Origin of the sequence: Alloprevotella rava (genome assembly GCF_014195585.1) — a bacterium.
GTDB lineage: Bacteria > Bacteroidota > Bacteroidia > Bacteroidales > Bacteroidaceae > Alloprevotella > Alloprevotella rava.
In genome coordinates this window covers 346,030-461,372 of sequence record NZ_JACICA010000001.1, presented here as the reverse complement: position 1 = coordinate 461,372, position 115,343 = coordinate 346,030, and the positions used below count along the sequence as shown (strand labels likewise).

At 44.7% G+C, this 115,343-nt stretch carries 98 protein-coding genes, 1 tRNA gene and 1 pseudogene (2 of these 100 only partly in view); 34 read left to right on the top strand and 66 right to left on the bottom strand.

Annotated elements, in window-relative coordinates:
* The 13 genes from FHS60_RS01775 to FHS60_RS01715 all read right to left on the bottom strand — a co-directional run.
* Positions 1 to 2,508: the 5' portion of an outer membrane beta-barrel protein gene (locus FHS60_RS01775; protein ID WP_183694167.1), read on the bottom strand. 420 nt of this gene lie to the left of the window's left edge; only the first 2,508 of its 2,928 coding nucleotides appear in the window; its start codon is at positions 2,506 to 2,508; its stop codon lies off the left edge, out of view.
* Positions 2,509 to 3,093: 585 nt separating this feature from the next.
* Complete coding sequence (locus tag FHS60_RS01770) at positions 3,094 to 4,722, bottom strand: Gfo/Idh/MocA family protein (RefSeq protein WP_183694164.1); 1,629 nt, start codon at positions 4,720 to 4,722, stop codon at positions 3,094 to 3,096.
* Positions 4,723 to 4,917: 195 nt separating this feature from the next.
* Positions 4,918 to 5,802, bottom strand: coding sequence for a carbohydrate kinase family protein (locus tag FHS60_RS01765; protein WP_183694161.1), 885 nt, complete (start codon positions 5,800 to 5,802; stop codon positions 4,918 to 4,920).
* 115 nt (positions 5,803 to 5,917) lie between these two features.
* Positions 5,918 to 7,411, bottom strand: coding sequence for an NADH-quinone oxidoreductase subunit N (locus FHS60_RS01760; RefSeq protein WP_183694158.1), 1,494 nt, complete (start codon positions 7,409 to 7,411; stop codon positions 5,918 to 5,920).
* 24 nt (positions 7,412 to 7,435) lie between these two features.
* The gene (locus FHS60_RS01755; protein WP_183694155.1) at positions 7,436 to 8,956 is read right to left on the bottom strand and encodes a complex I subunit 4 family protein; all 1,521 of its coding nucleotides are present in this window, start codon (positions 8,954 to 8,956) and stop codon (positions 7,436 to 7,438) included.
* Positions 8,957 to 8,969: 13 nt separating this feature from the next.
* Complete coding sequence (nuoL, locus tag FHS60_RS01750) at positions 8,970 to 10,910, bottom strand: NADH-quinone oxidoreductase subunit L (RefSeq protein ID WP_183694153.1); 1,941 nt, start codon at positions 10,908 to 10,910, stop codon at positions 8,970 to 8,972.
* Positions 10,911 to 10,927: 17 nt separating this feature from the next.
* On the bottom strand, positions 10,928 to 11,242 hold the full coding sequence (gene nuoK / locus FHS60_RS01745; protein ID WP_183694150.1) for an NADH-quinone oxidoreductase subunit NuoK: 315 nt from the start codon (positions 11,240 to 11,242) through the stop codon (positions 10,928 to 10,930).
* Positions 11,243 to 11,256: 14 nt separating this feature from the next.
* Positions 11,257 to 11,769, bottom strand: a complete 513-nt coding sequence (locus FHS60_RS01740; protein ID WP_009347477.1) for an NADH-quinone oxidoreductase subunit J family protein — start codon at positions 11,767 to 11,769, stop codon at positions 11,257 to 11,259.
* Between the two features lie 15 nt (positions 11,770 to 11,784).
* A complete protein-coding gene (locus FHS60_RS01735; protein WP_183694147.1) occupies positions 11,785 to 12,360 on the bottom strand; it encodes a 4Fe-4S binding protein in 576 nt (191 codons plus the stop codon).
* A 13-nt stretch (positions 12,361 to 12,373) separates the two neighbouring features.
* The gene (nuoH, locus tag FHS60_RS01730) at positions 12,374 to 13,459 is read right to left on the bottom strand and encodes an NADH-quinone oxidoreductase subunit NuoH (protein ID WP_183694348.1); all 1,086 of its coding nucleotides are present in this window, start codon (positions 13,457 to 13,459) and stop codon (positions 12,374 to 12,376) included.
* 105 nt (positions 13,460 to 13,564) lie between these two features.
* Positions 13,565 to 15,112 (bottom strand): NADH-quinone oxidoreductase subunit D, encoded by a 1,548-nt coding sequence (locus FHS60_RS01725; RefSeq protein ID WP_183694345.1) that lies wholly within the window; start codon positions 15,110 to 15,112, stop codon positions 13,565 to 13,567.
* 122 nt (positions 15,113 to 15,234) lie between these two features.
* Entirely contained in the window at positions 15,235 to 15,879 is a 645-nt protein-coding gene (locus FHS60_RS01720; RefSeq protein WP_009347473.1) for an NADH-quinone oxidoreductase subunit B, read from the bottom strand.
* Positions 15,870 to 16,220 (bottom strand): NADH-quinone oxidoreductase subunit A, encoded by a 351-nt coding sequence (locus tag FHS60_RS01715; protein ID WP_009347472.1) that lies wholly within the window; start codon positions 16,218 to 16,220, stop codon positions 15,870 to 15,872. Before FHS60_RS01715 ends, FHS60_RS01720 begins: the two co-directional genes overlap by 10 nt.
* Before the next feature lie 582 nt (positions 16,221 to 16,802).
* Here FHS60_RS01715 and FHS60_RS01710 point away from each other — a divergent pair.
* A complete protein-coding gene (locus FHS60_RS01710; protein ID WP_009347471.1) occupies positions 16,803 to 17,390 on the top strand; it encodes a helix-turn-helix transcriptional regulator in 588 nt (195 codons plus the stop codon).
* A gap of 253 nt (positions 17,391 to 17,643) precedes the next feature.
* Positions 17,644 to 19,113 carry a leucine-rich repeat domain-containing protein gene (locus FHS60_RS01705; protein ID WP_244957391.1) on the top strand — a complete coding sequence of 490 codons (1,470 nt, stop codon included), beginning with the start codon at positions 17,644 to 17,646 and terminating at the stop codon, positions 19,111 to 19,113.
* 160 nt (positions 19,114 to 19,273) lie between these two features.
* Here the strand turns inward: FHS60_RS01705 and FHS60_RS01700 are convergent, their stop codons facing one another.
* From FHS60_RS01700 to FHS60_RS01640, 13 genes are all read right to left on the bottom strand, one after another.
* Positions 19,274 to 20,044 carry a UDP-2,3-diacylglucosamine diphosphatase gene (locus FHS60_RS01700; protein ID WP_183694140.1) on the bottom strand — a complete coding sequence of 257 codons (771 nt, stop codon included), beginning with the start codon at positions 20,042 to 20,044 and terminating at the stop codon, positions 19,274 to 19,276.
* An 11-nt stretch (positions 20,045 to 20,055) separates the two neighbouring features.
* Complete coding sequence (locus FHS60_RS01695) at positions 20,056 to 20,376, bottom strand: metal-sulfur cluster assembly factor (protein ID WP_183694137.1); 321 nt, start codon at positions 20,374 to 20,376, stop codon at positions 20,056 to 20,058.
* A gap of 28 nt (positions 20,377 to 20,404) precedes the next feature.
* Positions 20,405 to 21,169: a RadC family protein gene (gene radC, locus FHS60_RS01690; RefSeq protein ID WP_183694134.1), complete on the bottom strand. Its 765-nt coding sequence runs from the start codon at positions 21,167 to 21,169 to the stop codon at positions 20,405 to 20,407.
* 38 nt (positions 21,170 to 21,207) lie between these two features.
* Positions 21,208 to 22,296: a glycosyltransferase gene (locus FHS60_RS01685; protein ID WP_183694129.1), complete on the bottom strand. Its 1,089-nt coding sequence runs from the start codon at positions 22,294 to 22,296 to the stop codon at positions 21,208 to 21,210.
* A gap of 325 nt (positions 22,297 to 22,621) precedes the next feature.
* The gene (locus tag FHS60_RS01680; RefSeq protein ID WP_009347458.1) at positions 22,622 to 22,858 is read right to left on the bottom strand and encodes a DUF4834 family protein; all 237 of its coding nucleotides are present in this window, start codon (positions 22,856 to 22,858) and stop codon (positions 22,622 to 22,624) included.
* Positions 22,859 to 22,923: 65 nt separating this feature from the next.
* On the bottom strand, positions 22,924 to 23,622 hold the full coding sequence (pssA, locus tag FHS60_RS01675) for a CDP-diacylglycerol--serine O-phosphatidyltransferase (RefSeq protein ID WP_183694126.1): 699 nt from the start codon (positions 23,620 to 23,622) through the stop codon (positions 22,924 to 22,926).
* A gap of 85 nt (positions 23,623 to 23,707) precedes the next feature.
* Positions 23,708 to 24,394, bottom strand: a complete 687-nt coding sequence (locus FHS60_RS01670; protein ID WP_183694123.1) for a phosphatidylserine decarboxylase family protein — start codon at positions 24,392 to 24,394, stop codon at positions 23,708 to 23,710.
* A 294-nt stretch (positions 24,395 to 24,688) separates the two neighbouring features.
* Positions 24,689 to 26,155 (bottom strand): tetratricopeptide repeat protein, encoded by a 1,467-nt coding sequence (locus tag FHS60_RS01665; RefSeq protein ID WP_244957390.1) that lies wholly within the window; start codon positions 26,153 to 26,155, stop codon positions 24,689 to 24,691.
* A 221-nt stretch (positions 26,156 to 26,376) separates the two neighbouring features.
* Positions 26,377 to 27,312, bottom strand: coding sequence for a PstS family phosphate ABC transporter substrate-binding protein (locus tag FHS60_RS01660; protein WP_183694116.1), 936 nt, complete (start codon positions 27,310 to 27,312; stop codon positions 26,377 to 26,379).
* 129 nt (positions 27,313 to 27,441) lie between these two features.
* Positions 27,442 to 28,296, bottom strand: coding sequence for an energy transducer TonB (locus tag FHS60_RS01655; protein ID WP_183694112.1), 855 nt, complete (start codon positions 28,294 to 28,296; stop codon positions 27,442 to 27,444).
* A 24-nt stretch (positions 28,297 to 28,320) separates the two neighbouring features.
* Positions 28,321 to 28,932: an ExbD/TolR family protein gene (locus tag FHS60_RS01650; protein ID WP_183694110.1), complete on the bottom strand. Its 612-nt coding sequence runs from the start codon at positions 28,930 to 28,932 to the stop codon at positions 28,321 to 28,323.
* An 8-nt stretch (positions 28,933 to 28,940) separates the two neighbouring features.
* Complete coding sequence (locus tag FHS60_RS01645; protein ID WP_009347451.1) at positions 28,941 to 29,555, bottom strand: ExbD/TolR family protein; 615 nt, start codon at positions 29,553 to 29,555, stop codon at positions 28,941 to 28,943.
* Between the two features lie 91 nt (positions 29,556 to 29,646).
* A complete protein-coding gene (locus FHS60_RS01640; RefSeq protein ID WP_009347450.1) occupies positions 29,647 to 30,540 on the bottom strand; it encodes a MotA/TolQ/ExbB proton channel family protein in 894 nt (297 codons plus the stop codon).
* A gap of 923 nt (positions 30,541 to 31,463) precedes the next feature.
* Here FHS60_RS01640 and FHS60_RS01635 point away from each other — a divergent pair.
* Complete coding sequence (locus tag FHS60_RS01635; RefSeq protein WP_262480481.1) at positions 31,464 to 32,495, top strand: branched-chain amino acid aminotransferase; 1,032 nt, start codon at positions 31,464 to 31,466, stop codon at positions 32,493 to 32,495.
* 48 nt (positions 32,496 to 32,543) lie between these two features.
* Positions 32,544 to 33,410, top strand: a complete 867-nt coding sequence (locus tag FHS60_RS01630; RefSeq protein ID WP_183694107.1) for a hypothetical protein — start codon at positions 32,544 to 32,546, stop codon at positions 33,408 to 33,410.
* Positions 33,411 to 33,594: 184 nt separating this feature from the next.
* On the opposite strand, the gene FHS60_RS01625 is transcribed toward FHS60_RS01630, so the two are convergent.
* From FHS60_RS01625 to FHS60_RS01615, 3 genes are read right to left on the bottom strand one after another with little or no spacing between them, the layout of a single operon-like run.
* A complete protein-coding gene (locus tag FHS60_RS01625; RefSeq protein ID WP_183694104.1) occupies positions 33,595 to 35,325 on the bottom strand; it encodes an acyl-CoA dehydrogenase family protein in 1,731 nt (576 codons plus the stop codon).
* A gap of 5 nt (positions 35,326 to 35,330) precedes the next feature.
* Positions 35,331 to 36,353 (bottom strand): electron transfer flavoprotein subunit alpha/FixB family protein, encoded by a 1,023-nt coding sequence (locus FHS60_RS01620; protein ID WP_183694101.1) that lies wholly within the window; start codon positions 36,351 to 36,353, stop codon positions 35,331 to 35,333.
* Positions 36,354 to 36,368: 15 nt separating this feature from the next.
* Entirely contained in the window at positions 36,369 to 37,241 is an 873-nt protein-coding gene (locus tag FHS60_RS01615; protein ID WP_009347443.1) for an electron transfer flavoprotein subunit beta/FixA family protein, read from the bottom strand.
* Between the two features lie 249 nt (positions 37,242 to 37,490).
* On the opposite strand from FHS60_RS01615, the gene FHS60_RS01610 reads away from it, so the two are divergent.
* Positions 37,491 to 38,591, top strand: a complete 1,101-nt coding sequence (locus FHS60_RS01610; protein WP_183694098.1) for a DUF2027 domain-containing protein — start codon at positions 37,491 to 37,493, stop codon at positions 38,589 to 38,591.
* Between the two features lie 120 nt (positions 38,592 to 38,711).
* Here FHS60_RS01610 and FHS60_RS01605 read toward each other — a convergent pair whose 3' ends face one another.
* Positions 38,712 to 40,484, bottom strand: a complete 1,773-nt coding sequence (locus FHS60_RS01605) for an oxaloacetate decarboxylase (protein ID WP_183694095.1) — start codon at positions 40,482 to 40,484, stop codon at positions 38,712 to 38,714.
* Between the two features lie 1,140 nt (positions 40,485 to 41,624).
* On the opposite strand from FHS60_RS01605, the gene FHS60_RS01600 reads away from it, so the two are divergent.
* Both FHS60_RS01600 and FHS60_RS01595 read left to right on the top strand, forming a co-directional pair.
* Entirely contained in the window at positions 41,625 to 44,480 is a 2,856-nt protein-coding gene (locus FHS60_RS01600; protein ID WP_183694091.1) for a leucine-rich repeat protein, read from the top strand.
* A gap of 134 nt (positions 44,481 to 44,614) precedes the next feature.
* Positions 44,615 to 44,818, top strand: coding sequence for a hypothetical protein (locus FHS60_RS01595; protein WP_183694088.1), 204 nt, complete (start codon positions 44,615 to 44,617; stop codon positions 44,816 to 44,818).
* Between the two features lie 251 nt (positions 44,819 to 45,069).
* Here FHS60_RS01595 and FHS60_RS01590 read toward each other — a convergent pair whose 3' ends face one another.
* The 8 genes from FHS60_RS01590 to FHS60_RS01555 all read right to left on the bottom strand — a co-directional run bounded on the left by FHS60_RS01590 (position 45,070) and on the right by FHS60_RS01555 (position 54,818).
* The gene (locus FHS60_RS01590; protein WP_183694085.1) at positions 45,070 to 46,173 is read right to left on the bottom strand and encodes an Mrp/NBP35 family ATP-binding protein; all 1,104 of its coding nucleotides are present in this window, start codon (positions 46,171 to 46,173) and stop codon (positions 45,070 to 45,072) included.
* Between the two features lie 26 nt (positions 46,174 to 46,199).
* Entirely contained in the window at positions 46,200 to 46,955 is a 756-nt protein-coding gene (gene trmB / locus FHS60_RS01585; protein ID WP_420837963.1) for a tRNA (guanosine(46)-N7)-methyltransferase TrmB, read from the bottom strand.
* A gap of 19 nt (positions 46,956 to 46,974) precedes the next feature.
* Positions 46,975 to 47,172: an exodeoxyribonuclease VII small subunit gene (xseB, locus tag FHS60_RS01580; protein ID WP_183694078.1), complete on the bottom strand. Its 198-nt coding sequence runs from the start codon at positions 47,170 to 47,172 to the stop codon at positions 46,975 to 46,977.
* Between the two features lie 28 nt (positions 47,173 to 47,200).
* Positions 47,201 to 48,487 carry an exodeoxyribonuclease VII large subunit gene (gene xseA / locus FHS60_RS01575; protein WP_183694075.1) on the bottom strand — a complete coding sequence of 429 codons (1,287 nt, stop codon included), beginning with the start codon at positions 48,485 to 48,487 and terminating at the stop codon, positions 47,201 to 47,203.
* A 73-nt stretch (positions 48,488 to 48,560) separates the two neighbouring features.
* On the bottom strand, positions 48,561 to 49,955 hold the full coding sequence (locus FHS60_RS01570; protein WP_183694073.1) for a S8 family serine peptidase: 1,395 nt from the start codon (positions 49,953 to 49,955) through the stop codon (positions 48,561 to 48,563).
* 93 nt (positions 49,956 to 50,048) lie between these two features.
* Positions 50,049 to 52,646, bottom strand: a complete 2,598-nt coding sequence (locus FHS60_RS01565) for a retropepsin-like aspartic protease (protein WP_183694071.1) — start codon at positions 52,644 to 52,646, stop codon at positions 50,049 to 50,051.
* 984 nt (positions 52,647 to 53,630) lie between these two features.
* A tRNA-Pro gene (locus tag FHS60_RS01560) sits at positions 53,631 to 53,703 on the bottom strand.
* A 50-nt stretch (positions 53,704 to 53,753) separates the two neighbouring features.
* Positions 53,754 to 54,818 (bottom strand): DUF1573 domain-containing protein, encoded by a 1,065-nt coding sequence (locus tag FHS60_RS01555; RefSeq protein WP_183694067.1) that lies wholly within the window; start codon positions 54,816 to 54,818, stop codon positions 53,754 to 53,756.
* Positions 54,819 to 54,995: 177 nt separating this feature from the next.
* On the opposite strand from FHS60_RS01555, the gene FHS60_RS01550 reads away from it, so the two are divergent.
* The 6 genes from FHS60_RS01550 to FHS60_RS01525 all read left to right on the top strand — a co-directional run bounded on the left by FHS60_RS01550 (position 54,996) and on the right by FHS60_RS01525 (position 61,105).
* Complete coding sequence (locus tag FHS60_RS01550; RefSeq protein ID WP_183694064.1) at positions 54,996 to 55,748, top strand: exodeoxyribonuclease III; 753 nt, start codon at positions 54,996 to 54,998, stop codon at positions 55,746 to 55,748.
* 74 nt (positions 55,749 to 55,822) lie between these two features.
* On the top strand, positions 55,823 to 57,583 hold the full coding sequence (gene sppA / locus FHS60_RS01545; protein ID WP_183694060.1) for a signal peptide peptidase SppA: 1,761 nt from the start codon (positions 55,823 to 55,825) through the stop codon (positions 57,581 to 57,583).
* A 17-nt stretch (positions 57,584 to 57,600) separates the two neighbouring features.
* Positions 57,601 to 58,671 carry a tetraacyldisaccharide 4'-kinase gene (gene lpxK, locus FHS60_RS01540; RefSeq protein WP_183694057.1) on the top strand — a complete coding sequence of 357 codons (1,071 nt, stop codon included), beginning with the start codon at positions 57,601 to 57,603 and terminating at the stop codon, positions 58,669 to 58,671.
* Positions 58,672 to 58,681: 10 nt separating this feature from the next.
* On the top strand, positions 58,682 to 59,509 hold the full coding sequence (locus FHS60_RS01535) for a purine-nucleoside phosphorylase (protein ID WP_183694054.1): 828 nt from the start codon (positions 58,682 to 58,684) through the stop codon (positions 59,507 to 59,509).
* A 184-nt stretch (positions 59,510 to 59,693) separates the two neighbouring features.
* Positions 59,694 to 60,251, top strand: coding sequence for a TlpA family protein disulfide reductase (locus FHS60_RS01530; RefSeq protein ID WP_009347423.1), 558 nt, complete (start codon positions 59,694 to 59,696; stop codon positions 60,249 to 60,251).
* Positions 60,252 to 60,382: 131 nt separating this feature from the next.
* A complete protein-coding gene (locus FHS60_RS01525) occupies positions 60,383 to 61,105 on the top strand; it encodes a DUF554 domain-containing protein (RefSeq protein ID WP_183694051.1) in 723 nt (240 codons plus the stop codon).
* A gap of 504 nt (positions 61,106 to 61,609) precedes the next feature.
* On the opposite strand, the gene FHS60_RS01520 is transcribed toward FHS60_RS01525, so the two are convergent.
* The 5 genes from FHS60_RS01520 to FHS60_RS01500 form a co-directional block, all read right to left on the bottom strand.
* Positions 61,610 to 64,084 carry a TonB-dependent receptor domain-containing protein gene (locus FHS60_RS01520; protein WP_183694048.1) on the bottom strand — a complete coding sequence of 825 codons (2,475 nt, stop codon included), beginning with the start codon at positions 64,082 to 64,084 and terminating at the stop codon, positions 61,610 to 61,612.
* A 177-nt stretch (positions 64,085 to 64,261) separates the two neighbouring features.
* Positions 64,262 to 65,035 (bottom strand): prephenate dehydrogenase, encoded by a 774-nt coding sequence (locus FHS60_RS01515; protein ID WP_183694045.1) that lies wholly within the window; start codon positions 65,033 to 65,035, stop codon positions 64,262 to 64,264.
* A 119-nt stretch (positions 65,036 to 65,154) separates the two neighbouring features.
* Positions 65,155 to 66,228, bottom strand: coding sequence for a bifunctional 3-deoxy-7-phosphoheptulonate synthase/chorismate mutase type II (locus FHS60_RS01510; protein ID WP_183694041.1), 1,074 nt, complete (start codon positions 66,226 to 66,228; stop codon positions 65,155 to 65,157).
* Positions 66,229 to 66,252: 24 nt separating this feature from the next.
* Entirely contained in the window at positions 66,253 to 67,434 is a 1,182-nt protein-coding gene (locus tag FHS60_RS01505) for a pyridoxal phosphate-dependent aminotransferase (RefSeq protein ID WP_183694038.1), read from the bottom strand.
* A gap of 30 nt (positions 67,435 to 67,464) precedes the next feature.
* Positions 67,465 to 68,295 carry a prephenate dehydratase gene (locus FHS60_RS01500; protein ID WP_183694035.1) on the bottom strand — a complete coding sequence of 277 codons (831 nt, stop codon included), beginning with the start codon at positions 68,293 to 68,295 and terminating at the stop codon, positions 67,465 to 67,467.
* A gap of 828 nt (positions 68,296 to 69,123) precedes the next feature.
* Between FHS60_RS01500 and FHS60_RS01495 the strand changes: the two genes are divergently transcribed.
* The 10 genes from FHS60_RS01495 to FHS60_RS01450 all read left to right on the top strand — a co-directional run bounded on the left by FHS60_RS01495 (position 69,124) and on the right by FHS60_RS01450 (position 78,345).
* The gene (locus tag FHS60_RS01495; protein WP_183694032.1) at positions 69,124 to 69,399 is read left to right on the top strand and encodes a hypothetical protein; all 276 of its coding nucleotides are present in this window, start codon (positions 69,124 to 69,126) and stop codon (positions 69,397 to 69,399) included.
* A 15-nt stretch (positions 69,400 to 69,414) separates the two neighbouring features.
* Positions 69,415 to 69,855, top strand: a complete 441-nt coding sequence (locus tag FHS60_RS01490; protein WP_009347413.1) for an acyl-CoA thioesterase — start codon at positions 69,415 to 69,417, stop codon at positions 69,853 to 69,855.
* A gap of 38 nt (positions 69,856 to 69,893) precedes the next feature.
* Positions 69,894 to 70,931 carry a 3-dehydroquinate synthase gene (aroB, locus tag FHS60_RS01485; RefSeq protein ID WP_183694029.1) on the top strand — a complete coding sequence of 346 codons (1,038 nt, stop codon included), beginning with the start codon at positions 69,894 to 69,896 and terminating at the stop codon, positions 70,929 to 70,931.
* Positions 70,932 to 70,994: 63 nt separating this feature from the next.
* Positions 70,995 to 71,501, top strand: coding sequence for an FMN-binding protein (locus FHS60_RS01480; protein WP_183694026.1), 507 nt, complete (start codon positions 70,995 to 70,997; stop codon positions 71,499 to 71,501).
* A 10-nt stretch (positions 71,502 to 71,511) separates the two neighbouring features.
* Positions 71,512 to 72,747: a 4Fe-4S binding protein gene (locus FHS60_RS01475; RefSeq protein ID WP_183694022.1), complete on the top strand. Its 1,236-nt coding sequence runs from the start codon at positions 71,512 to 71,514 to the stop codon at positions 72,745 to 72,747.
* A gap of 56 nt (positions 72,748 to 72,803) precedes the next feature.
* Entirely contained in the window at positions 72,804 to 73,484 is a 681-nt protein-coding gene (locus tag FHS60_RS01470) for a nitroreductase family protein (protein WP_183694019.1), read from the top strand.
* 306 nt (positions 73,485 to 73,790) lie between these two features.
* The gene (locus tag FHS60_RS01465; RefSeq protein WP_183694016.1) at positions 73,791 to 74,960 is read left to right on the top strand and encodes a nucleoside recognition domain-containing protein; all 1,170 of its coding nucleotides are present in this window, start codon (positions 73,791 to 73,793) and stop codon (positions 74,958 to 74,960) included.
* 27 nt (positions 74,961 to 74,987) lie between these two features.
* Positions 74,988 to 75,962: a tetratricopeptide repeat protein gene (locus FHS60_RS01460; protein WP_183694013.1), complete on the top strand. Its 975-nt coding sequence runs from the start codon at positions 74,988 to 74,990 to the stop codon at positions 75,960 to 75,962.
* 11 nt (positions 75,963 to 75,973) lie between these two features.
* Positions 75,974 to 76,261 (top strand): hypothetical protein, encoded by a 288-nt coding sequence (locus FHS60_RS01455; protein WP_183694010.1) that lies wholly within the window; start codon positions 75,974 to 75,976, stop codon positions 76,259 to 76,261.
* A gap of 890 nt (positions 76,262 to 77,151) precedes the next feature.
* The gene (locus FHS60_RS01450) at positions 77,152 to 78,345 is read left to right on the top strand and encodes a phage integrase SAM-like domain-containing protein (protein ID WP_183694007.1); all 1,194 of its coding nucleotides are present in this window, start codon (positions 77,152 to 77,154) and stop codon (positions 78,343 to 78,345) included.
* A 405-nt stretch (positions 78,346 to 78,750) separates the two neighbouring features.
* Here the strand turns inward: FHS60_RS01450 and FHS60_RS01445 are convergent, their stop codons facing one another.
* Positions 78,751 to 80,967 (bottom strand): hypothetical protein, encoded by a 2,217-nt coding sequence (locus FHS60_RS01445; RefSeq protein WP_183694003.1) that lies wholly within the window; start codon positions 80,965 to 80,967, stop codon positions 78,751 to 78,753.
* Positions 80,968 to 81,922: 955 nt separating this feature from the next.
* Here FHS60_RS01445 and FHS60_RS01440 point away from each other — a divergent pair.
* From FHS60_RS01440 to mobA, 4 genes are all read left to right on the top strand, one after another.
* Positions 81,923 to 82,189, top strand: coding sequence for a hypothetical protein (locus tag FHS60_RS01440; RefSeq protein WP_183694000.1), 267 nt, complete (start codon positions 81,923 to 81,925; stop codon positions 82,187 to 82,189).
* Entirely contained in the window at positions 82,189 to 82,482 is a 294-nt protein-coding gene (locus tag FHS60_RS01435; RefSeq protein WP_232528239.1) for a DUF2188 domain-containing protein, read from the top strand. Before FHS60_RS01440 ends, FHS60_RS01435 begins: the two co-directional genes overlap by 1 nt.
* Positions 82,483 to 83,524: 1,042 nt before the next feature.
* The gene (locus FHS60_RS01430; RefSeq protein ID WP_183693997.1) at positions 83,525 to 84,460 is read left to right on the top strand and encodes an IS982 family transposase; all 936 of its coding nucleotides are present in this window, start codon (positions 83,525 to 83,527) and stop codon (positions 84,458 to 84,460) included.
* 449 nt (positions 84,461 to 84,909) lie between these two features.
* On the top strand, positions 84,910 to 85,326 hold the full coding sequence (gene mobA / locus FHS60_RS01425; protein ID WP_005845910.1) for a conjugal transfer protein MobA: 417 nt from the start codon (positions 84,910 to 84,912) through the stop codon (positions 85,324 to 85,326).
* An 86-nt stretch (positions 85,327 to 85,412) separates the two neighbouring features.
* Here mobA and FHS60_RS01420 read toward each other — a convergent pair whose 3' ends face one another.
* The 9 genes from FHS60_RS01420 to FHS60_RS01380 form a co-directional block, all read right to left on the bottom strand.
* Positions 85,413 to 85,739 carry an RteC domain-containing protein gene (locus FHS60_RS01420; RefSeq protein ID WP_232528288.1) on the bottom strand — a complete coding sequence of 109 codons (327 nt, stop codon included), beginning with the start codon at positions 85,737 to 85,739 and terminating at the stop codon, positions 85,413 to 85,415.
* 315 nt (positions 85,740 to 86,054) lie between these two features.
* Positions 86,055 to 86,753, bottom strand: coding sequence for a LytR/AlgR family response regulator transcription factor (locus tag FHS60_RS01415; protein ID WP_179858700.1), 699 nt, complete (start codon positions 86,751 to 86,753; stop codon positions 86,055 to 86,057).
* Positions 86,750 to 87,808, bottom strand: a complete 1,059-nt coding sequence (locus FHS60_RS01410) for a sensor histidine kinase (RefSeq protein WP_183693994.1) — start codon at positions 87,806 to 87,808, stop codon at positions 86,750 to 86,752. The genes FHS60_RS01415 and FHS60_RS01410 overlap by 4 nt, the downstream gene beginning before the upstream one ends.
* Positions 87,809 to 87,865: 57 nt before the next feature.
* Positions 87,866 to 88,873 (bottom strand): histidine kinase, encoded by a 1,008-nt coding sequence (locus tag FHS60_RS01405; protein WP_183693991.1) that lies wholly within the window; start codon positions 88,871 to 88,873, stop codon positions 87,866 to 87,868.
* A gap of 10 nt (positions 88,874 to 88,883) precedes the next feature.
* Positions 88,884 to 90,011 (bottom strand): serine hydrolase domain-containing protein, encoded by a 1,128-nt coding sequence (locus FHS60_RS01400; protein WP_183693988.1) that lies wholly within the window; start codon positions 90,009 to 90,011, stop codon positions 88,884 to 88,886.
* 40 nt (positions 90,012 to 90,051) lie between these two features.
* A complete protein-coding gene (locus FHS60_RS01395) occupies positions 90,052 to 90,957 on the bottom strand; it encodes a DUF6268 family outer membrane beta-barrel protein (protein WP_021663309.1) in 906 nt (301 codons plus the stop codon).
* A gap of 122 nt (positions 90,958 to 91,079) precedes the next feature.
* Positions 91,080 to 91,442 (bottom strand): virulence RhuM family protein, encoded by a 363-nt coding sequence (locus FHS60_RS01390; protein WP_021663310.1) that lies wholly within the window; start codon positions 91,440 to 91,442, stop codon positions 91,080 to 91,082.
* A gap of 6 nt (positions 91,443 to 91,448) precedes the next feature.
* Positions 91,449 to 92,651: a site-specific integrase gene (locus tag FHS60_RS01385; RefSeq protein ID WP_183693985.1), complete on the bottom strand. Its 1,203-nt coding sequence runs from the start codon at positions 92,649 to 92,651 to the stop codon at positions 91,449 to 91,451.
* Positions 92,652 to 92,676: 25 nt separating this feature from the next.
* Positions 92,677 to 93,906 carry a site-specific integrase gene (locus FHS60_RS01380; protein WP_183693982.1) on the bottom strand — a complete coding sequence of 410 codons (1,230 nt, stop codon included), beginning with the start codon at positions 93,904 to 93,906 and terminating at the stop codon, positions 92,677 to 92,679.
* A gap of 285 nt (positions 93,907 to 94,191) precedes the next feature.
* Here FHS60_RS01380 and FHS60_RS01375 point away from each other — a divergent pair.
* A pseudogene (locus tag FHS60_RS01375) lies at positions 94,192 to 94,392 on the top strand (tyrosine-type recombinase/integrase); the annotation flags it as partial.
* Complete coding sequence (locus tag FHS60_RS01370; RefSeq protein WP_183693976.1) at positions 94,389 to 94,793, top strand: hypothetical protein; 405 nt, start codon at positions 94,389 to 94,391, stop codon at positions 94,791 to 94,793. The pseudogene FHS60_RS01375 and the gene FHS60_RS01370, both read left to right, overlap by 4 nt.
* A 196-nt stretch (positions 94,794 to 94,989) precedes the next feature.
* Here the strand turns inward: FHS60_RS01370 and FHS60_RS01365 are convergent, their stop codons facing one another.
* From FHS60_RS01365 to FHS60_RS01330, 8 genes are all read right to left on the bottom strand, one after another.
* Positions 94,990 to 96,297, bottom strand: coding sequence for a DUF1302 family protein (locus tag FHS60_RS01365; RefSeq protein WP_183693973.1), 1,308 nt, complete (start codon positions 96,295 to 96,297; stop codon positions 94,990 to 94,992).
* Position 96,298: 1 nt separating this feature from the next.
* Entirely contained in the window at positions 96,299 to 97,078 is a 780-nt protein-coding gene (locus FHS60_RS01360; protein WP_183693970.1) for an outer membrane lipoprotein-sorting protein, read from the bottom strand.
* Positions 97,079 to 97,108: 30 nt separating this feature from the next.
* Positions 97,109 to 99,484 (bottom strand): efflux RND transporter permease subunit, encoded by a 2,376-nt coding sequence (locus FHS60_RS01355; protein WP_183693967.1) that lies wholly within the window; start codon positions 99,482 to 99,484, stop codon positions 97,109 to 97,111.
* Between the two features lie 327 nt (positions 99,485 to 99,811).
* Entirely contained in the window at positions 99,812 to 101,539 is a 1,728-nt protein-coding gene (locus FHS60_RS01350; RefSeq protein WP_183693965.1) for an ABC transporter ATP-binding protein, read from the bottom strand.
* A 25-nt stretch (positions 101,540 to 101,564) separates the two neighbouring features.
* Complete coding sequence (locus FHS60_RS01345; RefSeq protein WP_183693962.1) at positions 101,565 to 103,319, bottom strand: ABC transporter ATP-binding protein; 1,755 nt, start codon at positions 103,317 to 103,319, stop codon at positions 101,565 to 101,567.
* Positions 103,320 to 103,351: 32 nt separating this feature from the next.
* The gene (locus FHS60_RS01340; RefSeq protein WP_009348151.1) at positions 103,352 to 103,966 is read right to left on the bottom strand and encodes a TetR/AcrR family transcriptional regulator; all 615 of its coding nucleotides are present in this window, start codon (positions 103,964 to 103,966) and stop codon (positions 103,352 to 103,354) included.
* Positions 103,967 to 104,384: 418 nt separating this feature from the next.
* On the bottom strand, positions 104,385 to 104,675 hold the full coding sequence (locus FHS60_RS01335; protein WP_009348149.1) for a helix-turn-helix domain-containing protein: 291 nt from the start codon (positions 104,673 to 104,675) through the stop codon (positions 104,385 to 104,387).
* The gene (locus FHS60_RS01330) at positions 104,672 to 104,962 is read right to left on the bottom strand and encodes a helix-turn-helix domain-containing protein (RefSeq protein WP_009348147.1); all 291 of its coding nucleotides are present in this window, start codon (positions 104,960 to 104,962) and stop codon (positions 104,672 to 104,674) included. The genes FHS60_RS01335 and FHS60_RS01330 overlap by 4 nt, the downstream gene beginning before the upstream one ends.
* A gap of 469 nt (positions 104,963 to 105,431) precedes the next feature.
* Here FHS60_RS01330 and FHS60_RS01325 point away from each other — a divergent pair, with 469 nt between their 5' ends.
* The 5 genes from FHS60_RS01325 to FHS60_RS01305 all read left to right on the top strand — a co-directional run bounded on the left by FHS60_RS01325 (position 105,432) and on the right by FHS60_RS01305 (position 110,281).
* On the top strand, positions 105,432 to 106,811 hold the full coding sequence (locus FHS60_RS01325; RefSeq protein WP_183693959.1) for a virulence-associated E family protein: 1,380 nt from the start codon (positions 105,432 to 105,434) through the stop codon (positions 106,809 to 106,811).
* A gap of 207 nt (positions 106,812 to 107,018) precedes the next feature.
* Positions 107,019 to 107,966 carry a toprim domain-containing protein gene (locus tag FHS60_RS01320; RefSeq protein WP_183693956.1) on the top strand — a complete coding sequence of 316 codons (948 nt, stop codon included), beginning with the start codon at positions 107,019 to 107,021 and terminating at the stop codon, positions 107,964 to 107,966.
* Between the two features lie 117 nt (positions 107,967 to 108,083).
* Positions 108,084 to 108,458 (top strand): DUF3408 domain-containing protein, encoded by a 375-nt coding sequence (locus FHS60_RS01315; RefSeq protein ID WP_244957388.1) that lies wholly within the window; start codon positions 108,084 to 108,086, stop codon positions 108,456 to 108,458.
* Between the two features lie 340 nt (positions 108,459 to 108,798).
* Entirely contained in the window at positions 108,799 to 109,230 is a 432-nt protein-coding gene (locus FHS60_RS01310; protein ID WP_004346518.1) for a plasmid mobilization protein, read from the top strand.
* Positions 109,214 to 110,281, top strand: a complete 1,068-nt coding sequence (locus tag FHS60_RS01305) for a relaxase/mobilization nuclease domain-containing protein (protein ID WP_183693953.1) — start codon at positions 109,214 to 109,216, stop codon at positions 110,279 to 110,281. Before FHS60_RS01310 ends, FHS60_RS01305 begins: the two co-directional genes overlap by 17 nt.
* A gap of 214 nt (positions 110,282 to 110,495) precedes the next feature.
* Here FHS60_RS01305 and FHS60_RS01300 read toward each other — a convergent pair whose 3' ends face one another.
* The 5 genes from FHS60_RS01300 to cls form a co-directional block, all read right to left on the bottom strand.
* Positions 110,496 to 110,993: an NUDIX hydrolase gene (locus FHS60_RS01300; RefSeq protein WP_183693950.1), complete on the bottom strand. Its 498-nt coding sequence runs from the start codon at positions 110,991 to 110,993 to the stop codon at positions 110,496 to 110,498.
* 57 nt (positions 110,994 to 111,050) lie between these two features.
* The gene (locus FHS60_RS01295) at positions 111,051 to 112,280 is read right to left on the bottom strand and encodes an S-adenosylmethionine:tRNA ribosyltransferase-isomerase (protein WP_183693947.1); all 1,230 of its coding nucleotides are present in this window, start codon (positions 112,278 to 112,280) and stop codon (positions 111,051 to 111,053) included.
* Between the two features lie 117 nt (positions 112,281 to 112,397).
* A complete protein-coding gene (locus FHS60_RS01290; protein WP_183693944.1) occupies positions 112,398 to 112,805 on the bottom strand; it encodes a YwiB family protein in 408 nt (135 codons plus the stop codon).
* A 2-nt stretch (positions 112,806 to 112,807) separates the two neighbouring features.
* Positions 112,808 to 114,706: a C10 family peptidase gene (locus FHS60_RS01285; protein WP_183693941.1), complete on the bottom strand. Its 1,899-nt coding sequence runs from the start codon at positions 114,704 to 114,706 to the stop codon at positions 112,808 to 112,810.
* A gap of 107 nt (positions 114,707 to 114,813) precedes the next feature.
* Positions 114,814 to 115,343, bottom strand: partial view of a cardiolipin synthase gene (gene cls / locus FHS60_RS01280; RefSeq protein ID WP_183693937.1) — the end only. Its footprint extends 892 nt past the window's final position; only the last 530 of its 1,422 coding nucleotides appear in the window; its start codon lies beyond the right edge, outside the window — the gene reads right to left on this strand; the stop codon is at positions 114,814 to 114,816.

Sequence of the window (115,343 nt, the reverse complement as noted above, 5' to 3'; positions counted from 1 at the left end):
TAGTATAACTCCTGTTGACCAATCCAGTCTGTCCACATTGTATTTCTCGTTGTGACGGCCTGTTGTGGTATAACTTAAGTCTGCACTGTGATAGGCGTTTATGCTTGCCATGTAAAAGATAATCCATCTCTGATCCTTGTCTAATGGTGTGTTTACCATAAAGTTGAAGCCTGCATTCCAATTTCCATCGACATTGACGGGCTGTGTCGTGCGTACACCTTTTATCCGATCGTAGATGGTGGAGATTTCTACAGCGTTTTTCAAGAAATTGAAGGAAACCTTACTATAGAGATTCGTGCTTGTTTTGTAGAAACGGCGCATGTGCTGCAGTGAAACATTGTTTATCCATGTGTCATGTAGCTGCGAGTTACCTTTGGACACATTCAGCGGATCTGCTGCATCAGTAATGTCGATAAGATGATGAAGGTTGACTTGCTCTTTACGACTTGACGCAGACAATACCCAACTTGTGCCTCTTCCTCCACGATCCTCCGCGATGGGATTATATGTCAGTCTGACCGAAGGAGAAGGAAGCCAAGAATGGCGTGTGGCTGGATATTTGTTTCCGTAGCGCCAATAATTATACTGACTGTCCAAATATCCCGTTTCTGCTGTAACATTGAATTTCAACCATCGTCTATTGGCAAGTTTTAGCTCGTGTTGCCAGTTTGCACCCAGCAGATGCTTCTTTTGTCTAAGATTGCCCCAATAGCTGTCGGCACTACTCAGAACCTGTTCCAAATCTGTAGTGTTGGAAGGCAGTACTCCCAATACAGACGTATCAAAGTTTCCCCATGTTCCAGCTAAGAGGTCAAGGCGATAAAGAGGGTTGTTGTTACAGTTTTTATCGTACGCAAAGCTGTAGTAAGGGGTTAAAAGTCCATCGGCCTTTTCTGTCTGCCTATATTTCCAATCGTAAGAAATTTTCCCTAAATAGTGGTAGGAGTCAGTTTGTGACGCCACATACCGATTTCGGAAATCCGTTTGAGGTGTGGGGCGACTGTAGCGCAGATTATATAAGTCATAACGATGTCCATCTTGATTAGTGGCAGCAAACTCGCCCTCAACATTCAGTAAATTCCCTCCAAAGGCATTGTGCATCAAGAAAGAGGCCTGATGGTTGAGTTGTTTGCTATCGAAGTGCACCCGGTTTTGAAGGCGGCTGAGCAAGATGGACTGAAGGAACACGTTGGTGTTAAGTCTCGAAAACGTACTGTCCATTAACGCGTAGAAGTCTTTCTCCGAAGGATTTGCGTTGTAGTTGGCCGTCCGAATGTGATTATATCCGTGATTTTTCAGGTAGTTGATGGAATATTTGATTTCGTAGAATTGATTCTTGCGTGGACGAAGCGTCAGACGAGTTCTGCCTGCCACCGACATATTGTCGAGATAGGACACATTGGACGTGCGAATAAACGTATTACCTCCTGAAAGGAAATTCTCTCGGCTCGCCCCTTCATCATTATGCACCGCATTGTCATGATAGTCTGCCCCCATTGTGAAACGAATCTTTCCGTTAGGCTCATATTGGTAATTGAAAGTCAGATAGTTCCTGCGGTGCTTTCCGCTCTTTTCTGCTTTCCCTCTTTCTCCTTCTCTCGCATATTGATACTGTTGGCTGCGGTTATTGAAGTCTCCGGCTAAACTAAAACTTTGGTAGTCGTTAAATCTCATTAGATTAAATCCTGCCTGATAGCGCTCTTTTGTTCCGTATCCTGCCACCAATTGGCCTATATAAGTGCCTATATACTTCCGTTTCAAGTGTACATCCATCACAAATTGCTCGTCTCCCATCGAGCTCCCCATCATACTACTCTTTTCGCCTTTCTTCGTGTACACTTTCACGTTCTTAGCCACGTAGGCGGGTAAGCTTGCCAGAGCTGCACGAGGATTGCCGTTGAAAAAGTCTTTTCCTCCTAATAGCAGATTTTCAACTAAGCGTCCATTGACGTAAATGTTGCCATCGCGTATTTCTGCTCCAGGTAGTTGAGCAACAAGATCATTAAGCATAGAGCCGTCAGGAAGTTGGAAAGCAGAGGCATTATACACAAGCGTATCACCTTTGTAGAACATGCGTATTTTGGTACCTTTCACTACAGCTTCTCCCAATTGTACAAAAGATTCCTGCAAATAGAAGTCGCCCACATCATATTTTGTTCTTGCAGATGTGTATTTCACGTGGATGGGAAAGTACATTGTTTTGTAGCCCACGGCCATGCAGCGCAGAATGTAGCGACCTGGCTTCGGAACTTTTAATATGAACGTTGCTCCATCCTTCGGATTCCTATCCCGAACCGGTTTCCCATCTATTTCCGTGTGGCTAAGCTCTGTTATTGCATAAGTGGCTCCCACTCTGCTGCTGTCAGTTCTCAGCAGTGTCACTGCTGTAGAATCGATACTATTCTCTGTGATGAGGTCACGGATTCTACCTGTTATTTCTCCATTCTGTGCATAAAGGCAAAGAATAGGTGTGAAAACAAGTAAAAGAACGAAAGAGATACGTTTCATAATTTTGATTTTTAGTTAAGAAAGAGCTAACATAACTATTTTGCAAATATAATATAATATATAATAGCAAAGAAAAAGAAGTTTTTAAGCTTTTGTAAGCAGCTATTTGAGCAAAATAAGTTTCCACTTAATCAGATAATTAGCAATAGTTTGTGAGATTTTGCTTGGATGAAGAGAGAGGAAATAAAAGAGTAGGTAGGGGAAAGGAAGAAATAGTCAGAATAGCAGGCTGGCGTAACTTCTTTATCATGATACACTCCCCCATAAAAGTTATAATTTGTTGTCACTGAAAATAGAATAAGGATATTTATAACTATCTTTATTACATAAGTACATCTCCTCCAGAGAAAGTTGTAAAAAGCTTCAGAAGCCTCCATTTAGAGCACAAGTATTTAATAATCAGAACTCTATATGACATTAAAAAAATCACAAAAATTCTTCTCATGAAGTTTTTCAGGGACAACTACTTATCATATGCAAGACTCTACAAAACTCTTTCATCACTCCCCTATCATCTCAATAAAAATGCGCCCACTACGGAAGTAGTGAGCGCATTTAACGTATAATTATGTAGACGATAAATTTTTATTTTATCTTCTTCATCAATTTAGCAACAGCTTTCTGTACGTTGGCAACAGCCTTTGTGCTAACTGCATTCTTAGCTTCAACAGTGATTGCCTTATCATAATCGGCCCAAGCCTTAGCAGAGATAGCCTTCTGTGCATCAGTAATAGCAGTAGCAAGTTGAGCTGTTGCTTCTTCTTGCTCAGCTGAAGCAAAAGCGTGCTTATAACCTTTCACTTCGTTCCAATGTCCACGTGTAAAATCAGGGAAAGCAACGCTGGCAGAGTTGTTGTCAAGAGAAAGAGTACCGAGTTCTGCTAAAGCACACCATTCGGCAAGGTCGTAAATATCCATGTCGAGAGGTAGACCGTTCTGCAAACAGTAAACAAGGCGACTGTCCATGATGAAGTCCATACCGCCGTGACCACCAACCTCCTTGGCCTTCTTGGCATACTTCTTCAAGATGGGCGATTGATACTTCTCTTCGAGGGCCTTCTTTTCAGCTGCCGACATGAAAGAGTGAGAAGAAAGGTCATCAACCTTAGGAGTGACACCAGCTTCTTTCAAGCTCTTCGCATCAAGAGCGTAACCTTCAACAGGATATTTATTGGCAAACCCTTTCGTACCAGAGAGTTGATAGAGGCGGTCGTAAGGACGCGGATTCATCACTTGGTGCTGAACCTCAATAACCTTTCCTTCCTCTGTACGAATCAGTGTTGTGGTATGATCACCATTGCGGAAATTTGTTGGGCGAACACCTGTCTTAGCTTCCACATAGTTAGGACCATGAACAGGTTTAGTGTCCATTGCAACAAGTGTTTTCATGCGGTCACCACGATGAATGTCGAAAGCTTGTGCCACAGGACCTAGACCGTGAGTAGCGTAGACATCGCCACGATTCTCCATATTATACTGCATACGCCAGCCTAATTCAGGAGATTTCTCAGGATTCTTCCAATATGCATTCCAAAAATCATCTAGGTTATGAATATAAGCACCTTGTCCATGGAGCAATTCACCGAAAACTCCGTGCTGTGCCATATTCAAAGTATTCATTTCAAACCAGTCGTAGCAACAGTTCTCAAGAATCATACAATGTTTGCGAGTTTTCTCAACTAAGTTGATAAGATCCCAACATTGTTCAACATTCATAGCAGAAGGTACTTCAATAGCCGTATTCTTACCTTTTTCCATAGCAAACTTAGCCACGGGGAAGTGGTGATCCCAGTCGGTTGCAATGTAAACGAGATCAATATCTGGGCGTTTGCACAATTCCTTGTAGCCTTCTGCACCAAAATAGATGGAAGCAGGCGGAAGGTTTGCCTTCTTTAGATATTCTTGGCAACATTCTGCGCGCTTCTGCTCATAGTCGCACAAAGCAACGATTTCTACACCAGGAATATATGTCCAGCGTGCAACAGCACTAGGTCCACGCATTCCTAAGCCTACAAAAGCAACACGCACATTCTGAATTTTGGGAACTGTCAAGCCTAAAGCCGACTGTTGGCCAGCAGGGCGAGCAGGAGTGTCAAGTACAATCTGCCCTTCATTCCAATGCCACTTCGTAGAAGGAGAGGTGGACTGGGCATTCATCTGCCCAGACGAAAGTACCGCCAAAACGGCGACAGCAAGAACTTTGAAAAATTTCATAAAGTTGTGTATAAATAAATTTATTAGGTATTTCTATATGGGCAAAGTTACAATATTAGAATGAATATCCTAATAAGAGTATCCACTTTTTCGCTATTTGCTATTAAGAGAAAGCATTCTCGCTCGAAAGGAATGGAGAAAAAGAGTGATCTTCACAATGCGTTTGAATCTGAGCATTCTATTTTCTTTACCACTTTAGCCCAATAAATCGTCAGGTAAAATAGGCATTGCGCCTTGTTGGGTGCAGACAAAAGCTGCTACTTTTACAGCAATAGCATGAGCCTCTGGGATGGAAAGGCCTTTGATAAATGCAGCGCAAAAAGAAGCGGTGAAACTATCTCCAGCTCCAACTGTATCTACGACCGAAACCTTTGGCGTAGATTGGGAAGATACTCCCTCTTCAGAGATCACATAACTGCCTTCTGCACCACAAGTATAGATGACAAGGCGCAGATCGAAACGCTGACGAAGAAGTTCACATTGCTCCAAAGGAGATGTTACAGGAAGATTGTAATAATTGGCAAGGACGGGCAGTTCTTCATCGTTAACTTTAAGAATATTTGCGGCAGAAAGAGACAAATCTACCACTTCTTTACTATAAAAAGGAGTGCGAAGATTTATATCATAAATGCGAAGAACATCATCGTCAACAGGCAAGGAAGCTAAAAAGGCTTGAATAGCAATACGGCTTTGCGGACTACGCTGAGCCAAAGAGCCGAAACAGACTGCTTGAGTATTTTCCGCAATCTCGCGTAGCTCTTCTGTAAAAGGAATATTATCCCATGCCACATTCTGCTGAATATCGTAAAGAGGAATACCAGCTTCATCAAGCTGTACGTTTACCCGCCCCGTAGGATATTCCACTCGCTCAAGATATGCAGAAAGTTGCTTACGCTCTAATTCTTGAATGGCTTCTTCGCCTAAATCATCTTGCCCAATAGCACTTACTGCCAAGCCATTCAAACCAAACTGAGAAACATGATAGGCAAAATTTGCTGGAGCACCACCTAAACGTTTGCCAGAAGGGAGTAAGTCCCAAAGTAGCTCACCTAAGCCCACTACATATCTTTTCTTTTCCATACGTTTGCTTCCTTTTTGATTCACGGCGCAATATAGTATTATTTTATTGCATATAAAAACAGCGGCTTCTCTTGTTTCAAGAAAAGCCGCTGAAGATAAAAAGATTTACACTTTATCAGAGAGCCCCGAGCATCTTATCGATACCGTAGGAAAGTGTATCAATATAGTTATAGAAGACACCACCGATACCCAGCACTACGACGCCTGTTGTACAGATAACGAGAGCTGCACGCGTATAACCATCAGATTGGAACTGAGCTATAGGATGTTCGTTCTTCTTGATATACATAGCCTTCACAATCAGCAAGTAGTAATAGAGTGAAAGAACCGTGTTGATCAAAGCAATCAGTACAAGCCAGTGATAACCAGCATTGAACGCTGCCATGAAGATGAAGAACTTAGAAAACATACCAGCAAACGGCGGAATACCTGCCAAACTAAAGAGGCAGAGCGTCATGATAAAACTCAAGTGTGGGTTTGTTTCATAAAGTCCGTCGTAGTCGTCAATACGAATCTTACCGCTATTTTGCTCAATCACATTGATAACAGCGAAAGCACCTAAGTTGGCTACCATATAGACGAGGATGTAGAACACGATGGAAGTCATGCCCTGTGCCGTTCCCCCCATAATACCGAGTACGATATAACCAGCTTGGGAGATGGCAGAGAACGCCATAAAGCGCTTTAGATTCTGCTGCTGAATGGCAAAGATATTTGCCAACGTGATAGAAGCAATGATAATCCAATAAAGACCTGTGTTCCACTCAGCCATCAAAGAGTCGCCGGCAAAAGCCTTCACAAGAACCGTGAAGAGAACAAAAGCAGCACTACTTTTTGAGATAACGCTGAGATAAGCTGTCACAACGGTCGGTGCCCCCTGATAAGTATCAGCCGTCCAAAGATGGAATGGTACCAAACTTATCTTAAATCCCATTCCAGAAAGGAAGAACGTCAGACCTATAACGCTGAGAAGCGTATCACCAGAGAAGAGAGCACCCACACTGCTGTAATAGAGCGTTCCAGTAGCACCATAGATGAGCGAAAGGCCATAGACAAGAAGTGCACTGGAGAAGAGTGCCAACAAGATGAACTTAGCACCAGCTTCTGCACTTTCATAACGATACTTATCGTAAGCCACAAGGGCTGCCATAGGTACGCTGGCCAATTCCAAGCCGATGAAGAACATCAGGAAGTGGCCACTACTGATCATAAAGTACATACCGAGCAACGTGAAAAGCGTGACGAGATAGAACTCACCTTGCTTAACAATATTCTCTGGACGACGCAACCAACTATTAGCCATGAGAAATACTACAAGCGTTCCGATATTGAGAACCGACTTAATGACGGTCATCATCGGTGTATGCTGGTACATTCCACCAAAGGCCTCAGTTGCCTGCATACAACCATTGCAGCAAGGCAACAAGTTGATGAGAGTATGAATAGAGAGAAGGCCAATAGCTACAACGTTGATAGCTGAAGGCTTCTGGCTAATAGTTTCCCCATCCTTGGGCTCTTTGCACATAAACAAGTCGGCCAAGAAGAGAATAAGAATAACAGCCAAAAGGCTTGCCTCCTCGGGCATATGTAAGAATTGTGAATAATCCATTGTCTGTTTTTATTCTTTAAGAGATTACATGAACGGATTGAGATTCGTATTGGCTGCAAACGCCGTAATATGTTCGACAACTGGAGCTACGCCAGAATCTATCATATTACTTACCCACCACGGAGCAGAACCGAGAGCCGCAATCGTACCAATGAGACAGATAACAGCAAAACGTTCTTCCCAATGAGCATCGTCAAGCTTCAAATGTTCTTCGTTAGTGGAAACACCATAGAGGATTTTACCAACAAGACGGAGAATATAGACAGCAGTGACAACAATACTAGTGCAGGCGGCAATAGTCAGTACACGATGGAAGGTATCGGCATTAGCAAAGGAACCAACAAAGATGGTCATTTCTGCAATAAAGCCGCTGAAACCGGGAAGGCCGAGATTAGCCAAACCAGCTATCACGTAGCACACAGAGAGGAACGGCATGATGCGCATCAAACCACTCATCTCACGGATATCACGCGTATGCGTACGGCCATAAATCATACCGATGAGGGCAAAGAAGAGAGCTGTGGTCAAACCGTGAGAAAGCATCTGCAACACAGCACCAGTAGCCGCTACTTGATTAACCATCAGAATACCGAAGAGCACTAAGCCGCAGTGAGACACAGAGGAGTAAGCATTGATATACTTCAAGTCGGTTTGAACACAAGCCGAGAATGCACCATAAACAACAGAGATACCCGTCAATACAAGGAAAATCCAACCTAAGTCCTGTGCGCCTTGCGGCATGAGGAACATAGCAATGCGGAAACAGCCATAACCACCAAGCTTCATCAATACGCCTGCGTGCAACATTGACACAGCCGTTGGCGCAGAAGCGTGACCATCAGGACTCCAAGTGTGGAATGGGAACAATGCACCGAGAACGCCAAAGCCAGCAAAAGTTAGCGGGAACCATATGTGTTGCTGTGCAATGTCAATCAAATGAGCACCATTCTGCTGATGGGCAATGTCGAGAATGTCCATTGTCTGGCCTCCTGCTCCATAGAAGATACCAAAGATACCACACATAAGGAAAGCAGAACCGCCCATAAGCATGAGTGTCAGCTTCATGGCTGCATATTCTTTAGGGCCAGTGCCCCACACACCAATCAGCAAATACATCGGGATAAGAGCTACTTCATAGAACATAAACATGGTAAACATGTCAATGGAAATGAAGAAACCATAAACACCTGCACTTAACAGTGTGAACCACAGGAAGTATTCCTTATTCATGTACCAAGAAACAAATGTACCTGTAAATACGATGACGGAGGAAAGCAACAGCATTGCAACAGAGATACCATCGACTCCAACGGAGTACTTAATGTGCAATGGTGTTATCCAATCGAAAGAGGCGGTGAACAACATTTCTGCCGTATTACCAGCAGCTCGTTCTTGAAGAAAGAGCACAGTGAGGACAGCAGAAAGGATGAGCAAGCAGGTACTGCCCGCTACCATCACGCCTCTAATACTTTTTTGATCTCTTGCCAGCCACAAACCGAGCAGCATAAGCAGAGGTATCAGTACAAATATTGATAAGAAATTCATATATCTGTCAGTTTTAGAGGATCATAACTAATAACAGGGCGAGAGCACCCAAGAAGAAGATAAACGCATACTTCTGAATAGAACCGCTCTGGAAACCACGAATTTGGAAACCCAATTCGTGAGTTCCCCAAGCCAAGAAGTTGAAGAAGCCGTCAATATACTTACGGTCAAACTTAGCAATGGTTGCAGAGATGTACTTGAAGATGATGCGATGCGTAATGAACTGGTAGACTTCATCTAGATAGAAACGCTTAAATGCCCAACGATGGAGATGCGGAGCTGCATTCTGCATCTTGTCAGCAATAGGCTGTTTCTCTCCCTTGTAAATCCAAGTGGCAAGCCCAATAGAGATGAGTGCGATGAAACAACTCTTAGCACCTAAAGCCCAATTGAAATGTGCCAAGAAGTCGTACGCAAGTCCATCAGCAGAAATAATTTTTCCAAAAGGAATAAAGCCTGCTACTAACGTAATAGCTGTAAGGAATAAGAGCGGGAATGTCATCGCCAAAGGACTCTCATGCGGATGGCATTCTGCGTGATGTTCCTTGTTTTCTGTTCCCCAGAAGATACCATAGTAAAGGCGAAACATATAGAAAGCCGTCATGGCAGCAATACCTGTCATTACCCAACCCATTACAGGACTATAAGCGAAGCTCGCTTCCAAAATCTCGTCCTTCGAGAAGAAGCCAGAGAAAGGAGGAATACCAGAGATTGCCAAGCAAGCTATGAGGAAAGTCCAATGAGTGATTGGCATATATTTACGCATTCCGCCCATTGCGCTCATCTCATTGCTATGAACTGCATGGATAAGGCAGCCAGCACAGAGGAAGAGCGTAGCCTTGAACATAGCATGGGTGAAGAGATGGAACATACTAGCCATATAACCAATTCCAAACTCATGATCAATCAACTCAGGACTTGCTCCATTAGGCAGAGGCATACAAACGCCCAAAGCCACCATCATAAAAGCTATCTGAGAGATGGTAGAGAAAGCCAAGACACGCTTAATGTCACTCTGTGCGCAAGCAACTGCAGCAGCATAGAAAGCTGTAAACGCTCCAACCCAAGCCACGATATGGAGAGTGTCGGGAGCATAGGCAATCCAAAGAGGGAACATACGTGCCACCTGATATACACCTGCGACAACCATGGTTGCAGCATGAATCAGTGCACTAACAGGCGTTGGGCCCTCCATTGCATCGGGAAGCCAAATATGAAGTGGGAACATCGCACTCTTACCTGCACCACCGATAAACATGAGGAACAAGGCAGTAGGCAGCATAAAGGCTGCACTTGCAAATTCACGCACGCTACCAGTTTCAACAAAACTGAAACTAAAGGTTTGCGCATAGTAGCCATAGATGAGAATACCGATGAGGAAGAAGAGGTCGGCAAAACGCGTCACAATAAATGCTTTCTTACTAGCTGCAATAGCAGGCTTCTCTGTATAGAAGAAGCCAATGAGCAAATAAGAAGAAACACCGACAAGCTCCCAGAAGAGATACATCTGGAAGATATTGGTAGCGACAACGAGGCCGAGCATAGACATGGTAAAGAGGCTCAAGAAAGCATAATAACGCTGAAAGCCGCGCTCACCGTGCATATAACCAAAAGAATAGATGTGTACCATGAAAGACACCGTAGAGATGACAATAAGCATCATCACAGCAATCGGGTCTAACAAGATACCCATATCGAAGTGGAGATTGCCAAGAGGCAACCATGTTGTATTATACGGCACTAGAGCTTGATAGATGCCTTGTACATTGCGCCCAATGCCGAAGAAGTATTCAAAGGCTGTGTAGAGCGAAAGCAAGAAGACCAGTCCCAAGCTAGTTGTACCGATAAGTCCAGCAACCTTATGGCTCAATTTGTGGCCGAAGAGCCCCAGAAAGAGAAAAGAGCAAAAAGGCAATGCCAGAATCAGAATTGTATATAAAAATTGAGTTTCCATTGTGCATTAAAAGTCTTTTACCATTTCATCTTTGTGAGCTTGTCAACAGACGTATCCTTGATCAAACGGTAGATATTGACCATGATGGCGATGGCGATAGCGCTTTCTGCAGCCGTGATGGCGATAGAGAAAAGCGTGAAGAAGAAACCTTCTGTATTACCGCTTTGTCCGTAGAGCATACGGTTGAACACTGCAAAGTTGATATCGGCAGAGTTCAACATCAATTCGATGGATAGAAGGATTGCCAATGTGCTGCGGCGGGTGAGAAACCCAAAGATGCCTGCAAACATCATAATGGCAGAAACGATGAGGATATAATTTAATTCAATCATAGCTTTCTTTCATTTTAGCGTTTACGGGCAATAAGCAATGCAGCAACAATACAAGCGAGAAGCAAAACGGAAACAGCTTCAAAAGGAAGCAAATAACCATTGACGTCCGTTGAGAGCATAGAAGTACCTACTTCCTTGATCGGAAGAACATTCTCATTGGGGGCATCCAGGGCACTGGCCAGGAACTCTTGCTTAAAGATAGCAAAGAGAACTATACCAAGCCCTACTAGACTCAGGAGAGCTGAAGTGAAAATCTTTGTCTTCGTATTCTCGCTCAGTCGATCCTTCTTTCCTCTTGTCAGCAGGATGGCAAAGACGTACAGCACAACAACGCCGCCGGCATAAACCATGACCTGAACAGAACCAAGGAAGGTATAGCCCATCAGGAAGTACAGACCTGCCGTACCCAAAAGGGCAAAGAACAGGTAGGTGGCAGCACGAATGATACTCTTTGCTAGCACGCAGGCCAGAGAAGAGCAAGCAATGATGACTGCCAGAATGATGAACATTATGTTATGGGAATCCATTGTTTGATTTGGTTTTTAATTGTTAGCGGCCGCTGTTTCAGCTGCAGGAGTTGCAGGAGCGGCTGGAGCTTTTGGTTTCGGAGTTACTGGAGCAGCAGGCTTTGCCACAGCTGGACGAGCCACGGGCTTACGTTCTTGACATTTACTGCCAGGCTGATTAAGCTCTTTAATAAGCTTGGCACGATCGAATACTGCGGTTTCGTAACTTTGATCAAATGTGATGGCGTCATGAGGACAAACGCGTGTGCAGATTTCACAGTACATACAAATGCCTTGATTGTAGATGTACTTATCTAGCACTTTCTTCTTTTTTCCGTCCTCCGTTTCTATCATCTTGCTCACAACGGTGATAGTATCGTTCGGGCAATTGATCATACAGATTCCGCAAGCCACACACTTGTGCTCATTGTTCTCATCGTGAGGCATCACCAAACTTCCGCGAAAGCGGTCAAACATAACCAGCTCCTTACGATTTTCAGGGTACTGTTCCGTAATCTTCTTAGTGAAAAGTTCGCGCATTGTGGTTCTCAAACCAACGGTGAGCGTCTTAACGCCAGCGAACAGCCCTTGTAAATATGAGTTTTCTTTCATTGTTACAATTCGATTACACGTTAATACCCAAGCCCAATGTCACAACAAGCGCCATGAGCAGAAGATTCAGAAGACTGATAGGCATCAGATACTTCCATTCAAGTGAAAGGATATGGTCGATACGTAGACGAGGGAATGTCCAGCGTTCCCACAATAGCAATACAAGGATAAAGAACGTTTTCCCCACGAACCATACGACTCCAGGAATGTAGTTCATAACCTCGTTAAAGCCATCCAAACCTGCAATATGCAACGGAGCCCACCCACCTAAGAAGATGGTAGAAGCCATTGCAGCGCAGATAAACAGGTTCAAGTATTCAGCCAAATAGTAATAACCGAAGTGCATACCAGAATACTCTGTATGATAACCAGCAGTCAACTCTGATTCACCTTCTGGAAGGTCAAACGGACCACGATTACACTCTGCATTGCCAGCAATCAAGAAGATCAAGAAAGCGATCAGTGCAGGAATGTGTCCGCGAACGATATTCCAACCTTGATCGGCCTGTTGCTGCACAATTTCACTGATTTGCATAGTTCCACAGAGGGTAACCATCGTCAGCATAGTGATACCGATAGAGATCTCGTAGCTGATAAGCTGTGCTCCAGCACGCATAGAACCAATCATCGGATATTTACTATTAGAGCCAAGACCGGCCATCAGAATACCGACGACACCGATACCGCTAACAGCAATAAAGAAGAATACGCCTACATTGAAATCCAAAACTTGGCCACCCTTATTCCAGGGCAGGCAGGCGAAAGTCAGCATGGAAGCTGTCACAACCAGATATGGAGCTAAGTCGTGAAGAAAGCGATCCGACTTACGCATGCGGATAATTTCCTTGGTGAGCATTTTGAAGACGTCACCGAAGACCTGTAGCAAGCCCCACTTGCCGACACGGTTCGGACCGATACGGCACTGGAAGAAGGCACAGACCTTACGCTCCATATAAATTAGGGCAATGGCAAAGACAGCATAGAGCGTAATGATAATTAGCGCTACCACTATCGATTCCAGCAGGATGGCAGACCATTCAGGAATAAACTCCGTCAGCCAATCGTGGATCGCCGTTGTCCAAGTAGTTAAATCGAAAATATTTGAATTCATTGCTTAAATGAATAATTAACAATATACAATGAATCGTCGTGGTGTGCCCACAAATGATTCTTCGTTGATTATTAATTGTGGATTAAATGAGATTTATCTGTCAATGTCTGGTACAACGTAATCGAGAGTTCCGTTGATAGCCATCATGTCTGCAATCAGTTCGTTGCGGCAAGCAACATCCATAGCGTTGACAAGCGGCAGACCTGTTGAACGATAATGCAAGCGGTACGGACTCTTATCGCCCTTACTCTCAAGGAATACGCCGAATTCACCACGGCTACCTTCTACGCAGCTGTAGTATGTTCCAGTAGGCACTTTAATAATAGGCTTCGTCTTTGTCTGGAACGTACCCTCGGGGATGTTATCGATGAGCTGCTCAATAATGTGCAGACTCTCTTCCATCTCGTCAATACGGTTCAGCAGTCGAGCGTAGCTATCACCCTCGGTGCGTACAACTTCATTGAACTCAACCTTGTCATAGGCTGCATAGGACTGACGCTTACGAATGTCGTTGTGCCAACCTGATGCGCGACCAGAAGGTCCTGTCACACCCATGTTGCGAACTTGCTCGTTAGTTAAAACACCCACGCCAATAAGGCGATTGCGCGCGATGACATTGTTAATAAAGATATCGTAGTACTCCTTAATACCTTGACGCATTTTGGGGATAAACTCTTTCACTCGCTTCTGGAAATTAGGATGCAAATCATGGCTCACACCACCAATCATGTTGTAATTGATGATGAGGCGTCCACCACAAGTTTCCTCGAAGATATCGAGAATCATCTCGCGGTCGCGGAAACCATAAAGGAAGGCAGATGTTGCACCCATATCTTGACAGAGACAAGAGAAGAAGAGGATGTGAGAGTCGATACGCTGAAGCTCATCCATAATTGTACGAATAACCTGTACGCGATCGCTCACTTCTATTCTCGCAGCTTTCTCAATGGTCATACAGAGAGCATGGCGACTTTGCGTTGCTCCGAGGTAATCCATACGATCGGTCAATGCCAATGTTTGCGGATAAGTGTATGCTTCATTGAGTTTCTCAATACCACGGTGGATATAGCCGAGTTTCGGATCTATCTTCTTGATACGCTCACCCTCAAGTGCCACACGGAAGTGGAGCACACCATGAGTAGAGGGATGTTGCGGACCAATGTTAACCATATAATCCTCTGGCGTAAACACCACATTGGTAGTTTCCTTGATAGATCCATCGGGCATCCGGTCATACTGCGTTGTCGTGTCAGCCAGTACTTCGTTAGTCATACGCAGCGGATTGTTCTGCTCCGTTTCATCGTCCTTACGCATAGGATAGCCTTCCCAGTCTTCACGTAAAAAGACGCGGCGCATATCGGGATGACCTAAGAACTTGATACCATAGAAATCGAACACTTCGCGCTCATATATATTGGCAATTTCCCACAAGTCAGAAACTGTCGGAAGGAACGGATTTTCGCGATCCGTTGTCACCAGTTTGATATATTCACGCTTACCCGTATCCGTCGACCACAGGTTGTAAATACAACCGAGGCCTTCTTCCTGCCAGTCTTCTCCCGTGATGAGTTCGAGCATATCCATCTTTTCCTCATTTTTGAGGCGTTCCATTTCTGTGTGGAACTCATCGATGGTCACCATACGGGGATGTATCTCATTTTCAGCGGGAGCAGCGGGAACGGCAGCTGCTGCAGGACAAGTGGCTGCAGGCGTTGCAGCAGGCGCAGACTGTTGAGCCTGAATTTTCTTTTCTTCTAATTCGCTCATGCCTCTTCCTCCTGTTTAATGATTTCGTTTGCCTGTTTTGCTATCTCAGAACGGCTCATAGGATCTTTCTGCTTGCGATTAGCAGTACCGAAGAAGTTTTCGGCTTTCACTATACGCTGCAATTGCATCATGCCATAAAGGAAGCTTTCAGGACGCGGAGGGCAACCAGGGACATAAACATCAACGGGGATGATTTCGTCAACGCCCTTCACTACGTGATAAGATTTCGTGAATGGACCTCCGGCTACGGCACAACCGCCAATAGCCACGACATACTTAGGATCGGCCATCTGATCGTAGAGACGACGCAGAACAGGGGCCATCTTGTAAGTAATAGTACCATTCACCAAGATTACGTCAGCTTGACGAGGACTGTTACGTGTCACCTCGAAGCCGAAGCGAGCAATATCGTAGCGTGCCGCACAAACTGCCATAAATTCGATACCGCAACAGCTCGTAGCGAACGTTAGCGGCCAGAGAGAATTAGAACGGCCCCAGTTGATCAAATCGTCAAGCGACTTCACAACCACATTGGCTCCGTTTTTATTCAACTCTGCAACGAGTTCCTCATAGGTCTCGTTGTCATTGAACTCCTCGTAAGGAATGTTCTTGATTTTGGGCCTTTTCAGTTTCATTCCCATTTCAATGCTCCTTTCCTCCAGGCATAAGCCAAGCCCAGAACTAAGACAAACAGGAAAAATCCGACTACCACCAAACCCATCAGACCGAGACTTTTCATCACCACAGCCCAGGGAAAGAGGAACATCGTTTCCACATCGAACATAAGGAAGAGAATAGCGAACAAGTAGTAGCCAATGCGGAACTGCATCCATGCACCTCCACGAGTCGGAATACCACACTCGAAAGCCTCATCCTTCTGCGCGTTGAAGCTGCGTGGTGCCAACAGATTGGCCAACACCGTAACAACACCCACAAACGCCAGACCCGTCACGATAGTCGTGACAAATAAGGTAAAGTTCATAGCTTTAATGTGTTATTTATAAATTTAGTTGAAGTTCTCTGGTAAGACGCCAAAGCACAGTAAGAATATCTCGCAGGTTGAGTGAGAAGCAAAAAAATGCCGCCTACCTCCTGACGGAAGAGACGGATACGACGAATCAGCGAAAGGGCACACTTGTCCTCCGCTTCAACCTGAACATTTTCAAGCGATGTGTTGCAATCACACCGAATGATAGAGAAATTCTTCACTTCTTTTCGTCTTATAGAGTGCGAAGGTACGAAGAATTATTGGGAAAAAGAAATTTATACTACCATCTATACCCCTCTCTTTCTTCGCCTTTGAGCTATTTTTCTCTGGTCTTTAAGCTGTTATCCACTTGTCTTAATTTCTAAAAAAACATGAACAAGAAGCATTACTTCTTCTCTTGCCATTATTTCTTTTATCTAAATGGGCTACCAAATCTGATTATAAACAATCGTTTTTCATACTTTATAACGGTTCACGTCTCTCCTTTAAAGGATTTCTTTCTGCTCTTTTCTGAAGAGTTTACCAGCAAATTATCACGTAGCTTTGTATATTTGCAACACAAAAACGTAGTAACCAATGAAATTTACGCCACAAATAGCTATCATTACAGCAAACCCACTGGAAGGAAGAGGACTTGCCGAAATGATTAAGCGAATGATGCCAATGGGCGAAGCATGCATTTTTCACGACTTTGAAGAAATGCAAAAGGAGAACAATGGACAATTCTTCCACTTCTTTATTACTGGTCACGTTCTCTTACAACACTCCGCATTCTTCACCCCTATATGTCATCGCACCATTGTCTTAATCAATGGTACTGATACTGGCTGCATCCCCAATGCCTTTCGCACTATTGACACACATCAAACTGAGACAGACTTCACACGACAACTGCTCAGCATCTTCCACAGTGGACATGGTGCCAACTCGCAACTTCCTCGCCCGCGCAGCCTCCCCACTCCGCTCACTCCGCGCGAAACGGAAGTGCTCCACTTTGTAGCCATGGGGCTTATCAATAAAGAAATTGCGGAAAAGCTAAACGTGGGCCTTACGACTGTTATCTCTCACCGCAAAAACCTTACTGAAAAACTTGGCATCAAATCTGTTAGCGGCCTTACTGTCTATGCTGTCATGCATGGCATTGTAAAATTAGAGGATATTTAAGATATAAGTAAAAAGCCACATACTTATATATCATCGAATCATGCACCATATAGAGAAGCATGATTCCTTATTTTCATATAATCTTTTGAGACTCTTGTAGCATTTTCTGATCTATCAGCCGAGATATAGTTGCAATGAATTAAATAAGAGTGTATATTTGCAAAGAAAGTCACACTATGATATACTCTCTTGAATATAAATCTATAACTATAACGCAATTATTTTAATTACTCATCTTAAATTTTAAATGCTTATGGATCAGAAACATTACTCCGCATTTCTATCAATTTTATTGGTACTATGCTATTTCACATCTCAGCCTGTACAGGCACAGTCTAAGCTAACGTATGTGGCCGACGGAAGTGTTCCCATACAAAGTTTTTCTGTACGTACTATCAATCCCAACACAACAGTAACAGTAAAATTTCCCGATGGAATTGTTGCCGAGGCTGTGAGCGACAACGACTACCGGCTCACGAAGTTTGCACATCGAATCAAAGATGTCCCTGCTCCTTGGACTATAGAAATAACTGTTGAAGGAATTGCTTCTTTCGCCTCACAACAAACAGGTATTACAAAAGTAGACCTTACAGGGTGTAAAGAAATCAAACGACTCACGCTACCCTATCAAAATCTTGAAAGCATAAACCTTTCCGGACTCGAGGAAATGGAGGAACTTTACCTCCATGGTAACACAAAACTAAAAGCTTTAGATGTTACTGATCTTACCGAACTTAAAATTCTGAACATCTCCAACACTGAGGGATTGATTCCAGAAGGCTTAAATCGTTGTACAGCACTTAACTACCTGTACGCCTACAACTCTTCTTTAAGCAACCCCGACCTCTCGGCGCTAACAGAACTACAAGTTCTTGATTTGACAAATACAAAGACCTCATCCATAGATCTTTCTAAAAACACAAAGTTGCAAAGTGTTGAATTAACAGACAACCTCTTAACAGACGCGAACTTATCTACACTGAAAGATTTGATAAAATTAAATATCAATGGCAATAAGCTGCAACACATTGATCTTAGTCAGAACGCAAAGCTCGTTGAACTCAATGTAAGCAACAACCAACTTCAAACACTCAACATTGTCCTAGATTCATTAACTTCTTTGGACTGTGGTGCTAACAGACTTCCTATTTCTCAGTTGCCAATGCGAGGAAACTTATCTACTTATATCTACTGGCCTCAAAAAGATTTTATGGTAGCGCAGCAAGTAGAAGTAGGCAAACCTTTAGATTTAAGTCAAGAAGCAGAAGCTACAGGCGTTGCACAAAGCAAGAAAAAAACGGACTTCTTTGTGTATGATTCTGAAGGAAATATGCTATCAGAAGGCGATAATTATACCTGCACTAATGGTATCTTCACTTTCTCTAAAGCATTTGATAAAGCACTCCGAATAAAGATTAAGACCGCCGCTTTCCCTAAACTAAAAGATAAGGCGGCTCTCTATAGCACATACTTTAAAGTCGTATCTCCCACTACAGGAGTCAGCTCCCCTACCACAGCTAAAGACCCATATTTTTCCACAACTCCAGGTCACTTAACAATCGTTCTCACAGATAAATCAGCGTCTGTGCGCATCTACCAACTTAATGGTAAATGTACCACAAAAACAACGATTGAACCGAACAGTCCTCTATCGGTAGCACTACCACAAGGCGTTTATCTTGTTCTTATCGGCAACAAATCTTTCAAGGTCATTATTCCATAATCAAAATCCTCCTATTGGAAATTGCACAACCTTTACACATACAAAATAAGACAAGTAGGAATCATATAACAAAACAAGCGAAGTCGGAGGGAATAGACCTTAGACTTCGCTTTTGTTATGGGAGAAAAACACGGATAGCAGTAAACGTGTCTTATAGGTTTTATGGGTTGGTTTCGCCTTCTATAAAGTTCTCCATGAAGATGTGCTCTCCATCAAAAACGGCGTAGGTAAACTTATCAATCCAATCACCGAGAATGAAGAGGCGCGACTCTCTTTGGAGATGTAAATCCAATTCTATGTGGCGATGCCCAAAGATAAAATAGTTGATATTGGGATGTGTTATCAGATATTTCTTTGCAAAAACAACAAGTTCTTCTTTGTCCTCACCAAAGAAAGGAGGTTCGCCACCTTCTACTTCGTGTTTCCGTCGAGAATGCTCAGCCCATTTCAAGCCAAACCACATACCCCAACGGGGATGTACACTGGCAAAGAGACGCTGACAAAGGCTATTGTGAAACACACGGCGAAGCATCATAAATTTCCTATCAGAAGTGCCAATGCCATCACCATGTGCCAGATAGAACAAACGTCCACAAATCTCTGTCACACAAGCAATATCGCGATGAACAATCATGCCACATTCTTCTTCAAAGTAGTTGTGTACCCACAAGTCGTGGTTGCCCGTGAAGAAATGTACTTCCACACCATTATCCGTCAGTTCACTAATTTTCCCCAACAAGCGCGTATAACCTTTGGGCACTACGTATTTATATTCGTGCCAAAAGTCGAAGAGGTCGCCTAAGATGTAGATCGCCTCGGCTTTATCCTTAATGGAGTCGAGAAAGTTGACAATGCGACGCTCGTGCATACGGCGGTGTGGTATAGCCCAGCTGCCCAAGTGCGCATCAGATAGAAAATAGACGTTCTTCATTTCGCAATATTTTACATCAAACCTAATTCGAGTTTTGCCTCTTCCGTCATCATGTCTCTGTCCCATTCTGGTTCAAAGACAACGTTGACGAGAACTTGCGTCACGCCCTCAACGGCATTGAGCTTAGTATGGACATCTTCCAATATAAAGTCGGCTGCGGGACAACTGGGAGCTGTGAATGTCATGTCCACATCCAGTTGGCCGGTTTCCTGCAAATCGATGCGATATATCAGGCCGAGGTCGTAGATATTTACGGGTATTTCGGGATCGTAAACAGTTTTGAGCACCTCCACGATACGTTCTTCAATCTTGGTCTTTTCTTCTTGTGTCATTATAATCTGTATATGGAGCAGAAGGCCCTTAAAGCCGTCCTGCTTGGTTGTAACTAAAATAAGTGCGGTCGCCCATAATGATATGGTCGATAAGGCGAATATCCATCATCTCTGCCGCACGTTTCACTTTCATTGTGAGAAGATCATCTTGCTGGCTCGGGCTTGTGCTACCACTGGGGTGGTTGTGACACATCACAATGGCTGTTGCCTTAGCCAGTAAGGCTTCGCGCAGCAACACCCGAACATCCACTGCCGTGGCCGTCAGCCCACCACGCCCGATGCAGATATCGGAGATGAGAGAAAGGTTTTGACGGAGTAGCAATATGTGGAACTCTTCCACGGTAAGGTCCTCCATACGCGGAAGGAAGTATTCGTAGAGCACCTCAGGACTATTGAGTACCACATCTGCCGAAGCGGGTTCTTGCGCCCTCCGCTTTCCCAACTCGCACGCTGCAAGAATGGTGATAGCTTTTGCCTCCCCTATTCCTTTGTAGCGACACAATTCTGCAATCGACATACGTCCCAATCTGCGAAGACTACCATTGCAATCCTTCATGATGCGTTGCATCAGACTCACGGCACTTTCCTGCGGCGTACCGCTACCAATGAGTATGGCAAGGAGCTCGGCAGGCGTCAAGCGCTCAGCACCTTGTGCCGACAATTTTTCGCGCGGTCGGTCGGCTTCGTCCCAATTCCGAATAGTGAGCGAGTGCTCTTTGTCAGAAGGAGACTGCTCCTTCGGGCTTTGGGAAAGCACTGCGGGGTGAATGTCGATGCTTATGTCGGGAGTCATTCGTCTTTAGATTCCTACTGCCAAAGAGGCGGTATATGCTATTTGTAAAAATTCTTCTTGAAAGCTTCAAACTCTCCTCTACCCAAAACGCAACGCTGCCACCAGGCACGAATGAAACCGCTACCGTACCCTGTGAGTTGAACAAAAGCAGCGGCAATAGAGCGCAGCCCAACGCCCAAACTTTTGTTTTGTAGAGTTGAATCAACGCAAATGATGAGCGAATAGAGCATGAGTGGAAGCAGTCCAAAGCAAACGAGATGCCCGCCAAGAGGGCTGCAATTACTAAAAGATGCAGCTATGGGACAATCCGTTGAGTGGCAAACGAGCACGCCCCACGCCATGAGGAGAAGGCCCACCAGGATAAGAAACAACAAGAAACCTACGCCCAGAGTGAAGACCATGGGGAGCAGGTGTACAAGTTTGAGCGTACCAGGGTGACGCTTGGTCAGATTGATACGTGCAATACCTGAATTATGAACTTGTTTGAAAAACTTCTTCAAATCGGTCCGACGCTTATGCCACACCCATGCCGTGGGGAATAGGAGGGCTTTGTAACCATTCTCGAAAATGCGGGTGGAAAAGTCGATATCTTCTCCGAAGCGCATTTTGCTGAAGCCTTCGAGCTTTTGGTAAACATCAGTACGTACGCCCATATTGAACGAGCGAGGATAGAACTTGTCCATCTTCTTTTTCCCGCCACGAATACCGCCTGTTGTGAAGAATGATGTCATAGCATAGTTGATGGCTTTCTGCATCGGACTGAAACTTTCGTGGGCACGATCTGGACCGCCAAAGGCATCACAAGGATGCTGCGTGAGTTCAGTTTCAACAGCCGATAAATAGTCAGCAGGAAGCACTACATCAGAGTCGAGAATGAGTACATATTCTCCGTGTGCTCGCTCAACGCCATAGTTGCGCGTCTGGCCTGGACCAGAATTGGGCTTTAGGAAATAGTGTACGTCAAGCCGTCCCGCATAGTTTTCCACAACATCGTGACACGGAACGCTGGATCCGTCTTCAACGACAATGACTTCAAAATCCTTTAAGGTCTGTTCGCAGAGCGAAGCCAACAATTCATCGACTTCGTCAGGACGGTTGTAAACTGGAATGATGAACGAATACTTCATAAACGCAAAGATACAAAGACAATTGAAACATGACAAAGTTTTTACCTTCCTTTTCGGCCACACTATCGCTTGCAGAAATCTCCCCTCAAAATAAAGATAGAAATTGTCCTATTTTTCGGTTCTAAAAAAAGGTATATACCTATTCAAAAACGCCCTTATTGTATCGGCGGACACAATAAGGATGTCAGCTGACGCAATAAGGATATTTTAAAACGCAAGTATTGTATTTTTACACACCTATAACTTGCTAATAAACAAGCATAAAGAATCCCGAAGAACTTCCATCCCCCGGGATTATAGTTTAGCCAAATTGTCGGATTAAGACTTATTTCATTTCTTCAAAATCAACGTATTCTCCTTCATCTCGCTGATATATTTTCTGTTCTTTCTGCTGCGATTCTTGCTGATGGGTGTGCTGCTCTTCGCGTGTATTCTCTCCTGTGAATCGGCCTGCTTGCTTGTTCATTCCAAAAAGGAAATGACTCAAACGGAGTACAGGCAAAAGAACGATAGCAAAGAGAGTGAGAAAAAGAGCGCCTAAGCAGCCTAATAGTTGTGTCATAATCTAATTTCTAAATGTTGTATCTGACGTCGTAAAAGGGCAAATCGTATGCCAAACAAGAGGTTCTACTGTTTAGAAAGCTTATTGTTTATTACAGAAACAATAATATAAAATGGTATGATAACCACAAATGCAGCAAGACCTAAGATGGCTATCAAAATAGCACTAAGGAGAATGAACACATAGCGTAATTCGTTGTGCTTCCATCCGAAACTCTTGAACTTAAGGGCGAACATGGGTATTTCGCTTACGAGCAGATAACAGCTAATAAAGATTCCCACAATCAAAGCGTAGGGAAGCCATGGCTCAGCGGAGAGCGAAGCGGGTAAAGTAACAATAAATGTGGCCCAGAAAAGAGCATTGGCAGGTGTGGGGAGTCCGATAAATCCCATAGTTTGGCGTTCGTCAAGATTGAACTTAGCTAATCGCAAAGCACTGAAAGCAGCAATGAGGAAGGCCAAGTAGGGAACGTAAACAAGAAGGTCACCGTTTCCGGCCATGAAATAAGAGCTAAGCGTGGAGAATACAAGAGCTGCTGGAGCAAAGCCAAAAGTGATGACATCGGCAAGTGAATCGAGCTCTTTCCCTATGGGGGAGGAGACTTTCAGTAGGCGCGCGGCAAAGCCATCGAAGAAATCAAAAATTGCACCAACAACGATAAACGTTAGAGCTGTGCTATATTCACCTTTGAAAGCGAAATAAGTGGCAATACAGCCTGAGATGAGATTGCAACAAGTGATGGTGTTTGGAATATGCTTCTTCATTTCTTAATTGTACTATATGATGAATAAAAATGATGCAGAAAAGGTTGCCTGTGCAACCTTTTCTGCATGATAGAATAAATATGTCTTAGGGATTGAGCTTTCCAATAATGGTTTGGTTACCCATAACGGTTTGCCCAACTTCCACGTTGATTGTAGTGCCTAAAGGTAGGAAAACATCAACGCGTGAACCAAACTTAATAAAACCCATGTGTTCGTCAATATAACACTCTTCGTTTTCGTGTGCATAGGTCACAATGCGACGGGCTACAGCACCTGCTATTTGGCGAACAAGAACTTCCTGACCATCGGGTGTCTCAATGACAATGGTGCTACGTTCGTTTTCTGTGGACGACTTTGGCAACCATGCCTTATAGAAGTTGCCATTATGATGCTTCACCATCTTCACAATGCCTTGCACTGGAAACCAATTGGCATGAACATTGAAGAGTGACATAAAGATACTAACCATTATGCGGCGATCGTGGAAATATTCGTTTTCCTCAACCTCTTCTACTACTACAATTTTTCCGTCTGCACCGGCCACAACATTATTCTCAGGATCGTCCGTAAAGACACGGATGGGGCATCGGAAGAAATTGATGATAATACCATAAACAATGAAGCTTATAGTCAGGAAAATGTAAAAAGGAACTAATGAAGTTTCGTTCAAAAAGTAGTAAAGAAGGCCGTTGATAAGCGCCAAGATACAAAAACCAACGATGAGCGTGGGATTTCCTTCATGGTGCAGGCGAATGGTCTTGATATGTTTCATATTGGTTGGGAGCTAAAATGTGACCGAATAACGCATTCGGACATTAACTTAGGTGCAAAGTTAGCAAAAATAAATAAATACTCTTTTAAGATGGAATTTTTCTGCCCTACTATAAGCCTACTTTCACCGCAGAATATACGGTAAACAAACATCAAGTTGGCTTTAGTCGCCCAGCAATAACTGATACTTGGTTTCATACGTGGTAATAAAAACAGAGCTGTGCAGCACATAGAAAAAGCCGCCTCCCGAGGGAAGCGGCTAAACGTATAATTGCGGTAGGATGTGTTATGCTACTTACACACCTTGCTGCTTGAGATAAGCTTCAGCATTTTTAGCGACAGCATTCTCAGGGTCAACAGAAAGGAGGTCGTTAGTAACACGACGTGCATCCTGCAACATATCCTTGTTGATGTAATAGAAAATCAGATAACGATCTGCTTCTGTGCGAGCACTCTTCACGTCTTCACTCTTACCTGCGCGCTGGAGAACTTCTTCGTAGAGTTCGCGAACCTTATCCTGCGGTTTGCTTGAATCAGTGATATTGATACGAGCACGCATCAACACAGCTTGATAATTATCGGGAGTACGTTCTGCAATAGTCTGGAAGAGTTCGTCACCTGCTTTGAAGTACTCTGCCTTCTTCTCTGGGCTAAGGGAGTTCTCTTGGCTTGCAGCAGCATAGATTTCGCCAAGGCGGAAGCTATCTGTCATTTGTGCTTTATCACCAAGAATACTCAGATATTTCTGGAAGATACCAAGAGCTTCTTCAGGCTGATGATTACGACGGTAGAGCATTGCTAATTCCTTATAACTGGTTGCCTTCGCTGAATCTTTTTCGATAGCTTTCTTATAGTTTGTGATAGCAGTAGGAAGATCGCTGTTCTCTGAAGCATAGTTTGCTGCGTATTCGTAGTCAAGAGAAATGTAGAGAGAATCAGCGAAGCGTTTCTCTGTGATATACTTTATACTCTCTTTAGCTTTGTCAAGCTCGTAGTTATTTACATCAGCAAAAAACTGCATACGAGGGAAGATAATATCATTCGGATCGAGCGGAGCAAACTGTACTGCTTTTTCTTTCAAATCGAAGAATTCAGCAGTAGAATACAAGCTCAAGCAATAGTTCTCAGCTGCACGAACGTCGATATTTTCTGGTTTTACGGCCGCAAAATATGCTTTATAGCTGGCTACTGCGTCCTTGAACTTATCAAGATTATAGTTGATATCGCCCAACTGCTTGTCAACCTCAACATCATTAGGCTCAAGAGCTTTAATCTTATTGAGCATCTCAATAGCTACTGCGGGATTTACGTTCTTATAAACGAAAGCATTGGCACGCATAGCCGTAATATTGTTAGGCTCATAAGCGAGAACCTCGTCATACTTCTGACCGGCACCACCATAATCCTTACGAAGCATAGCTACCTGACCTGCAAAGAAAAGGCCGGGAACAAATTTGGGATCGTTCTGATAGATTTGCTTCGCACACATATTGGCGCACGGATAAATCTTTTCATTGAGAAAGAAGTCGCCCACATCAATCAATTTCTGATTGTTGTTCTTAACGCTTCTCATCATTTTTTGGAATACAGTGAAAGCCTTGTCTGGATCGCTAAGCTGAAGATCTAGCACCTGTTGTGCCTGAGTTGCCATTTCTCCACTAAGCGGGTTAGCTGTGTAGCCCTTGTCCATCTGTGCACTTGCCGATACGCCAACGAAGAGCATCGCTGCGAGTGCTAAACCTTTCAGGAATTTACTTTTCATATTATCTAACATTTTTATTGTTTCACAATAAGACCGCCTTATATTGCAGACGGTAAGAATAACTATCTTTTATGTACTTTGTCTTCTTTTTACTGAAGATATAACTGCAAAAATAGTAAAAATCTTCGTAGTGGATAACGTTTGAGAGTTTTTTTGGACTTTATAACGTTAATCAACTGATTATTGAGCAGTATGCACACTTATATAGTTTAACAAAATCTTTACTTAATATTCACGTTGCGAATCTGTACTGGCATAACGGGTAGCAACTGACTATTGTTGCAGAAGATCAACTGACCTTTTTGCCCTTTCAACCAGAAATAAAGGAGCTTAGGCATAGAACGATCACGTGGGTCAGTAGTAATGGTATAAACGGAACGAACCAGTGGGTATTGCCCCATAGCAACGTTGTATTGGTAAGGACGATAGAATTGTGGGTACTCTTCATCGGATCTAGTTACAAGCATCACTCTGACATCGAGAGAGTTGAAATTGGGCAACACGTTCTCGCTCTTTCCGCGCAACCAGTCCGTACCAACAACTCCGATTGCATTTGGATTTTCCTTGACAGCTTCAATAACTGCCGTATTACTGCCTTGAGCATAAAGATTTCCCTTGAGTTCCTTGCCGCCACAAAGACTATCGCGCATATAACGAACGGTACTTGAACCTGAATTATCGAAAACTAGACTCAACTTCCCTTTTTTCTGGCTATCACGAAGCTGGCTCCAATCAGTAATCTGTCCACTCACAATCTTTTTGACTTCACTAAGGCGAATGGTGCTATCGGGATTACTCTTATTTATAATAAGCGCAAAAGCCTCACTGGCAATCATAGATTGTGAGGCACTATGACCCGCTTGCTGAATTTTCTGAAGTTCGCGCTCTGTTAATTTGCGAGTTACTACAATGGAACGCAAACTATCATCAACAAGCAAACGAAAGGCAGAATCTTCGCTGCAATACAGGGGCAACAAATTAGCTTGTACGTGAGACAAACCAAACTGCTGCAACTGTTCTGCCATAATAGGTTGAAAGGTTTCATCTATTGCTATCTTTACATCATTAGATGTCAGCCAACTATTATCTGCTTTCTTATTGCCACCACAGGAAGCTAAAAGCAGAAGAGTAGCAGTAAACAACAAAATTTTCTTCATTCTCTAAATTTTATTTGTTTGCCGCAAATTTACATATTTATTTGTAAGTAACCACAACAGCCATAATTCAAAAAAAGAACAGTCCTCAAAAAGAGAACTGTTCTTATATAGAGACAGATATGAATCAGATTAGTTAATCTTGAAACGCACAGGGAGGGTGTACCAAACTGGAACTGGGTGTCCCTGAGATTTTGCAGGAATGAAGCGCGGGAGAGAACGAATAGTCTTGATTGCTGCTTGATCGCACTCACGAGAGAGACTCTTCTTTACCATTACGTCGCTAACAGAACCATCCTTATCAACCTTGAAACGAAGCACTACAGTACCTTGTAATTCTTGTTCAAGAGCGATTTCTGGATACGTCACGTGGCTATTAACGTAGTTGATAAGAGCTGCTTCACCACCAGGGAAACTTGCCTGAACTTCTACGAGGGCATTATCAACAACTTCTTCCTGCTTGGGAGGAATAGTAGTACCACCAGTGCGCTGGTTGTCCTTCAAGTCGTCGATATTGATACCATTCTTAGAGTCACCAGCATAGTCTTGAGATGCAATAGCGAAGTTGGACTTACCTACTTCTTTCTGCGTCTTCAATTCCTTAGACTTATCAACGAGGTTATCGTCGACAATCTTAGGAACTGTAAAAGCAATAGAAGCCTTTACAGCAACTTTCTGAACGTCAGGTTTTGGCTCTTCTTTCGGTTTCTCGATTTTCTTTTCTTCTTTCTTCGGGTCTTCTTTCTTTAGCTGACTAAAAGCTGTTGCTTGTTCATTGTCGCCCAAATCTGCCTTCATAGCCTTCTTCACCTCTGCACGAACAAAGGCTCCAACAATAATTGCTACGAGGACGAGGATTACAATAATCACAGATTTTAATTGGCGACTCCCCGACTTGGCACGCAGACGATAAGCACCGTAGTCTTTATTACGTCCCTCAAATACCAGGTCGCACCAATCTTTGGCGGTCAAATTGACTTTAGACATAGTTTTTTGATTTTACTTATCGTTTTACTTACCATTCAGACGATCGATCTTAGCCTGATCTGAACCATCGAATTTATCAATTACATACTTACCAATGCTGCAAATCTGCATTTCATCGAGCACATCAATAAGGTCTTTATAAGAAGCCTTATCAGAGGGCTTAATGATGACGCTTGGCGTATCATCAGAGTTACGGATATCATCAAGAGCTGCCATATACTGCTGCTTAGCTGCAAGAGCCTTCTTAGGGTCTGAACTTTGCTGCGTATCAAATTTTGCTTTCAAAGCTTTCACACGCAGCTGAGCAGCTGCGTTAGCTTCCATTAGGACAGCACGAATCCCTTCTTTACCATACGTAGTACTCTTCAGGTTGTCTTCTGTTGGCTTACCCTTGAAATAGTAGAGTTCACGATTCTCACCAATAAGAATAGTGATAGCCTTAGATTCTGCAATCTGAGAGCGATTTTGCTCATTAATATTCTCCTTATTTGAAGGCATCGTAATTTTCATCGTCTGCGGCTTCATCAAAGTTGTACACAACATGAAGAATGTCACGAGCAACATGATCATATCCACCATCGGCGTAAAGTCGACGCGGGCATTCATTTTCTTTTGTTTACTTCCAGCCATAATCATTCATGTTTTTAGTCGCCAACTTTTTTGAGGTCCGTAATAAGATTATAACGATCCTCTTCAATGCCGCGAAGTGAATTCATAACCTGTTTAATTACAGCATAAGAAGTTTTCTGGTCTGCCTTAATGGCAAGGCCCATTCCTTCACCAGCCGTGGTACGGGCTGCTTTGACCCAGACACTCAGTTCGTCATTCACACTGTCGCATGGAATGCCTGCTGAGGGGTCTTCCAACAAGGCATTGCGCTGAGTTTCAGGGGCATCGAGCCAGCTCTTGATCAAGTTTAGCGGAGCGCCAAACGTTGGAGCGTTAGCAAATGCTTTCATTTCAGCTGCATTCAGTGTAGGAAGTTTGCCTTCTGATATCATCTCTTCAGCCAAGGCGGTCAACCGTGAGGGGTCGTCCATAGTCATAAAGACTTTGCCTTGTGGATTGACAAAGATGGTTAGCAAATTCTTCTCAGGAATCTTAATTTCTGAAACAGAACCCGGAGTCTGTACCTTAATAGGTTCTTGCTTTACGAACGTTGCAGTAAGCATAAAGAAGGTAAGCAGCAGGACCATGACGTCGCTCATAGGTGTCATATCTATGAACGTGTCTTGTTTTTTTACTTTAAATCGTCCCATTGTTGTTTGCTTTTGATTGATAAGAGGTTGTCTGCCCTTATTTTTATAATATGGCCGACAACTGTTGTCAACCAGTTACCTTATTTATGATTTAGTGCGTTGCGTTGAAAGTTTGAACAATAGAGAAGCCAACTTCGTCAAGAGCGAAAGTCAGACGGTCAATCTTGTTAGTGTAGTAGTTATAAGTAATAACTGAGAGAGCACCAGTTGCAATACCAGAAGCAGTATTTACAAGTGCCTCAGAAATACCTGTTGCAAGTGCAGAAGAATCAGCACCACCTTCGCCACCACCCATGGCAGAGAAAGAACGGATCATACCAACAACGGTACCAAGAAGACCGGTCAACGTACCCAGCGTTACAATAGTACCAACGATGGGGAGGTTTTCCTGCAACATCGGCATTTCGAGAGCTGTAGCCTCATCGAGAGCTTTCTGGATAGAGAGTACTTTCTGGTCCTTATCCAACTCAGTGTTAGCATCCATTTCTTTATACTTTGCAAGCGTTGCACCAACAACGTTAGCAACAGAACCACGCTGCTTATCGCAAAGAGCCTGAGCCTTTACAAGATCTTTCTGCTGAAGAGCTACTTTGATATCAGCAACGAACTTAGCAAGGCTAGTGCGGCCATAAGCATTGCGAATAGCAAAGAAACGCTCGATAGCAAAAGCCAAAACAGAGAGAAGCATTGTCCAAATCAGAGGTACGATGAAACCACCTTTGTAGACAGTGCCAATCAAGTCACCAGTGATAGGCTGAAGTTCGCCGTCAACTTGGAACATGAAACTCTTACCAGTTTCAACACCACCTTGGAAGTGACTAACTGCACCAAACACAAAAAGGAAGATGCCGATTGCAATCACGAAGCAGCAAAGAATCACTGCAAAACCGGACTTGATGCCCGTGAAGCCCTTAGACTGAGAAGCCTTGGGAGCGCTCTTAGGAGCGGTTGCACCTTGTGGTGCAGTAGCATTTGTTGTTGCCATTTGTTTGTAAAATTTAGTTGATTATAAATTAATTATATTGTCTTTTAATCACTTAGAATCTCGACAGTCGTAACGACAGCCAATAATTGGAAGCAAATATACATAAACTTTCATACATATTGCAAACTCCGCATTAAAAAGTACAAGTTTTTTTGATTCATCCCCGAATTGCGTTGGTATTATTCTTTCTTCATACAATAAACCCAATATTCTCTTACCAATAAAAAGTTATTTTTTGTTGTCACGTTGTCACAGATTACGAAAACTCTCTGATTGACAATCTTTTATAGAGTGTGACAACAAATTTTCATTCCTTTTTTGTTGTCACACCGTTGTCACGCATATAACACAAACTATTTCAACACTTTAGCCGCCAAGTGTGACAACAAAAAACAACACATAGGAAATAGCATTCCTACTCATAAATGCCTGCAATCCTTATTGTAGCCCTCACCACAATAAGCGTATCAGCTGGCGCAATAAGGCTATCAGCCGACATCCTTATTGCATTTCCAAACACAATAGTACTGTCCCCAGCGGGACACATCGTGCGTAATCGCGAGTGATGCCCGAATGGCGAACCCGTGGGAGAAGTGGCAAATCCTATTTCCGACACTAAAGGTGTCGCACAGCCCCACTTCTACTCATACACCTCTTCACTCATCTACGTTTGCAGTGCAAAGCTCCTACAAAAATCCGCAATACCGACTTAAGGATATTGCGGAGAGAAAAAGAGGGTTCATCCCAAAAATGTACAGGTATTTATGAATAAAGAAAACTACCAACACCATTTGGGATGAACCGAAAAAGTAGCCACATTAAATTTATGAATCAGTATAGCACTAAGCTAAGATTTATGAATGAGTAAGTATTAGTAATATTTTCAAAAAAACAGTATCTTTGCCCTTGTAAAATCTAACAAAATTAGAATTGTTATGGAAAATATCGACTGGTCGAACCTGAAATTCGGTTACATGAAGACGGACTACAACGTTCGCTGCTACTATCACAATGGCGAGTGGGGTGAGATTGAGGTAAGCTCCGAAGAGAACATCTCTCTTCACATGGCTGCCATCTGTCTCCATTATGGACAAGAAGCGTTTGAAGGTCTCAAAGCTTTCCGCTGCCCTGATGGCAAAATACGCATCTTCCGCATGGAAGAAAATGCAGCACGTATGCAATCCACAAGTCGAGGTATCGAAATGGCAGAAATGCCCACCGATAAGTTCTGCGAAATGGTCAAAAAAGTGGTACGCCTCAACGAGCGTTTCATCCCTCCCTACGAGAGTGGTGCAGCACTTTACATTCGTCCCTTACTCATAGGTATTACACCTGATGTGGGGGTGAAACCAGCACAGGACTTTTTGTTCATCATCTTCACCACGCCTGTAGGCCCCTACTTCAAAGGAGGATTTGCCACTAACAATTATGTCATTATGCGTGATTACGACCGTGCGGCTCCGCTCGGAACTGGTTGCTACAAGGTAGGCGGTAACTATGCTGCTAGCTTGAAAGCGAACATTACGGCTCATAAGGCTGGGTACGCAGGAGAATTCTATCTTGATGCAAAAGAAAAGAAATATATAGATGAATGTGGTGCGGCTAATTTCTTTGGTATAAAGAACAACACCTATATCACACCAAAATCTTCTAGTATTCTGCCTTCCATCACAAATAAGAGTCTTCAACAGATCGCCCTCGACTTGGGCTTAAAAGTAGAAGCTCGTCAAATACCAGAAGAAGAACTTGCGACCTTTGAAGAAGCTGGTGCATGTGGTACTGCAGCTGTCATCAGCCCTATCAATCGTATTGACGACCTCGAGAAAGGACTCCAATATCAAATTGCAAAAAATGGAGAACCTGGCCCTATCTCAACAAAACTCTATACCACATTGCGCAACATTCAATACGGCATAGAAGAAGATCGTCACGGATGGGTCACAATTCTCGACTAATCACTGAAATTGCAAGAAAATCTCTACACTAAGAGTAAAAAAATAAAGATGAAATATCCTACGCTCATAATAGGTCTTTTGGCTGCCTCCGCTCTATTACCTGCTTGTAACGGGCAGAAGAATGACAAGGAGAAAGAACTGGCCGAACTCCGACAGTTGGCTGAACTTGATCGGCGCGAGATGGAGAATCAGTATGCCGAATACGCTGCTCAATACGGTGAAATGAAAAAGACGGTCAAGGACGATAGTCTGCAAGCTCGCCTCAACGCAGAGCAACTACGCGCCGAACGCTTGTTGGCAGAACTGAAGAACACAAAAGCAACAAGTTCTACAGAGATTCTCAGGCTCAAGAAAGAGTTAGCCACCGTGCGTGCCGTTCTGCGCGACTATATTCGCCAAGTTGACTCTCTCCAACAAAAGAATATCCGCTTGACTTCAGAACGTGATGCTGCACGTGCCGATGCTGCTCTCTCCCACCAACAAAATGAGGCGCTAGCAACAAGCAATCAGCAACTCAAAGAAACGGTTGAAGTGGCAGCTCAGCTCAATGCAACAAGCATCAGTGTCACACCCCTCAAAAAAAATGGGAAACCAGGAAAAAAGACAAAGGATATTAAGAACTTTGTTGTCAATTTCAACATTGCGCGCAATGTCACGGCAAAAACAGGCAATCGCACTGTTTATGTGCGCCTCTTGAAACCGAATCAAAACGTTTTAGGAGCTTCTGGAAGTTTCAACTACGAGAACAAGAGCATACAATTCAGTGCTTCTCGTCAAGTTGAATACACCGGCCAAGACACACACGTTTCTATCTATGTTCCAGCAAACGAATACTTAGAACCTGGTACCTATTCTGCCTATATCTTCTGCGATGGTCAAATGATCGGTAGCGGTAATGTAGCAATGAATAAGTAGCTTCTACTAGAAACTTTGGAGTTTTATAATTTTTGCCAATAAGCTCTAAACCTTATTTTCATCCGCAACGCCTTCTATGGGGCGTTGCGGATATTTTTTTCTTGTACTATCTATTTTTATAAAAAGGTCTCCACACTATACTATTTGTGTAGAGACCTTTAGACTTTATTTGTATCTAAACAAGTTATTCTGCTTCAGCAGCAGGAACTGTCTGACGGTAATAAGCGAGTTGTTCTGGAGTCATATTCATGATGAAAGCATGATGCTTAGCAACTTCTGCTACAACATGATTAGCATAAACGTGAGCACTCTTGGCGAAGAGGTCGGGACGTTCATTAGCATTGTAGAGCAGGAGGTGGAGCATAATAGTATCCGCAGCAATCTCTACAAGATGGCGTGCACAGATATCGTGAAGTTCCTGATCTGCTGCTTCCTTCACCTTAGCAGTAGCTTCTTCGAGCTTATCAGCCATTGTCTTAGCAATGGTTTGCAACGGCTGGAGATCGGCACTCAGTTGAGCCGTTTCGAACTCACGGCATTGAGCTAAATAAGAACCATTGGTGACGTAGCGAATGGCAGCAACTACCTGCAACTGAGTTGTACCTTCATAGATGCTTGTGATACGTGCATCGCGATAGTAGCGCTGAAGAGCATAATCCATCATGAAGCCAGAGCCACCGAGAATCTGGATACCATCATATGTATTCTGGTTAGCATATTCAGAGTTCATACCCTTTGCCAGCGGCGTGAGACTATCAGCAAGTTTTGCGAAAGTCTTCTGTTCTTTGCGCTCTTCCGGCTCAAGTTTGCGCTCACGAGCGATATCTTCGAGAGCCTTGTAGATATCAACATAGCGGCTGCACTGATAGAGCAATGCACGACCAGCATCCAATTTGGCTTTCATCAGCGCCAGCATATCGTAAACAGCAGGGAAGTTGATAATTTTCTTACCAAACTGCTCACGATCCTTAGCGTAAGAAAGTGCCTCATCGTATGCGCCTTGAGAGATACCTACACTCTGAGCAGCAATACCAAGACGAGCACCATTCATCAGTGCCATGACATACTTGATAAGTCCGAGTTTACGATCACCACAAAGTTCGGCGTGTGCGTTCTTGTAAACAAGTTCGCAAGTGGGACTTCCATGAATACCCATTTTATTCTCAATACGACGCACATTCACGCCACCTTGACGCTTGTCGTAGATAAACATGGAGAGACCACGACCGTCCGTTGTGCCTTCTTCTGAACGAGCCAAAACAAGGTGAATATCAGCATCGCCATTGGTAATAAAACGCTTCACACCATTGAGCAACCAGCAACCTTCTTCTTCGCTATATGTAGCTTTCAGCATCACACGCTGCAAGTCTGAACCAGCATCAGGCTCTGTCAAGTCCATTGACATGGTTTCGCCTGCACACACACGAGGAATGAAGCGAGAGTGCTGATCTTCGTTACCAAACTCATAGAGCGTTTCGATACAGTCCTGTAAGCTCCAGATATTACCGAAACCGGCATCCTTCGCAGCAACAATTTCAGCACACATCGTGTAAGGAGTGATGGAGAAATTGAGACCGCCAAAGCGGCGCGGCATCGTCATACCGTTCATACCAGCACTCACCATCGCCTGCAGATTGGCTTCAGTGCCCGAAGCATAACGAACGCGATCGCCTTCATGGTGAGGACCTTCGAGATCTACCCCTTCAGCGTTATCGGCAATGGTAGTGGCAGTAATCTCGCCAACGATGTCGAGCACGCGATCGTAGCTGTCCATCGTGTCGGCATAGTCCAGCGGTGCGTAATCAAATTTATCTTTGTCTGCAAAGTTGCGCTCTTTCAGCTCAACGATGCGCTTCATGAGAGGATGGTTCAGCTCGAACTTCAGTTCCTCATGATCGCTATAACAATTTGCCATATCTCTTACTTGCTATTTTCTTTGTAATACTTAATAAGTTTGGGAACTACTTCCTCTACTGAACCCGTGATGACGTAATCAGCAATTTTATTGATAGGTGCTTCGGGATCAGTATTGATGGAAATGATGATGCCGCTCTCTTGCATACCTGCAACGTGCTGAATAGCACCGCTGATACCGCAAGCAAAATACACCTTTGGACGTACTGTTACACCTGTCTGACCAATCTGCAGTTCGTGTTCACAAAAACCTGCATCGACAGCAGCACGACTCGCACCAACTTCACCATGAAGCTCTTCAGCCAATTTGCGGAGTAAGTCGAAACCTTCTTTGCTACCAACGCCGTAACCACCAGCTACAACGATTGGAGAGGATTTCAGATTGTTCTTAGCCTTCTCTACATGACGCTCCAGAACTTTCACAATATAATCCTCTGCAGGAACAAACTTAGCAACATCTTCATAGATAACTTCTCCCTTATATTCGGGATCAACTACCTCAGCTTTCATCACGCCACTACGCACCGTAGCCATTTGAGGACGGTGATCGGGATTAACAATCGTTGCAACAATGTTACCACCAAAAGCAGGACGAATCTGATAGAGCAGATTATCGTAATGCTTACCAGCTTTCTTATCGTCGTAGTCGCCAATCTCAAGCGCTGTACAGTCGGCAGTAAGACCGCTAGTAAGCGAGCTTGAAACACAGGGACCGAGGTCACGTCCGATAACAGTAGCACCCATCAAACAAATCTGTGGTTTCTCTTGCTTGAAGAGATTCACGAGGATGTCCGTTTGGGGCTTCGTTGTGTAAGGATAAAGACCTTCTGCATCAAACACGTGGAGTTTGTCAACACCATAAGAAAGAATTTCTTTCTCTACATGTCCCTTGATACCAGCACCAGCAACGATAGCTTCGAGCTGTACGCCTAACTGATTCGCCAACTTACGGCCTTTTGTCAGAAGTTCAAAGGAAACTTCCTCTACCGTAGTCTTATCTATTTCGCAATATACAAATACGTTATTCATTGTTTCCTTTTTAAATTATCCGATTGTATGGCTATCTAACAATTCTTTTACAAGGCTCTCTACGTCGGCATCAGCCGCTGTGAGCTGCTTACTTTCTTTAGCCTTGAAAACGATATTCTGAACGGCTTTCACCTTTGTAGGAGAACCAGAAAGACCGCACTGCTCAAGGTCGCCATCAACATCGGCAACGCCCCATTGCGTCACAGTCAAATAAGGTTTCTTATCGTACTCTTCTGCATAGGGTAAACCTTCTGCGGGGCGCTCCATAGGAGCCATAGCGCGCTTATACTTCATCACAAGTTTAGCATTGCGCGGACGACAAGGAGCTGCATCGCCATTCACAGTGAGCAAGAGAGGCAGCGGTGCCTGCACACGCTCAACACCGCCATCGATGTGACGCGTAACCGTGATTTGTCCATCCTTAATCTCATCGATACTCGTGACATAAGTGATTTGGTTTAGGCCAAGTTTCTGAGCCACCTGCGGCCCTACCTGAGCTGTGTCACCATCAATGGCTTGACGACCACCAATGATAAGATCGGGCACACCAATCTTGCGAATAGCCATTGAAAGAGCATAGCTCGTGGCGAGAGTATCAGCACCAGCAAAAGCTCTATCTGTCAGCAGATAACCTCCATCTGTTCCACGATAGAGACCTTCTCGAATCACTTCAGTAGCGCGAGGAGGACCCATTGTCAAAATATGGATGGTTGAACCTGGATTCTGATCTTTAAGACGCAGAGCCTGCTCAAGAGCGTTCAAATCCTCGGGATTGAAAATAGCAGGGAGGGCTGCACGATTCACCGTGCCTTGCGGCGTCATGGCATCGGGACCCACGTTGCGAGTGTCGGGTACTTGTTTAGCAAGTACAACGATTTTAAGACTCATATTAAAAGTTGTTAGTTGATTTATCTAAAACTATCGAATTAATTCGGCGCAAAATTACGCATTTTATATAAGTAGAGCAAGTTTCCTTATTCTTTTTTGCGCACTGCGACTCTTTTTGTGCGATTGTAACATTTTTTCTAAAAGAACTTAGCTCATCATTATTACTGACAGTTCTGAAAACAGAACAAGGTGCAACACGTATATGATATAAAAGGTGTATTTTTGTGCAAACAATAATAAGAGAGATATATGAAAATAGGAGATCGCGTTAGATTTCTCAACGAAGTGGGTGGCGGCACTATTGCTGGTTTCCCCAGTAAGAAGACTGTGCTCGTCACAGATGAGAGTGGTTTTGACATTCCCGTTTTAGTGACGGATGTGGTAGTTATTGAAACAGACGACTACAATATTGTTCGTTCTCCCAAGGAGGAAGCGAAGTCTAAAAAACAATCTGAAGCCAAACAACCCGATGCGTATATTCACTGTAACGACGATGAGGAAGAAGAGGACGATAGACCGATCACCTTTCGCCCACGCCCTTTGGAACGCCGCGGAGCAGATGTTCTCAATCTCTTCTTGGCTTTCGTTGCTCCTAAAGGTTTAGATGCTTCTGACACCTCGTTTGAGGCTTACCTCATCAACGATAGCAATCTCTATATTCAATTTATTTTGCTCAATCAAGATGGAAAGGCGTTCACGGTTCGTCATGCGGGAGTCGTTGAGCCGAACACTAAACTTTTCTTAGAGGAGTTTCTACGCTCCGAACTCAATGATTGGGAAAAGGTGACAATACAAGCCATTGCTTACAAGCAGGACAAGCCTTATCGCCTGAAAAAGCCTATTGATGTTTCTTTACGTTTGGAGGGAGCAAAATTCTATAAGTTGCACACCTTTACGCACAACGATTTCTTCAATCTGCCTGCTCTCATCTTCGATATTGTGCGCGACGACAAACCAGCCCGCAGCATCTTCATAGATGTTGAAGACGTTAAAGAAGCAATTATAGAAACTAAACAGCCCGAACACATTCTGCGCCAACCAGCGCGCACAAATGCTCAACCAGCAGATGAACCGATTGAGGTTGATCTCCATGCAGATGAAATTCTCGACACTACGCGCGGAATGGAGTCAAAAGATATTCTTGACTATCAGCTAAAAGTTTTCCGCGAAACAATGGAACAAGAAAAGAAGCATAAGGGACAGAAGATTGTGTTCATTCATGGTAAAGGAGAAGGGGTTCTGCGGAATGCTCTCCTCAAAGAGTTGCGCTCACACTACAAGGAATGCCGCTACCAAGATGCCAGTTTCCGCGAATACGGATATGGGGCAACAATGGTCATTATTGGATAAGAAGGAAATCATCTCCTTTCTATCGAAGGTGAAAATAAAAAACGAGACACAAACTTATTGCGAACCGATTCGCTGTAGTTTGTGTCTCGTTATATATAAGGCAAAAGCCTAATACTATCTTTATCGCTGGATATATGCTAGTACATCGCCTTTGGCAACGTGACCCCCTTGCTTAGCTGCAATCTCAACCAATTTACCACCGAGAGCTGCGGGGATTTCGAGAATCTGACCGTGGTTGTTCTCAATATAGCAGAAGAAGTCACCTTCCTTGTATTGCTTACCGATGTACGGCTCAATGCTCTGAACATTTTCGCCATCGCCATTGATTTCCCACAGAACGATACCTGCTTCAGGAGCAACAACAGCATCTGCGTTAGCATGCTTCAAAGCCAATGCCTCTTCGGGAGAAACACCCTTGCTCATGGCCTTATCCTTGGCTGCTTGAAGATCGGCGAAGAATTGCTTCTTAGCTGATCCGTCCTTGTAAGCGCGATACTGTGTCTCATGCATGGCAAACTCGTAGAGCTCTTCATCGTCAAGACCCAGCTCCCAACCGTTCTCTTCCATTTCCTTGCGGAACTTATCGAGACAATTCGGATAGAGTTCGTGCGGGTTGCCTGTATAGAACTCACGGTTCTGCTCTTTTGCAAGCGCAATAATTTCGGGAGCAACTTCTCCAGGCAACTTACCAGACTTACCTAGAATCATACCCCACATGTTTTCGTCCATCATGGAGAAACGTGGCTTACCCATTGATTCCGTGAGGAGGTTCATCAAGGCAATATTCTTAACATACTGGCTGAAAGGTGTCACCAAAGGAGGATACCCTACGCGAGGCCATACATAGCCCACTTCATCAAAGAGTTTAATAAGGAGTTCATCCTCTGTGTAAGCCGGCTCACCGTTCTTTTCGCGGTTGTTATTGATTGCTTGCATCGCACCCTTGAGGTCGGCCATCATTGAACCCATCATACCGCCAGGCAGACCACAACCTAAGAGCAATGAACTCATGAAGTGGTTTTGAGGATTCATGAAATAGCCCAAGAAGTCGTCGATAAACTCTTGCGTCAAAGCGCGTGCTTCCATGTAGGCTTGCATATTGATTTCGGGAACATCGAAACCATAATTCTTCAGCATACTCTGCACGGAGATAATGTCGGCGTGACCTTTACCCCACGACAGTGGCTCCATTGCCACATCGATAATGTCAGCACCATTCTTACATACCTCCAAAATGCTGGCCATGTTCAGACCCGGACCGGAATGGCTATGGTACTCGATGATAATATCTGGGTGCTTAGTCTTGATAACATTAGTCAACTTTCCGAGCAATGCTGGCTGACCAATACCTGCCATATCCTTCAAGCAGATTTCGGGAGCACCCGCCTCAATGAGTTGGTCAGCAATGTCGCTGTAGTATTCCACCGTGTGAATCGGGGAATTAGTAATACAGAGCGTTGCTTGCGGAGTCATACCCGCTTCAAGAGCCCATTTGATACTAGGGATGATATTACGAACATCGTTCAAACCGCAGAATATGCGTGTGATGTCAACACCTTGTGCGTGCTTCACCTTGTACTGCAACTGACGGAGATCGTCAGGACAAGGGAACATACGGAGAGCGTTGAGACCGCGGTCGAGCATGTGCGTTTTGATACCCACTTCGTTGAAAGGCTTTGTAAACGCGCGCACTGCATCGTTGGGATTCTCGCCGTAGAGAAGGTTCACTTGCTCAAAAGCACCACCATTGGTTTCTACACGAGCAAAACACCCCATCTTGATGATGACAGGTGCAATGCGTTCCAGTTGGTCCTTGCGCGGCTGAAATTTACCGTAGGACTGAAACATGTCACGATAGACAAGGCTGAACTGAATTTTACGTTTTGCAGTCATATTTTATAATCGATATTTGGGTGCGAATTTAACAATTTATTTTAGCAACCAAGGTTACGCCCCCGTTTTTCGCGTCCTCTTCCCTTTACTTTTGCTATATTGAAAACTGGAATGTACAATGACCTCCTTTGTTTCGTCTCCTGCTGCAATGCCAATGGATAGGCATGAACATAGATAGAGAGCTTTCCGATACCGATAATCTCGCATTGCAAAACATGGATAAGAAAGAACTCTATTTTCTCACACCAGAAAAAACTCATTTTTTGTTGTCACGTTGTCACACAGGAGGAAATGCGTTGATAGATAGATACTTAAGTGCGTGACAACCGTGTGACAATGAAATTTTGTTGTCACACTGTTGTCACGCGCATAATAGATAGATTTTCAAATAGTTATACTCAAAGTGTGACAACGTGACGACATGACAACACAAAAACAACATATAGGGAGGAGTGAGTTTTCGCATATTTTTCGCCGTCCTTATCACATCCCCAACTACAATAAGCGCATCGGCCGACACTATAAGCCTCTCAGCTCACATCCTTATTGTATTCCCAAACGCAATAAGGCTATTTTTGATGGTAAATAGTAGAATTCATGCATTCTCTCCAGAAGTTTTTGGCTCATCCCCGAAATTCTTCAACAATTCATACATAAGTTACGAGAGGGAGAACAATCTAAAATACAGTAAATTTGTGTCACCTACAATAGCTGAAGATGAGCACCAAAGAATATTAGTCATGCTGATGGATAAGCACTTAAACATCAAACATATCCCTCCTAAATCCCCTAAAAACAAGTATATTTTGCTATGCTGTATGTTTTTTATTGTTTTTTTGAGCACATACTATATTATTTATATAATTTTGCACTAAAAATCAAACAAATAAAGATATGACAGCTTGTGAGATGAAAGAATAGGACATAAATGTTGAGAACAAGAAATATAGAAAAAGAGCGTTCTCCATAAACTTATCGCAAAAGATAAATCATTACCATTTCTTACAAACTTCGATTGATTTTACAGTATTTTCGACTTTAAAAGCAAACTTCCCTATATCACTATTTTAGGATAAAGGAAAGTTCTCTCCTCTAAACTTAAAAAAGAAATAAAATTATTCATTTAATCTTTATAAAAAGATGGAAAAAATAAAATTCGTTTTTTTAATGCTACTGCTATCGATATCGGTAGGATTAAAAGCGCAGACAGTAAGCGGCACATATTCAGACGAGTATGGTCGCTGGAACTACAGCATCCGTACTAACAATGAGGCTCAAATTACAGGCGGGAGTCCTCACCTTGGTATACTAAAAATTCCTGCAAGTGTAGAGCACAGTGGCAGGACATATCCTGTAAGATCAATAGGAGTTGGGGCTTTTTCAGACAATTCTCTCATAGGTGAAATAATTCTCCCCAATGGGATAAAAGAGATAGAGGATTACGCTTTCTCTAGTTGTCCCGAGGTATATTCAATCAACATCCCCAGTAACTTAGAGAGAATTGGCATATGCGCATTCTATCAGAGCCCTAAAATAACAGGTTCTTTGACTTTCCCACACAGTTTTAAAGAACTGGGAGCTAGTTCTTTTATTGGCACAAGCTTGACTTCTGTGACATTCTTAAATCCTATAGCAATTTCTGAATCGTCAAGAGCAGCTTTTTCGAGTTGCGAAAGTCTAATATCTATATCTTTGCCTGAAGGAGTGACTTGCATTCCAGAAGGTTTTGTAAGCAGTTGTGAGAGATTAACATCCTTCAATATTCCCTCCACAGTTAGAACCATAGGAAAAGGAGCATTCCATAAAACAGGACTCACCTCAATTTCCATCCCGGAGGGGGTGACAAAGATAGAAGAAAGTACTTTTAAAGATTGTAAAGCCTTAGCCGGAAATATTGTCATTCCCAGCACAGTTACCTCAATAGATAAGGAGGCTTTCTCTGGTTGTGAGAAGATCACATCTATAACGGGTTTTCCCGCTACACAAACTGAAGTACCAGACAATCTTTTTAATGGTTGCAAAAATCTCACCCGTATTGATGGACTTTCTTATTCCCAACTAACAACTGTAGGCGAAAAAGCTTTCAATGATTGCGAAAAACTAACTGGTTTAAATCCCCTACCAGCCACTCTAACTGCCATAGGAAAAAGCGGATACGCTGGCTGTAAAGCTATGGTCGGAACTTTGACTATTCCCAATACGATAACAAAAATAGAAGAGGCTACTTTTAAGAATTGCGCTGGACTCACTGGCAATTTAACGTTAGAGAATAAAGAAATTGTAAGCGAAGCATTCTTGGGGTGTACGGGCTTGAACGGAACACTCACGGTGAAAAACTGTACTTTCACTGGACCAACTCCCTACTCTATAAAAAATCAATTTGCAGCAACTCAGTTTCACCATTTAGATACAGATGCTGCCACATTGCCACTCATCAATGGATCTCTGTTTGATATAAAAGACCTTGACAACTCCTCTTCAAATAACTACAACTACCCGCCAATGACTTTTGATGAGTCGCTGATCACAGGAATGAATAGTATCCCCGACAATTTCCTGAAAGATATGCCACAACTTGTGGGTAAAATCACATTCTCCCCAAGCCTAACAAGTATTGGTAATAATGCGTTCGATCATTGTGGTCTAACAGCAAATCTGAAAACCATCCCTGCTGCCACCACTATCGGTAATAGTGTATTCAGACTTTGCCCGAATATAACGACCGATGCTGTCATCCCAGACAACTACCCCATGAGTCCGTATACTTCTCCCGATAATGTCTTCCCAGAGCTACCATATCCAAATACTATTGGTGAGTATAGAGCTTTACCCTATATTTATTCTGGTATCACCTCTATGGATCTTGGAAATTTACCTTTCTACTTCTTTAGAGGAGGTAAAACCCCTTGGCAAATTGGTAGTATATGGGTAAATAAAAACTGGGGAGTAGAAAGCCCTAACCTGCTATGGGTAGATGCACGCAGATGCCAGCTTTCATACGAAGGCGGTAGTAACAATTTCCTCAAATGGACTTTCGTGAGAAATTGGGATGCCACTCCAGTTAATTACTACTATCATTATTTTAATTTTAGAGGGCTAAAGGTGAATGCGTTGGTGTATCTACCATCGGAGTCAAACTTCGTCGCTCCAACATTAGCTGATGATCCTACCTTTGACCAACGTTTCGATACAGATGAGAATGATGATGAGACAGGAGGTAATTCCTCTAACTTTATCATGGACGGAAAATGTAAACAATTCTTTGTAAAAGATGGTCTTCCCTACCGTGTACCGTTCCCCTTCACAGCACAAACTGCACGCTACAGTCGCACTTTTAATGTCACTACAGGGAAAGCAGTGAGCACGCTCTATCTGCCTTATCCCACTGACTTACCTGCTGGAATGTGTGCTTATACGCTCGTCAAGAAAAATCTACATGATGATGGTGAAAAGACATTTGTATTCCGTGAAGTTCCTCAAGGTACACGCCTCTCTGCTAACAAGCCATACCTTGTAAGAATCACCGATGGGCAACCACACAAATTGCCCGTAATGTGCAATGTGGAAGTTCCAGCTTCTTTAGCAGTGGATGCAGCAGGACAAATCGGTATTGAAGATACTGATTGGAAATTTTTCGGTACTACTGAGAAAATTGATAATACTGCGGCCGTTGCTAAGAAAGCTTACTATCTGAATGGTAACAAATGGTGGGCAGTACAGAATGGTGTGGAGAATGACTACATTGCGCCTTTCCGCTGTTTCATTAGTAGTCCTACGGGTGCTGCCGCTGCAAGAAGCTTCCTTCTTGTGCTCGAAGGTGACGACGATGGCAATGTAACGGGTATCAAACAGCTCGAAAACGACACAGAAAAGGACATCCACAGTGGTAAATACCCCTTCTATTCTGTTGATGGTAAACTGATGGGTAAAGACTACAACAAGCTGGAGCGCGGACAAATCTATATCGTAAACGGTAAGAAGTTCTACAAGTTCTAATGATAACCTCGTTCCTCTTCTTCTCGTTTGAGAAGAAGAGGAACGGGATTTCTATAGTGATCAGAATCCTTCTTATTTGAAAGGATAGATTTTAAATAATAACGGAAAAAGATAGACGAAAACAAGTAAATATAATGAAAACAAAGATATATCTGAAACCCGAAGTGGAAGTTTTGACAGTTGACCTACAAAGTCATTTCCTTGATTTGTCCGTCCCTATTGGTCCTGGTCCTGGTCCTGGCGGTGGTGGTCAGACAAGAAAAGAAATCTTTGAAGATGAAGATTCGTCCGGCAAACAACCAGGTGTTCCATCCAACCACAATCTGTGGGAGGATTGATAGAGCTAAGATGTTCTTCATTCTTTTTCTACTTGTCGCTTAAAAAGATAGAAACCAAAGTATATAATAAAGAACATCTCTACAAATAAAACATTTAGTACAGTTCAGCAAGTTAACGCTTGCTGAACTGTTTCCTTTTCTTCAGATAAATTTATAGCCTTCGCTTTTTAGCAAACAGCAAAAAAGAAACCTCCCGCACATGGTGAAGGGAGGCTTATATGTACATAGAGATTTAGAACTCTATTGAAACTTTATTTCGTCGTAATCTTCACAATTTCTGTGGGCTTCTGCTCTACATTGCGACGTTCCGTTTCGCGCACTACGGCTTCGGCAAGATTGCGGAAAGCACTACCTGTTAGGCTGTCGGCATGAACGGCTACGGGTTCGCCTTCATCGCCACTGTTGCAAATGCTCTGCACAATGGGGATTTGGCCGAGTAGCGGAACGTTCATCTCTTCTGCCAAACGTTTCACACCTTCTTTACCAAAGATATAGTAGCGGTTTTCGGGAAGTTCGGCAGGCGTAAACCAGGCCATATTTTCCACAAGTCCCAAGATAGGAACATTCACTTTTTCGTTTTGGTACATATCAATACCTTTGCGCGCATCTGCCAGAGCTACATTCTGCGGCGTGGAAATGATAACGGCTCCCGTGATAGCCAAAGATTGCAACAGCGTTAAGTGAATATCACTTGTACCCGGCGGTGTGTCCAGTACAAAATAGTCGAGATCGCCCCAATCGGCATCAGCGATAAGTTGCTTAAGAGCATTAGAAGCCATACCTCCTCGCCAAAGAGTTGCCGTATCCGGATTGACAAAGAAACCGATAGAGAGGAGTTTTACGCCATATTTCTCGGCAGGAATAATGAGTTCGCGCCCATCTTTTTTCTCCATAAAAATCTGCGCGCCTTCCACATGGAACATCTTCGGTACGCTAGGCCCAAAAATGTCGGCGTCGAGAAGTCCCACCTTATAGCCCATCTGCGCCAGAGCCACGGCTAAGTTGGCCGAAACGGTGCTCTTGCCCACTCCGCCTTTACCGCTGCTCACCGCTATAACATTCTTCACGCCTGGCAGCATCTTGCCAGGTTCAGGGCGTGCGGCTTGCAAGCTCTTCACACTGATAGCTACATTTATGTCTTTACTTACAAACGCGTGAATAGTTGATTCGGCTGACTTAACAACGGACTTGATAAAGGGATCAGTGCTCTTTTCAAAAATAAGGGAGAAAGAGACATTCATTCCGTCGATGCGGATATCGTCCTCCACCATATTGGCCTCAACGAGGTTCTTACCGTTGCCCGGATAATGCACTTTTTCCAAAGCATCGGTAATCAGTTTGGGATATAATGTCATGATCTAATTGTTATGTTCTGAAAATATTATTTTGCAGTCGTTAGCCCGGAGCGCTTATTGCGATTGTAGGAGCGATAAGAGTCCAGTTCGATTTCCACATCTGGCTCTTGGAAATCACCTTCCTGCGGAAGATGGAATTTGAGGTATTTAATCGTGATACCACGACTGAGCCATTGCTGCTCGTAATAAGTTTGAATACCTAAAATTGCTTTGTCTTCCTCGCTGAGTTCTGTCTGGTAGAGATCTTCCGTGCGATAGTCAACAGGGAGATTATTAGCAGCAATCATATACCTCGTATAGGTGAAGAGAAAGTTGCTATCCGTCTTTACATGAACAATACCATTATCTTTCAAAATGCGGCGATAACGCTCCAGGAAGTAAGTAGAAGAGAGGCGCTTGGTGGGCTTCTTCATTTGAGGGTCTGAGAATGTCAACCAGATTTCACTCACTTCGCCAGATTCAAAGAAACGATCGATAAACTCTATCCCTGTACGCAAGAAGGCCACATTCTTCAAATTATTCTCCAACGCATCCTTGGCGCCAGTCCACATTCGCGAACCTTTGATATCTACGCCAATGAAATTTTTATCGGGGAAAAGGCGTGCTAATCCAACCGTGTATTCGCCACGCCCACACCCCAATTCAAGAACTATGGGGTTGCTGTTCTTGAAATACGCGTCGTGCCAATGCCCCGGCTTTAAATCGTAAACAGGATTAGTCATTGACACGCCATTACAGAGTTCGCGCTCCGGACATTGAAACACATTCTCAAAGCATTCCATATCGGCAAATTTCGCTAGTTTATTCTTTCCCATCTGCAAGTATCTTTTTTACGTCTGCATCAGTCTTTACAAGTTTGTTCTTGCAGAACTTAAGAAGTTTTTGTGCCTCTTTGAGGCGGACACTCAGCTCATCCAGTTCGAGCGTATTCTGCTCGAAACTCTCCACGATTTCTTCCAATCGCGCCAGTGCCGTTTCGTAAGTTTGTTCTTTTGCCATAGTTTGTATCTCGTATAGCTTTCTTTTTTTATTCAACAATGCTGCTTACTGCTCCATCCTCAAACTGCGTTTGTAAGCGGTCGCCAGGTTTCAGTTGGGATGCTTTCCTTACGACTTTCCCGTTAAGCGTTGTTATACTGAAACCTAATTTCAAAATGCGTTCCGGACTGGCCAGTCGCACATTTTGCTCCAACATTTTCAAGGTTCGACCTTCTCGCTCCAAGCGCTGTTCTATTGCAACGGTGATACGCCCGGGAATGAATTCGAGACGATGTTGCTCATTCTGCAAACGTTGTTGCGTGAGCAATTCGAGTCGCCCCATCAAACGAAGCAAGCGCTCGCGGCGCAAATTGGAGAACTGCTCGGAAGCCAACTGAAAGCGATGAGCTAATTGTTGGAAAAGTTCTTTGCGATCGCGCAGACAGAGCGTAGCTGTACGCAGCAAAGTCTCTTCTAACGCTTCCACCTCTCGGATTTCTTTCTCACGTACATCAAGAAGAAAAGCTGCCACAGCGGTTGGTGTCTTCAGTCGTGTGTGTGCCACGAAGTCTATAACGGTATCATCGCGCTCATGACCAATTCCAGTCAGGACGGGAAGGGGAAATTGCGCCACATTAGCAGCTAGCAGGTAGGAGTCGAAACCGTTAAGGTCGCTCACAGCACCTCCACCGCGAATGATAGCTACTGCGTCCCATTTTTCCTCTTCGGCAGCTATCTGCTCCAAAGCTGCAATCACGCTATTCTCAACAGTATTTCCCTGCATGATAGCCGGGAAGAGTTTTAGCGTAAACTTATAGGGCTTTTGATTCATTTGGTTGCAGAAGTCGCCATATCCAGCTGCTGTCTCGCTCGAAATAACAGCGATACGACTCAGCGGGCGTGGAAGCACGAGTGCTTTATTCATTTCCAACACGCCATCTTCTCGCAACTGTTCTAAAATTTCTTGACGACGACGTGCCATATCTCCCATTGTGTAGGTTGGGTCAATATCAAGAATATTCAGACTATAACCATATACTTCATGAAAGTCTACCTCTACCTCAACAAGCACCTTCATTCCTGCTACTAATGTTTGCCCCGTGGCACGCTCAAAGTGGGAGCGAAGCAGTGTAAAAGTGTTACGCCAAATATGAGCCGAAGCTTTAGCAACTAATCCCTCGTGTGGATCGCGCTCTACAAACTCAAGATAACAATGTCCATTTCCTCTCACACTGACACTTGCGATTTCTGCCACGACCCAATAGCTATCAGGCATCTGATAGTGAAGGGTGTCTTTCACAAGGGCGTTGAGTTCAGAAAGGGAGATGGAAGTCATAAGCTAATGTGCTAATGTGCTAATGTGCTAATGTGCTAATGCATAATAGCATATCAGCACATTAAACAAATAATTATTTAAGAACTTGATTAGCTTTCCACATATCGGGAATACCGTAACCGAAAACCTCGTTAGGATGTTTGTAATAGTTGCCCGCTTCACGAACCGCTTTCATGATCTCAAGCGGAGTTTTATCACGATGAGCTTGCCAGAGACAAGTGACAGCACCAGCGAGGATGGGACAAGAAAAACTTGTTCCATTTGCCGTATCGACATTTCCACTGGGATAAAAAAGTGCACAATCACGTCCCATAGCCATCGCATCAGGTTTCACACGCCTATCAGCAGTATAGCCCAAAGAAGAGAAATTTGTATTGATACTATCTGCGCCAACCGCGCCAACCGTTAAGATGTCGGTAGCATCAGAGGGGAAATTGATTTTCTTCCATCGGCCGTTACCTTCATTTCCCGCAGAGTTGAGAACGAGCAAACCGCGAGAAGCAGCCAATGATGCTGCAATAGTATTCACCGCAACACGACCATTCAGATCGTCATAAGTATGATTCATTTCGGGATAGTCAAAGTGATAGTAGCCCAAAGAAGCTGTCACCACATCAACACCAAGACTATCGGCATATTCAAGAGCGGCGGCATAATTATCTTCTTCCACTAACTGTTCCGTCTCAGAGTCTTCACTCTGAATCAAGTAGAAACTGGCTTCTGGAGCAGTGCCCACAAGGAAGTTGGGATGATTAGTAGCAATACAAGAAAGAACCATCGTTCCATGAGATTGCCAGTCATAGACAGTCTTACCTGATTCAACAAAATTGCGTGTACCGAGAATCTTTGCACTGCGAAGACCGGGAATAATATCGGTATTGAGAAAACCTCCATCCAGCACAGCTATCGTCATGTCTTCTCCACGAAATCCTGCTTGATGAAGTTTCTGCGTGTTGAGCATCTCCACTTGTTGCTGAGCATAACCGTAAAAATTGTCAAGCGTATCCGTCACAATATCTTTTACAAGTTCATGGCGTTCTACATGGGGAGCAATATCTATTGAGTCTGGACCAACCCAGACAAGGCGCGTTGCCTTGACAAAAGGAAACATACGAATGGCTGCCATCTTCAGCGTATCAGTAGTTTCAACCACCACAGTGTTGTTCCATTTTGACATATTGTGGATTTTCAGTCCTTCTTGACGCAACACTTGAAGGTAGTTGGGCGAAACTGGAAGATCATAGTGGTCCACCTTTATCTTATAACGCCGCCGACGCTCAAGTGCTTGTGCCGAAAGAAATTCCTCTGGCCGTTTAAGCGAATAAGTATTATTTTTCTTATCAGTAAAAGTCACGCGGAAGCGATAACTCTTAGCCACCGCCTGCATTTTTGCTTGATGCTGTGCAGCAACTGGTATGCTGAAAAGAGAACACAATATGACAATCCACAAAATATTTAAAGTTCTCATTATTGCTATTTTTAATTCTTCTGCAAAGATACTCTTTTTCTTTATTCCATTGGAGGGCAGCAGGTGGGTTCTATTCCCATTACTGCCTTCCCCCTACTCCATTCTCATCTTTTCCCAGTCGAACGTAACGCGCCCTTGTCGGTTGATGAGATAGTCGATAGAGATTTCACCTTGATAAGGATTTTCTTGTTCATTGTAGTCGCCAGGCACTGCATCGGAGGCTTGAATCTTCGCCTCTGCCACACTCACGGGAGTATCTTTCAAACGCAACAGCGAGTTCTGCCCACTCATTTTTAGTCGCAATGTCACATAACCTGCATTGGTTTCGCCCTGCACACAGAGGTATTTGTCGAAACGCATAGGAGTACCACTTGCCGTTTGATGTTTACCCAAGATGAGTTGGTTCTGTGTTAGCGTGAGTTGTGGAATGAGGCGGAAGAGATTGAAGCCTAACGTAATTTTAATGTCTTTATCCTCAACTACCTTACAGAATATATTGCGGAAACGCGCCGTACCGATGGCTATTTCAGGTAACATCGCGTAGGTATTCTGAATGTCGCGGAAAAAGACATGAGCTCCTAATTTCTGAACGGCTTTCGTTGATAAAGTTGTAATGGACTGCGTAATATCAATGCTACTAATATAAGACTTCTTCCCCGCTTGAACGCTCACGGTCTTATCTGCCTGATTGAAAGGTACTGCAAGGGAATCGGCAGTAGACAGATATTGCGGAGCACCAAAGGGAATGGCGGCGCGGAGCAACTGTTCGTAGCGCTGTATCTCCAGTCGAGACGAACCCGAAAAGGCATTATTGTCGAGCAACTTACGACAGTCAGCAGCTGCTTCCGAATAATGTCCTATCCCGCCTAAAGCACGCACTTTTTCGATCTCTACCATGAGTAGTTCTTCCTCCGAGCGACTTCCGAACAAAGCCGGCTCAAGACGACGCGCTAAAGAAACGACAGAATTGGGAACATTCTTACCTTTATCCACTAAGAGTCGGAGAAAATCAGACGTCACGGAATCATCGGTCACAGCCTGTAAAGCGGGAGCGTTACGCTCCAAACCGAAAAGGTCGCCATCGGCGGTATAGTCTGTCAAGTATCGATGGTTGTATTGTTGTTTCCCTTCAATAGTGAGTTTCATCCCGCCAAAATCGAAGCGCACAAGAGAAAAACCACGAAGGAAGGGCAAACCTAAAATACCGCAAGAGTTACCATCCTTGACCTCACTGAGTTCGACAGCTGGCACAAGGGCGCACTCACCATTGAGTGTTAGATGGAAATCGAGCGTATCGGTTTCCTCGGGAGGAAACACCACAGCTGATAGCACATTGCCGGGCGAACCACTTTCCAAACTCAAGCCGCAAATAGCATCCCCGTATTCGGCCTGAAGTTGAAGTCGGTAATTATCGTTAAGGCGCAGATTGGGTTGACTCTTACGAACATCCATCTGGGAGGGAGCAAACACAATCTTTTCAGGATAGATACGAACCTCGCCCAAGCGCATCAACTCACGATTGCCAAGAATACGACAGATTTCAGGTTTCATTTCTGCAGTCATTTCCTCTACTGGAAATACATAGACAAGAAGATTTCGGAAGCGAACACTCCCTATACGAAGTTCGCGCAGGAAAGCTGGCCGAACATTCACTTTTCCAAACATAGTGTTCACGGCCAATGTCACATTGAGTACGCGCGCACCAAATTGTCGGGCATCGGCTTCAGTGATAATGGTTAGGTGCTGTCCTGTATTGAGATGGAAAAACACATTGCTACCTCCATTGACGGAAACTGGTAGAAGCAAAGGCCAATCGCGCGTAGTAGGGACGGAAATAGGCGTAGCGGGTTGCTCGAGAGCAAAAGGCTGCTCGTTGCGCAATTCGCGGGCAATACTGGAAAATATCTCCAATGGAACAGCGCGCAACTGAGGTAGCGTTGTGGCAAATTCGCAGAATTCGGCGAGTTTCTTCCAAAGCCCCTGAGATATATAATTTTCTATGCAAGTCGTGAGATAAGTGGTTTGCACTTCTGCATTCAACGAATCAGCATAAAAGCGCAGCAAACTATCGGCCGAAGCACACGCCGCATCGGGGAGATTGAACGCACGCGCCAGTTCCGCCCTTGCCGTGAGTCGCGCAAAGGCGGTGAGCGATTGATCAGAGCGATAAGCTTTCAGCAACTCAAAATCGCTTCTGCGTTCGGCCATTCCCAAAATACGACCACTCTCTCCGCTGCTTCCATAGCGAATGGCCTTTCGCGCATAGTCGCGGAACACATCGATGCGAGCAGCTTTAAAATTATGACGTTTGAGATAAAGAACTTGCTCATCTGCATAAGCTTGCAATTCGTCATAAAGCCCATCATTGAAGAGGTTCTCTGCTTTCAGTTCGGTCAAGGTCAAGCGCCCTACCGCCCCTACTTGTTTCGGAAAATTAGAAACAAGTGAATCTACACACTGATTGGTACGATTATTATTACCTTCTGCTCGTGCTATGGCCAAATCGCAGAAAAGGCGCACATAAGTAGGAAGTTCTGCCTTATGCTGGCGATAGAGAGGACGCAACTGCCTCACTTCTCCACGTGCTGCCAACATTGCACAGCGATTTGCAATAGAGTCGGGCAATGTTGCTTGGCTACTTGCCGCTATGCTTATGAACAGAAAGAGAATATTGAGAAAACGTTTCATCATAAACTGCTTTGAGAGCTTCAAAAATATAACACTTCGCCCGCAAATATCCGAAAAATAGCTGAATTTTACAAATTTACAGCTCTCTATTCTCCCCTACTAACAGCGTCATCCTCTGCCAAACAATCTGCCAAAAGCTCTCTTTCAGAACTGCAAAAACATCAACAAAATCAACCTACACAGAATATAAAGCATACGCCTTTCACAACGATAACAGTCTCCCAGAGTTTTGAAAAACTCCTGGAGGGCGAAAAGCATATTATATGCGCTATCGCCCATATCCTTATTACGTTCTCGGATACAATAAGCCTATCAGCTGACATCCTTATTGCGTCAGCCGACACCCTTATTGTAGTTACGGTAGCAATACTCATAGCGAAATCAAGAAACATTCTCCTCTCTCCTCTGCTCTTTTTTTCGTTGTCACGTCGTCACGTTGTCACACTTTAGGTATAATCGCCTGAAAAACAAACACATTACGCGCGTGACAACAGTGTGACAACAAATTTTCATTGTCACCCTGTTGTCACGCAAATAAGAGCCTGTCTATCAACATATTCTACCTTTCTGTGACAACGTGACAACAAAAATAAGTTTTTTGTTCTGGGAGGAGAGAGTGATGACTACAGTGTGTAGAGTTGCCTACAGGCTATAACACAACATGCAGGGGCGGAGGTTAGTGAAAAACTTCCGTACAAGCACCCACTGTCTCCGTCCGAGGTGTGAGGTACTCTGTACGGATGCGGCTACGGCAGAGGGAGGCAGAGTGGTACAGTGAGCGAAAGTGCCTACAGATAATACATAGACTGTGCACAGTGAAAGTCTTAATACACAGATATAAAGGTGTTACTCTGGTTTAGCAAAGTAACACCTTCTTTTTTATAAATATCAAGACATCCGCACTATCGTTTTACATCTCAACAACCAAGAAGTAAAACAAAAAAAAACGCGGCGTCCACTTTTCTGCAAAGCTTCTGCCGCGTTTTGTCGGAAAGAGGCGACTCGAACGCCCGACCCCTACGTCCCGAACGTAGTGCGCTACCAACTGCGCTACTTTCCGATTGCGGGTGCAAAAGTAGAGTTTTGTTTTTGTTCTACCAAATTATTCCCTTACTTTTTTACGTTCACATCTATCGCTAACTTCGGCGTTTTTGGGTCGTTTGTAATGAGCAAAATACGACGACGACCTTTGAACTGTAGTGTTGAATTATTTACAATAATTTTCATCTTTGCTTTCTCGCCTGGCTTTATTTGTCGACGGTCGAGACTGACAGAAATACCAGCGTTATAAACTTGCAAAGTACTCACCACAAGCGGAGTCTTTCCCTCATTAGTCAAACACAATTGTGTACGGAGACGTTTCTTTGTTCCCAAAGAGCCAAGATCTACGCTCGTGGTGTCAAGATGGGCTATCGGTGCATATTTCAACGTTGGCTCCGAATAGTTATTATCAGGCAGAAGTGTAACACTCACATTTATCTCATTGTTACGATTGATGCGCTCGCCTGTATAAGTAGAAAGATAAACAGAAGCTTGCGTTAGGCCCATATTCATAATAGCATCCGACTTTAGGGTGAGCTTTATTTTTGCCTTACGACCCGGATGAAGAACACTGGGCTGAATATCGGCATCTAAATACTGAGGAAGATGCATCAACCCCAGCGTCATTGGTTTCTTGCCTGCGTTGAAAACCTCCACGGTACGTTCTGGACGATCGCCACGGCGCACATCGTCAAACTCCACGTTCTCTGTTGAGAGCCATTTGTCGCCAAGATGCACGGGGAAGTTTTCCGCTTTCCCCTCACTAGGTATCACCACATGACCAACGAGATTGATATAATAGGGATTCTCGCCTATATTGGTATAAACTGCAATGCCTTTATAGAAATGACCGAGAAGTTCGGCGTCGTATTTAGCAATGATCTTGCCCTCCGCCCCGGGAGCTATCGAGCTTTGGTCCCAACTCACCAACGTGCAACCACAATCTGGTTCCACAGCCTTTATCTCCAATGGCTGGTTGCCTGTATTGCGAACACGAAAAATAGTTTGTGCCGGATTGCGCCACATGATTTGACCAAAATCGTGCTGGGTTTCAGAAAAGCTAATACGTGGCTGAGCCTGCATCCCGAGGGAGAAAAGAGCGGCAGCAAGGGACAAAAATATATACTTTCTCATTATTTCTTTTGCGTGTCGATAAAAAGCCACAGAAAACTGTGTACTGTGCAAAATTAGTTATTTTTCGCCATGTGACTTTGCAAATTCAACAGAACTTTCATATTTTTGTACTCTCTCAAACCTGAATTTCGCCCTCTCATTGCAGAGGATGTGAACTCTTACACCTATAAAAAACGAATGAAATTTATATCTTGGAATGTAAACGGACTAAGAGCCTGCGACGGAAAAGGCTTCCGCGATGCTTTTAGAAACCTTGACGCTGACTTCTTCTGCTTGCAAGAAACAAAAATGCAGGCGGGACAACTCGATATTGACTTTGAAGGGTACGAAAGCTACTGGAATTATGCTGAGAAAAAAGGCTATTCTGGAACAGCCATCTTTACAAAGCACCATCCGCTCAATGTGACTTACGGATTGGGCCATGAGGAACACGACCATGAGGGACGTGTTATCACGCTGGAAATGGACGACTTTTTCCTGATCACTGTTTATACCCCTAACTCTCAAGATGAACTACGCCGCCTCGACTATCGCATGACATGGGAAGATGCTTTCCGAGAATATCTCCTGGAATTGAACAAAAAAAAGCCTGTTATTGTGTGCGGCGACTTAAATGTAGCCCATCAAGAAATTGATCTTAAAAATCCAAAGACAAATCGTCGCAATGCAGGTTTTACGGATGAAGAGCGCGAGAAGATGACGCAGCTTCTCAATGCAGGCTTTACGGATACGTTTCGCTTTTTCAACCCCGACTTGACAGGTGCCTACTCATGGTGGTCCTATCGCTTCCGTGCTCGAGAAAAGAATGCGGGGTGGCGTATCGACTATTTCCTGGTATCGAATTGTCTGAACGATAAGTTAGTTTCAGCTTCTATCCACAATGAGATATTTGGTTCTGACCATTGCCCCGTTGAAGTTGTATTAAAGTAATCCACATATCACCAAGAAAGGACAAACGGGGGATACTTCCCTCTTATTTATCCGCCCATTTTTAAGAACAAGCTATGAAAGATTTTTTCAAATATGTTTTAGCAACTGTTGTCGGCATTATGCTCGTAGGGATTTTCTCTTTCTTTATGGGGTTCATGATGCTCGTCTCGTTGGCACTTTCCAGTAACCAAAAGCCAATGATTGAAGACAATAGCATTTTGAGAATTTCCCTTTCAGGAACCATTTCAGAGCGCGCCACTAGTAATCCTTGGGCTATATTCTTCAGCAACGATTTAGCCGAACAACAAGGGCTTGACAATATTATCAAAGCCATCAAAGTGGCAGGCGAAGACGAAGATATAAAGGGTATCTACATTGAAGGAGGTATGCTTCAGTCCGATTTTGCCACGTTGCAAGAACTGCGAAAAGCTCTTTCAGACTTCAAAGAGAGTGGTAAGTTTATCATTGCCTACGGCGAGAGCTATACACAGGGAGCTTACTATGTGGCGTCTGTGGCCGACAAAGTATTGGTCAATCCAAACGGAATGCTGGACTGGCACGGTCTCTCCTCTCAACCCGTCTTTTACAAAGACCTCATGGAGAAAGTAGGCGTCAAGATGCAAATTTTCCGCGTTGGTACTTATAAGAGTGCCGTTGAACCTTATATGCTATCAGGTATGAGCCCCGCCAATCGCGAAATGACGCAATCCATGCTCAACAACCTATGGGGGAACATCTGCAAGGAAGTATCTGCGTCGCGACGAATCTCCACCGATAGCCTGAATGCTTACGCCGATCGCTACCAAGCTTTGGCAGAACCGAGCAGTTATGTGAAGCAGAAACTCGTGGATGGTTTGGCCTATATTGATGAAGTACGCCAAATCCTGCGTAATCAGCTCGGCGGAAAGAAAGTGAATCTTGTCGAAGCCTCTGAACTAGCAAAACTCTATGACGAAGGCTCTTCGTCCTCCAAAATTGTTGTCTATTATGCTTCGGGAGAAATTTTTGGAGCGGAAGGTAATATGAGCGGACTGAATGGTGAACAAATCATCGGTAAAAATGTTGTTGAAGATTTAGATGCTCTTGCCAACGATAAGAAAGTAAAAGCCGTTGTACTTCGTGTGAATTCACCTGGAGGTTCTGCTTATGCCTCCGAACAAATTTGGCACGCTGTCGAATTGCTCAAAAAGAAGAAACCCGTCATTGTTTCTATGGGCGGCTATGCTGCCAGCGGCGGCTACTACATTAGTTGCGGTGCCGATTACATCATTTCCGAACCTACAACACTCACTGGTAGCATCGGAATTTTCGGTATGATTCCTGATGCTTCTGGCTTGCTCGAAGGGAAACTCGGCTTACATTTCGATGCAGTAAGCACCAACAAAGCTTACGACCTTGAGCCTGCAACGGGCCATCTTTCTCCAGCAGCAGGCGCAGCTATGCAGGCCTATGTTGACCGAGGATACAAACTTTTCATTAGTCGTGTAGCAGCTGGCCGACATATGACAGAACAACGCGTTAATGAGATTGGTCAAGGACGTGTATGGACAGGTCAACAAGCGTTAGCGCTCAAACTTGTCGATCGGTTAGGAACACTTGACGATGCTATTGCAGAAGCTGCTAAGCGCGCCAAGCTCATCGACTACGAAGTAATAGCATCCGACATTGAAACGGACTTCTTCAGTAGCCTTCTTTCTAACGTACAAGAAGACTATCTGGAACGTAAATTGAAAACTGTATTGGGCACATACTATGATCCTCTGCGCTTTGCAGAAAGTATCAGAGGTCGAGATGCGCTCCAAGCGCGAATGTTCTTTGAGCCTAATCTAAAATAAAGCACTCCGACAATTTCATGCGCCCCCTGCCCCACCCTCGATTATGGCCGTGGCTGCTTCCTGTAAGTTGGCTCTACGAGTTTGTAACAACCCTACGAAACAAAGCGTTCGATTGGGGGTGGCTACCTCAGCAGCGTTTCTCTATACCAGTTATCGCAGTAGGGAATCTTGCTGTAGGCGGAACGGGAAAAACACCTCATACGGAGTACTTGATCCGCCTCTTGGAGCAACAGTTCCGTGTTGCCACGCTTAGTCGTGGATATGGTAGAAAGAGCAAGGGGTTTAGAATGGTAGAACAAGAAAGTACTGCTGCTGAAAGCGGTGACGAACCGCTACAAATGAAGCATAAATTTCCTTGCGTGGCAGTGGCTGTTGATGAAAATCGGCGGCGAGGTATTCAGCAACTACTCTCAAGTTCCCCCGTCCCTGAAGTAATCATTCTCGACGATGCTTTGCAACATCGCTATGTGCAAGCAGGGCTCAACATTTTGCTCACCGACTATTCGCGACTCTATACCCGCGATCTCATTCTCCCCGCAGGGCGGTTGCGCGAAGCTCCCCAAGGAGCAAAACGCAGTAATATCATCATTGTAACGAAGTGCCCAGAAGATCTAAGCAGGCAAGAAGCAGCAGTCATTCGGCGAGAGTTGCACTTACAACCAGAGCAACATTTGTTCTTCACCACCTTTCGCTACCGCCATCCCTACCCTGTCTTTGGAGCTGAATCTGAGGGAGCATTGCAAGGAAGTCGCGTTCTGGCTATCACAGGTATTGCGCGTCCAGAACCCATGTTCAAACAATTGGAAGAAGAAGGTGCGGAAGTCACTCCACTAACGTTTCCAGATCATCACACTTTCAGCGATAGCGACATCAATCGCATCAACAAAACTTTCAAAGAGCTGTGGGAGCCTCCCTGCCTAGCTATCACAACGGAAAAAGATGCTCCTCGCTTACGCGATATGACAGGACTCAGTGCGCTACTAAAAGTTCACCTCTTCGCCCTCCCCTTTGAAGTCGACTTCCTCCTGGGAGGAGAACCAGCCTTTAAGAAACTCATCTTTTCATATATCGACAAACACAATAAATAATCATAAAAATATGGACATTAAAAATTACATCGAACAAGTTAAAGAGACTGCACAATGGATTAAGGAAAACACACAGTTGCGTCCCCGCACTGCTATCGTTCTCGGTACTGGACTCGGCCACTTGGCTGAAGAAATTGACATCGTAGACGAGATTCCCTACAACAAAATCCCCAATTTCCCTGTTTCAACAGTGGAAGGACACAGCGGTCGCCTTCTTTTCGGCCACCTCGGCGGCAAAGAAGTAATGGCCCTTGAGGGACGTTTCCACTACTATGAGGGATACAACATGCAACAGGTCACTTTCCCCCAACGCGTTATGGCAGAACTCGGCATCCGTTCTCTCTTTGTCAGCAACGCCAGCGGAGGTACAAATCCAGACTTCGAGATTGGCGACTTGATGCTTATCACAGATCATATCAACTTCCAACCTGAACATCCACTCAATGGCCCAAACTATCCTGGTGGTCCTCGTTTCCCGGATATGCACGAAGCATATGACCATGAGTATCTTGACATGGCACGCACCATTGCGCGTGAAAAAGGAATCAAAGTTGTCGAAGGCGTTTATCTTGCCGATCAAGGTCCTACCTATGAAACGCCAGCAGAATATAAAATGTATCGCATCCTCGGTGCTGATGCTGTCGGCATGAGTACAGTCCCCGAAGTCATTGTTGCCCGCCACGCTGGCATTCGCTGCTTTGGCGTGAGTGTCATCACCGATTTGGGCGTTGAGGGAAAAATTGTAAACATCACTCACGAGGAAGTGCAGCGCGCCGCTGACGCAGTGCAGCCTATTATGGCCGACATTTTCCGCGAAATGGTAAAACGCATTGATTAACGTGCGCGGCTGGATATAGAGCACAAGGAATGTGTGCAACTCTACCCATATTGACTTATCCCACCAAAGGGACAAAGCAACCAAGGAGAGTTGCCCACTGTAACATTCCCATGCTATATCCGTCTTACCTATAAGTGTGCACATTATTGCGCTTACTATACATTACAATAAAAGAAAGAACAAAATGAAAAAGATTCTGATTCTCATGGCTACTGTACTGAGTTTCACAACCACCAGTTGTGCACGTACAGCTCCAAAAGCTGAAGCAGCAGAAGTTACACAGGTAGAGACAACTACGGGCGTTCCCTCTACAGTAAAAATAGTCCCGACAAGCATCACGGGCGGACAAGCCATCATTGATGCCATCAAAGCCAACTATCCCAATAAAGTTGTCCTCATCGACATTTGGGCCACTTGGTGTCCTCCCTGCCGCGCAGCACTCAAGGATATTGACGCCATCAAACCCACCTATCAAAACAAGGGCGTTGTCTTTGTTTATCTCACAGGCGAAACCTCACCTCAAGATAAATGGCAGGCTATGATTCCTAGCATCTCTGGGGATCACTACCGCCTCACAAAACAACAGTGGCAAAACCTATGCACTGATCTCAACATTCCTGGTATTCCTGCTTATGTCCTGCTCAATAAGGACGGTAGCGTAGGTTTCTCCAACCTCACCGAAGGCGGATACCCTGGCAACGATGTTATTCAGAACAATCTCGAAGTTGCAATTTCCAAATAAATAACTACAACTTCCTCTGCTATAAAACACGGAAAGAACAAAATTGTTCTTTCCGTGTTTTTCATATCCCGCAGTTAACGCTCATATTTATTTCTACAAAATAGTTGTATCTTCGCGCCAAAATCAAAACTATGCTAGCAATTTTTATCAATGTTTTAGCCATCATTGCAGGTGGCTTTGTTGGTTCTATCACTAAGCGAAGCCTCAACGTAAAGTATCTCAATGCCCTCGCCACGGGTATGGGTATCGCCGTCTTAGTGATGGGGATCAATGTAGCCATGCAAAATATGAGCAAGAGTGATAACCCCGTACTATTCATCTTTTGTCTTGCGGCTGGTGGCCTCATCGGCACCATGCTAAATCTTGACGGTAATATGGAACGCGCCAGCAAAAAATTGCAGCGCAAAAAGCCGAAAATAGATGGTGCCCCTTCGGTGGCCGAAGGTATTACGACAGCCACGCTGCTCTGCTGCGTGGGCACACTTGCCATGATGGGCCCCATCCTTAGCGCTATCTATGGCGATGACACCTACCTCTATACCAACGCTACGCTCGATTTTGTCACTCTCGTCATCGTGGCGTCCACTTACGGCTTTGGCTCGGCGCTCTCCAGCATCCCCGTGTTGCTTTGGATGTCGTTCTTCTATTTCATTGGGTGGTTGTTCAAAGGCTCTATCTCTATGTCACCCGACTCTCTAAGCGCACAAATCATCACCGAGACCAACATCGTGGGCGGTGTTCTTATTGCTGCAGCAGGTCTGGGTGTTCTCCATATCAAGGACTGCAAGACGGTCAATCTCCTCCCCTCTCTCTTGCTCCCTATGATTTATCTTTGCATTCGCAGTTTGTTCTAAATTCTCTTTTCACATCTCATATAAAATTTCTCTGCCCTTTTGATAGAAGAGGATATATGTCTATTGGCAACTCCACCGACTGTATCCATCACTCTCTCCTCCTAGAAAAAAACTTATTTTTGTTGTCACGTTGTCACGGAGCGTGAAAAGAGTTGATAGACAAACGCTTAAGCGCGTGACAACAAGGTGACAGTAAAAATTTGTTGTCACACTGTTGTCACGCGGATAATACAAACGTTTTCAATTAGTTATACTCAAAGTGTGACGACATGACAACGTGACAACACAAAAATAAGATATAGGGAGGAGGAGATAGACCTCCTCCTCTGATTCCTTTATTGTATGCTCCATTACAATAAGGGAATGAGCTGGCGCAATAAGAATGTCAGCGGATATCCTTATTGTATCTGAAAACGCAATAAGGATATAGACGCTTGATCAGATTCCATCCATGCTTCTCCTCACAGAAGGAGATAATAAAACCGCTCACATCTGTCCGTGAGTTTAATTGCCTCTGGATTTGCCCATATTAGAACCATTCTCTTGTGAGGTACTACCCGTCTTAACATCTGAATTTTCAATGCTTCGAGCCGTTTTCTTCACCACTGCTCGTAGTTTGCCGAAGCGCCAACTAATGCCAAGCGAAATTCTCGAAAAGCCGTGAAGCACAGAACTTGTCGAACTTCGAAACATCGCTGTCTGGGTTGTATTATTGAATGTTTGTCGAGGATTGAAAATATTGAAACCATTGAGTGTAACCGTTAAACGGTCTTCCTCAAGAAAAGAGCGCGAAAGATTCAGAAAATAGTATTTGAATTTAGAACTTTGTCCTTGTAGACTTATATCGTTCCAATTAGCACCTACACCAAGACCAAATTTTAGTTTCCAGGGTAAGTCTTGTCGAAGCATCGCAAAGAAATTGCCCGAAAAGCCATAATTATGGTCGCTTGTCCTATAAGATTTCAAATCTGAGTATTTCAGATTTCCGTTCAATGTAAAAGCTGTCGATTTCCATGGGTTTACATTCAGATAAGTATCAAAGCTCCATTGCTTAGAATGTAGGAAATTGCCACTTGTTGAATGCTCCACACCATCTTTCATAAAACTATAGAATGTCAAACCATTATACGATGTAGAATAAGTTGCAGAAAAATTAACACTAAACTTTTGACTAAACAGACTATAATTCAGTTGAAAATTATGTGCTGTCTCACTCTCCAGATTGGGGTTACCATAGCTTATTTTCTCAGGGGAAAGATGATTAACATACGGAGAAAGATAGTAAATATCTGGACGACCGATACGCAAGTTATAGCCAAGACGAAGTAGCTGTGTATCGGTTAGATTATAGCCCAGATTCAAACTGGGAACCCAGTCATTGAGCCGCGTTGAAAAAGCCGCACGAGTCCCATTGGGATAGGTCACACGAATATGAGAACTCTCAAAACGAAGCCCCGAACGGAGAGAGAAACGTTTCAACCTATAGATGTATTCCGTGTAGCCCGCCGAAATGTCCGTACGATGGCGATAAAGCAAGCTTTGAGCGACATCAGGTAAGAAATCTGTTGCTGTTCCTGCCAAACGAGAGTACTCCTCATTATCAGAACGATTAAGGCGATAGATGTATTTTGCCCCGACAGACAGCGTATGATTCTCTCCGAGCGGAGAGGTAAAGTCGATCTGTGCTGTGTGTTCTTGCGATTTATTATCAGGGTCGATACGGCGATCTTTTAGCACGAAAGGCACGCTTTGCAAATTGTCGTAAACATTGAGAGTTTTATTGTTTCTCAAATCCGAACTAAACCGATAAGAAAAAGTCAAGTTCTGATTTTCTTTACCAAACTGATGCTGATAGTCCACACTGGTATTTATCCCATGATATCGACTGTCTCTATGGTTCACATTGTCATAAGAATAAACAGTCCCTGCATTCCCCGTCAAGAATGTTGAAGAAAGGCCATGTCCCTTCTGTCTGCCAGCATAAATACTACTACTAACACTCAGCAAATCATGCTTCGAAATATCATAGCTGGCATCTAAGCCACCGAAGCCATAGGTTCCACGATTGGAGAACTCGCTTGTTGTCCTCAATAAATGATTAACAGGATCATGAAAGAGTTCACGTTCCGATTCCGTCGTACTGCGCAACGAATTTTGCCCATTTACACCACCATGCGCAGAAAGCGTCAGTTTGCCTATCTGCACCATACCAAAAATATTTCCTCCCCATCCTCTATTGCTCCAAGAAAGTGTGGGCGTTACAGTATAACCACTCGTTGTTGCCTCCGTTGCCGTGACAATATTCAGTATGCCCGATGTGCCTTCCGCATCATATTTTGCACCAGGATCGGTGATAACTTCCACTTTCTTTACTACGCTGGCGGGAAAACTCTTCAGAACCACCGACGGATTATCGCTCATCATCTTGTTGGGCTTTCCGTTGACGTAAACCTTAAAGTTCGCTTTCCCATTAACGGTTATATTGTCTTGCCCATCTACTGTAACGAGAGGCACCTTCCGAAGCATTTCCAACATGGTATTCGTCTGTGCATCGGGATCGTCACTCATACTGTAAACCAAACGGTCTATCTGACTTTTCACCAACGGACGAGCAGCTACCACTTCTGCCGTAGCCAACGACTTTCCAGCATCTTGGGTCAGAATAGTACCGAGTTCAACCACTTTGTCTGCATCCAGCACCAATTCTTTCTTTGTTGGCAACTTGCCAATAATGGCTGTTTGCAAGATGTATGTTCCTGGTTTTGCATAGTGTAAGGTAAACTTACCACTGGTATCCGTAGTCGCCACAACCAAAGGCTTTATCTCTCCTTTGCGAAAGAGGCGTACTGTAGCATAAGGCTCTTTATGTTGGCTCAGTGAGTCCTGTACAACACCATGAATAGTATAACCACCGGCTACTTGTGCCGTAGCAAATATAGAAGAAGATAGTAGAATAGCTATCAAAAATATTTTTTTCATAAAAAAGATCTTTGAATCATTGCTGCAAAGATAAAGGCGATTCCATCTTGATGCAAAAATCTACAAATAAAAAAATATAAAAAACAGGAAACTGTATCAATCACACAAACAAAAGCAAGGGATTTGCCGAATAAACCAACGTTTCGACAAATCCCTTGCTGGATAAGAATTGTATTGCTATTTGATATTTTTGCGAATGCGACAGAGGTAGGCATTTAGGCCGTCTTCGTCGCGGCGGTCGATGATTTCGAGCAATTCCTTGAGTTCTGTCCGGATTTTCTCTACCTGCCGTCCTGTGCGCGGGTTAAACAAAATTTCGCGCAGGAGCGTGTCGTCCTCACTAAGCACCCCGCGAGCAATGGCCAAATGGCGTTTGAAGGTGGTACCTGGTGCATCTTGGTGCTTCATTACTGCAGCAAAGGTGAAAGTAGAGACAAACGGAATGGATAAAGAGTAAGCCACCGTTTCATCGTGTTCGTCGAACGTATATTCGCAGATGTGCAAACCGAGCCGACTGTACAAATCGCGAAAGAAGATACGCCCCATATAGTCGCCCTCATTGATAATGATGGCGTTCTCTTCTGCCAATTTTCCTAAATTGGCAAATGTCGGGCCAAACATGGGGTGTGTGCTAACATAACGTTGTCCGCACTTTTCGTAGAATTCATGTAGCCCTGTTTTCACCGAAGCTATATCGGAGATAATGCAGTCGGGCGTGAGATGCGGTAGCACTTCCTCGAAAACGCTCAGGGTATATTTCAGCGTCACAGCATTGATAACGAGTTCGGGCTTAAACGCATCGATTTCTTCCAACTGCGTGAAGCGTTGCGTGTTATACATGAAGCGCAACCGCTTTGGATTGACATCGTACACTGCTGTTTCGTGCTCAAAACTAAGAAGGTCAACAAAAAACGACCCCATCTTGCCAGCACCTAAAACTAAAATTCTCATATTTCTAATTATACATTCTTCACCATCTCTTCAACGCAATAGATGGCTTCTAAGACACAACAAAGAACACGCTGCTTCCTTTCGCATGCAAGAGAGAGAGAGCGAGCATTTTCTCCTTCCTATTCTCGATTCAATATCTCCACTTGCTGGCGCACGCTTTCTTCGTGGATGGCTTCAAAAACGGTTTTCATAAAATCGTTCGACATTCCGCTCAACACACCTTGTGCACCGCGCTTGTTGATAATCTCACTGTAGCGCGCCGTTTGCACGATGGTCATATTGTGGTCCTTCTTGTAAGCGCCAATCTCTCTGCTGACGCGCATACGTTTTGCCAGCAGGCGGATGAGGTCATTGTCGATGTGGTCAATCTGCTTGCGGAGTGCTTCGAGGTTCTCCGTGGACGCGGCAGAGTCGCGAATCACGAGTTTGTCAAGGATAAAGTCGAGCACATCGGGTGTCACTTGTTGCTTGGCGTCGCTCCACGCAGCATCGGGATTACAGTGCGATTCGATAATCAAGCCATCGAAACCGAGATCCATAGCTTGCTGAGAGAGCGGAGCAATGAGTTCGCGGCGACCGCCTATATGACTGGGATCACCAAAGATGGGCAGATTGGGAATGCGGCGACGCAACTCAATAGGTACGTGCCACATGGGCAGATTGCGGTAGAGGCTTTGCTCGTAGGTTGAGAAACCGCGATGGATAACGCCCAAGCGTTTCAAGCCAGCTTGATTGAAGCGGAGCAGACCGCCTATCCAGAGCTCCAAATCAGGATTGACGGGGTTTTTACAAAGGACGGGAACATCCACACCTTTCAAACTATCGGCCAGTTCCTGAACAGCAAAGGGATTGGCCATTGTGCGCGCGCCTATCCAAAGGATGTCGACGCCGTACTTTAATGCCAGTTCCACATGAGAGGCGGTAGCCACTTCCGTAGCTGTGAGCATTCCCACTTCCTCGTGTACTTCCTTGAGCCATTCCAAAGCTGGTTCTCCGTGACCTTCAAAGCCTCCGGGTTTTGTACGAGGTTTCCACACCCCCGCACGATATATGCGTATGCCCTCGGCTGCCAGTTGCTTGGCAGTGGTCATCACTTGTTCCTCACTCTCTGCCGAACAAGGGCCGGCTATGATGGTGGGCCGATGTGTGGCATCTATCCCATCCAGATTCAGAGGTGCTAATTCGAGTTCCATATCTGTTGTTCTTTATTTCTATTATTACTTTTCAAATACTGTTTGGATTCGGCGAAGGGCTTCAGCCATCATTTCTTCTTTCGCACAAAGACTGATGCGGATATAACGACGTCCGTTGCTGCCAAAGATAAAACCTGGAGCCAGAAATACACGGGCTTCGTGGAGAACTTTTTCCGTAAGATCTTCTACGTCAACATAATCATCAGGTATGCGCCCCCAAACGAACATTCCCACGGAATCGGTGTCGTACTGGCAGCGGAGCGTGTCCATGATTTGCCAAGCCAAGCGGCGACGGCGCTCGTAAGTGGCGAAGTTGTTCTCGTTGTGCCATTCATCGGAGTTGTCGAAGGCTTGAACGGCGGCCAACTGCAAGGCGCGGAATGTGCCGGAGTCTATATTACTCTTTATCTTCAATATCCATTTTGTCCACGCGGCGTTGGTCACACACATTCCTACGCGCCAGCCTGGCATATTGTGGCTCTTCGACATCGAGTTGAATTCAACACAATGCTCCTTCGCTCCTTCCACTTGGAGCAGGCTCATAGGTTTGTGGTTCAGGATGAAACTATAAGGATTATCATTGACAACTACTATGGCGTGACGGCGAGCAAAGTCAACAAGACGCTCGTAAGTATTCCGCAGGACTGGTGCGCCTGTCGGCATGTGGGGATAATTGCTCCACAACATCTTCACTCCCGTCAAATCCATTTTTTCCAGTTCGTCGAAATCGGGTTGCCAATCATTCTCGGGCTTCAGATTATAGTAGACCACCTCAACGCCCAGCAGCGTGGGCAGAGAAGTATAGGTGGGATAACCAGGATTGGGCACAAGAATTTTATCGCCTGGATTGCAGAATGCCAGCGTAACGTGAAGGATGCCTTCCTTCGATCCAATGAGCGGTTGTACCTCCGTGTTAGGATTCAGACTAACGCCATAGAAACGCTCATAGAAGTTGGCCATCGCTCCGCGCAGTTCTGGTATGCCGCGGGTGGGCTGATAGCCGTGGGCTGAAGCTTTGCGCGCTTCGGTGCAAAGCACTTCGATGGTTTCCTTTGAGGGCGGATTGTCCGGACTCCCTATTGCGAGCGAAACCACATCCTTTCCTTCGTAGTTCATGTGTGCCACTTCCAAGCATTTCCTTGAGAAGTAGTATTCACTGACAGCCGTCAATCGGTTGGCAGGTTTGACTTTCTGAACAGTATCCATATATGCGGTAGTTTATGTGTTGGGGCTGTTTTATTTTCCTTCGTATTCTCCGAGAATTCTCAACTGTCGGGTCAGTGGGCGCACGGCATCTATGCTCTGGCGATAGCGGTGGAAATCGGAATAGCTCACGTCGACATAGAAAAGGTATTCCCATTCTCTCCCAATGATAGGGAGCGACTGAATCTTTGTCAAGCTGAGATGATAGAAACTAAAGATACTCAACACCTGGCTCAAACTGCCTTCGGCATGAGGCAGGGCAAAGACGATGGAGGCTTTGGTGGAGTGGTGAACATTCCGCAGAGCCTCAGCGGCCCAAGTATTACTGAGCACGAGGAAACGGGTGTAGTTGTGCTTGTTGTCCTCTATGGAGCGTTCCAGAACTTTCAGACCGTAGAGTTCGGCTGCATCGGCGTGGCAGATAGCGGCGTGTCCGTGGAGCTGCATCCGTGCTATTTTCTCCGCCGCGCCAGCTGTATCTTCGGCCTCCACCACTTTCAGATGGGGACGGTGGGAAAGGAAATCGCGACATTGGGCCAAAGCCACGGGATGTGAGTTCACTTCCGTCAGCAGTTCGGAACTATCGCTGGGTAAACACATCAAACTGTGCTCTATGTGGAGCTTGTGTTCCCCCACGATGGTCATACCGCTCTGCTGGAGCAGTTCGTAGTTGTGGAGCAAACTTCCTGCAATAGTATTCTCTATGGCTACCAGTGCGAGCAAGTCGTTGTCCTGCCGAGTTTGTGCAAACAAACTTTCAAACGTATCGCAGCAAACGAGCTCTATCTCCTCGCTCGCAAAAAACTGATGGGCTGCAATATCGTGGAAAGAACCTTTGATGCCTTGTATCGCTACTCGTTTCATTTTTCTCTTTTCTTTCGGTAGTGGATAGGAACTGAAGGATAATAAAAAATCCCGCTCTATCGGGCGGGACATTTAATAGGTTTCATTTCCTTATTTTACGCATACGACATCCCGCTTCACTTGTTCAGCAAAGTAATAATAAAAGTAAAAGTTAAAACCTTTATTGGATGTCATATATCTATCAAATGTACTTGTTAATGCTGCAAAGGTAGTACTTCATGCGGACGCACCAAACAAAAACAAGTTTTTTTTCTAAGAAACCTCAAAGATACTTATCTTTTCCTCTTTTCTCCCTAAAAAGACATTATGACAATGAAGCTCTCTGCCTATCCTCGTCAATAAATCTCTTATTCTACTGACCTGAGAATGGCTCGAAATCAAACTTGAAGCAAAGTTATTCTCAGACCTGTCCGACTCGCCTGATCTGTCCGATAAGGCTATCGGTGAATACAATAAGCCTATCCGCGGACATCCTTATTGCGCCAGCTGACACAATAAGGAAATCGACGAACACAATAAGGAAACTGACGGATAGAAACAGGACTTTTTCACTAAAAAAAGGAGAGAAACGAGCTTTTTCCCCTCCAAAACACCATGTTTTGCATACTTCCGCGCCGCTCTGCTCTTTGGATTTTTGAACAAATGCCTCGTGTTTTTATTTCCTTAACATCTATTTCGCGTTTTGCCAATGTAAAGATAATACGCGCCAAACAGAGCGTTCAATCTCTCTAAAGCACTGACAGAAAGTACCCTTTTAGGCGTATTTCTGCATGTAAAAGACGTTAATAGAAAGGAGGAAAACAAACTTTTGCTTAACTTCGCAGCACTATGCACGAAGAAATACAGGATTTTGTTGATGCGCTGGAAAGCTACATCAAAATGGCTCTACGCGAAAGCTTAGAGCCGGCCGAATACACGCATGAGGCGTTGGAAATTGTGGATGCTCGCAACCATTTGTTCCGCTCTGCCGGTGAGCATCCCACAGATGAGGAAGCCAACATCTATGCGCTGCGCGACCTCCTGCATGTAGATGTCGACACACTCGAAACACAAGTGAACCGGGCAAGGCTCAGAGCGGTGGCTCGGAACTATTTTAATGAATAACAGATCAGAAACAGCATGGAAGAAGATATTAAATACCACCACCAACTCCCTATTCAGCTTCGCTTCAACGATGTTGATCGCTACGGCCATGTGAATAATAATGCCTACTTCTCTTTCTATGATTTGGGCAAGGTGGATTATTTCAATTTGGTCTTGAAAATCTACAACGGCACGCCGGATGTCGTTCCGGTGATTGCTAATATCAATGCGGACTTCATAGCTCCCGTTTTCTATGGTGATGATATTGTCATGGAAACTTGTGTGAGCCATGTGGGGCGTAAGAGTTTCACGCTCGAGCAACGGGCCATCAACCGCAAGGACAATAGCGTGGTTTGCCATTGCCGTTCTATCATGGTGTGCTTCTCACTAAAAGACCAAATCTCGGTAGAAGTCCCCGACTCTTTCCGTCGTGCCATCGAGGAGTTTGAACATACAAAATTCCCGCTTGAGAAATAACGACTGACAGAGTACTACTGCTCATAAGACGCTCATTCATGCCACAAACTATCACTTATACAACGGACATCCGCAAAGAGGGGCGCCGCCTCTGCGCTGAGTCTTACGATCGCATCTTCCTACTGACGGATAATACAACGGAGCAACTCTGCCGCCCCTTACTTGGCAACATCGACGGCCTTGAGGAAAGCATCGTCATCAAAGCGGGCGACGACAACAAAACATTGGAAGCTGTCAGCAAAGTATGGACGGAACTGCAACAGCGCAAAGCCAGTCGCCACTCGCTGCTCATCAATTTGGGCGGAGGTATGGTCACGGATCTCGGCGGCTTTGCTGCCTCCACCTTCAAACGAGGGATAGACTTTATCAATATACCCACAACGCTGCTTGCCATGGTCGACGCGGCCGTTGGAGGTAAGACAGGCGTGAACTTCAATGACTTCAAAAACGAAATAGGCGTTTTCCGCGATGCTAAAGAGGTGATTATCGACACTTCCTTCCTGCGCTCGCTCGACAGCCAAAACCTGCGCTCGGGTTATGCCGAGATGCTGAAACATTCCTTGCTGAAGGATACTGCTATGTGGGCAAGTCATGTGGCGTTCGACCTTTGCGAGCCCAATTTTGTGCAGCTCCAAGAAATGGTACGCCAAAGTATCGAGGTGAAACGTGCCGTTGTGGCTGAAGACCCAACGGAGAAAGGCATCCGAAAAGCCCTTAACCTGGGACACACATTCGGTCATGCGCTCGAATCGCTGGCGATGCTGCAACAACGCACAGGACTTCATGGCTACTTTGTGGCTTGGGGTCTCATCTGCGAACTCTTTCTGAGTTGCTCCCAAGGTTTCCCCACCGACAAGATGCGACAAACAGTTCGCTACATTCGCGAAAACTACGGCTACTTCCCATTTAGTTGCAACGATTACGAACATCTCTATCAGCTGATGCTTCACGACAAAAAGAATGTGGGCAATGTCATCAACTTCACCCTACTGCGCGATGCGGGCGATATTCTCATCGACCAGCACGTCACGAAGGAAGAAGTTTTTGAGACCTTCGATTTTCTGCGAGAAGGCTGAAAATCATAAGTAAGTATAGAGCCCACATCATTTTTATTCAAAAAACAAAGAAAACATATAACAATGAAAAAAATCGTACTTATCGTAGTTTTACTGGCAGGTATCACGCTGCCCACTGCAGAGATTGCACAAGCTACTACCACCCTTTCACTGAACCATACGGCCGACCAACCCAGCGCTGAACAGCTGAAACGCCTCGGTCTGGCTAATGCGCAGCTCACTTCAGTACGCAAAGGCATTTGGAGCGTTAGCCTAAACGGCCAGAAAGCAGGTTACGTCATCAATAGCTCCTCTTACGCGAAGAAAGTGACAGGCTACAACGGATATACGCCCGTACTTGTCTATGTTAACAAGGCGGGCAAGGTGGAACACATCTATACGCTGGCCAATCAGGAAACTCCTAAATATTTCAAGATGGCCTCTGCCAGTTTGCTCAAATGGAAAGATGCCAGCGCCAAGAAGGATGCCAATATGCAGGTTGATGCTGTCAGTGGGGCTACTTATACCAGCAATGCTTTGATTAAGAATGTACAGGCCGCTCTTGCAGCTTACAACAAATATTGCAAGTAACGCCCAGCGGATGAATATTCAAAAAAATAAGCAAAAAGGCACTGCGGCTAAAACGCGTTGGACGGATCTTCTGTCGCAAGCGGTTTCGCTGATGATTGTGTTCTTGATGCTGGCTGCCGTAGCCTTTACGTCGGGTCGCCTCTTCGGGAAAGACATCACGGCAAAGGCTGCATCTCAGGCGGAAGCCGCACCTACTTACTCCTTGCCCACGCCGCAGGAATTAGCAGATTTGGGGTATCCGAACGCGACTCTATCCGAGCGCGATTCAGCAATATGGGACGTAACGACAAGTGATGGAAAATCCGTCGGCACACTCTATAACTCGGCGCGATGGGGTAAGGATATCATCGGTTTTGCAGGTCCTACACCACTCTTTATACTGACTGACACAGACGGACGAGTACTCCACATCACAGCACAAGCCAACCAGGAAACAGAAGGTTACTTCGGGCAAGCGTCACAGTTGCTCCACGTGTGGAACGGAAAGACTCCAGCTGAAGCTCTGAGCCAGAAAGTCGATGCCATAAGCGGTGCTACTTATACATCGCGGGCAATTATCGGTAACGTACAAGCCACTTTCTCAGCATTGGAAACGGGAAGTTCTGCAATAGGTAAGGCTCCGCTGTTGGGCTGGATAAAGACGGTAGCGGTTATCGCCGTGATGTTGTTCGGCATCCTTGCTGCCTGGAAGTTTAGAGGTAACAAGCGCATGCGCATCACTGTGTTGGTGCTCAATGTCCTTGTACTTGGTTTTTGGACGGGACAGTTTATTTCGCTCTCGCTCCTACGTAGCTGGATGGAGAACGGAGTTGATTGGATAGGCGCCCTACCTGCTGTCGTCATGGTGGCTCTTGCCGTTCTGCTCCCCTATTTTGGCCGTAAGAATTTCTATTGCACGTGGGTTTGCCCTTATGGTAGTATTCAAGAACTGGCTTGGATGCTTCCGCTTCCCAAGATCAAAGTAAATGCAAAAGTATTCCGCCGGATGAAACAACTGCGCTTAGTTGTACTGGGGATTATTCTGCTGATGCTTTGGATGGGTATAGGCGCGGAAATCTTAGACTACGAACCGTTTACAGCCTTTATGTTTACAAGTGCCCCTATCGGCGTGGTGATTTTCTCGGTCGCATTCGTTGTTCTGAGCCTTTTCGCCCCGCGCATCTGGTGTCAAGCTCTCTGCCCTGTAGGAATGTTGCTCAACACAGCCGAAGACAACACCATCCCAACAAAGAAAGCGAAGAAATAAAGCCTCACAACAACGACTAAAACTATCATAATTTCAAACACAATCGTCATTTCTATATGAACAAATATAAAATCCTTTCGCTCTTCCTTGCCATCGCTCTGCTGGCGGCTCAAGCCCGTATTTTCATGGGCGACAAAGCGCAAGAGGTGAGCACTTCCGAAGCCGTATTTCAGAACATATTGACGCGTAGCTCTATTCGGGAATACACTGCAGAGCCTGTGTCGCGCACTACGCTTGACTCGCTCTGCCGCGCAGCTATGGCAGCTCCAACGGCAAAGGACCAACGCCCCTGGAAGTTTGTTGTCATTGACGACAAAGCCGTGCTGCAAGAACTTGCCTCAGCTCTACCCTACGCTCAAGCCTTGAAAACTGCGCCCGCAGCCATAGCTATTTGTGGCGACCCTACACTCATGAATGAAGATCATAGACCTACAGAATGGTGGGTGGAGGACTGTTCAGCAGCGACTCAGAACATACTGCTCGCTGCACATAGTTTAGGACTGGGCGCAGTATGGTTGGGCGTTTATCCAGCCAAGACGCTCGTAGCTTCAGTTAGTAATACTTTGAAACTTCCCTCAAATCTGAAGCCGCTCAGCGTTGTTGCGCTCGGCCACCCCAAAGGCACTGCTCAACCGAAGGATAAGTACGCAAAAGACAACATACGCTACAACGTGGGAGACTTCCCCAACGCGCAAGCAGAAGAGGAAGAGGAAAGCACGGAAGGCGGAGGTTTCTAAACCGCATAAGCCAACTTACAGAAAGAGATGTTACATTTTGTTGCATCTCTTTTTCATTTTTAGACAGAATTAGTATGGGAGTAAAAATAATCTCGTAAATTCGCGACCAAGTTAATCATCTTGTCTACTCCAATTACGCAAAGAATGAAAACAACCGCAACGCTCGCTTCATCGAAACTTTGCAGCCCAAGCTATCCCAAAGATAACGGTAGCCACAAACAACAGTGTTTCAAAACAGATATAGCGTTGCGCATGAATATCATATTTTTCGCATTCAACAAGAAAAACAAACAATAAAACACCAATATGAAAAAGAACCTTAAAGTAAGTTTGGGCAACAAAATCCCTTCAGGTGTCGTATGCCTACTCCTTATCACCGCTCTTTTCTGTTATATGGGCAGCAAAATGGGTGCAGCAAATATGCTCAACACCATTATGAAGACGGCGCACGACTTATTGCTCAACACGTGCTTCTACCTGATGGCCATATGCGTCATTACGGGAGCCATCGGCAAACTCTTTGTGGAGTTTGGTGTAGTGGATATGCTCGAAAAACTCCTGCGCCCACTCATGCGCCCGCTATTCAACCTGCCGGGCGTAGCCTCTCTGGGCGCGGTGCTGACTTTCCTGTCCGACAATCCAGCTATCATCACGCTGTCCAAAGACAAGCGATTTGCCAGCTACTTTAAGAAATATCAGTTTATCTCCCTCACCAACTTCGGTACAGCTTTCGGAATGGGGCTTATCGTTATCATCTTCATGATTGGTCAAGGCTATTTCATCGAGCCGCTTATCGGACTGTTCGGTGCCTTCTGCGGCTGCATCGTTTCCACACGCCTGATGCAGCATTTCATTATCAAGAAGTACCCTAACTTTGTCGAAGAGAGTGCGGTAATAAATCCCGAAGCCCGCGAAGGCCAGCGCGCCTTGGCTGCACAAGTGGAACACCAAGGAGAAAACAGCATATTCTTACGCACCTTGAACGCGCTGCTCGATGGAGGCCGCTCAGGCGTTGACATCGGTATTGCCATCATCCCTGGCGTACTCATCATCTCCACGCTCGTTATGATGCTCACCTTCGGCCCTGCTGCATCGGGACAATACTCTGGCGGAGCTTACGAGGGAACTCAGCTGCTGCCCATGCTGGCTGAGAAAGTGGACTGGTTCTTTGACTGGCTCTTCGGTTTCTCCGATCCCCATCAGATTGCCTTCCCTATCACAGCGCTTGGAGCTGTTGGAGCGGCCTTGAGCCTTGTACCTAATTTTGTGCAACACGGTTGGCTCGACGGAAATGCTATTGCTGTTTTCACAGCCATTGGTATGTGTTGGAGCGGATTCTTGAGCACCCACACAGCAATGCTTGACTCACTGGGCTACAGAGAGCTTACATCGAAAGCTATTATCTCACACACTTTCGGCGGCATTGCAGCTGCTGTCGCAGCGCATTGGCTTTATCTGCTGACAACTCTTATCTGAAAATAGAACGAAAAGACATAATACTAAATGGGATTTTTCAAAAACCTCTTCGGAGCTTCCGAACCTAAAACGGAAGCGGATCAAAAGAACGACACAGAAAAGATGTTCAATATCTTCCATGACGACGGCGTGCGCGCCAAGAACATGGGTGAACTTATATTTGCGGAACAGTGCTTCACAAAAGCTCTGGAGATTCGCGAAGACGCACCTACGCGCAGCTATCTGGTGGAAGTGCTCATACTCCTTCAACGCTACGACGAGGCTGTGCCGCAGCTTCAACATTTGCTGGATGCTGCTCCCGAAAATCTCGAAGTAGCCCTCCTCTTGGCCAGCACCTACGGACGGACAAAGAACTACGAGGCAGAACAAGCTCTTGCTGACAAAATCAGAGGGCAGCACCCCGACGATCCTCGCGCCCTCTATTTTGCGGGCGAAGCTGCACATGGGCTTGACCAAGACTTTCAAGCCATCGCTTTTCTCACGCAGGCTCTCCAACAGGAAGAACACTATCCTGCTGCTCTCCTACTTCGCGCCCAGATTCTGGCTTCTATGGGACAGTACAACGAAGTACTCGCCGATGCTGAGGCTCTTTTGGCGCTCGACAATGAGAATGAAGAATTTCTTCTGCTGCATGCCGATGCTTTGCAGGGCACTGGCCGCGACATAGAAGCCGAAGAATCGTACTTAAAAGTGCGCGAGATGAATCCTTTCAGTATAGAAGCGATGGAGAAATTAGGGGCTTTCTACGCTCTCCACCATCAGTTGGACAAGGCCTTGGCTCTCTACGATGAAGCCATAGAGTTGCAGCCCGACAACGCCGTTGCCTACAAACTTCGCGGGGCTGTAAAGCTCCAGCTCAACGACAAACTCGGCGCTGAAGACGACCTAAAGAAATCTTTAGAGCTCCAACCGGAGAGCGCGAAAGAACTTGACGGTGAATACTCCAATATCGAAAACAAGATGGAACAACGCTATCGTGCACAGAATCCGTTCCAATTCTAAACATCTCGATCATGAACGAATTTCCAAAACACCTGCTGGCGCTGGCCTTCTTCAATCTCATCCCGACCTTGCTGAGCGTGTTCTTTCTCTTTGGCGGAGCTACCATTGGCTATAGCCCAAACGCCCTCTTAGCCTTTCTGCTCTACTTTCTGAGTAACATGCTGTGGATTATCCCTGTCAGCACTTTCTTTTTTGGCCTTAACGAGTTCCGTCGCGGTTATGAGAAACGCAGTCTTGCCCTTCTCATCGGTGGATCTCTCTTTACCATCGGCGACATTCTCTTTCTGATTCTCCGATAAAGGCCAAGCATTCATAGAGCAGATAATTTCAACTACATATTGCTTCTTTACGCCCACTGAAATCTCCTGTATTTCAGCGGGCGTTCTTCTTGAAAACAGGAGCAAACAAAAGATATAAAACTGCCCAATATTTTTACAACGACACAGAGCGAAATAGAATCCGATTCAAGGCTTTCCGCCTATCAGCTTCTCAAAAATCGAACGAAAAAGGATTGTTTTTCGGAAAAACATCTCAAAAATATATTTCAACAAGATAAAAAGAGAGGCTAAAAGCCCTTTCGACGGATTTTTCAGCCCAATCTCACTCAAAATTACAATAAGGCTGTCAGCTGACATCCTTATTGTGCTGGCTGACGCAATAAGGAAATTTTCAAACACCCTTATTGTATTCTCAGATCTCCTTATTGGACAGATCGGACGAATCGGACTCGTTGGAGGACTACTTTACTCCGACTTGGATTTCAAGCCTTTCTCGCAGCCATAAAACAAGAAATTCGTTTACAAAATAAAAGCAGCTACTTCTTACAAAGTAGCTGCTCAAAATAAGTATAGACCTATGAATTCAGTTTCGTAGTGTATTCAGATTCAAAATTAGGCGTAACTAATCAACGAAAATGAAAAAATATCGAAGTTAGCGTAAGCCAACTGATAATGAGGAGGAAATGCTCTGATTTGCATGGTGCTGCATTATTTGTAAAAGGCAGAAAAGTGCAGATTTAGGTAGAAGTTCAGTTACCAGAGTATTACCTTGTTTTGATGTAGGTAACGATGGTGCAGTATTCGGTAACTGAATTATTTTCGCTCGTGTGGCTGTTGCTGTAGCCGGCAGTTTTCTGCGTAAGTGAGGAACGCTTTAATTCGGGTAATTTTGCCCACAAATATTAAAGCGTATGAAAACAGAGAAGATGAAGGTGCTGCTCTACCTCAAAAAGAGCGGTCTGGACAAATCGGGGAAAGCTCCGATTATGGGACGTATTACCATTGGGCGTTCCATTGCCCAGTTCAGTTGTAAGCTTTCCTGTAATCCTGATTTGTGGAATTCACGTGAGAGCAGGATGGACGGTAAGAGCCGCGATGCGGTGGAGATTAACGGGAAGTTGGAGAATTTGCTACTCTCCATTCAATCGGCTTATCAATCATTGATTGCCAAAGGTTGCCTATTTGACGCAACCGAAGTAAAAGAGCAGTTTCAAGGCAGCGTACAGGCACGGTGTATGTTCATCGAAAGGCTGGATATGCTTATCAAGGAGCGTGAAGCGCACATCGGTATAGATATGAAGAGAGCATCTATGTCTGCCTATCGTCTCACCCGAAAACGATTGCAGGAGTTCATTCAAAAGAAATATAATGTTTCGGACTTGGCATTCTCGCAGCTGACAGAAAACTTCATCTACGAACTGCAGACATTATGTCTCGGTGAACTCGGTTATCAGCAAAGCACATTCTTCAGAGTGGCAGCAGATTTGAAGACTGTCTGTAGGCTGGCTTATCGTGAGGGGCTGGCTGATACGCTTCTGTTTGATAATGTCCATATAGAACGGGGAGACAAGAAAACACCCAAGGCACTTGACAAGGAAGCATTGGACAAACTCAAAGCACTCCGCTTTGATGAATTGGAAGAGGAAATGGAAACTACTCGTGATGTGTTTCTCTTCGCCTGTTATACCGGTGCAGCCTATTGTGATTTGATGATGCTTGGTAAGAAGCATCTTGTTCGTGATGATAATGGTAGCCTTTGGTTAAAGTTCAACCGACAGAAGACGGGTGTGCTTTGTCGCATCAAATTATTGCCCGAAGCCATCCGACTAATCGAGAAAATGCACAGCGATGAAAGGGAAACATTGCTCCCATTCATTAAATATCCCGCTTATCAGTCTTGCCTGAAAGCCTTACGACTGCGGACAGGTATTTCTTTTCCCTTTACCACGCACATGGCAAAGCATAGAAATTTTCATAAACACCAAATAATCAATAGATTAAATTGCTTACCAATGAAAGTAGGTAACGATAAGGAAACCAGCGAGCTTCTATACTCCACCTTATTTTGCCATTTCAAAGAACCACTTTGTCTGTTGCAAAGATAAAGGTATATCGTGAGAAAAAAGAATTTTCTCTCTTGAAATTTTCGTAAAGTCGTCTGTTGGGCAGCTTTTTGTTTTCTGTATATTCTATTCTTATGATGAAATGCAGTCTTCGAAGACTGCGTTTTTTGTTTTCGCCCTGCTTCTCTCCCTGCACATCCTCCACTTATGCCTGTGTATCGTCGGGGTTGGTTGTTCGTTGTCATCGGCAAAGGTAGTTCCGGGCTTCTATGGACAAAAGAGGTCGGGTCGACAAGCCGTTACGGCGACAATCTCCACTTTGAACCGACAATAAACATAATACCGATTTTAAGGACAGAATTAATCGCTAATTGATACCACAAAGTTTCTATGAATATACGATGACTTTTCTACGAACACTTCAGCGTAATAGGGATTACAAGTCTATTACACTAATTGCGTCTTGATATCTTGATATAGTTTTTTCAATCGCCATACTGACATGTCGATAAGTGGCTCAAACATAAAACTGTTAAGGTGTATGTTTTCAGGAGTTATTAGATTTACCTCTTTAATAAGTAACTGTATGTCGTTAATTGGAGAGCATCGTTCTTCAAATTTCTTTGTGAGTGCAGAAGTCTGATTTGATGTGATACGGTTATAGAAATTATTGAAATCATATAAGGACATTACTTGTTTAAGTTTAGATATCATATAATCTTCTGCTTTTAACCTTATGCCAGCAGCAAAAACTATCTTGTTTTCAATATATATTTCATCAAGAACTGGTTGATTGCAGAGAGCTTCTGCCGTGTTGTAAATGTAATTTTTTATGTTGAAATCAGTATTTACTACTGGCAAATTATGTATATCCATATTGTTACGAACGATTTGTACAATGTCGTTTACTGTCAAATTTTCCGTGTCAGTTTTAACATGTAGACACGAAGTTAATTTTAAATAGTCAGACTTAGATGGATCTATAGTAGTATCTTTGGTATATTCAATGAGGTTACGCACCAAGGGGATTAAAGCGATAAAGAATTCAGGTTTATCCGCATGGCTCTTTATGAGTTTAAATGGTTCTCTCAAATATTCAGCCTGATGAAATTTAATTTCATCATTAGCTTCCTTATAGGCCATGTATGTGCTATTTCTTTTAACTCTCAGACGGGATGATATTGTTCGATAAAAATCAAAATTGTGGGTAAGGATTATCATCTTGAATCTTGCGTCATCTTTCAAATCGCAAAGGTATTCAACTATCGCGTATTTATTCTTGTAGTCAAACGAATCTGAGATGTCATCAAATACAAGAATATGCTCTTGCCCTCCATCGTGTTTCATCTTTTCGATAGCAAAGAGCAGTTGTAGAGTATAGAATGCCCTCAGTTCCCCTTTACTTAGAACGACTTCTTCCAAAACTTTTGACTCAACTGCTTTTTGGCCAGCTTGAGTGCTGTATTCAAAAGATAATGCTGCCGCTTCCTCATTAAGTAAAAGGTCGGTCTGATTCTTGATTTTTACTTCAAAGGGAACCGAGAACCTTTTATTGAAAATACTTATTGTCTTTTCCCAAGCAGATCTTTGCCCTGCCGCTTGTTGAAGCACAGAGTCTAATGTGGGTTTGGCTTCTTGATAAGCCGTTAATAGGTCAACGGCCTTATCCTTAAATTTGGCAAAATACCCTTTCCATACTTCTTTGTGAAAATTGTCATAGTCAAGTAATTTATCTACCAAATCTGGTTGGTTTTCAATTATCTCTTTGAACTGTCGCAAAGATTCGTTTGCGCTGGCTTTTTTATCAATCTTTTCAAATGCTTTTTTGACTGCGACATCGTTAAGAATGCCAGAAAGCTCGTCACTTATTAAATTTGCAAGCGAGGCTGCAGAATCAATTGTGGTTTCATCATCACCCAATACAATTTTATGGCTGACTTCGAAGAATGCATTATCTGCAACAGATTTAGATAACTCAGAGGCTTGGTAAGTGCCAAATGTTTTGCCATTTTTCTGCCTGAATAGTTTCGAAGATTGTAATATGGCTTGGTATTTATCGGAATAATCTTTTAAGGCCTCATGATTAGAATCAATGAATGCTTTGACCTTACCATCTTTATCAAATATGCTATTATATTTAAAATTATAGCATATCTCGCTTCCAGCAACCTCAGCCATCACTTCCTCAAACTTGCTATAGAAAAGGCTCGGCTTGCTTTCACAGAATGTTCGAACAAATTCTGGTATAATATCAGTGCTTCTTGCGTGGTCGCTAATGTCCTTGAACAAGGTTTTCTGTTTTTCAGACAAGGTTTTTAGGATATTATCATATTGCTGCTTCAATACAATGTCAGCAAGAAACGATGTGATGTTCTTTGGTGTTTCCGAATCAGGCTCTTCACAATTTGATACATATATTGAGGCAGGTAATATGACATTGCCATGTTCATCCTTTATATCTATATTCCCAGCAACATCTGCTACTACATCCTTGACTTTGTCAGCTTTCCCTTGCCCATATAATTGTAGTGTTTTAGCAAAGGAGGTCTTCATTAAACCGTTGGGTGAATAAATAAGCACCGCATTCTCACCTTCGAAAGTCAATTCTTGTGAAAGTTTTGTAATGCCAAAGCAGTGTTCTAAGTTTAAGTTTATTTTATTCATTTTTTAATACATGTCATTACGATATAACCTATTACAAAGGTAAGGGTATATCGTAAGAAAAAAGAATTTTCTCTCTTGATTTTTTCCTTAAGCCGTCATTGGGGCAGCTTTTTGTTTTTGTGTATTCTATTCTTATGATAAAATGCAGTCTCCGAAGACTGCGTTTTTTGTTTTCGCCCCGCTTCTCCGCCTGCACATCCTCCACTTATGCCCATGTATCATGTCGGGATCGGTTGTTCGTAGTCAGCGGCAAAGGTAGTTCCGGGCTTCTACGGACAAAAAAGGTCGGTGCGGCAAGCCGTTTAGACGATAATCTCCACACTTCCATTTCATTACAGGTAGTATTCTTGCCCTAAAGCTTGTTGTCCTTGCCCCCTACCTCTTTGTTGCCTCGAAACGAAAACGACCGACCCGATGGAAAGACGCATAAAAATGTCGGATATGCGAGAAGTAGGGAAAAATGGAATGGAAACTCAACTCCCTCTCCTCCTGAATCCGCATAAAATCAAAAAAATCAGACAAGATGAAACTGAGATATAAAATATCAATTCGGGTAGCACTTGCATTCGCAGCCCCTCTCCTTTGTGGCGGAAGCGTTTGGCTTTACCCGGCAGGTACATATAACTAAACACCTAATTATCAATCCATTACCACCGCAAACTTATTCTTCAATTGAAATTATCATTCTGTTCATATTTGAAATTCTTATGTGACAACAGAAGTAACTTTGGAGAATGTCAAACTGACATGAGAACTGTCAAGATAAGATAAGATGTTCAAAAAATAGCCTGTCTTCAACATTGGCAAAGTATTTGTATATACTATATTATGTAGCAGGCTTCCTTATCTTCCCCTGTAATCTGAAGAATTTAGTATGGTATAGAGCTGCTTACCAATGAGATCACCCCAAGTACAAAACAGTAGTCGTAATGTTTAACAAATAATTTCATGAATAATGGCTTTATTTTTCTTGAGTTATGATTTGCGTAATAAAAGAGATTATCAGCCCCTATATGATGAGCTTAAAAAGTTTAATGCAGTTAGAATGCTTGAATCTTGTTGGTGCTTTAAGCGTATTAACACTAATGCAAAAGGCTTAAGAGACTATTTTAAGGAATTCGTTGATGAGGATGATGGACTTTTGGTATCGCAAGTAGCAGAAATAGATGGAGTTTATCAATGGGCTGGTTTGAATCTTGACGGAAACCCAAATGAGCTTTAATGAAGAACTCCCGAGTTAATAACGGCAACCTGAAACATGTTGCCACTAAGAACAGAAAGGAGGTAAATATGGCAGGCAAGAACATTCATGTTGTTCGTGATGGCGACCAATGGAAGGTAAAGCAAGAAAATGCTCAACGTAGTTCTGGTAATTTCAGAACACAGCAAGAAGCATTTGAACGTGCTCGTGAAATCGCGATTAAGAACAGTCAAGAAGTTGCTATACACGGATTAGATGGACGTATTCGTGAAAAGCATAGCTACGGCAATGACCCATACCCACCAGAAGGGTAATACCGAGATTTAGAACGTGCCCTGACAAGCTGCAACTTTGTCGGGGTTTATTTTTCTCAATCCCCTATTCTGTCACATATAGACGCATAACAACTGGAAATGCTGTATTCCTCTTTTCAAAGTTTAACCGAAAGCGACCATTAGAGATTTTTGAGAACAAAAAAACACAAAGAATCTCTATGAGACCTCTGCAAAACTCCTTACGAGAGATCTCAAACATATAACTTATTGATAAACAATTTTATTTTAGACTAAATAGCGTTTTGCAAAGGTCTTTCTATGTCTTCTATAAATACAGGTTGATCATTAATTTTTATGCGCACAAGCAACTGATTTAGTTGCAAAAGAAAGAGAATTTTTCCAATGACCAATTGGGGTTTAATATTTCAGATATTATAAATCATACAAATTCACATTAAATATCCTTGTCGCCCGACTCTATATTCAAGTAATAGAAAAGTTACGATAAAAATAGATTTCATTTTCTGTTTAATGGTTCTACATCTACTTGTAAGATAGTGTATGCACATCTTGTTTTATTTCTTTGAAGAAGCAGATAGGGAAATGCCTCTTTAAAGGAATAGATTTCCATGTGGGCATATCGTTGGATGTTTCGATAATGGAACAGGACCTTACTTGGTGGGATATTTGCCTCCTTGCCGAAGTATCGGAAAACATGATGGGGTTTATACTTGCATGCGTCCTTCCACATGTCTCCCATTGTACACTTGTGCAAGTATATACGGAACTGTTGCCCCATGCCCATTCACATTCCTATTTCCATATACTTGGTTGCTTGTTCAAACAGATACAAACAGGTGTTTAGGCTTGGGGAAGTTGGCATATCCTACTAATAAGTACCTGTCTGACGGGGCAAATATAGATGCCTTCCAAGCTAATCCCCTCCTTTTACTAAGTACCCCAATTCGGGATAAGCAGTACTTCTTTTTCCTCAAAAAAGTTTCAATAAAAGCCTAAAAAGAGGATTGTTTTTTGTATATTTACTGTTGAAAATCAATCATATAACAAAATAACAATCCTCATGAAACTTGTCAGCAAAGTTACGGAAATATATTGTATTGCAGATGATTTCTGCAAAGAATATCATTTAGAATTGAACAAAACCTCTCTTTCGCTCTCAAATCCCTCTGCCAATAGTCCAAAACATCGCAAGAGAAAAGGACGAATGAGTGATGCTGAAATGATCACAATTCTTATATTGTTTCACAGCAATACATTTCGGAATTTCAAACATTTCTATCTCTTCTATGTTTGCCGAGAACTAAAAAAAGAGTTTCCCAATCTACTCTCCTATACACGCTTTGTTGAGCGTATGCCTCGTGTTGCAATCCCCCTTTTGCTCTTTCTCAAACTGGGATTAATGGGAGAATGCACAGGGATAACCTTTATCGATTCCACACGTATTCCAGTGTGCGAAAACAAGAGACAATCCCGTAATCGCGTATTCAAAGGGTACGCCCAGAAGGGGAAAAGTACTATGGGATGGTACTATGGATTCAAACTTCATCTTTTGTGTAATGAACGAGACGAATTACTCAATTTTGCACTAACCCGAACCAATGTAGACGACCGTAACCCAAAAGTATTCAACGATTTGACGAAGGATTTATTTGGAAAATTATATGCCGATAAAGGGTATATTTCTCAATCACTTTTTGCTTCACTCTTTGACAGAGGTGTACATATCGTAACAGGGATACGGACTAATATGAAGAACAGATTAATGGATGTGCATGATAAAATCATGCTTCGCAAGAGAAGTATCATAGAGACTATCAATGATATGTTGAAGAACGTTGCACAGATAGTTCACACACGCCATAGAAGTATCGCTAATTTCATCGTTAACCTTTTAGCTGGCATAGCTGCATATGCTTTCTACGACACCAAACCTTCCATCAATATGGAGTTTGAGAGGGATGCAAAGCAGAGTGTAAAACAGCTTACTTTATTCTAACCTATAATTTGCGTGAAACAATTATACTTCGGTTTTAGGTCAAGGCCGAAAGGATGCGTGTGCGGTTTAAGAAACTCATGAAAGAGCGTTTCTTAAACCGAATTGGGGTTAAGTGCGTACTTGTGGCTTCGATTTGGTTAATTGTGGCTTCGTCTCTCTTAATGGCTTTGGGGACAAGAGGTCGTAACTTTGCAGCAAGCGATAAGCCGGTATTTCATGGCTTTGAAACATACATTTCGAGAAGATAAAGCACCGCCTTTCGAGGCGGATTTATTTGCGTCGGAGCAAATAGCAAGGTATGTTTTATGCAGCATGACTTCGTTTTTGCAGCATAAAACCTTTGCTCTCCAAGAGAGCTGAAAAAACTCCGAAGTCGTTTTTCTTGAAAGAGAAAATGTCATATTTCGAATGCTGGTTATGCCGTAAAATACTAAAATCCAAAGTAAGAAATGAAAATGAAGAAAATTCGGAGCGCACGCTCCAAAGAGAAGACAGAAAAGCGTGTCTCGGTCAATTTCACGCCGACAGAATACGCCCATTTCCTCACGATGAAAGAGGAAAGCGGTGTACCAAGTCTGTCATTATTCATCAAGGCAAGAATCTTTAATGAGACTTTTCGGGTGATAAAAGTGGATCGTTCGTTGCTTGACTATTATCAAAAGCTGACGACTTTGTATGGACAATTCCGCAGTGTGGGAGTCAATTACAACCAGACAGTAGTTGCAATGAAGAGCAACTTTACAGAGAAGAAAGCCTTTGCAATGCTCACAAAGTTGGAGAAACTGACGCTTGAACTGGCAATAATCGGAGGTGAAATCGTGCAATTGACTCGTGAATTCCAAGAGAAATGGCAACATCGGCAGTAACCATTTTACATTGTACTGTTCTTTATGGATGAAAAAATCAGGCTTCCATCTCGTTTGGGGAAGCCTGATTGATTATTTGCATGCAATTACCGTTTTTTGAATTTTCCACCTTTCAGGTCGCTCTCTACCATTCGTTTGTTCAGTTTCTCTCGGAGTTCGTCAAGGAAATATGTGCGACTGTCGTCCTTGCGATTTTTCATGTTCATATAGACGTTGTAGCAGTTCTTGATTTCTACTCCGAAGATTTCGGAAATGACGTCTGCCAGTTCCTCTACACCGATTTCTCCGTTGTTAATACAATCGCAAGTGTCAAAAGCATAGAGTAGTTCTACCAAATCAATGACCTTTCCTGTCCAATGGAACTTCTTAGCAGATTTGATGGGCAAAGCAGGAAGAATCCCCTGCATTCGCATATTCAACAGTTCCAGTTCTGTATCAATGACAGACAATAGCTCTGCCACATTTTTCCCCCGCCCTATCCGATGAGGGTTTCTCTTGCAGAGATTGCAATCGGAAACGGGTATAACGAAGAATACGGAGTATAAAAATGTTATCGTTCTCTTCCGTGTTCAATTTAATGATCTCTTTTATCAAGTTATCAGTTGCATTCCGCTGCTCGTCAGCGGACGATTCATTCGAAGAGAGTACTCTGAATGAAAATGTCTTAACTAATCTTTCCATATGCATTCGATTTTGAATTGTTGATTGGTATATAGCAAAGTCAACTATCATGTCATGAGCCTTTTGTAGAAATCTTCTTTGTAAGTATTGCCGATACCGATTTCATATTTTCCGATGAATACGTCGTTGGTGTCGAACGATTCTATTTTCTCTAAGTTCACAACATAGGATTTGTTGATGCGGAAGAAAACAGACGGAGGCAGAAGTTCATGGATAGTGCGCAGGTACATCTTGGTAATGATGCGTCGATTTTCTGTTTGTATGATTACATAATCCTTTAAGCCTTCTATAAAGAGGATGTCGTCATATCTGATTTTGAAATATCTACGCTCTGATTTCACGAAGAAGAAATCCACATCTGCCTCCACACTTTCTTTCTCTGCATTGATGAGTAGGGTGTGATAGGCAGAAACCTTTTCCACTGCTTTACGGAAACGTTCTTCCTCGATGGGTTTGACGAGGTAATCGGTAGCGTTTACCTCATAGCTGTCCAATGCGTATTCAGAATAGGCTGTGGTAAAAACGACAAGTGTTTGTTGTGGGATTTTACGGGCAAAATCAAGCCCGTTTGTTCCGGGCATCTCGATATCAAGGAATATTAAATCCACAGGATTATCTTTTATGTATTCAGTCGCAGATTCTGCAGACTCAAAATTGCCGACAAGTTCCAGCATTGGACTCTTGCGTACCAACCTTTCCAATCCTTCTCGGGCGATAGGTTCATCATCGACGATAATACATTTTATAGGTTCACACATAAGCATACAGTATATTTATTTTCTTCTTCCGTAATGGATAAGGTATAAGACTTTCCGAATAGCAATTCTAGTCTCCGTTTGATGTTTTTCAACCCCAAACCTCCGTAATGATTCGATGTACGAGAAGCGGCCTTGGTGTTTTCGCACTGGAAGTGCAGTTGGTTTCCGGATGCGGCAAACGTGATGTGTATGTTTGTCTTTCCTTTGACTTCAACACTATGCTTGACCGCGTTTTCTACAAAGGGAATAAACAGTAATGGATATATAGATATATCTTCCACCACGCCCTCTGTCTTGATTTCGTAATACAAGTTTCCACGACGTGTACTTTCCAGTTCCAAATAGTCATGCAAGAAGGAAATTTCATTCCGTATCAGAACTTTTTCTTGCGAAGATTCGGACAACTGATAGCCCAACAAATTTTCAAGCCGGGAAAGAATGGCATATGCCAGTTGTGGTTCTTGCTCTGCTTTAATGTTGGCATTATTGAGCGTGTTGAAAAGAAAGTGCGGATTTATCTGGCTTTTCAGTTGTTGCAATTCTGTTTCTGCCGTCGTCTTTTCCAATTCCGATACTCGACGGCTGTTTTCAGCCCAGCAACGAAACTGTGGTACTACTGAAGTAGAGGCTATCGTCAATCCCAACAATAACATATTTCCCGCGATATTGAAACAAAGAGAGGTCAGCCTGTAACTTTTGGGAACATCGTACAGGGTATTTTGCACCAGTATGATAAAAAGCATCAACAGAAATACGCACAAACCGATGGAAGCGAAATATCCTGACAATTTATTGCGCAATAGGAAACGAGGAACCAGCAGGCGGGCGTTGGTATATACGGTGCAGGTGAAGACAATGAAATATGCCATCCATTCGTAAAACCTTGCATTCGTGAGCCGTCCGTGTACACTGCCAGTGTTATAGACCATTTCCATTGTCAAAACAACTATAATGCAAAGTAAAAGCAGGTTTCCCATTCTATGGAATCCTCCTGTTTGGATTTGTGTTCCAATCTTTTTATTTATCTCTTTCAATAATGCCATTCGATTCTTTATGTTTATTAATTTCCAAAAACTTTATCGGAAAATTTCTTGGAAAGCTTAGTAACTTTTCAAACTCGTTTTGTGTGAAGCGTTTTCTGGTCTTCTTGAGATGGTAAAAATGCGCTTACCCGTTTTGGGAGGATTGCTATTGTTTGTACAGGTACAGACAAGCGTGTCGGCGCATATTTCAATCTCAATTTCCATTCGGTCTTTTCCCGGTGAATTGAATAGATGTTCTTCTACAAACGATAGTAACGTCAATGGAGAAATAAAACAAATACCAGTCCTCATTTGGCAAGAGAGTGTGAAATCGGTGAGAGTCCCGCACTTCTTTTCCAAATTCAGGTAGTCTTTAAGGATTTTGATTTCGGAATTGAGTGGTACAACCAGATTGCTGCAATCGTATAGGCGATAGCGTACAATCCGGCTCAGTGTCAATAATAGCGGAGATACTTCCGGGGGTTCGGTCAGGCATAGTGCAGTTGCTTTTTTCAATTTAGCCAAAAGAAATTCCGATCCGATATTGTTTCTCAAATTTTCCAACTCAACGGTTAGCCTGCGAGTTCCGATTTGTTCCTCCATCTCAGTCATTTGAATCCAATGTTTGTAAAAGACGATTACAGTAATACTCGTCACCGACAATGTCAGTACCGAGAAATCGGAGAAGAAATCGACTGCTTTATTGCGTCCGTCAGAAAAAAAAGAATATGGACCGAAAGGTATTTGATACTTAAAATGAATGTAATACTCCAAGCCGATATGCGCTATCACGAATGTGAATATTGCAGCGAGCAAGACAGCTGCATATTGCACATACCTTTCTTGTTGTAGCAATTTAGGAATGAAGATGTACATATTCAGATATATCAGCAACAGATAAGCTACTATATGTGCAAATATAATATCACAAACATCTCCACCTCGAATCTGTTCTCCATAGGTAATAAAAATATGGTTTGTGGAGATAATGCCTATGGAGATGATAAGCAGGAAATGGCGAGTCCATCTGTATTTCTTCTCCATAAGAAAATCATATAATACGCTTTGTTTCTTTCTCTCTTGCATATATATACTATTACTTTTTTGCCAAGTCTTCCATTATTTCAAAACACAATGCGTCTACATTTTTCGCATGAGGATGCAGAAAAGAAACATTGGAAAGAATAATGACTCCACTCTTTTCATTCATATCGAATACCATAGAGGAAGAAAAACCGCCCGTACCACCATTGTGCCAATATAAATCGTTTCCGTTATCTGCCTTTACGATATGCCATCCAAGTGCTACGCTAAGTTTGTCGTTTACTTTGAAAGTCGGTTTTCTTGTCATTGCAAGTTCTTTGTTGCCCATATCAAATTGAGCCTCTAAAAAACATGCCATATCGTTTGCAGAAGAAAGAATACCACCGGCTCCTAAAAACACATCCGAATCCCATATCCAATTGCCGATAGGAACACCTGTGCGGCTTATTCCTTTGACAAGACCGGTTTCTACTAATCTTGCATCTGTATATGAATTATTCATTTTGTACTTTTTGAAGATTTTATTGGAAACGAGTTCCGTGAAACTGCATTTTTCCATTTGACATAACGTATATCCCAACAAACCAGTTCCCAAATTTGAATACAGATATTCTTTCCTATCGGAAGAACAATATAATTGCAGCTGATTTCTGAGGTAATACTCTAATTCAGAGTCGCTGTATTTCTGAAAAGGATTTTCCCGCTCTGCTTTTGTACTGTCTGCCAGAAACTCTGAAAGTTGCAAATTGGAGGGATTTTCTCCCAATCCGGATGTATGATTTGACAGGCTTTCAAAAGTTATCCGCACATCATCCTTGAACGTATAAGGGTAAAATTTATTTATGTCGTCTGTCTGTTTAATCTTCCTTTCAAGTATTGCATCGGCGAGTAATGTCGCCGTAAAGACTTTTGAAATTGAGCCAATCTCAAAAACCTTATCTTTGTTTTCAATATTTCTAATCGTGTCATTTTGTTTTATCATTCCATAAAAATGGGATATCCCATTTTTTATGAGCACGATGGATAGTTGAGTTTCATTAGACAAATCCTTTGTCTTTTCAAATATTTTTCGCGTCAGGTTTTCTCTCAAACCAGTTAAATCATTTACGACATTCTGTGAAAAAGTTATTCCATGTCCAAACAGGTTTATCAAAAGAAACAGCGCGAATTTTGTTTTCATATAATCTTATGATGTATTGAACGTTATGCCTGAGCATTTATTATAATCCGTATCGTATGCCTATTGAAAAATAGGGGGATACACCGAAATGAGGGTAGTCGTCTTTGCTGCTAAAGAAAGCCTTCAATGTCCGTGAACGAAAATAAGCTTCTCTTGATGCGACAATTCCTCCGACAATAGGGATAGAAACATATTTCCCAATTCTGAACTCTGGTTGAATGCCTATATAACCATACTGCATCACGAAATACTTCTTACTGCCGTCTTTCTCTACTGCAGCCATAAGCCCTTTGGATTCCGCATGTATTCCCAGATTAAAACTCTTGCTAAGTTGTGTACTGATTTCAGCTTCGAATGTATTATACATGGATAATTTGAATTTGTATTTTCCCTCTATTTTCCAATCCAGATATAAGGACGGAAAAATCATTGGATACCCCAGCGCATTATTCAACGCAATACCGGCTCCCCAATCCAAATTCTTGTTTGCGTGTCTGATAAATAATACACCTCCCTGACCGAGAAACGAGCTGCCCGATATTTTGTTCAGATCGGATGTGTACATTCCAGCTCCTAAAATAGCGAGTATAGACCATTTCTCATTAAGTGGTCGCAGATGCATAACTCCCATTTGAGCATTCATAAGTTCTTTCTCTGTAAAATCCGATGGCATTTCTTTATTTTTCATGGAAGCGTATGTACCACCCAAAGCGACAATCCAAGCCGTCAGTCTCCCGTTTTCATTCTTTCTTACATATAAAGGAAGTCTCGCTGAGCCTTCAAAGGTCTGCAAGTTTCCTTCACCACCAATTTTATTACCATTCTCATCTTTATATACAGACGGAGCAATATATTCTGACTTTAATTGAATCTGGGCAAACACATTCGCTCCTCCCGAAAAGAGGAATAGCATAAAAATATATACTCTGAGCATTTTTTGTTCCATAATAGTATTATTTCAACACAAAGATATCGTATAAAACAATCAGGTTTCAAGAAAATAGACAAATTATAGGTTTTCAACATACAAAATGGGGTGTTTGAATATACTAACATTCTTCTTCATACTTAGTTCCACCATCCGTGTTTGCTATGATGCACAATTAGTGGAGAAAAAAGTATTTTCTTCTCAATGAGTTTGCTAATTATCCATTTACGGAAACTTTTGGCTTGTGGAGAAGGAAAGCGAAACGACAGCATCGTTATCATTTCAAGGTTATATAAATCCACTGCACCGCCCTTAAACGATAGCGTTTGCATCACCTCATCTTCTCTGAGCAAGCCCTCTTTGAGGATAGACTTGATGTGGCTGCTTACCTTACCGGAGAATACACCGAACAAGGTGGCTATTTCGCAAGCCGACATCCAAACGGGAGTTGTCGGGATATGTACTTTTCCGTTCTCTCCAATGGTTATGATTTCTCTTTTCATAGTAATTCAATATTCATTGTTTTTTCTTCTTTCGATTAACCTATCCATATCCTCTGCAATCTTCTTCTCGGAAATCTTCGCATAGGTCTGCGTGCTGGTGATGGAGGCGTGTCCCATCATCTTTGCGATACTCTCCGTACAAATCCCCTCGGAAATCAAAAACGAGCCGAAGCTGTGTCGGGCTTGATGGTAGGAGAGGTTCTCCTTTCGCCCGATGATGACACCGAGTTCGTGTATCTCAAACCACATCATGTCTCTGCTTGGCAAAGGGAAGACCGGCTGCGTATCATCGGTCGTATTGTACAAATCAAGTGTCTGCTCCGCTATCGGATGCAGGGGAATGAATGACTCTACTTTCGTCTTCTTACGGTTGATGCGAATGTATCTTCTATTGTCGGCAGTCCGCCTGATATGGTGCGGATACAGCAGTTGGGTATCGACATAGGCGAGTCCCGTAAAACAGGAGAAGATAAAAGTCCGTCGAGCCAATTCCTTCAAAGGGGCATTGACGGGCAGTTTCAGTTCCAGCAGTTGTTTGAGTTCCGCCCTGCTGATGTGCATCCGCTTGGAGGGTGGTTTCTTCTCATACTCCAGTTCTTCCAAAGGATTGGCACGGATGATCTCATGGTCTACGGCAAGATACATCAGTCTGTTCAGCCAACAAAGGCAATGGTTGGTCTGCAATGCCCCGAAGTTCTTATATCGCTTCAGGTAGACCTTGTATTCCCGTCCGAATTCTTCGGTGATATCCGAAAAGGCAATATCCGTCTTACCTTTCGAGTCCAAGAACTCACGGATATAGCTCTGGTAATACCGTGAGCTTCTGTAAGCCGAAGTGGAGTCGATTTCCTTGGAGCGGACGGCAAGGCGTTCCCGTTCCCTTTCTCCCATTTTGAGCAGATGGGTAGGAATGACCGCATGACCTGCAATTTTGTTTTTCAATAGTTCGGCACTGACCACACCCTGCTCTTTGAGCATTTCATCATAGAGCTGCTCCGCATGCTTGCGGAACTCTTTCAGGCGATTGTTCGTCCGCACCTCTACGGTCTCCGCCTTTTTGGCATTCCACTGTTTGGGATTGCAGGAGATGCCGGTGGTTATCGCCGTACTTTTCCCGTCAATGGAGATTCGGCAGAGTACGGCGGTCGTGCCGTCTGCGCGGACTTTGCTTCGGTTGATGTATAACAATAAAGAAAATGTGCTACGCATAATTCGTTTGTTATCTATGGGGTGTTTATAATATGAGTTTCAAATCCTTTGTCGCTTCGATGTATTTGTCCATATCCTCGAAAAGCTTCTTGGGCGTAACCTTCGCATACACCTGAGTAGTTTGCAGGTTGGAATGCCCCAGCATCTTGCAGATGGTCTCGATAGGAACGCCGGCTTCCAAGGTAATCAGCGATGCAAACGAGTGCCTGCCGGCATGGTAGGTCAGGTCTTCCTTGATGTCGGCAAGGACAGCCAGACATTTCATGAGGCGGCGCATATTGGGATAGTGCAACATCGGGAAGAGAGTCTGACGGTCGTCATCCCTGTATTTCTCTATCAAGGCAAGGGCTTCGGGCAGCAGCTTGACACAGGCACGAAGCTCGTTTTTCTTGCGGCGGTATTTGAGCCACAGACTGCCATTGTCATCCGTGAACAGATTGTCACGTGTAACGGAAACGGCATCGGCGTAGGCTGTTCCCGTATAGCAGGCAAAGAGAAAGAGATCTCTTGCCAAGATATGGGAAGTGCGATGTTCTGGGATTTCTAAGTTACGGATTTTCTCAAAGGATTCCCGGCTTAGGGCTTTCGGTGTTTTCTCCTTTTGTTGGGGAAGGCTGAAGTGGGCGAAGAAGCATCTGTCGGCATGTCCCTCCTTGTAGGCTTTTCGGCATACCTTCTTGACGATAGCCAGATAGTGCCGGCAGGTATCTATGGCAAGTCCTTTATCATCCAAGATGAAACTCTGATAGTCATGAATGAACTGCTCCGTCATCTGACCGAAAGCAACGTCTTTGGTGCGAAACTCCTTTTCGATGAACTCTGCCAAGGTTCTCCGGGTATAGATATAGGCAGGATAAGTTCCCTTTGCACGGTCTATCCCGATGCGCTTCCTCAAATCCTCGCAGACAATGTCCGTCATCTCCAACAGGGTCATCTGTGTTCCGAGACTTCCTTGAAACAGATTCTTGACGCCTTCTGCATCAAAATCGACCTTACGTTCCACCAAGGTATCGAATGCCGCATGGATGGAGAGCAGCAGCTTGTCCAATTTGGCATTGACCTCTACGGCTTCATTGCTCTTGCCGTTCAACCGACTTTCACGAGGATTCCATAAATCGGGTGTGCAGGAGATTTTGCAACTGAACTGCACCATTGAACGATTGACTGTAATACGTCCCATAATGGGAGCCTTGCCCGACTTGTCGGGTCTGCTCTTTTTGAGGTAGAGCAACACTTTGAATTTTTCTATTTTCATACGCTTTAATTTTATGGGCAAAATTACCCGTTGTTAAAGCATCCTTTGACAAGCAAAACATTGATAAACAGACAGAAAGAAACGAGATGAGAAAAAATCTTCCAATAATCGTTACCTCAGTTTGTTCGGGAAACAACAGGATAACGGTTTGGTAACTGAAAGGTCTCAATATCCCACACAGTTCTGCCTACCTCTATCTGTTGCAGAATATAGAAAAACGATTAATTCACAACCAGTTACCTTATTTATACCTATGTTCCTCTTACACTTGCTTATGCTTGTATTTACCATACTGCAAGGCATACGTTCGGCACGATGAGTTTGAGTGCCGGCATTCCCATAGAGAGCATTGCCAAGATGATGGGACACGCATCTATCGCCAGCACACAAATCTATGCGCAGGTAACCGATAATAAGATTTCGGAGGATATGGACAGACTGATAAGAAAATATCAAAAGGAGAAAGCAAAGGAGGAAGCAATATGAACATCAATCACCATCAAACAAAAAGAGACCGTAGCTATTTTGAATGGAGCGACAATATACAAATCGTTCGCAAGGGAAATGGCGATATAGCCATGACGGAGAGTGAACTCGTAGATTTCTTCGGTGTAACATGGAAGAAACTCAATTATCACCTGCAACTGCTTCTGAAAACATCTCATCTGCACCCTGACGAAAGGAATGCAGGTGAGGAAGAAGTTTTTGTGAACGGACGACCAAAAGGCTATGCGCCGCTTTATCCGCTCTCAACCATCATCGCTTTATCTTATCAATTGGACAGTACGGAAACCCACTTGTTCAGGAAATACATCTGTCAAGAGATAAAGCATCCTACACCTATGGTAGAACAGATATTCCTATATGGACGTGGCAGTATCAATTGATACACTTTTCTCTTTCACCGATATCAACCTACGACATAACTACAAAAAATATAAAATTGTGATAGAAATAAAGTTAGAATGTAGTTAGAGAAAAACAAGCATTACAACCCTATGACTACATTCTACTTTTCTTCTTTACGTACCTTCACATGTTATTTTTATTTTGAGTATAGTCATTTCATGTATTAAAATGGAGTCAGAAACTGTACTTCATCTTCACCCACGCTTCGGAGTTCTTACCATACATGGCAAACTTGCCTTTGTTGGCATGGAAATAGTCGTAGCCGACGGTTAGTTCTATATCGTCGTTGAGAGAATAGGAGGCGGAAAGGCGGTTGAAGATGCCGCCGTTTGCCACATCGATGTAGGCAAAGGTGGAGAGTTTCAGCGTGTTGTGCAGCAGTTCCTTTGAGAGTCTTGCTGTGGCAAGCCCAGCATTGCGATAGACGGAGAGCGCTGCGAGATTGCCCGATGTGTATTTATGATAATACTGCACGCTGATGTTCCAGTCGTTACCCGGATACCAGTCTACCCCTGCAAGGGCATTGAGTGTGTTGCGCCGCACGGCATTCTGCCCCAAGCCACGTCCTTGTGCCTCGCCTATGTACTCGGCGACTTCGGCGCGGAGGACAAACTGACCGACGGGCAATGAGCAGTCGGCACCCAACATCGTCATACGGCGGTACTGTCCGTTGATGTGGAGCGTCCTTCCATCGCCCGACAGGGCAGGGCAAAGGGCGGGCAGCTTGTTCCACGTCCGCAAGGCACTCACGGAGAAGTCTATTCCGCAGAGATTGACGCTTGCCCGTCCGCCAAATTCCATATTCTTGATTTTCTTCTCCGGCTTGCCGCTTTCCAAGTCGGTGGTGTAAGGCTGTGGTGCAGACGGCAGGCGTATCGCCCACGGATTGCGCTCTTCTGTCGGCAACACGAAGAAGTCTGCCACAGGATTGCACACGGCTTCAAGGGTGACCGAACCTCTTGTGTATTTTGCACGCAGCCCGTTGACGGGCATGCGAATGTCGTCGTAGTCTTGTGCGAGAAACTCTGTATAGTCAAACGGCGACACGCAATCGGTAACGCGTAGTGCATCCGCCACGCCCCATACGACAATCTGCCGCCCCACACGCAGGTCGAAGTTGCCCTTTGCATAAGAGAGATAAGCCTCGCGCAATTCCAGTCCTGTGCGTTCTTTCAATATTCCGTTGTAGGTGGCGTTCAGAGATAGGAAGAGCGAAGCCGCCCCTTTCTCGAGTTTGAGTTCTCCCCGCGCCCGAGTCCGCGAAGCCATCCAGTCGGCACGTCCCTCCGTCCTGACGGCATGGTAGATGTCAAGAAAACCTTTCACCTGCACATGCAAGGCATTATCGTCCGATGCTTCGACCGTTTCCTGTGGAGTGCATTCCGAACCGATGGTGTCGCTATCGGCCGGCAATGTATTATCGATTTGGGCTGCTGCCTGCACCGAGAGTATCGGCACAAGCAAGAGCATAAATAGTTTCATATCAGAGTCCTTTCTCCAGTTGGGAAACAGTGAAAAGGTTAGGCGATTGCTTTATGTTGAACTTCTGATTGTCCATACGGATAATGGTTTTGTGTCCCGTCTGTACATTCTCCATCTGCATAAGGTGCATCGTCCAGAAGCCCTGCACTTTATTTATGTTGGAAATCGTGAGCCTACGGTGCAGCTTGTTCAGCTTATCGTAGTATTCCGCCTTTACCGCCATCAGGCAGTCCTGTCGAACCCAGGTGACGCGGCGTGTGTAAATCTCATCCTTGTCGTTGGGTACCGACTCTACCACCCAACATTTTTGACCGCCCAACATTTCTTCGCGCAGAAGCGTATGCTTCTCTTCGTCCACGCTGCGGGCGCTCATATCGTTGTAGGTAAAGTCGCTGCCCATGAAATAATCGGTTTTTGACGACTTTCCACTGATGCGCCTCGTCTTTTTCATTGCCGGAAGATAGAGCCACTTGTCGTCCACCTTGGCGGTATTGTCGTAGTCCCAAGTGAGGAATCCCGTACCCTTCACGTCGCCGGGATAGGTGAAGAACATGATTTTCTTCGTATCATTGCCTATGTCCATTGCCCACGATTCGAGTTTCCTCACACGCTTATGGCCGCTCTTCTGGATGAGCGTCATTTCGATGGTGGCATAACGTGTGTCACCGTCTGCGCGGTTTCTTACTTTCTGCATGATGTCTCTGCCCGACAGCCCTGCTGCCTGCGCGCCGCACACCGCCAGTATGGAGATGAGCAGCAATGTGAAATGTTTTGTTTTCATATCGTTATATTTTATGGTGTTTTGTTATTACTAAGGAAGTTCATTTACCGCTTCCGAGGAAGTCCGCTTATCATTCCCGAATACACGGAGATACTTGAAAAGAATTGGCGCGAGAAAGAGGTCTGCCAGCAGTGCCGACATCATACCGGCCACAGCCAGAATGCCCCAATTGCGCATCTGTGTGCCGTCGGAGAAGACGAAGCCTGTAAACGTAGCCGAGATGACGACTGTGGACATGACGATGGCGAGTCCTTCGGTGCGGAAGGTTTGGTTGATGGCTTCTGCATAATTGCCGCACCTGTCATATGCCACATGGCTGTGGTTGATGAAGTGGATGGTGTCATCGACGGCAATACCCAAGACCATCGGAATGAGCGAGGCTGTCATCATATCGAGCGGATAGCCCAACCAACCCATCATACCGCCCACGATGATGGCGGGGGCAATATTCGGTATCATACCCACAAGCCCTACTTTCCAGTTGCCGAAGACAAGGACGAGGATAACGCCTATGACCAATACCGACAACAGCATCGACCACATCTGCCCGCGCTCCACATACTGCTGCATCACGGTGAACTGCGGTATACTGCCCACCACCGAGACGTGTGCGCCGGGAAAGAGTTTGCGCGCCTCCGCCTGCAAGTCGTTCATTTCCTTTTCCGCCTCGTTGGAGTTGTAGTCTTTCATCTCCAACTGCAACCGCAGCCGCTTGTAGTCGTAATCCATCCAGTATTCCGACTCCGTACCGCCCGCATTCTCATAGAGCAACAGCAACTGCGCCACCATATCGGCATTGTCGGGAATACGGTAGAACTGCTGCTTGTTGCCGTTGAGCGTGCAGTTCATGTCCTTCACGATGTCGGTGATGGAATTGTGGCGTTTCGTCAGTTTGTAGCCGCCTGCAATCTCCGCCAGTTGGTCGAGTTTCTGCAAATTCTCCGGCTTCTTGGCATCGTTATCGTGCGGCAATGTAATCATAAGGTCATAGGAATATATCGAACCGAGTTCGGTTTCGCAGAGGTCGAGGAATTTCTTTACGTATGGAATCTTCCGCCCCATCGTCTTTTCGATGTCGAACGCCGGTTCGATGGAGAAGAGTCCGATACCGCAGAAGATGGTCAGCACAACCGACGAAACGACAATAGAACGATGGTTGCGTATCACAAAACTGCCGAACAGTTCGAATCGTTTGCCGATATATCCTTCAAAACTCTTCGACATATCGGCGGCAGGCTCGCGGTCCTTGCCGAACGACAATAGGATGGGTGTGAGCAGCAGGCAGGTGAGCAGCACGGCAAGCAGACAGAGCGAGGTGTTGATGCCGATGGCTCGCATCGGTACTATCTTCATTGACAGGAACGTCATCATAGCAGCCACGGTGGTAAGTCCCGACAGCAACACGCCCCAACCGGTTTCGCCTACGGCTTCCTTGATGGATTCCCTGCGCTTGCCTGTTTCTACAAACTGCGTCTTGAAGAAATTGTACAGGTGAATGTTGTAGGCGATGGAGCAGGCAAAAGTCAGTATCACGGCAATCATTGTCGTGGTCATGTCGATGTAGATGCCCGTCCAGCCGATGATGCCGAAACTGATGAGCAGTCCGAACACAGACGTGAGCAGTGGTGCAACCACGCCGCGCAACGAACGGGTTACGATGAGCATCACAACGATGGAGATGATGAAGGCAAAGAGGAATAGCCGCCCCAGTTCGCTTTTGAGATAAACGAATTTCTCGTAGCCCAGATAGGGCATTCCCGCGGCGTTGGGCGACAGTTCGGCGTATTTCGCCTTCCCGATGATGTGTCCCGCTTCTTTGCCCGTAATCATGTCGGGCGCAATGTCGCTCGTCTTTTTCCACACGCTATCTTCGGGGAACGGCCGCAATTTCACCATAATCCACGTCATCGTGCCGTCATTTGACACCATCTTCTTTGCCAAATACGGTTTGCTGTACGCTTTCTGCCGGATTACATTCAGCGAAGCGGCATCAGACGGAATCTCGTCGGGGACAATCTGTTCGATGGTCATACCCTCCTCCGTACCTACGGCAAACTCAATGTCGGTGAGCGACGTTACCTTGTCGGCATACGACAGACTGTCTTTCAGTTCGTTGCTCAGCTCGCGAATGAGCGTCAGGCTGCGTTGAGAGAAGATGTCCTTGTTTTTCACCAGCACCGCCACATAGTAGTCGTTGCCGAAGATAGACTTGAATTCATTGGTCTTGAGCAGCATCGGGTCGTCGCTCACGAAATAGTCGTCGAACGAAGTTTTCATCACGATGCGCTTCGCTCCCACAAACGAGAAGGCGATGATGACTGCGAACAACGCACCGACTATAAGACGGTGGCAGAGTATCCAGACTGCCAACTGCTTGAACTTACTGTTGATTTTTACGATTTTCATTGTTGTTTTATCTTTGTTGTTATTACTATCTCTGGACGGTTGTCTGTATTATCTCTGACCGGTCGTTATTACTATCTCTGATCGGTCGTTATTACTACCTCAGAACGATCATTATTACTATCTCTGAACGGTCGCCAAAAACCTTTAATACTTATGTGATTGGACCAATTTGTCCAACTAATTAGACTAATTTGTCCAGCTCATTGGACTCGTCTGTTCAACTTATTGGATAAACGCGTCCAATTTGCACGGTCACCATACGCGTCGTAAGCTATATGCTGTTGTGCTGTTTGCCATAATTCTTTGCGAGCGATTGGTGTAGAGGTATCATTGCCGTTTTTCCTGTTGCAAACGAACCATGTGGGCGAACTCGCCGTTGCGAGCCAACAGCTCGTCGGGTGTGCCCTGTTCGCTCACCGTACCGCCGCTAAGCACCACGATGTGGTCGGCATTGCGGACGGTGCGCATACGGTGGGCGATGATGATGACGGTTTTGTTGCGCACCAGTTCGGAAATACCCGCTTGTATTTTCGTCTCGTTCTCGGCATCAAGGCTTGCGGTAGCTTCGTCGAGAAGTATGATTGGGGCATTCTTCAGCAGGGCGCGAGCAATGGAAATGCGCTGCCGCTCGCCACCCGAAAGGGTTTCGCCATTTTCGCCGATAACGGTATCGTAACCTTGCGGCATTCGGCTGATGAAGTCGTCGCACTGTGCCAGTCGGGCGACATGGCGCACTTCCTCGTCGGTAGCGTTGCGCTTGCCGATTCGGATATTGTCGGCAATAGAGGCATTGAACAGCAAAACGTCCTGAAAAACAATGGAATAGTGTTTCAGCAGCGTTTCGGGGTCAATCTTCGAGATGTCGTTTCCACCCACAAGAATTTGTCCGTCGGCAATGTCCCAAAAGCGTGCAGCGAGCTTGGCAGTAGTGCTTTTGCCCCCACCCGATGGCCCCACGAGGGCGGTAACGGTGCCTTGGCGTGCCGTGAACGAGACATTGTGCAGCACTTGCTTCTCGGTTTCGTAGGCAAAACTTACGTTGCGGAACTCTATGTCGTAGTTTTCGAGTTGTACGGCTGCACTTCCCTCCTGCGTGGGCATGTTTTCTATTTCCTTCATACGGTTGATGCGCACGTCGAGGAAGGAGAGAAGGGCAAGGTAGTTGCACACTTCGATAATGGGATTGTAGACCATTGCCGATGCCAACAGGTAAGCCAAGTAGGTGAATACCGACACTTCGCCCTGCTGCAACAGCCACGCTCCCACCAATATAACGGTGGGCATACCGAGCTTGAGCAGCATTCCGGCGAGGTTGAGGAAGACTCCTGCCACGAGTTCGCCGCGCACCAGCTCACGTTCGTAGCCCTTCAGCCGCTTGTCGAAGCTGTGGCAGTATGCCTGTTCGCCAGTGTACGACCTTATTTCCTGCATACATTCCAGCCCTTCCTGTATCTGTTCGGTTACGCCACGCTTCACTTTATAGTGCTGAACGAAAGCTTTGTGTAGCTGACGGCGCGACAGCAGCAGGGTGGTTACGGCGAGCGGAACAACCCAAAAGAGGGCTAAAGCCAAGTGCCAGTTGTAAGAGAACATGCCCACGCCGATGATGACGACGCTCAGAGCCGACGCAAACAGCTGGGGAACAGCGTGCGAGAAGGTTTGCTCGAGCATCGTGCAGTCTTCCATCACGGTAGAGGTGAGGTCGGAAAGGTTGCGTTCGCCGAAGAAAGCGAGGGGCAGTCGGCTCAGCTTTTCTGCCACTCCGATGCGGCGTTGCGCACTCTCGTTGTAGACAGTGGTGTAGGTGCTGTCGTACTGAAAGCGAGCCAAGAAGAACATAAACACTGCCAAGAGCACTGCCACAAGCACATAGAACCACAGCGTGTGCGGCTCGGTGGAGGGCTTGGCGTCGATGTATTCCATGAGGAAAAAGAACAAATAGGTGGGCGGCAGCATCAATGCGAGGTTCATCAGTGTAGAGCAGGCGATGCCTTTCCGCAAGTCTTTCGCTCCTTTTTCGGTGAGGGCGAACCGTTGTTGAAGATATTTTATCATAATCTTGTGTCCTTTCTGTTTAGGTTTATAGTTTCCATGCCACCGACTTTTGGTATTCGTTCCACATCTTATAATATAATGTGGCTTTCTCCATGAGCTGTTGGTGCGTGCCCTGTTCGGCTATTCTGCCGTTGTCTACCACGACAATGTTGTCGGCATCTTGCACGGTGGTCAGTCGGTGGGCTATCATGAGCACGGTTTTTCCGCAAGTCAGGTGGGCAAATGCCTGCCTGATAAGGTGCTCGTTTTCGGGGTCGGCAAAGGCAGTAGCTTCGTCGAGCACCACGATGGGCGCATCTTTCAGAATGGCACGGGCAAGCACTATGCGCTGCTGTTCGCCGCCAGAGAGGTATGTTCCCTCCGCTCCTATCACGGTGTTCAGCCCCTGTGGCAGCCGCTCGATGATTTCTCGACTCTGCGAAAGGTCTACGGCGCGATTCACCTGTTCGATGGTTGCATCGGGATTGCCGTAGCGTATGTTCTCCAAAATGGAGGTCTTGAACAGTCGGGTGTTCTGAAACACGAACGACACGTTGCGCATCAGCATTGCCTTATCCATGTGCCGAACGTCCACACCGCCTATTTTCAAACTGCCTTCGCGCACGTCCCAGAAGCGTGGAATAAGTCTTGCAATAGTTGTCTTGCCACTTCCAGACGCTCCCACCAGCGCAACGGTCTTGCCTTGCGGTATGTCGAGGTCGATGTGGCTTACGGCATCGCGTTCCGCCGCTTCGTATCGGAACGACACATTGCGCAGACTGACGTCGAAGGCTGTCGCTTTCTCGGGCTCGGAACTCTCTGAAAGCGGTGGCGTGGCGGTGAGTTTCTCCAATCGGTCTACCGCTTCGTTTGCCAAAAAGAGGTTCTGACTGAGGTGCATGGCTTTCATTACGTTGGCTGCAATGATGGGTGCGATGAGCACATACAGCACCATATCGGAAACGATGATGGCAGTTTCGCCGCCGTGCCCTATCAGTATGATGCCCGTAGGCACAAGCAGAAAGGCGAAAGCATTGATGGCTATGGTGTAGGCAGACATGGGCGTGCGCCACAGAAGGGTGTATCTGATGACGAGGTCGCGGTAGTTGATGATGCTGTCGTGAAAGCGTTTGAACGAGAATACCGTCTGTTGGAAGACCTTCACGACGGGTATTCCGCGCACGTATTCCACGGCTTCTGCACTCATTTTCTCCTGTGCATCGAGGTACATACGCTGGAAATCGTTGTTCTTAGGGTTCATCATGTAGCCCATGATGCCGAAGGCACACACTATCGGCACCATTGCGGCAATGCCCAACTGCCAGTCTACGGCAAGCAGAAGCACTATGATGCCTATCGGAGCCACCACGCTGCCTGCCACATCGGGCAGTATGTGTGCCACGAAAGTGTGGGTCTGGCTCGAATCTTCGTCTATTATCTTGCGCATGCGCCCCGTGTTCTGCGTGTCGAAAAAGCCCAACGGAACCCGCATCAGCCGCTCCATGGCAGTGCGCCGCATATTGGTTTCGATGCGGAAAGCGGAAAGATGCGAGAGCATGAGGGCGGTGAAATAGAGCAAAACATTCGCCACCGACACCACGAACGCCGCAATGGCATAGTCCCATACGGGCGTATCGGCAAGGTTTCCGTTGGCAGTGAGCAGCGTGCGCACCACCAACCACAGGAAAATAAAGGGTACGAGCGACAGCAGTCCGTTCACTGCCGACAGCACAACCGAGCAGGGCAGCAACGGCTTGCGCCCTCCCATGTAACGTCCTAAGCGTTTCAGTATTCTTATCATCTTCTTCTATATATGTTAAAAGGTTATTGTTTCTACGGTTTCATCAGTTCTCTCCACCCTGCCATACTATAAGCGGCATACTGCTCGAGCGCACGGTTCACCTCGCTTTCGTCGTACTCCTCGTGTTCCACAAGCTCGCAGAAGATGTTCACCCACATGGAACTCGCAATGTGCAGGAAGAAGGGCGATATGTCGATGTTGATGTGCGGATAGCGCGCTTTCATCAGTCGCAAGTATTCCGTGCCTGCTTTCAGTTGGTGTTCAGCTATTCTCTCCTTGTACCCCGCAAGCGATGTGCCTTCGGCATTGAACAGCAACAGGTGCAGCTCGGGGCGGTAAAGCCTCACCATTCGCTTCATTGCGCCGATGTATTCGTTCTGAAAATCGAGTGCGTCGAACACCTCTATGCTTAGGTGCCGCTCCTCGTTGTGCGACAGAATGTAGCGGTTCAGCTCGTTGAGCAGCGGCCGCAACACCTCGCAGAACAGCTCGTCCTTGCTGCGGAAGTAGTTGTACACGTTGCCCGCAGCAATGCCTGCACGCCGCGCCACCGTGCGGATAGACGTGCTGCGTGCGCCGTGAGCGATGAATTCCTCGTGCGCTACGGCAACGATACGCTGCCGAATGTCGTCTTTCAGTGTCTGCATACGCCCATGAAAACTTTAAATAATGAACCAAGTTCTGTTTTGTTCATAAAAAAATCGCACCGTTTCGTAATCGAACGGTGCGATTTATTGAACGAGCCTATTTGCGCTCTTACTATATAAATATTGTGTATTCGCATAGCTGCAATGTTTATTTTGCAAAAGTAGCAAAGATATAAAAACGCCGCAATACCCAAAAATAAGTATTTTGCAATAAACACTTATGTGTGTTGAATGTCTAAATTTATTTTATAAGTCAAACAACATATTGAGACCTCTGCAAAAGTCTTTTTACACCTAAAAGCTACTATTGATAATCAATGAGTTATATTTATGATTTCGCTATCTATATGAGGTTTTGCAGAGGTCTCATATTGTGAAATAGAATATGAAGATTTTCAGTTATATAAAATCAATCCCCTCACTTATAATTCTCCTCCAACATCTTTTCCAAATCCGAAGCCTTATAGAGGATTTTCCCTGCAATCTGCGTGTAGGGGATAACCTTTCGGTCGCGATAGTCCTGCAAGGTGCGGGGACTGATATACAGCCGCTCACACACTTCTTTACCCGTGAGGAAAAGCTCACCTGCAAAGAGCGGCTTGTGCGTCCCTGCCACTTCCAAAATTCTTTTCCCCACACCTCTTAGCGCCGAGACAACCAGCTGCATCTCGTCGCTTTCCATGTTCAAATCTTTTGCCATTTCCATCATATACTGTTGTTTTTAGGTTTGTCTGTTCTTGCAAGGAGCAGCTGTTCCACATCCTCACGCTTGTAATAGCACTTATGTCCGATTTGCGTAAACGGAAGTATGCCCGTATCGCGGTAATGCTGCAAGGTACGTTTGCTGATGTTGAGTAACCTGCACACATCTCCGTTGTGTAGCCAATCGGTGTGTTTGCTCTTTTCTCCGAATGCCTTGTGGCAACATTCTGCAAGGCTCAAGATTTCATCTCGCAGCTTTGCCCAATTGCTTTCTGTAATGACGTAATAGTTCATAATCTTATCTTGTTTTATTGTTTGTTGTTTCTGGTTCTTCCTGTTTACATCTGCAAAGATAATGGCGCATGTACGTCTCTCAAAGCAGCAGGGAACAGTAGGGAAGTATCGGGAACAATAGGGAAAAGAGCAATCCACTTCATCAGTTCGTGTTTGCGTTTTCCTACCCCGTCTTTTTTCTTTCATTGCAAAATTAAGATAGGACATTTCTTATTCCATCACTTTTCATTCAACTGGCAGCTTGTGGCGCTATGGCAGAGACAAAAGAGACAGATTGCTATTCTCTCCATTACACAAATGAGGATAATAAGATAATCAAAGCAAAATACTACATCTGAAAGCAAACAACGACATCGATATTTCAGCCAACCTTTTCTTCTTACCATCCGATTTTTACTTAATGAGGCAATAAATGCTCTTCTTTTTGACTTGCTTCCCTAAGAATTTAGCAGCAGACTGACGTAACATTATGCAAGAAGCTTCTGAATGCTTGGAAGTTACGCATTCTCACCCTAACTTCACTCTTGGCAACCAATTCAAGGAAATAATGAAAAGAGAAGCAGATACAGGCAATATAAACGACAGGCGAAATCACAATCGCAAGAGTAGCTCGTCCAAAAACGCAGAGATAGAAGCATATCTCTCTACACACTATGAGTTCAGATACAACACTGTATTGGGAAGAACTGAATATCACAGTAAGTTTAACAGCGATTTTGTAAAGGTCGGTCGTTATGAAATCAACACGCTCCGTAGGGAGATAGACAACGACATCGGGATTATCACATCTTCCGATAATCTCTATTCCATCATCGAGAGCAGTTTTTCTCCGCGCATCAATCCCATACAGGAGTATTTCAAAGGATTGCCACTGATAGATATAGGCGATGATAGTAGCTGTGGTGGTAGTTACAGCAGTAGTGTTGTGCCTTCTTCCTTTTCATTGAAAGCTATTCCCTATTTGGCAAGCTGCGTGGTTGTCCGTAACTCCCAAAAGTGGCTACCGTATCTCACCAAATGGCTCGTGGCAGTGGTTGCCAATGCAATGGACGATCGCGAGTGCCGCAACCACACCTGCCTTGTGCTGACAGGCGAGCAGGGGAAGTTCAAGACAACATTTCTTGATTTGCTCTGTCCGCCGGCACTGCACGGTTACAGTTATACAGGAAAGATATATCCGCAGGAGAAGGACACACTTACCTATATCGGGCAGAATCTTATCGTAAACATTGACGACCAGCTCAAAGCCCTCAACAAACGGGACGAGAATGAACTGAAGAACCTCATTACCTGTCCGATGGTTAAATATCGCATGCCCTATGACAAATATGTGGAGGAACATCCTCATTTGGCAAGTTTCGTGGCATCGGTGAACGGCAACGACTTTCTTACCGACCCGACAGGCAGCAGACGTTTTTTGCCTTTCGAAGTACTCTCCATAGACATAGAAAGAGCAAAGGCAATTTCTATGGATAAAGTTTATACGGAAGCCAAAGCCTTGTTAAGGTCAGGTTTCCGCTATTGGTTTGACGATGACGAGATAGGCGAACTGTATCGGGAGAGCGAGGACTTCCAAGTACAGACAGCAGAGATGGAACTCTTGCTACGTTGTTTTGAGAAGCCAACGGAGGACGAGAACTATTTGTTAATGACCACTACGGAGATACTCACCTATTTGGGCATTTATACCCACCAGACACTTCTTGCCAAACGTATGGGCGAAGCCTTGAAGAAAGCAGGATATATAAAGGTGAGTAAGCGAAGAAACGGTGGGAATCCCATCTATGTCTACAAGATTAGAAAAATCTTGCCATGTCCACTCATTCAAACTTGTAGTAGCCAAATGTAGTAGAATGTGTAGTATCTCCACATACCACTAACTATTGTTGATTATCAATTACTTATATTGAGATAGTATGTAGTAAGAAGAAAGATGAAAAAGTTTGGAGGGGAAAACTTTAGAAAAGAGGATTTCATTCAAACGGCATTCAAATATCATTCAAACCAACCATTATTATTCAAATAAGAATTATCCAACCATTTAAAGTTTATGACAATGAAAGAAGAAGATTTATCACTCATCAAGCGATACCCCATTGTGGCGTATCTTGAAAGGAAAGGCATCAAGCCAGTACGCAGGACACCTGCCTATGCCCTGTACCGTTCACCACTTCGTGAAGAAACACATCCGAGTTTCAAGGTGGACACAGAGAAGAACCTTTGGATAGACTATGCCGAAGGCAGGGGTGGAAGCATCATCGACATCTGTATGCGTTTGGAGGACTGCACGCTATCGGAAGCCATCCACCGCTTGGGGCAGACCACTCCTGATGATACTGCATATAGTTCTCACAACGACTTCGCGCCAAACAAATCCCAACCGGCAAACGGGGCAAGGAAACTGAAGGAGGTATCAGACACTCTGCCGCCACATTTGCAGGAGTATCTTACAAAGGTACGCTGCATTGATTTGGAGAAAGCAAGGCCTCTTCTCAAATGTATCAGCTATGAGGTAAGGGGCTGGCGCTATCAAGCCATCGGCTTTGCCAATCCATCAGGAGGGTATGAACTTCGGGACGACAAAACGTTCAAAGGAACGATTGCCCCAAAGGATATCACTCCAATATTTGAGAGCAAGGCACAGCCCATCTGCCTGTTCGAGGGATTTATGGATTTTCTCTCTTTCCTTTCAATGAAAGAAGAAGTAAATAACTACTGCCTTGTGATGAACTCCGTAAGCAATGTGGCAAGGACAGTTCACTATCTAAACGCCCACTATCTAACTCATATTCAGGCTTTCCTTGATAACGACGACGCGGGGCGAAGAGCAATACAGGAGCTGATAAAGGCAGGCTTTAATGTCGAGGATATGTCCCGATATTACAAGAACTTTAAAGACCTCAACGAGTATCATGTCAGCTGTGTTCGTGAGCAACAGAAAAAGTTGGAGAAAACACCCAAAACAAGCAATAAGGTAAAACAAGTCAAACTAAAAATACGATAGAGCAATGAAAAAGATAAAAGCAAGCAGAGAGGAGATAGACCAATCCATAAAAGAAGCGTTCAACATGAACAGACAGGAAAGTAATGAAAGGACAGAAAGGAGAAGTCTTACATACTCTTGGGAGATACAGAAGACGAGGTGGAAGAACAACCACAGGCAAAAGCTCCATCAAAGGAAACAGATTGCCGAGAAGTAATAGTTTCCGAGCCATCCGAACCTACACTGCACACAGAGAATGCAACCGTTCAACGGCGCATCAGTGCCAAGATGAGACGGGGAACGCTCGAAACCTACAAGCAGGCTTTCCTTGTTCCGACCAAATTGAACGACCGAAAGGCGGTTTATCTGAGCAAGGCGACACAGGAGCGTGCAGACTTCATCGTCCGCAGACTGGGCGACAGGGGCAGCAACCTTTCAAGTTTTGTGGAGAATATCGTGCGCATTCATTTGGAGGAATACGGTGAGGACATAGAGAAATGGAGAAAGCTGTAAACCGCACGAAAAGGGTCGAGGGTTTTACTGAAAAGAGACGTCTCTTTCACTCAGAACCCACGTCCTTTTTTAGAGAATACGATAATGCCAATTTACTGAACATGCAGAACGGAGGGAATGCCACGAACGCAGTTAAACACAGAATGCAGTGCATTCGTTTCCAAGCAGAAAAATATTTTATGTGTAAACGGCATATTGGGTAGCATTGCAAGACGTCAGTTTGTACCCACAAACTGCGCTTGCTCCCCTCATTCGATTATCGGGGAGATTAAACCGTAATCACTCCGTTCTCATCGGTCAGCCATCAGAAATTAAGAAATAACGAAAAGAGGACTTTTATATGAACAGAAACAACAGAAAGACTGCCCGATGGCAGCAACAGGAGAAGAAAGAACAGCGGATGAACAAGACGGAGTTCATCAAGGTAAGATGCACCTTAGAGGAAAAGCAGCGAATTAAATCAAAGGCAGAAAGCACAGGACGGAAGTTCTCTGATTACTGCCGCGAGATGCTTCTTAGTGGAGAAGTTATTTCTGTTCCTAAGATGACGGACAATGAAAAGGAAGCCATAGAGGTGTTGAGACGAACGGCCTACTTCTTTATGCATATTTCCAACCTTATCAAGGTAAAGGATGATGCGTGGGTACTGATTACCCAAAGCCTTTCCTATCTGGCAAGGGAAGCTTTTAAACGTTTCTTTAACCCCAAATACCGTATTGAGGAAAGGGCAATTAAACTCTTAAATCTGATGGAGAATGATAGGAAAATGTAAAGCAATAGCACATGGCAGTAATGCACTGGAGTATATTTTCAGAAAGGGGAAACTCGGAAAAACGCTTCTCTTTCACAATCTCTGCGGCACTACGCCAAAGGAGATTTACGAGGAAATGAAGATGGTCAGCGATTACAACACACGGTGCAGGAACAAGTTCCTGCGTATCGAAATCGGCATAGCACCACAGGACGAGAAAAGATTGAGTCTTGCATCCGTCCGTAACCTTGCGTCAAACTTTGCAATACGCATGGGACTTGCCAACCATCAATGGGTGGCGGTTACACATAAAGACACCGACAATATGCATATCCATATCATCGCCAATCGCATTAGTCTGTATGGCAACGTTTATGACACTACCTTTGTGAGTAACAAGGCAGCAAGGGTTGCAGAGGAACTCAGCCGCAAGTATGGTATGACCTTCGCAAAGGAAGTCAAGACGGAAAGGATATACAAAAAGATAAAAGCTAGCCCAACAAGAGAACAAACAAAGCAGCAGGTACAGAAGATATGCTATGCTTTACTTGATAGGTACAAAGGCACAGGCATCACAGGGCATTCGATGTTCCTCTACGACCTTAGCAAGAGTGGTGTAACCATTGAACGCTTGAAAAACAAGCAGGGAAAGATATATGGATTGAAGTTCGCATACGACAGCCAGACTTTCAAGGCATCTGAAATCGGCAGGGAGTTCGGTTACCGTTCCTTGCAGAAGAATTTTGAGATAAGTAACAAGACAGAACCAAAGAAAGCTACGACAATGGCAGATGAGCTGGCAAAGAACAAAATTCAATCCGATACAGGTTATCAACTTGTTCCTCCCAGCCGCTCCTATACGTCACCTGCCAACACAAATGAAAATTCATCTATTGCACAAGCCGTAGGAAATGTAGCAAGCACCGCCTTGAATGCAGCTGAAGAAATGATTTCGGGGGCAGGTGGACTTATCAACCCACAGACACACGGCGATGATTATACCGAGACAGCCTGGCAGCACAAATTTAGAAATCAAGCCAAGAAAAAGAAGAAACGAGGGAGAGGATTGTAACCATTTTTCGTTATCCCTATCTTTCCCCAAAACGAAGACAAAGCAAAAGAGAGAAATCTTCATCAAAAACGCTTGTTATTCAAAGCAAATGATTATCTTTGCAAATAGAATAACAAGCGTTCTTTGTTAATGCAGAAACCCGCGACTAAAAGCAGTTCGCTCGTTTCCAAATCGTTACCTATTCAGTCTATGCAACAAGGTAACTTCTTTATTTTCAATTAGATACTTTTTGAAAAGTATCTCGCTCAGTGAAAAAATCAGAACCTAAACGCTGTTGAATTTCTTCAGGAGAGAAGAAACGCCCTCCGTCTAATTCGTCGGAAGGATGAGGCTGCACAGCAGTTGTAGTGCGAAAGACATTCACAAGTTCGCGCTCTCTGCTGGATTCAAAGACATAGCGTGTTACAAACTCAGGCTGATAATCCGCAGGACGAAGGCCCAATTCCTCCCAAACCTCCCGCACCAAAGCATCCTCTATACTCTCGCCAAAATCTACGTGTCCGCCACACGCCGTATCCCATCTCCCTGGCTGTATGTCCTTCCAGTCGGGACGCCTTTGCAGGAACAGTTCTCCTTTTGCATTAAACACATGGAGATGAACCACGGGGTGGAGCAATTTAGACCCATCGTGGCAATGGCCACGCGAGGCTTGTCCAACAACACGCCCCGCTTCATCAACGATGGGAAATATCTCGTTTTTATTTTCTTCCATTTTTTCAGCAGTTGGGTACGCTTTCTTTCGTCAGCAAGACAAAGAAGGCAGAACACATCAGAAGTTGAGTAAACAGCCGTCGCCGTAGGAAAGGAAACGGAAGTCGTGCTCCAGTGCATAGTTATAGATGCGCCGCCAATCTCCTTTGACAAAGGCAGAAACAAGCAAGAGGAGAGTGGACTGCGGCTGGTGGAAATTCGTTATCATCGTCCGTACAACGTGGTACTCATAACTCGGAGCAATCATTATCTGTGTGCTGGTGTGAAGCGTAGGCAGGTTGTTACGCTCCAGATAGTCGAGAATGTTTTGCAAGGCCTGCAAAGTGGTGAGCGGTTCAGCAGTTTGCGCTGCATATTCATAAGGCATCCATTGCGGCACACGCAATTCTTCCTCGGTAGCATTAGGATTCTGCTGCAAGATTACGCCTATATAATAAAGGCTCTCAAGAGTGCGCACCGATGTAGTACCTACAGCGATACATTGCCCACCGTGAGCTATCAGTTTCTCAATCGAAGTGCGCGCCACAGCAATCCACTCACTGTGCATCGTATGCCCTTCGATTTCTTCGCTCTTAACAGGCTTAAACGTGCCAGCACCTACGTGGAGCGTAATCTCATCGCGCTCTATGCCGTGGGCATCTAATTGTGACAACAACTCGTCGGTGAAATGAAGGCCAGCAGTGGGAGCTGCCACTGAACCTTTTATCTTAGAATAGACCGTTTGGTATTCTTCCAAATCCCGTTGTTCCGTGTCGCGGTTCAAATATGGTGGTATGGGCAATTCACCTATCGCATCGAGAATCTCGGAGAAAGCGACGGTATCATCGTTCCAATCGAAAGTTACTTCGAAGCCCGTGCCGGAAACTCCTCCGCGCTCGGCCGTCAGCGTGAGCAATTTATCCCCCACCTTGATTTCCTGCTCCAAACGTCCTTCTTTCCATTTCTTCATATTACCGATGAGACAGGTCCAAGTGACACGGCGTGTAGTGGAAAAGTTCACCTGATAGTCGGACGGCGTGTGCGGTTCGAGACAAAAGACCTCGATGAGAGCACCTGTAGCCTTGCGGAAATGAAGACGAGCATAGATCACCTTCGTATTATTGAACACTATGAGTTGTCCAGGCTGCAGATAATTTGTCAGATTGTGGAAAACATCTTCTCTGATGCCTTCTTGATTATAAAGGAGCAACTTGGCCTCATCTCTTTTCTCGAGCGGATGTTTTGCAATGCGCTCGTCGGGCAAGTTGTAGGAAAAGTCTTTGATGTGTATATGTCGTGGATCTTGCATAAGTTGTAAGTTTTTTTCAGTCGGCAAAAGTAATCAATTCAAATGGTACAAACAAAAAGCACCTCCCGCGTGGGGAAGTGCTTGAGGGAGATAGGAAGCGAGACAAGGGAGAGGAAGTTAGTTGAGCACTTCCCATTCGATGAGAAGCTTGTTATCGCTCACATGACTTCCCGCCAAAAAGAGCGCATAGCTCACTTCCAAACGCCCGCCCAGCTCGGACATGGCAGCCTGATAGCGATGCGTATGGATCTGCATAGGTAGCGCACCATGGGGAGTGATGTAGCGAGAATCAACACGCTCGCGTTCGGCAAAAGTCATACGTGAGCGCACCTGTCCCATACGCCGCAGTTCAGCCTGCGCCATATCGAAGAGAACATGAGTAGAGCCGCCATTGTCAGCCTCGTTGTAGCTGAGCAGATGACGGTTGTCGCGAATACCCCAAGTGCCTTTGAATGTATTTTGAATCTTTTCAGTTTGTCCGCCAACATTTGTAATCAGGCGGGTATGAATGGTAACGGTTTGCATCTTTATCGTACTATGATTTTCTTACTATTACGAAGATAAATTCCTGGTTCTGAAGGACGCGCAACACGGAGGCCGTCAAGGCGATGCCAAACCTCTCGCCCCACAACTTCGGCGGAACGAACGGCCGTAGTAGCAGGCAGCGTGAACGAAACTTGGCGCACTACCTTCCACGGGCTGCGCACGAGCAAGGTATAGGTTTGGCCTGGAACGAGCGCGGTGAACTGAACGGTATCTCGCATCGATTCGCCACCATTTAGGTAAATATATTTCGGATGACGCGTACCCTGCACCGACACATCAAGACCAGGAATGATTTCATAGACCAAAGACTGACCCGAACGGTAGGAATTCGCAGCGTTCTCAACGGAAAGCATTATGCGGACTACGCTGTCGGAGGGAAAAGCCAACTGTGGTTCGGAAAAGATCAATTGTGCTCCGCTCCCTGCTACTACGGTCAGCGTGTCAAGACTGAAGATATGGCGGTCGTCGGGCGTTAATCGGAGGATACGTTGGCCCAACTGACGAAAGCGCGCATGCAGCAGAAGAGTCTTAGCCTCGCCCGGCTGCAAAGTTGCAGAGGTGATGCCGACGTAGTCCGCTTGTCGCAACGTATCGGTATCAGAGGGGAGATTGGTGAATAGGGCAAAAGGAGTAGTTAGTGGGTATGTAGCAGTGTTTCTGACAAAGAGACGGATGCGCGTATATATGTCGCGTGTGGGAGCATCAAGGATGTGCACGGAGTCGATAGCTATTTCTGTCCCAGTTCGCTGAAGCGTGTCGGGGAGTTCCACGGAAAGATTGTCGGGATGTAGGAACAACACTTCTCTATTTGCAAAGAAACCCTCTCCCTTTCCTACTTCCGTTTCCTGACCGAGCGGTTCTGGGAAATAAAGAATATCGAAATTGAAATAGCCGTCATAATCGCCGCCATAGCCCCAATTAACATGGAAGTTTCCGGCCTTATCCTGGCCGTCGAGCACAAAGGCATGTCCGCCAAGATGCTGAACATTGCCAGCACAATATACTGGGCGTCCGGATTCTACTTCGTTACGGATAGCTGCTACCCAAGCAGAGGGATCGTACTTATAACTGTCGAGATAGTGTACATACTTCAAACCAAAAACGCGCTGCAGCGGCTCGAGAGCGCGATAGGTATTAGCACCGCTTTCTCGCAGCCCCCAATTCATATGAACAGCCTGGCCGAGATAATAGCTCAAACGGGCAACAGCATCTATGGACGCAGCGGATTCCGCACCAGTGTAGTGCGACAGTATCAGCCTTGAATCGACAGTCGCTCCAGGGTTAATGTCGGGTATCTGGTAGTTTTTCGTTGTCCAACCTTTGAGCGTATCTTGCAAGGTATAGACACGCTGATAATAAGTCAGTATCTGTTCTAAGGCCGTAGCCACACAGCCCACCACGCAACGCTCCGAACTGAGAACAGAATCGGCGTTAAGAAAGAAAGGACAAGCGGAATTATAGGGATGTCCCTGCGAGCGAATGGAAGAAAGCAGAGGCAGGACAACACGTCCCGAGAAAGCAGGAACAGAACGATGGTGCGCATCAATGGGCAGCAGGGGCAAGAGATGGTCATACTGCTGCAAAAGAGTGGAAAGCGCGGGTGGAATGACGCGAGCCTTGTAAGTGCCGTAAGCCAGTACTTCGGGAAGGCGATCATCAGCAGCCGCGAGAACAAACTTATTGCCCGCCACAAACAGATAAGAGGCTGGAGAAGTGCGCAGGGTGAGCGGATGGACAGCTGCTTTGCGCTGGCCGCTCTGCTTGAAATAGGAAGCTACACGTGCCCGAGCCTCATCTTCACTTACGGACTGAGCGGAAGCTACAAAAGCGAAACAAAGAAGTAAAACAGAGAAGCACACGCACCGCAATAATAAGTGCATGCGAAAATGGGAGAAGCCGAGAAAAACAGTATTTCTCCGCGATATTTTGAAAGGGATATATTTCATTAGAATAATAAAAACGGACAGCAAGTTTTTTCTGTTGATACTTACATCAAAGGTGAGAAAACGCGGGCATGAGATTCGAGCAGACGCCGCCATAAAGGCCGGTGTTTCCAATCCTCGTAGCAAACCTCTTCACAATCCTCTTGCGCTGTCAGAAAGAGATCTCGCAAATTAGTTGCTGTCTGCTGATTGTAAACGTAAGCATTGGCCTCGAAATTGTTCTCAAAACTACGGAAATCCATATTGGCCGATCCGACAGAACATACTTCGTCGTCGGCAACGAGTACTTTAGCGTGCAGGAAACCGCCTTTATAGAGGAATATCCTTACGCCAGAAATCAGTACATCTTGGAAAAAACTCTCGTTGACCCAGCGAAGAAATTGAGAATCAGGTTTCTCGGGCAACATAATACGCACGTCAACGCCCACAAGGGCTGCCGTCTGCAACGCCTGCAAGAAAGCTTCCGTCGGAACAAAGTAAGGCGACTGTATATAAATGTATTTGCGAGCGTTCTGTATGAGCCATGAGAGCGAATAGGCAATCTCTGGATACTGCGCAAAAGGTGTGCTGAAAA

Excerpts from the sequence above, each read along its gene's own strand:
- FHS60_RS01295 (WP_183693947.1), bottom strand. The coding sequence starts at position 112,280 with ATGCAAGATCCACGACATATACACATCAAAGACTTTTCCTACAACTTG.
- FHS60_RS01385 (WP_183693985.1), bottom strand. The coding sequence starts at position 92,651 with ATGCGTAGCACATTTTCTTTATTGTTATACATCAACCGAAGCAAAGTC.
- FHS60_RS01610 (WP_183694098.1), top strand. The coding sequence starts at position 37,491 with ATGAAAATAGGAGATCGCGTTAGATTTCTCAACGAAGTGGGTGGCGGC.
- FHS60_RS01705 (WP_244957391.1), top strand. The coding sequence starts at position 17,644 with ATGGATCAGAAACATTACTCCGCATTTCTATCAATTTTATTGGTACTA.
- FHS60_RS01310 (WP_004346518.1), top strand. The coding sequence starts at position 108,799 with ATGAACAGAAACAACAGAAAGACTGCCCGATGGCAGCAACAGGAGAAG.
- FHS60_RS01670 (WP_183694123.1), bottom strand. The coding sequence starts at position 24,394 with ATGAAACATATCAAGACCATTCGCCTGCACCATGAAGGAAATCCCACG.
- FHS60_RS01465 (WP_183694016.1), top strand. The coding sequence starts at position 73,791 with ATGAAAAAGAACCTTAAAGTAAGTTTGGGCAACAAAATCCCTTCAGGT.
- FHS60_RS01765 (WP_183694161.1), bottom strand. The coding sequence starts at position 5,802 with ATGGAAAAGAAAAGATATGTAGTGGGCTTAGGTGAGCTACTTTGGGAC.
- FHS60_RS01395 (WP_021663309.1), bottom strand. The coding sequence starts at position 90,957 with ATGGAACAAAAAATGCTCAGAGTATATATTTTTATGCTATTCCTCTTT.
- FHS60_RS01410 (WP_183693994.1), bottom strand. The coding sequence starts at position 87,808 with ATGGCATTATTGAAAGAGATAAATAAAAAGATTGGAACACAAATCCAA.
- FHS60_RS01365 (WP_183693973.1), bottom strand. The coding sequence starts at position 96,297 with ATGAAACTATTTATGCTCTTGCTTGTGCCGATACTCTCGGTGCAGGCA.
- FHS60_RS01305 (WP_183693953.1), top strand. The coding sequence starts at position 109,214 with ATGATAGGAAAATGTAAAGCAATAGCACATGGCAGTAATGCACTGGAG.
- xseB (WP_183694078.1), bottom strand. The coding sequence starts at position 47,172 with ATGGCAAAAGAACAAACTTACGAAACGGCACTGGCGCGATTGGAAGAA.
- FHS60_RS01685 (WP_183694129.1), bottom strand. The coding sequence starts at position 22,296 with ATGAAGTATTCGTTCATCATTCCAGTTTACAACCGTCCTGACGAAGTC.
- FHS60_RS01400 (WP_183693988.1), bottom strand. The coding sequence starts at position 90,011 with ATGAAAACAAAATTCGCGCTGTTTCTTTTGATAAACCTGTTTGGACAT.
- aroB (WP_183694029.1), top strand. The coding sequence starts at position 69,894 with ATGCCACAAACTATCACTTATACAACGGACATCCGCAAAGAGGGGCGC.
- FHS60_RS01645 (WP_009347451.1), bottom strand. The coding sequence starts at position 29,555 with ATGGGACGATTTAAAGTAAAAAAACAAGACACGTTCATAGATATGACA.
- FHS60_RS01350 (WP_183693965.1), bottom strand. The coding sequence starts at position 101,539 with ATGATAAAATATCTTCAACAACGGTTCGCCCTCACCGAAAAAGGAGCG.
- FHS60_RS01755 (WP_183694155.1), bottom strand. The coding sequence starts at position 8,956 with ATGAATTTCTTATCAATATTTGTACTGATACCTCTGCTTATGCTGCTC.
- FHS60_RS01300 (WP_183693950.1), bottom strand. The coding sequence starts at position 110,993 with ATGGAAGAAAATAAAAACGAGATATTTCCCATCGTTGATGAAGCGGGG.
- mobA (WP_005845910.1), top strand. The coding sequence starts at position 84,910 with ATGAAAATGAAGAAAATTCGGAGCGCACGCTCCAAAGAGAAGACAGAA.
- FHS60_RS01650 (WP_183694110.1), bottom strand. The coding sequence starts at position 28,932 with ATGATTATGGCTGGAAGTAAACAAAAGAAAATGAATGCCCGCGTCGAC.
- FHS60_RS01640 (WP_009347450.1), bottom strand. The coding sequence starts at position 30,540 with ATGGCAACAACAAATGCTACTGCACCACAAGGTGCAACCGCTCCTAAG.
- FHS60_RS01620 (WP_183694101.1), bottom strand. The coding sequence starts at position 36,353 with ATGAATAACGTATTTGTATATTGCGAAATAGATAAGACTACGGTAGAG.
- FHS60_RS01550 (WP_183694064.1), top strand. The coding sequence starts at position 54,996 with ATGAAATTTATATCTTGGAATGTAAACGGACTAAGAGCCTGCGACGGA.
- FHS60_RS01325 (WP_183693959.1), top strand. The coding sequence starts at position 105,432 with ATGCAAGAAGCTTCTGAATGCTTGGAAGTTACGCATTCTCACCCTAAC.
- FHS60_RS01480 (WP_183694026.1), top strand. The coding sequence starts at position 70,995 with ATGAAAAAAATCGTACTTATCGTAGTTTTACTGGCAGGTATCACGCTG.
- FHS60_RS01535 (WP_183694054.1), top strand. The coding sequence starts at position 58,682 with ATGGACATTAAAAATTACATCGAACAAGTTAAAGAGACTGCACAATGG.
- FHS60_RS01625 (WP_183694104.1), bottom strand. The coding sequence starts at position 35,325 with ATGGCAAATTGTTATAGCGATCATGAGGAACTGAAGTTCGAGCTGAAC.
- FHS60_RS01510 (WP_183694041.1), bottom strand. The coding sequence starts at position 66,228 with ATGGAACTCGAATTAGCACCTCTGAATCTGGATGGGATAGATGCCACA.
- FHS60_RS01720 (WP_009347473.1), bottom strand. The coding sequence starts at position 15,879 with ATGGGAATGAAACTGAAAAGGCCCAAAATCAAGAACATTCCTTACGAG.
- FHS60_RS01380 (WP_183693982.1), bottom strand. The coding sequence starts at position 93,906 with ATGAAAATAGAAAAATTCAAAGTGTTGCTCTACCTCAAAAAGAGCAGA.
- FHS60_RS01530 (WP_009347423.1), top strand. The coding sequence starts at position 59,694 with ATGAAAAAGATTCTGATTCTCATGGCTACTGTACTGAGTTTCACAACC.
- FHS60_RS01570 (WP_183694073.1), bottom strand. The coding sequence starts at position 49,955 with ATGAGAACTTTAAATATTTTGTGGATTGTCATATTGTGTTCTCTTTTC.
- FHS60_RS01715 (WP_009347472.1), bottom strand. The coding sequence starts at position 16,220 with ATGAACTTTACCTTATTTGTCACGACTATCGTGACGGGTCTGGCGTTT.
- FHS60_RS01405 (WP_183693991.1), bottom strand. The coding sequence starts at position 88,873 with ATGCAAGAGAGAAAGAAACAAAGCGTATTATATGATTTTCTTATGGAG.
- FHS60_RS01565 (WP_183694071.1), bottom strand. The coding sequence starts at position 52,646 with ATGATGAAACGTTTTCTCAATATTCTCTTTCTGTTCATAAGCATAGCG.
- FHS60_RS01520 (WP_183694048.1), bottom strand. The coding sequence starts at position 64,084 with ATGAAAAAAATATTTTTGATAGCTATTCTACTATCTTCTTCTATATTT.
- FHS60_RS01330 (WP_009348147.1), bottom strand. The coding sequence starts at position 104,962 with ATGAACTATTACGTCATTACAGAAAGCAATTGGGCAAAGCTGCGAGAT.
- FHS60_RS01615 (WP_009347443.1), bottom strand. The coding sequence starts at position 37,241 with ATGAGTCTTAAAATCGTTGTACTTGCTAAACAAGTACCCGACACTCGC.
- FHS60_RS01290 (WP_183693944.1), bottom strand. The coding sequence starts at position 112,805 with ATGCAAACCGTTACCATTCATACCCGCCTGATTACAAATGTTGGCGGA.
- FHS60_RS01605 (WP_183694095.1), bottom strand. The coding sequence starts at position 40,484 with ATGACTGCAAAACGTAAAATTCAGTTCAGCCTTGTCTATCGTGACATG.
- sppA (WP_183694060.1), top strand. The coding sequence starts at position 55,823 with ATGAAAGATTTTTTCAAATATGTTTTAGCAACTGTTGTCGGCATTATG.
- FHS60_RS01680 (WP_009347458.1), bottom strand. The coding sequence starts at position 22,858 with ATGACACAACTATTAGGCTGCTTAGGCGCTCTTTTTCTCACTCTCTTT.
- FHS60_RS01355 (WP_183693967.1), bottom strand. The coding sequence starts at position 99,484 with ATGAAAATCGTAAAAATCAACAGTAAGTTCAAGCAGTTGGCAGTCTGG.
- FHS60_RS01445 (WP_183694003.1), bottom strand. The coding sequence starts at position 80,967 with ATGAATAAAATAAACTTAAACTTAGAACACTGCTTTGGCATTACAAAA.
- FHS60_RS01475 (WP_183694022.1), top strand. The coding sequence starts at position 71,512 with ATGAATATTCAAAAAAATAAGCAAAAAGGCACTGCGGCTAAAACGCGT.
- FHS60_RS01420 (WP_232528288.1), bottom strand. The coding sequence starts at position 85,739 with ATGCGAATGCAGGGGATTCTTCCTGCTTTGCCCATCAAATCTGCTAAG.
- FHS60_RS01555 (WP_183694067.1), bottom strand. The coding sequence starts at position 54,818 with ATGAGAAAGTATATATTTTTGTCCCTTGCTGCCGCTCTTTTCTCCCTC.
- FHS60_RS01455 (WP_183694010.1), top strand. The coding sequence starts at position 75,974 with ATGAACGAATTTCCAAAACACCTGCTGGCGCTGGCCTTCTTCAATCTC.
- FHS60_RS01440 (WP_183694000.1), top strand. The coding sequence starts at position 81,923 with ATGGCTTTATTTTTCTTGAGTTATGATTTGCGTAATAAAAGAGATTAT.
- FHS60_RS01340 (WP_009348151.1), bottom strand. The coding sequence starts at position 103,966 with ATGCAGACACTGAAAGACGACATTCGGCAGCGTATCGTTGCCGTAGCG.
- trmB (WP_420837963.1), bottom strand. The coding sequence starts at position 46,955 with ATGGAATGCTTTGAGAATGTGTTTCAATGTCCGGAGCGCGAACTCTGT.
- FHS60_RS01760 (WP_183694158.1), bottom strand. The coding sequence starts at position 7,411 with ATGGATTATTCACAATTCTTACATATGCCCGAGGAGGCAAGCCTTTTG.
- FHS60_RS01630 (WP_183694107.1), top strand. The coding sequence starts at position 32,544 with ATGAAATATCCTACGCTCATAATAGGTCTTTTGGCTGCCTCCGCTCTA.
- FHS60_RS01655 (WP_183694112.1), bottom strand. The coding sequence starts at position 28,296 with ATGTCTAAAGTCAATTTGACCGCCAAAGATTGGTGCGACCTGGTATTT.
- FHS60_RS01770 (WP_183694164.1), bottom strand. The coding sequence starts at position 4,722 with ATGAAATTTTTCAAAGTTCTTGCTGTCGCCGTTTTGGCGGTACTTTCG.
- FHS60_RS01595 (WP_183694088.1), top strand. The coding sequence starts at position 44,615 with ATGAAAACAAAGATATATCTGAAACCCGAAGTGGAAGTTTTGACAGTT.
- FHS60_RS01470 (WP_183694019.1), top strand. The coding sequence starts at position 72,804 with ATGAACAAATATAAAATCCTTTCGCTCTTCCTTGCCATCGCTCTGCTG.
- FHS60_RS01735 (WP_183694147.1), bottom strand. The coding sequence starts at position 12,360 with ATGAAAGAAAACTCATATTTACAAGGGCTGTTCGCTGGCGTTAAGACG.
- FHS60_RS01740 (WP_009347477.1), bottom strand. The coding sequence starts at position 11,769 with ATGGATTCCCATAACATAATGTTCATCATTCTGGCAGTCATCATTGCT.
- FHS60_RS01660 (WP_183694116.1), bottom strand. The coding sequence starts at position 27,312 with ATGAAGAAAATTTTGTTGTTTACTGCTACTCTTCTGCTTTTAGCTTCC.
- FHS60_RS01495 (WP_183694032.1), top strand. The coding sequence starts at position 69,124 with ATGCACGAAGAAATACAGGATTTTGTTGATGCGCTGGAAAGCTACATC.
- FHS60_RS01505 (WP_183694038.1), bottom strand. The coding sequence starts at position 67,434 with ATGGATACTGTTCAGAAAGTCAAACCTGCCAACCGATTGACGGCTGTC.
- FHS60_RS01450 (WP_183694007.1), top strand. The coding sequence starts at position 77,152 with ATGAAAACAGAGAAGATGAAGGTGCTGCTCTACCTCAAAAAGAGCGGT.
- FHS60_RS01500 (WP_183694035.1), bottom strand. The coding sequence starts at position 68,295 with ATGAAACGAGTAGCGATACAAGGCATCAAAGGTTCTTTCCACGATATT.
- FHS60_RS01590 (WP_183694085.1), bottom strand. The coding sequence starts at position 46,173 with ATGACATTATATCCCAAACTGATTACCGATGCTTTGGAAAAAGTGCAT.
- FHS60_RS01490 (WP_009347413.1), top strand. The coding sequence starts at position 69,415 with ATGGAAGAAGATATTAAATACCACCACCAACTCCCTATTCAGCTTCGC.
- FHS60_RS01525 (WP_183694051.1), top strand. The coding sequence starts at position 60,383 with ATGCTAGCAATTTTTATCAATGTTTTAGCCATCATTGCAGGTGGCTTT.
- nuoK (WP_183694150.1), bottom strand. The coding sequence starts at position 11,242 with ATGATTGAATTAAATTATATCCTCATCGTTTCTGCCATTATGATGTTT.
- FHS60_RS01335 (WP_009348149.1), bottom strand. The coding sequence starts at position 104,675 with ATGATGGAAATGGCAAAAGATTTGAACATGGAAAGCGACGAGATGCAG.
- FHS60_RS01710 (WP_009347471.1), top strand. The coding sequence starts at position 16,803 with ATGAAATTTACGCCACAAATAGCTATCATTACAGCAAACCCACTGGAA.
- FHS60_RS01695 (WP_183694137.1), bottom strand. The coding sequence starts at position 20,376 with ATGACACAAGAAGAAAAGACCAAGATTGAAGAACGTATCGTGGAGGTG.
- FHS60_RS01665 (WP_244957390.1), bottom strand. The coding sequence starts at position 26,155 with ATGAAAAGTAAATTCCTGAAAGGTTTAGCACTCGCAGCGATGCTCTTC.
- FHS60_RS01600 (WP_183694091.1), top strand. The coding sequence starts at position 41,625 with ATGGAAAAAATAAAATTCGTTTTTTTAATGCTACTGCTATCGATATCG.
- FHS60_RS01700 (WP_183694140.1), bottom strand. The coding sequence starts at position 20,044 with ATGAAGAACGTCTATTTTCTATCTGATGCGCACTTGGGCAGCTGGGCT.
- radC (WP_183694134.1), bottom strand. The coding sequence starts at position 21,169 with ATGACTCCCGACATAAGCATCGACATTCACCCCGCAGTGCTTTCCCAA.
- FHS60_RS01285 (WP_183693941.1), bottom strand. The coding sequence starts at position 114,706 with ATGCACTTATTATTGCGGTGCGTGTGCTTCTCTGTTTTACTTCTTTGT.
- FHS60_RS01515 (WP_183694045.1), bottom strand. The coding sequence starts at position 65,035 with ATGAGAATTTTAGTTTTAGGTGCTGGCAAGATGGGGTCGTTTTTTGTT.
- FHS60_RS01320 (WP_183693956.1), top strand. The coding sequence starts at position 107,019 with ATGAAAGAAGAAGATTTATCACTCATCAAGCGATACCCCATTGTGGCG.
- FHS60_RS01345 (WP_183693962.1), bottom strand. The coding sequence starts at position 103,319 with ATGATAAGAATACTGAAACGCTTAGGACGTTACATGGGAGGGCGCAAG.
- FHS60_RS01430 (WP_183693997.1), top strand. The coding sequence starts at position 83,525 with ATGAAACTTGTCAGCAAAGTTACGGAAATATATTGTATTGCAGATGAT.
- xseA (WP_183694075.1), bottom strand. The coding sequence starts at position 48,487 with ATGACTTCCATCTCCCTTTCTGAACTCAACGCCCTTGTGAAAGACACC.
- FHS60_RS01460 (WP_183694013.1), top strand. The coding sequence starts at position 74,988 with ATGGGATTTTTCAAAAACCTCTTCGGAGCTTCCGAACCTAAAACGGAA.
- FHS60_RS01360 (WP_183693970.1), bottom strand. The coding sequence starts at position 97,078 with ATGAAAACAAAACATTTCACATTGCTGCTCATCTCCATACTGGCGGTG.
- FHS60_RS01435 (WP_232528239.1), top strand. The coding sequence starts at position 82,189 with ATGAAGAACTCCCGAGTTAATAACGGCAACCTGAAACATGTTGCCACT.
- FHS60_RS01725 (WP_183694345.1), bottom strand. The coding sequence starts at position 15,112 with ATGGTGACCATCGATGAGTTCCACACAGAAATGGAACGCCTCAAAAAT.
- lpxK (WP_183694057.1), top strand. The coding sequence starts at position 57,601 with ATGCGCCCCCTGCCCCACCCTCGATTATGGCCGTGGCTGCTTCCTGTA.
- FHS60_RS01390 (WP_021663310.1), bottom strand. The coding sequence starts at position 91,442 with ATGAAAAGAGAAATCATAACCATTGGAGAGAACGGAAAAGTACATATC.
- FHS60_RS01370 (WP_183693976.1), top strand. The coding sequence starts at position 94,389 with ATGAACATCAATCACCATCAAACAAAAAGAGACCGTAGCTATTTTGAA.
- pssA (WP_183694126.1), bottom strand. The coding sequence starts at position 23,622 with ATGAAGAAGCATATTCCAAACACCATCACTTGTTGCAATCTCATCTCA.
- nuoL (WP_183694153.1), bottom strand. The coding sequence starts at position 10,910 with ATGGAAACTCAATTTTTATATACAATTCTGATTCTGGCATTGCCTTTT.